Origin of the sequence: Lentilactobacillus kefiri, from assembly GCF_007989105.1 — a bacterium.
Lineage (GTDB): Bacteria > Bacillota > Bacilli > Lactobacillales > Lactobacillaceae > Lentilactobacillus > Lentilactobacillus kefiri.
On the sequence record NZ_BJVK01000006.1, the window covers coordinates 1 to 94,127 of the forward strand.

General features: G+C 41.1%; 91 protein-coding genes, 2 tRNA genes, 1 pseudogene and 3 other annotated features. Of the genes and pseudogenes, 69 read left to right on the forward strand and 25 right to left on the reverse strand.

What is annotated here, in order from left to right; genetic code table 11:
- Positions 1-645 (forward strand): MFS transporter (locus LKE01_RS03475; RefSeq protein ID WP_146979215.1); only part of this gene is annotated, 645 nt, incomplete at its 5' end.
- On the opposite strand, the gene mnmM is transcribed toward LKE01_RS03475, so the two are convergent.
- Positions 642-1,214 carry a tRNA 5-(aminomethyl)-2-thiouridylate-methyltransferase MnmM gene (gene mnmM, locus LKE01_RS03480; RefSeq protein ID WP_056981150.1) on the reverse strand — a complete coding sequence of 191 codons (573 nt, stop codon included), beginning with the start codon at positions 1,212-1,214 and terminating at the stop codon, positions 642-644. The genes LKE01_RS03475 and mnmM overlap by 4 nt on opposite strands.
- Positions 1,211-1,852 (reverse strand): phosphatase PAP2 family protein, encoded by a 642-nt coding sequence (locus tag LKE01_RS03485; protein WP_056981152.1) that lies wholly within the window; start codon positions 1,850-1,852, stop codon positions 1,211-1,213. Before LKE01_RS03485 ends, mnmM begins: the two co-directional genes overlap by 4 nt.
- 91 nt (positions 1,853-1,943) lie before the next feature.
- Positions 1,944-2,146: a binding site (T-box leader), on the forward strand.
- Positions 2,147-2,216: 70 nt separating this feature from the next.
- Here LKE01_RS03485 and leuS point away from each other — a divergent pair.
- The gene (leuS, locus tag LKE01_RS03490) at positions 2,217-4,637 is read left to right on the forward strand and encodes a leucine--tRNA ligase (protein ID WP_056981154.1); all 2,421 of its coding nucleotides are present in this window, start codon (positions 2,217-2,219) and stop codon (positions 4,635-4,637) included.
- A 143-nt stretch (positions 4,638-4,780) separates the two neighbouring features.
- Here the strand turns inward: leuS and LKE01_RS03495 are convergent, their stop codons facing one another.
- Complete coding sequence (locus LKE01_RS03495) at positions 4,781-5,668, reverse strand: alpha/beta hydrolase (RefSeq protein WP_404802704.1); 888 nt, start codon at positions 5,666-5,668, stop codon at positions 4,781-4,783.
- A 62-nt stretch (positions 5,669-5,730) separates the two neighbouring features.
- Complete coding sequence (locus tag LKE01_RS03500) at positions 5,731-6,759, reverse strand: acyltransferase family protein (RefSeq protein ID WP_056981156.1); 1,029 nt, start codon at positions 6,757-6,759, stop codon at positions 5,731-5,733.
- Positions 6,760-6,963: 204 nt separating this feature from the next.
- Here LKE01_RS03500 and LKE01_RS03505 point away from each other — a divergent pair.
- Positions 6,964-8,611 (forward strand): annotated as a pseudogene (locus LKE01_RS03505) (putative polysaccharide biosynthesis protein).
- A gap of 53 nt (positions 8,612-8,664) precedes the next feature.
- Here LKE01_RS03505 and LKE01_RS03510 read toward each other — a convergent pair.
- Positions 8,665-9,504, reverse strand: a complete 840-nt coding sequence (locus LKE01_RS03510; RefSeq protein WP_056981158.1) for an NAD(P)H-hydrate dehydratase — start codon at positions 9,502-9,504, stop codon at positions 8,665-8,667.
- 125 nt (positions 9,505-9,629) lie between these two features.
- Between LKE01_RS03510 and pepV the strand changes: the two genes are divergently transcribed.
- Positions 9,630-11,033, forward strand: coding sequence for a dipeptidase PepV (gene pepV / locus LKE01_RS03515; protein ID WP_054768942.1), 1,404 nt, complete (start codon positions 9,630-9,632; stop codon positions 11,031-11,033).
- A 20-nt stretch (positions 11,034-11,053) separates the two neighbouring features.
- A complete protein-coding gene (locus LKE01_RS03520; protein ID WP_056981160.1) occupies positions 11,054-11,518 on the forward strand; it encodes a universal stress protein in 465 nt (154 codons plus the stop codon).
- A 94-nt stretch (positions 11,519-11,612) separates the two neighbouring features.
- On the opposite strand, the gene LKE01_RS03525 is transcribed toward LKE01_RS03520, so the two are convergent.
- Positions 11,613-11,969: a hypothetical protein gene (locus LKE01_RS03525; protein ID WP_054768943.1), complete on the reverse strand. Its 357-nt coding sequence runs from the start codon at positions 11,967-11,969 to the stop codon at positions 11,613-11,615.
- Positions 11,970-12,119: 150 nt separating this feature from the next.
- On the opposite strand from LKE01_RS03525, the gene LKE01_RS03530 reads away from it, so the two are divergent.
- Positions 12,120-12,932, forward strand: coding sequence for a DUF1835 domain-containing protein (locus LKE01_RS03530; protein ID WP_054768944.1), 813 nt, complete (start codon positions 12,120-12,122; stop codon positions 12,930-12,932).
- Between the two features lie 88 nt (positions 12,933-13,020).
- On the opposite strand, the gene LKE01_RS03535 is transcribed toward LKE01_RS03530, so the two are convergent.
- Positions 13,021-13,674 (reverse strand): deoxynucleoside kinase, encoded by a 654-nt coding sequence (locus tag LKE01_RS03535; protein WP_056981162.1) that lies wholly within the window; start codon positions 13,672-13,674, stop codon positions 13,021-13,023.
- A 154-nt stretch (positions 13,675-13,828) separates the two neighbouring features.
- On the opposite strand from LKE01_RS03535, the gene LKE01_RS03540 reads away from it, so the two are divergent.
- Complete coding sequence (locus LKE01_RS03540; RefSeq protein WP_056981164.1) at positions 13,829-14,599, forward strand: Cof-type HAD-IIB family hydrolase; 771 nt, start codon at positions 13,829-13,831, stop codon at positions 14,597-14,599.
- A gap of 72 nt (positions 14,600-14,671) precedes the next feature.
- Here the strand turns inward: LKE01_RS03540 and pgmB are convergent, their stop codons facing one another.
- The 3 genes from pgmB to mscL form a co-directional block, all read right to left on the reverse strand.
- Complete coding sequence (pgmB, locus tag LKE01_RS03545) at positions 14,672-15,343, reverse strand: beta-phosphoglucomutase (protein WP_056981166.1); 672 nt, start codon at positions 15,341-15,343, stop codon at positions 14,672-14,674.
- 16 nt (positions 15,344-15,359) lie between these two features.
- The gene (locus LKE01_RS03550) at positions 15,360-18,077 is read right to left on the reverse strand and encodes a glycoside hydrolase family 65 protein (RefSeq protein ID WP_056981168.1); all 2,718 of its coding nucleotides are present in this window, start codon (positions 18,075-18,077) and stop codon (positions 15,360-15,362) included.
- A 123-nt stretch (positions 18,078-18,200) separates the two neighbouring features.
- Positions 18,201-18,566 carry a large-conductance mechanosensitive channel protein MscL gene (gene mscL / locus LKE01_RS03555; RefSeq protein WP_056981171.1) on the reverse strand — a complete coding sequence of 122 codons (366 nt, stop codon included), beginning with the start codon at positions 18,564-18,566 and terminating at the stop codon, positions 18,201-18,203.
- Between the two features lie 157 nt (positions 18,567-18,723).
- Here mscL and LKE01_RS03560 point away from each other — a divergent pair, with 157 nt between their 5' ends.
- The 9 genes from LKE01_RS03560 (at position 18,724) to LKE01_RS03600 (ending at position 27,876) form a co-directional block, all read left to right on the forward strand.
- Positions 18,724-18,960 (forward strand): hypothetical protein, encoded by a 237-nt coding sequence (locus LKE01_RS03560; RefSeq protein ID WP_056981173.1) that lies wholly within the window; start codon positions 18,724-18,726, stop codon positions 18,958-18,960.
- A 24-nt stretch (positions 18,961-18,984) separates the two neighbouring features.
- Complete coding sequence (locus tag LKE01_RS03565; RefSeq protein WP_056981175.1) at positions 18,985-20,841, forward strand: S53 family peptidase; 1,857 nt, start codon at positions 18,985-18,987, stop codon at positions 20,839-20,841.
- An 11-nt stretch (positions 20,842-20,852) separates the two neighbouring features.
- A complete protein-coding gene (locus LKE01_RS03570; protein ID WP_056981177.1) occupies positions 20,853-21,566 on the forward strand; it encodes a CPBP family intramembrane glutamic endopeptidase in 714 nt (237 codons plus the stop codon).
- A 21-nt stretch (positions 21,567-21,587) separates the two neighbouring features.
- Positions 21,588-22,697 carry a P1 family peptidase gene (locus LKE01_RS03575; protein ID WP_056981179.1) on the forward strand — a complete coding sequence of 370 codons (1,110 nt, stop codon included), beginning with the start codon at positions 21,588-21,590 and terminating at the stop codon, positions 22,695-22,697.
- Positions 22,694-23,245, forward strand: a complete 552-nt coding sequence (locus tag LKE01_RS03580; RefSeq protein WP_056981181.1) for a C39 family peptidase — start codon at positions 22,694-22,696, stop codon at positions 23,243-23,245. Before LKE01_RS03575 ends, LKE01_RS03580 begins: the two co-directional genes overlap by 4 nt.
- Positions 23,246-23,386: 141 nt before the next feature.
- The gene (locus LKE01_RS03585) at positions 23,387-25,006 is read left to right on the forward strand and encodes a peptide ABC transporter substrate-binding protein (protein ID WP_056981183.1); all 1,620 of its coding nucleotides are present in this window, start codon (positions 23,387-23,389) and stop codon (positions 25,004-25,006) included.
- A gap of 20 nt (positions 25,007-25,026) precedes the next feature.
- Positions 25,027-26,100 (forward strand): dipeptide epimerase, encoded by a 1,074-nt coding sequence (locus tag LKE01_RS03590; protein WP_056981185.1) that lies wholly within the window; start codon positions 25,027-25,029, stop codon positions 26,098-26,100.
- A 133-nt stretch (positions 26,101-26,233) separates the two neighbouring features.
- The gene (locus LKE01_RS03595; protein WP_056981187.1) at positions 26,234-27,124 is read left to right on the forward strand and encodes a C40 family peptidase; all 891 of its coding nucleotides are present in this window, start codon (positions 26,234-26,236) and stop codon (positions 27,122-27,124) included.
- Positions 27,121-27,876, forward strand: coding sequence for a serine hydrolase (locus LKE01_RS03600; protein WP_056981189.1), 756 nt, complete (start codon positions 27,121-27,123; stop codon positions 27,874-27,876). The genes LKE01_RS03595 and LKE01_RS03600 overlap by 4 nt, the downstream gene beginning before the upstream one ends.
- 105 nt (positions 27,877-27,981) lie before the next feature.
- On the opposite strand, the gene LKE01_RS03605 is transcribed toward LKE01_RS03600, so the two are convergent.
- The 4 genes from LKE01_RS03605 to LKE01_RS03620 all read right to left on the reverse strand — a co-directional run bounded on the left by LKE01_RS03605 (position 27,982) and on the right by LKE01_RS03620 (position 30,794).
- Positions 27,982-28,230 carry a metal-sensitive transcriptional regulator gene (locus LKE01_RS03605; RefSeq protein WP_054768945.1) on the reverse strand — a complete coding sequence of 83 codons (249 nt, stop codon included), beginning with the start codon at positions 28,228-28,230 and terminating at the stop codon, positions 27,982-27,984.
- A gap of 12 nt (positions 28,231-28,242) precedes the next feature.
- Positions 28,243-29,886, reverse strand: a complete 1,644-nt coding sequence (locus LKE01_RS03610) for an FAD-dependent oxidoreductase (protein ID WP_056981190.1) — start codon at positions 29,884-29,886, stop codon at positions 28,243-28,245.
- A gap of 11 nt (positions 29,887-29,897) precedes the next feature.
- Positions 29,898-30,206, reverse strand: coding sequence for a rhodanese-like domain-containing protein (locus LKE01_RS03615; RefSeq protein WP_054768946.1), 309 nt, complete (start codon positions 30,204-30,206; stop codon positions 29,898-29,900).
- A gap of 135 nt (positions 30,207-30,341) precedes the next feature.
- Positions 30,342-30,794 carry a MarR family winged helix-turn-helix transcriptional regulator gene (locus LKE01_RS03620; protein ID WP_056981192.1) on the reverse strand — a complete coding sequence of 151 codons (453 nt, stop codon included), beginning with the start codon at positions 30,792-30,794 and terminating at the stop codon, positions 30,342-30,344.
- Positions 30,795-30,974: 180 nt separating this feature from the next.
- On the opposite strand from LKE01_RS03620, the gene LKE01_RS03625 reads away from it, so the two are divergent.
- Both LKE01_RS03625 and LKE01_RS03630 read left to right on the forward strand, forming a co-directional pair.
- Positions 30,975-31,673: a DUF2238 domain-containing protein gene (locus LKE01_RS03625; RefSeq protein WP_056981194.1), complete on the forward strand. Its 699-nt coding sequence runs from the start codon at positions 30,975-30,977 to the stop codon at positions 31,671-31,673.
- Between the two features lie 21 nt (positions 31,674-31,694).
- Positions 31,695-31,778 (forward strand) — tRNA-Leu (locus LKE01_RS03630).
- Positions 31,779-31,867: 89 nt separating this feature from the next.
- Here the strand turns inward: LKE01_RS03630 and LKE01_RS03635 are convergent.
- Positions 31,868-33,754, reverse strand: a complete 1,887-nt coding sequence (locus tag LKE01_RS03635; RefSeq protein ID WP_056981196.1) for a S53 family peptidase — start codon at positions 33,752-33,754, stop codon at positions 31,868-31,870.
- 590 nt (positions 33,755-34,344) lie between these two features.
- Between LKE01_RS03635 and LKE01_RS03640 the strand changes: the two genes are divergently transcribed.
- Positions 34,345-34,785: a universal stress protein gene (locus tag LKE01_RS03640; protein ID WP_054768947.1), complete on the forward strand. Its 441-nt coding sequence runs from the start codon at positions 34,345-34,347 to the stop codon at positions 34,783-34,785.
- Between the two features lie 65 nt (positions 34,786-34,850).
- Here LKE01_RS03640 and LKE01_RS03645 read toward each other — a convergent pair whose 3' ends face one another.
- The gene (locus LKE01_RS03645) at positions 34,851-35,084 is read right to left on the reverse strand and encodes a hypothetical protein (protein WP_054768948.1); all 234 of its coding nucleotides are present in this window, start codon (positions 35,082-35,084) and stop codon (positions 34,851-34,853) included.
- A 213-nt stretch (positions 35,085-35,297) separates the two neighbouring features.
- Here LKE01_RS03645 and asnB point away from each other — a divergent pair, with 213 nt between their 5' ends.
- Genes asnB through LKE01_RS03665 form a run of 4 tightly spaced genes read left to right on the forward strand, consistent with a single transcriptional unit; the run spans position 35,298 to position 40,725 of the window.
- A complete protein-coding gene (gene asnB, locus LKE01_RS03650) occupies positions 35,298-37,178 on the forward strand; it encodes an asparagine synthase (glutamine-hydrolyzing) (protein ID WP_054768949.1) in 1,881 nt (626 codons plus the stop codon).
- 29 nt (positions 37,179-37,207) lie between these two features.
- Entirely contained in the window at positions 37,208-38,743 is a 1,536-nt protein-coding gene (locus LKE01_RS03655; RefSeq protein ID WP_056981198.1) for a UDP-N-acetylmuramoyl-L-alanyl-D-glutamate--2,6-diaminopimelate ligase, read from the forward strand.
- A gap of 2 nt (positions 38,744-38,745) precedes the next feature.
- On the forward strand, positions 38,746-39,996 hold the full coding sequence (locus LKE01_RS03660) for a carboxylate--amine ligase (RefSeq protein ID WP_056981200.1): 1,251 nt from the start codon (positions 38,746-38,748) through the stop codon (positions 39,994-39,996).
- Positions 39,997-40,008: 12 nt separating this feature from the next.
- Positions 40,009-40,725 carry an aspartate/glutamate racemase family protein gene (locus LKE01_RS03665; RefSeq protein ID WP_056981202.1) on the forward strand — a complete coding sequence of 239 codons (717 nt, stop codon included), beginning with the start codon at positions 40,009-40,011 and terminating at the stop codon, positions 40,723-40,725.
- 9 nt (positions 40,726-40,734) lie between these two features.
- On the opposite strand, the gene LKE01_RS03670 is transcribed toward LKE01_RS03665, so the two are convergent.
- Positions 40,735-41,040, reverse strand: a complete 306-nt coding sequence (locus LKE01_RS03670; protein WP_225364655.1) for a YisL family protein — start codon at positions 41,038-41,040, stop codon at positions 40,735-40,737.
- 158 nt (positions 41,041-41,198) lie between these two features.
- On the opposite strand from LKE01_RS03670, the gene LKE01_RS03675 reads away from it, so the two are divergent.
- From LKE01_RS03675 to LKE01_RS03705, 7 genes are all read left to right on the forward strand, one after another.
- Positions 41,199-41,269 (forward strand) — tRNA-Gly (locus LKE01_RS03675).
- Positions 41,270-41,579: 310 nt separating this feature from the next.
- Positions 41,580-43,271: an arginine--tRNA ligase gene (gene argS, locus LKE01_RS03680; RefSeq protein WP_056981205.1), complete on the forward strand. Its 1,692-nt coding sequence runs from the start codon at positions 41,580-41,582 to the stop codon at positions 43,269-43,271.
- Positions 43,272-43,430: 159 nt separating this feature from the next.
- Positions 43,431-45,518 (forward strand): PBP1A family penicillin-binding protein, encoded by a 2,088-nt coding sequence (locus LKE01_RS03685; RefSeq protein ID WP_056981207.1) that lies wholly within the window; start codon positions 43,431-43,433, stop codon positions 45,516-45,518.
- A 72-nt stretch (positions 45,519-45,590) separates the two neighbouring features.
- Positions 45,591-45,935, forward strand: coding sequence for a YlbF family regulator (locus LKE01_RS03690; protein ID WP_056981209.1), 345 nt, complete (start codon positions 45,591-45,593; stop codon positions 45,933-45,935).
- A gap of 74 nt (positions 45,936-46,009) precedes the next feature.
- Positions 46,010-47,251, forward strand: coding sequence for a metallophosphoesterase family protein (locus tag LKE01_RS03695; RefSeq protein ID WP_056981210.1), 1,242 nt, complete (start codon positions 46,010-46,012; stop codon positions 47,249-47,251).
- The gene (locus tag LKE01_RS03700; protein WP_054768952.1) at positions 47,248-49,830 is read left to right on the forward strand and encodes an ATP-binding protein; all 2,583 of its coding nucleotides are present in this window, start codon (positions 47,248-47,250) and stop codon (positions 49,828-49,830) included. Before LKE01_RS03695 ends, LKE01_RS03700 begins: the two co-directional genes overlap by 4 nt.
- 11 nt (positions 49,831-49,841) lie before the next feature.
- Positions 49,842-50,828, forward strand: a complete 987-nt coding sequence (locus LKE01_RS03705) for a 3'-5' exoribonuclease YhaM family protein (RefSeq protein ID WP_056981212.1) — start codon at positions 49,842-49,844, stop codon at positions 50,826-50,828.
- A 67-nt stretch (positions 50,829-50,895) separates the two neighbouring features.
- Here the strand turns inward: LKE01_RS03705 and LKE01_RS03710 are convergent, their stop codons facing one another.
- The 3 genes from LKE01_RS03710 to LKE01_RS03720 all read right to left on the reverse strand — a co-directional run bounded on the left by LKE01_RS03710 (position 50,896) and on the right by LKE01_RS03720 (position 52,644).
- The gene (locus LKE01_RS03710; RefSeq protein ID WP_056981214.1) at positions 50,896-51,777 is read right to left on the reverse strand and encodes a peptidylprolyl isomerase PrsA; all 882 of its coding nucleotides are present in this window, start codon (positions 51,775-51,777) and stop codon (positions 50,896-50,898) included.
- A gap of 130 nt (positions 51,778-51,907) precedes the next feature.
- Positions 51,908-52,213, reverse strand: a complete 306-nt coding sequence (locus tag LKE01_RS03715) for a hypothetical protein (RefSeq protein ID WP_056981216.1) — start codon at positions 52,211-52,213, stop codon at positions 51,908-51,910.
- 2 nt (positions 52,214-52,215) lie between these two features.
- Positions 52,216-52,644, reverse strand: coding sequence for an HIT family protein (locus LKE01_RS03720; protein WP_056981217.1), 429 nt, complete (start codon positions 52,642-52,644; stop codon positions 52,216-52,218).
- Positions 52,645-52,770: 126 nt separating this feature from the next.
- Here LKE01_RS03720 and LKE01_RS03725 point away from each other — a divergent pair, with 126 nt between their 5' ends.
- The 3 genes from LKE01_RS03725 to trmB are packed head-to-tail and all read left to right on the forward strand — an operon-like array spanning position 52,771 to position 55,395.
- Complete coding sequence (locus LKE01_RS03725) at positions 52,771-53,508, forward strand: ABC transporter ATP-binding protein (protein WP_056981219.1); 738 nt, start codon at positions 52,771-52,773, stop codon at positions 53,506-53,508.
- On the forward strand, positions 53,505-54,728 hold the full coding sequence (locus LKE01_RS03730; RefSeq protein WP_056981220.1) for an ABC transporter permease: 1,224 nt from the start codon (positions 53,505-53,507) through the stop codon (positions 54,726-54,728). Before LKE01_RS03725 ends, LKE01_RS03730 begins: the two co-directional genes overlap by 4 nt.
- Positions 54,729-54,753: 25 nt before the next feature.
- A complete protein-coding gene (gene trmB / locus LKE01_RS03735) occupies positions 54,754-55,395 on the forward strand; it encodes a tRNA (guanosine(46)-N7)-methyltransferase TrmB (protein ID WP_056981221.1) in 642 nt (213 codons plus the stop codon).
- On the opposite strand, the gene LKE01_RS03740 is transcribed toward trmB, so the two are convergent.
- A complete protein-coding gene (locus LKE01_RS03740; RefSeq protein ID WP_054768953.1) occupies positions 55,385-55,696 on the reverse strand; it encodes a hypothetical protein in 312 nt (103 codons plus the stop codon). The two genes, trmB and LKE01_RS03740, sit on opposite strands and share 11 nt — an antisense overlap.
- Positions 55,697-55,825: 129 nt before the next feature.
- Between LKE01_RS03740 and LKE01_RS03745 the strand changes: the two genes are divergently transcribed.
- The 25 genes from LKE01_RS03745 (at position 55,826) to rpmF (ending at position 78,469) form a co-directional block, all read left to right on the forward strand.
- Positions 55,826-56,161, forward strand: a complete 336-nt coding sequence (locus tag LKE01_RS03745; RefSeq protein WP_056981223.1) for a thioredoxin family protein — start codon at positions 55,826-55,828, stop codon at positions 56,159-56,161.
- Positions 56,162-56,185: 24 nt separating this feature from the next.
- Positions 56,186-56,824: a YtpR family tRNA-binding protein gene (gene ytpR / locus LKE01_RS03750; protein ID WP_054768954.1), complete on the forward strand. Its 639-nt coding sequence runs from the start codon at positions 56,186-56,188 to the stop codon at positions 56,822-56,824.
- Positions 56,825-56,845: 21 nt separating this feature from the next.
- On the forward strand, positions 56,846-59,041 hold the full coding sequence (locus LKE01_RS03755) for a DNA translocase FtsK (protein ID WP_056981225.1): 2,196 nt from the start codon (positions 56,846-56,848) through the stop codon (positions 59,039-59,041).
- A gap of 25 nt (positions 59,042-59,066) precedes the next feature.
- The gene (murC, locus tag LKE01_RS03760; RefSeq protein ID WP_056981227.1) at positions 59,067-60,398 is read left to right on the forward strand and encodes a UDP-N-acetylmuramate--L-alanine ligase; all 1,332 of its coding nucleotides are present in this window, start codon (positions 59,067-59,069) and stop codon (positions 60,396-60,398) included.
- Between the two features lie 143 nt (positions 60,399-60,541).
- Positions 60,542-61,264 (forward strand): Bax inhibitor-1/YccA family protein, encoded by a 723-nt coding sequence (locus LKE01_RS03765; protein WP_056981229.1) that lies wholly within the window; start codon positions 60,542-60,544, stop codon positions 61,262-61,264.
- Between the two features lie 103 nt (positions 61,265-61,367).
- Positions 61,368-64,022, forward strand: a complete 2,655-nt coding sequence (gene polA / locus LKE01_RS03770) for a DNA polymerase I (protein ID WP_056981231.1) — start codon at positions 61,368-61,370, stop codon at positions 64,020-64,022.
- A gap of 23 nt (positions 64,023-64,045) precedes the next feature.
- Entirely contained in the window at positions 64,046-64,885 is an 840-nt protein-coding gene (gene mutM / locus LKE01_RS03775) for a DNA-formamidopyrimidine glycosylase (protein WP_054768955.1), read from the forward strand.
- Complete coding sequence (coaE, locus tag LKE01_RS03780; RefSeq protein WP_056981232.1) at positions 64,882-65,472, forward strand: dephospho-CoA kinase; 591 nt, start codon at positions 64,882-64,884, stop codon at positions 65,470-65,472. Before mutM ends, coaE begins: the two co-directional genes overlap by 4 nt.
- A gap of 14 nt (positions 65,473-65,486) precedes the next feature.
- The gene (nrdR, locus tag LKE01_RS03785; protein WP_056981236.1) at positions 65,487-65,975 is read left to right on the forward strand and encodes a transcriptional regulator NrdR; all 489 of its coding nucleotides are present in this window, start codon (positions 65,487-65,489) and stop codon (positions 65,973-65,975) included.
- The gene (locus LKE01_RS03790) at positions 65,976-67,367 is read left to right on the forward strand and encodes a replication initiation and membrane attachment family protein (protein ID WP_054768956.1); all 1,392 of its coding nucleotides are present in this window, start codon (positions 65,976-65,978) and stop codon (positions 67,365-67,367) included.
- Between the two features lie 5 nt (positions 67,368-67,372).
- Positions 67,373-68,332 carry a primosomal protein DnaI gene (gene dnaI / locus LKE01_RS03795; protein WP_056981238.1) on the forward strand — a complete coding sequence of 320 codons (960 nt, stop codon included), beginning with the start codon at positions 67,373-67,375 and terminating at the stop codon, positions 68,330-68,332.
- A 332-nt stretch (positions 68,333-68,664) separates the two neighbouring features.
- A complete protein-coding gene (gene thrS, locus LKE01_RS03805) occupies positions 68,665-70,608 on the forward strand; it encodes a threonine--tRNA ligase (RefSeq protein WP_056981241.1) in 1,944 nt (647 codons plus the stop codon).
- A gap of 76 nt (positions 70,609-70,684) precedes the next feature.
- Positions 70,685-70,822: a sequence feature (ribosomal protein L20 leader region), on the forward strand.
- Positions 70,823-70,860: 38 nt separating this feature from the next.
- A complete protein-coding gene (gene infC, locus LKE01_RS03810; protein WP_056981243.1) occupies positions 70,861-71,370 on the forward strand; it encodes a translation initiation factor IF-3 in 510 nt (169 codons plus the stop codon).
- Positions 71,371-71,403: 33 nt separating this feature from the next.
- A complete protein-coding gene (gene rpmI / locus LKE01_RS03815; RefSeq protein WP_056981245.1) occupies positions 71,404-71,601 on the forward strand; it encodes a 50S ribosomal protein L35 in 198 nt (65 codons plus the stop codon).
- A 51-nt stretch (positions 71,602-71,652) separates the two neighbouring features.
- Entirely contained in the window at positions 71,653-72,009 is a 357-nt protein-coding gene (gene rplT / locus LKE01_RS03820; RefSeq protein WP_054768958.1) for a 50S ribosomal protein L20, read from the forward strand.
- 81 nt (positions 72,010-72,090) lie between these two features.
- Complete coding sequence (locus tag LKE01_RS03825) at positions 72,091-72,606, forward strand: YqeG family HAD IIIA-type phosphatase (protein WP_056981246.1); 516 nt, start codon at positions 72,091-72,093, stop codon at positions 72,604-72,606.
- Positions 72,607-72,614: 8 nt separating this feature from the next.
- Positions 72,615-73,751: a ribosome biogenesis GTPase YqeH gene (yqeH, locus tag LKE01_RS03830; protein WP_056981248.1), complete on the forward strand. Its 1,137-nt coding sequence runs from the start codon at positions 72,615-72,617 to the stop codon at positions 73,749-73,751.
- Positions 73,752-73,766: 15 nt separating this feature from the next.
- Positions 73,767-74,078 carry a ribosome assembly RNA-binding protein YhbY gene (gene yhbY, locus LKE01_RS03835; RefSeq protein ID WP_056981250.1) on the forward strand — a complete coding sequence of 104 codons (312 nt, stop codon included), beginning with the start codon at positions 73,767-73,769 and terminating at the stop codon, positions 74,076-74,078.
- Between the two features lie 12 nt (positions 74,079-74,090).
- The gene (locus LKE01_RS03840; RefSeq protein WP_056981253.1) at positions 74,091-74,723 is read left to right on the forward strand and encodes a nicotinate-nucleotide adenylyltransferase; all 633 of its coding nucleotides are present in this window, start codon (positions 74,091-74,093) and stop codon (positions 74,721-74,723) included.
- Positions 74,713-75,324 (forward strand): bis(5'-nucleosyl)-tetraphosphatase (symmetrical) YqeK, encoded by a 612-nt coding sequence (yqeK, locus tag LKE01_RS03845; protein WP_056981255.1) that lies wholly within the window; start codon positions 74,713-74,715, stop codon positions 75,322-75,324. Before LKE01_RS03840 ends, yqeK begins: the two co-directional genes overlap by 11 nt.
- A 9-nt stretch (positions 75,325-75,333) precedes the next feature.
- Positions 75,334-75,690: a ribosome silencing factor gene (gene rsfS, locus LKE01_RS03850; RefSeq protein WP_054768960.1), complete on the forward strand. Its 357-nt coding sequence runs from the start codon at positions 75,334-75,336 to the stop codon at positions 75,688-75,690.
- A 1-nt stretch (position 75,691) separates the two neighbouring features.
- Positions 75,692-76,456: a class I SAM-dependent DNA methyltransferase gene (locus LKE01_RS03855; RefSeq protein WP_054768961.1), complete on the forward strand. Its 765-nt coding sequence runs from the start codon at positions 75,692-75,694 to the stop codon at positions 76,454-76,456.
- Between the two features lie 6 nt (positions 76,457-76,462).
- Positions 76,463-77,599, forward strand: a complete 1,137-nt coding sequence (locus tag LKE01_RS03860; RefSeq protein ID WP_056981257.1) for a nucleotidyltransferase — start codon at positions 76,463-76,465, stop codon at positions 77,597-77,599.
- A gap of 84 nt (positions 77,600-77,683) precedes the next feature.
- The gene (locus LKE01_RS03865; protein WP_054768962.1) at positions 77,684-78,238 is read left to right on the forward strand and encodes a DUF177 domain-containing protein; all 555 of its coding nucleotides are present in this window, start codon (positions 77,684-77,686) and stop codon (positions 78,236-78,238) included.
- A gap of 54 nt (positions 78,239-78,292) precedes the next feature.
- Positions 78,293-78,469 (forward strand): 50S ribosomal protein L32, encoded by a 177-nt coding sequence (gene rpmF, locus LKE01_RS03870; RefSeq protein ID WP_054768963.1) that lies wholly within the window; start codon positions 78,293-78,295, stop codon positions 78,467-78,469.
- Between the two features lie 118 nt (positions 78,470-78,587).
- Here rpmF and adhP read toward each other — a convergent pair whose 3' ends face one another.
- Positions 78,588-79,604, reverse strand: coding sequence for an alcohol dehydrogenase AdhP (gene adhP / locus LKE01_RS03875; RefSeq protein ID WP_056981259.1), 1,017 nt, complete (start codon positions 79,602-79,604; stop codon positions 78,588-78,590).
- A gap of 251 nt (positions 79,605-79,855) precedes the next feature.
- Here adhP and LKE01_RS03880 point away from each other — a divergent pair, with 251 nt between their 5' ends.
- Together LKE01_RS03880 and LKE01_RS03885 are read left to right on the forward strand one after the other, a co-directional pair.
- The gene (locus LKE01_RS03880) at positions 79,856-80,542 is read left to right on the forward strand and encodes a response regulator transcription factor (RefSeq protein ID WP_020280160.1); all 687 of its coding nucleotides are present in this window, start codon (positions 79,856-79,858) and stop codon (positions 80,540-80,542) included.
- Positions 80,539-82,188, forward strand: a complete 1,650-nt coding sequence (locus tag LKE01_RS03885; RefSeq protein ID WP_054768964.1) for a HAMP domain-containing histidine kinase — start codon at positions 80,539-80,541, stop codon at positions 82,186-82,188. The genes LKE01_RS03880 and LKE01_RS03885 overlap by 4 nt, the downstream gene beginning before the upstream one ends.
- Before the next feature lie 63 nt (positions 82,189-82,251).
- Here LKE01_RS03885 and LKE01_RS03890 read toward each other — a convergent pair whose 3' ends face one another.
- The 3 genes from LKE01_RS03890 to LKE01_RS03900 all read right to left on the reverse strand — a co-directional run bounded on the left by LKE01_RS03890 (position 82,252) and on the right by LKE01_RS03900 (position 85,635).
- Positions 82,252-84,108, reverse strand: coding sequence for a cation:proton antiporter family protein (locus tag LKE01_RS03890; RefSeq protein ID WP_056981263.1), 1,857 nt, complete (start codon positions 84,106-84,108; stop codon positions 82,252-82,254).
- A gap of 139 nt (positions 84,109-84,247) precedes the next feature.
- Positions 84,248-85,282, reverse strand: coding sequence for a membrane protein insertase YidC (gene yidC, locus LKE01_RS03895; protein WP_056981265.1), 1,035 nt, complete (start codon positions 85,280-85,282; stop codon positions 84,248-84,250).
- Positions 85,283-85,350: 68 nt separating this feature from the next.
- The gene (locus tag LKE01_RS03900) at positions 85,351-85,635 is read right to left on the reverse strand and encodes an acylphosphatase (protein WP_054768965.1); all 285 of its coding nucleotides are present in this window, start codon (positions 85,633-85,635) and stop codon (positions 85,351-85,353) included.
- A 39-nt stretch (positions 85,636-85,674) separates the two neighbouring features.
- On the opposite strand from LKE01_RS03900, the gene LKE01_RS03905 reads away from it, so the two are divergent.
- The 9 genes from LKE01_RS03905 to LKE01_RS03945 all read left to right on the forward strand — a co-directional run bounded on the left by LKE01_RS03905 (position 85,675) and on the right by LKE01_RS03945 (position 94,084).
- A complete protein-coding gene (locus LKE01_RS03905) occupies positions 85,675-86,445 on the forward strand; it encodes a TrmH family RNA methyltransferase (protein ID WP_054768966.1) in 771 nt (256 codons plus the stop codon).
- Between the two features lie 70 nt (positions 86,446-86,515).
- Entirely contained in the window at positions 86,516-87,022 is a 507-nt protein-coding gene (locus LKE01_RS03910) for an HD domain-containing protein (protein WP_054768967.1), read from the forward strand.
- A gap of 31 nt (positions 87,023-87,053) precedes the next feature.
- Positions 87,054-87,404 (forward strand): winged helix-turn-helix transcriptional regulator, encoded by a 351-nt coding sequence (locus LKE01_RS03915; protein WP_054768968.1) that lies wholly within the window; start codon positions 87,054-87,056, stop codon positions 87,402-87,404.
- Between the two features lie 37 nt (positions 87,405-87,441).
- Positions 87,442-87,661: a binding site (T-box leader), on the forward strand.
- Between the two features lie 46 nt (positions 87,662-87,707).
- Positions 87,708-88,757 carry a phenylalanine--tRNA ligase subunit alpha gene (pheS, locus tag LKE01_RS03920; RefSeq protein ID WP_056981266.1) on the forward strand — a complete coding sequence of 350 codons (1,050 nt, stop codon included), beginning with the start codon at positions 87,708-87,710 and terminating at the stop codon, positions 88,755-88,757.
- 3 nt (positions 88,758-88,760) lie between these two features.
- A complete protein-coding gene (gene pheT / locus LKE01_RS03925; RefSeq protein ID WP_056981267.1) occupies positions 88,761-91,172 on the forward strand; it encodes a phenylalanine--tRNA ligase subunit beta in 2,412 nt (803 codons plus the stop codon).
- A 43-nt stretch (positions 91,173-91,215) separates the two neighbouring features.
- The gene (gene mltG, locus LKE01_RS03930) at positions 91,216-92,337 is read left to right on the forward strand and encodes an endolytic transglycosylase MltG (RefSeq protein WP_054769876.1); all 1,122 of its coding nucleotides are present in this window, start codon (positions 91,216-91,218) and stop codon (positions 92,335-92,337) included.
- A 19-nt stretch (positions 92,338-92,356) separates the two neighbouring features.
- The gene (gene udk / locus LKE01_RS03935) at positions 92,357-93,031 is read left to right on the forward strand and encodes a uridine kinase (protein ID WP_054769877.1); all 675 of its coding nucleotides are present in this window, start codon (positions 92,357-92,359) and stop codon (positions 93,029-93,031) included.
- Between the two features lie 21 nt (positions 93,032-93,052).
- Positions 93,053-93,526: a transcription elongation factor GreA gene (gene greA / locus LKE01_RS03940; RefSeq protein ID WP_056981269.1), complete on the forward strand. Its 474-nt coding sequence runs from the start codon at positions 93,053-93,055 to the stop codon at positions 93,524-93,526.
- Between the two features lie 240 nt (positions 93,527-93,766).
- A complete protein-coding gene (locus LKE01_RS03945; protein WP_056981270.1) occupies positions 93,767-94,084 on the forward strand; it encodes a HesB/YadR/YfhF family protein in 318 nt (105 codons plus the stop codon).
- The last annotated feature ends 43 nt before the right edge of the window (positions 94,085-94,127 follow it).

The following is a 94,127-nucleotide window of genomic DNA, read 5'->3' on the forward strand; positions in this document are numbered from 1 at the left end:
CTAATCGGTTACGAAGTTTATCTGCCTGACTGGACCCAGGGAATTTTGGGACTCCGGGCATCAATGGCCGGTTTTGCCGTCACGCCCAGTTCACTGATGTGGATTGTTGGGTCATTTTTAGCCGGCAAGCTGCTTGCAAGGACTTCACCATACCGAATTATTAATTTGAGCCTGTTCTTCATCCTGGTTGGGGCAATCATTATGGTCCTAATTCCGGCATATACGCCGTTTGTGGCCTTCTTGGGCATTTCAATGATCTGCGGTACCGGATTTGGCTTAACGGTCACCACGTCGATTATCAGCGTCCAAAATGAGGTTAAGCCCAATCAGATTGGAGTCGCAACGTCATTCAACACCCTTTGCAGAACGTTAGGGCAGACGTTGATGATTTCCGTATTTGGAATTGTGATGAATATGACCATGCTGAGAGGTGTCCGACAAACCGACGGCACATCTCTGAAGATGATGGATAAACTTATTAATCCACTGACTGCCAACCAGCTTAGTGAGAAGGTTTTGCCACATCTACGAAACATCTTGTACAATTCTCTTCACAATGTGTTTATTGTGGGATTGATTTTAATTGTGATTGCGTACGCTGCCAATTTGGCAGATCGCAGAAATAAAAAACAGCGAATCCATTAATCGATTCGCTGAATTGCCATCAAAATTGGTGGGAAATGTTCTTGATTTAAAAAGCTGTATTTTAAAACACTGTATCGTTTTTGGTCTAAATGACTGCCAAATTCGAGAACGGTGTTTTTTTCTCGTTCACCACCAGGGTGACCATAATAGGCGACAATCACGATGATGCCATTGTGACCCAAGTGATTGAGGCATCCCTTGATCGCGGCAATCGTTGTTTCGGGATAGGTCACAATTGTTTTGTCACCACCGGGAAGATACCCCAGGTTAAAAATTGCGCCTGAGATGGTCGTCTCATAAGGAAGAATCTCGTCAACCTTGGCGTGGCTGATATTATATAGATAAACGTTTTTGGTCATTGCGTGATTCTGTTGTAATAGGGCTTTTGTATTTTCAACCGCCTGTTTTTGAATGTCAAAACTATAAACATTTCCGTTTTGACCAACTAACTGGGTTAAAAACAATGTATCATGGCCATTGCCCATGGTGCAGTCAACCACAGTATCCCCAGAGTTAACGGTTTCGGATAGCAGTTGATGACTGAATTCCAGTGCAGACTTGATTTTCATGAGATCCCTCCAGCAAATTTATCAAATATCCATTGTGACAAAAGCAGTATGACTAATCCCAGGCTCCAGCCGCCAAGCACATCGCTGGCAAAATGGACGCCTACATAAATTCGACTAATGCCGATCCCTAAAATAATGATCAGTAATATCAGGTCGACAACCAGTTTTTGGGTGCTGTTTTTTAAAAATCGATTGGCCAGTAGGATTAGACTGCCACCGACAATCATTATACTCATTGAATGGCCGCTGGGGAAACTACTGCTGTGGACGTAAACCAGGTGGTGAAGAGTCGGTCTTGGACGATTAAAAAAGTGTTTAACCAAGACATTGATTGGGCCCGCCAATATAACGCCGTTCAGCAATAAAAAAAGAGCTGAACGAATTTTTCGAACCAGAAATAAGATCAGGCCTGCGCCGACTGTAAATCCCAGCAAAGATTGATAGTTGCCAAATTTGGTAAAATGGATCATAAATGAAGTCAACTCCGGGGTAGCCAACCCTCTGACTGCATTGCCAAAGTAATTATCAAATGTATGGATCCATGCTTTGTGGAACATGACACCATAGGCTAAGATGAGGAAAATTATCAATGAGGCGATCCCCATCAAGGTGGATAACTTTTGAGATTGTTTTTTCATGTTTTCAACTCCAATAACTAAAATTATAGCACTATGGGCAGTTGTTTTTTCACAAGTGTTTTGGTATGATAATAAACAATAATTTCAATTTATGAAAATGCAGAGACGAATTAGTAACCAACTGCCTGTTTTCCAGAAACTGAGTGGGTGCTGTGAACTCAGAACAGGTCGTGGCGAACTCATCGTCGAGTGCTTGGCTGAACGAAGTAAACCAAGCCGGTTTATCACCGTTATTGATTTCGAGAGCTCAAGTAATTGAGAATATAGGTGGTACCGCGTTAAATCGTCCTATAAGAAACCCAGTGTGGTTTCTTATAGGGCTTTTTTTCATTTATTGAGAAATATGAAAGGTGGAAGTTGCAAAATGGCATACAATCATGAGGTAATTGAACGCAAATGGCAGCATTATTGGAAAGAGCATAAGACATTTAAGACTGAAGAAATTGCCGATAAAGATAAGTATTATGTCTTGGACATGTTCCCTTATCCATCAGGCCAAGGGTTACATGTTGGGCATCCTGAAGGATACACGGCCACAGATATTATGGCCAGAATGAAGCGGATGCAGGGCAAAAATGTTCTTCACCCAATGGGATGGGATGCTTTTGGATTACCTGCAGAACAGTATGCTTTGAAGACCGGTCATAATCCACGAGACTTTACGGCCAAGAACATTAAGACATTCAAACGTCAAATTCGTTCCCTTGGATTTTCATATGACTGGGACCGTGAAATTAATACGACTGATCCAAGCTATTACAAGTGGACTCAATGGATATTTGAACAATTATACAAAAAAGGGTTGGCATACGAAGACAACATCGAAGTTAATTGGGCACCTGATTTTATGGGTGGAACTGTTGTTGCCAACGAAGAGGTTATTGACGGTAAAACTGAGCGTGGTGGATATCCGGTTTATCGGGTCCCAATGCGTCAGTGGGTTTTAAAAATTACTGCATATGCTGATCGCTTAATTGATGATCTGGACGACTTGGACTGGCCTGAAAGCATTAAGGAACAGCAACGTAACTGGATTGGCCGTTCTCGTGGTGCCAGTGTCTTCTTCCAGGTTAAGGGTCATCCTGATGACAAAGTTGAGGTCTTCACGACTCGTCCCGATACTTTATTTGGGGCAACTTACATGGTTTTGGCACCGGAACATGATTTAGTATCAAAAATCACCACACCGGAACATGAAGCAGAAGTTAAAGCTTATCAAGAAGAAGTTTCCCGTAAATCGGATCTTGAACGAACCGATTTGAACAAAGATAAGAGTGGTGTCTTCACCGGTGCATATGGTATCAACCCAATGACCGGAAAAGAAGTGCCAATCTGGATTGGTGACTATGTTCTTGAATCATACGGAACCGGTGCCATTATGGCGGTTCCTGCTCACGATGATCGTGACTACGAATTTGCCAAGAAGTTTGGTCTGCCAATTGTTCCGGTTATTGAGGGTGGCGACACTGATGATGCTGCTTATACCGGTGACGGTCCTCACTTTAATTCAGGCTTCATGGACGGCATGGGTAAAGACGAAGCCATCAAGGCTGCCATTGCCTGGTTAACCGATCATAAAGCAGGTCATGAAAAAGTTAACTATCGTCTTCGTGACTGGATCTTCAGTCGTCAACGATACTGGGGTGAACCAATTCCTGTTATTCACTGGGAAGATGGTGAAACAACCCTGGTTCCTGAAGATGAATTGCCATTAAGATTACCAAAAGCCAAGGATATTTCAGTTTCCGGCGGTAAAGAAAGTCCACTGGCCAACTTGGACGACTGGGTCAATGTTATTGATAAGAATGGTCGTAAAGGTAAGCGTGAGACAAATACCATGCCACAGTGGGCAGGTAGTTCATGGTACTGGTTGAGATATATGGACCCCCACAATGACAAAGCCATTGCGTCTCCTGAAAAATTGAAATACTGGTCACCTGTTGATCTGTATGTTGGTGGTGCAGAGCATGCGGTTCTTCATTTGCTATATGCAAGATTCTGGCACAAGTTCCTTTATGATTTAGGTGTCGTTCCTACCAAAGAACCATTCCAGAAGTTGGTTAACCAAGGGATGATTCTTGGAACCAACCACGAAAAGATGTCTAAATCAAAGGGCAACGTTATTAATCCAGATGACATCGTTTCAGAATACGGTGCCGATACCTTACGGGTTTACGAAATGTTTATGGGCCCAATCGATGCAGCCAAGCCATGGAGTACCGAAGGCATTCACGGTGCTTATCACTGGTTGGATCGGGTATGGCGTTTAATGATTGATGACAATAATCATCTTCGTGACCGGGTTACAACCATTGATGATGGTAAGTTAGATAAGATTTATAACCAGACCGTCAAGATTGTTTCTGATGACTTTGAGCATATGCGGTTTAACGTTGGTATTTCTCAAATGATGATCTTCGTGAACGAAGCATATAAAGCTGATTCACTACCAATCAAGTACATGGAAGGGTTCGTCAAGCTGTTGTCACCAGTTGCCCCACATATTGCTGAAGAGCTTTGGAGTTTGCTGGGCCATGACGGCACCATCACGTATGAGCAATGGCCGACTTATGATGCTTCCAAGCTGGTCGAAAATACCGTTCAGATGGTTATTCAGGTGAATGGTAAAGTTCGTTCACATATCAAAGTAGCCCGTGATTTGGCTAAAGATAAGGTTGAAGAAGCCGCTAAAAAAGATGAAAATGTTGAGAAATATATTGAAGGCAAGACGATTCGTAAAGTGATCGTTATTCCTAACAAGATTGTCAACATCGTTGTCGGTTAGTTAAGAAGATTTAAAAGAAGCAGCCAGGAAATTTCTTGGCTGCTTTTTGTTATCCCATAAAAATAACCGTTTATTCCGATTGGTGGAATAAGCGGTTATTAAAATTCTGAAATTAAAATGGTTCTTGTCTTAATTTGTAATTGTTACTGCATCAATTCACTGGCAGAACTATCGCGATAATTCTTATCCCATAAGAACTCGGTCAATATCTTGTTAACTGCCATGTTGTTGTTATGAAGCGCACTATGTTGAGCTTTTGGCCCAAAGGCTTCAAATGTTTGATAAAAGCTCACGTGATCTCTTAAAACATATCCCAACGAAAGGGCAGATGCATTGGTGACAACGCCGTCCGAGTTGGAACCGTCACCAAGGTTCCCATAAATATTCAGGACTCTGGCCTGTTTTGGAAAGTTGCGTTTAAGCCTGTAAAGCATTTGGTATTCGGGATGAATAATCTTCGGCTTTCCAGTCGGCAGAATTCTGTTTTTATTAGGCGCATCGTCCCAAAGCTGCATGAGTGGACCCGAAGTCGGCTGGTTTGATTTGTGATTATCCATGATCCCATCATAAGGACCGGCAATCACACAAACTTTATTGGTTCTCGGCAGAGACTTCTGGTTGCCGTTTAACAAATTATAGTAGATAACGGCGTAGGCACCCATGGAATGGCCGACAAAGTTCAACTCATTGACGTGATACTTTTGTTTAAGCAACTTGCAGACTTTGGTCAGCCAACGGGCATACTGAACTTCACCAGCTCGGTTATTATCCATTCTGACCATGATAATGGGATTGACCATCCATGGTTTGACAGTTCCGGTAACTGCAAGCTTGCCGCTGGAACGAACACGGATAATCATCCGTCTGGATGCTGCACCGCTAATTTCAGCAGCCGAAATCATGTCTTTTTCTGAACGCAGAGTCGCACCCCAGCCGTGAACAAAAATAGTAGGGGTACTTGAATTGACATATTTGGCTTTCAGCTGTTGCTGATTACGCTGGGTCTGACAAATATTCCAACCGAAACCCAAGATTATGAGTCCACCTATTAAAAAGTAAAGTATTCGCAAAATTCTTGAGCGCCGATAATTTATCAACTAACTGACCGCCTTACACGAGAATTCTTGATTTTTCGTTTAGCGTAGCCATATAACAACGAGAGTGCAAAGGAGATAATAACAGCTAAAACAGTTTCCATAATCGCACTGTCGTATCCAGCCTCATCGATGATATCAATGACGGCCTTGTGCAAATACATGATTCCCAGTGTTTGCTGACCAAGTAATTGAACCGGTTTGATCATGAACTGGGGCATGAACTTACAGAAATAATAGCTGGCACTAAAGACAACTAAACAAATGATGATTGGGATAAATGTAATGTAAGAAACACGAGAAATGGCAATATGGTGATATGATGCGTGAATGATCTTTGACTTGAGATAGAATGCAAAGTTGAATCGATCCATATGCTGCATCCAGAATAACCATACCGTCAGCATCGTCGCTGGAATGATAATCCACAAGTCTTTAACAAATTGCTGGATCTTATGGAAGTAAAGGTAGCCGAACAACATGAAGAACATTGCAATAAAGGCTACATCAAAGTCCCATGGAATATATTTATAGGATAAGAAGTAAATATGTTTATAACTGGTGGAGACGATCAACGAAATAAACGCAACGATGATCTGTGCTTCCCGGTTTTTAACATATGTAATGACAATTGATGTAAATACCAAAGCCAACAGGTATACGTTAATGTACCAAAAGACACTTAAGTAATGGTTAAGGGTTCGACCACCATAGAAGAGCCGGGCGAAGTAGAAGATGGTGTATGACCAGCTTTCACCACGGATAAAGTGTGATAGAAGAATCAAAAAGCCACCGCAAATCACATATGACGTCAGCAGCGGGAAAATCCGTTTCTTAAAGAATCCCAGCCAATTATTATTAATAATTGGTTTTAAGAAAAAGCCCCCCATAATGAAGAATATTGGCATATGCCACCAATATAGAAAATGGAACATGGTTCCGTGTCGTGTCATGGCGTGACCAAATACAACGGCGACAATTCCGACCGCTTTGGCGACGTCAATCCACTCGATTCGTTTTTTACTCACAAGCTTTTCACCTCGAAAATTATTAAGACCACATATAAAAATATTCTAGTGCATTTAGGGCATCCATGACAATACTTTTTCATTACATCGTAAGAAAACCTCTGATGCTTAAGTAATTTTTAATATATGAGGGGGTTATTGCTATTCACTTTCAACTTGATTAAAATAAAACGAGTGTTTATGTATACGAAAGTAGGAGCAACCATGATTAATAATAAAGACCGGTCCGAAAAATCTCGTGACCAAATGCTTTCCGGTTCAGCCTGGATGACGGCTGGAAGTATTTTAAGCCGCTTTTTGGGTGCCGTTTATATCATTCCCTGGGGTATTTGGTTTGGAAATTACTTTTTTCAGAGCAAATGCTCTCTATGGATTGGGATATAACATTTACAGTTTCTTCCTGATTGCGGCAATTGCCGGCATTCCATCTGCGATTGCCAAGCAGGTTGCCCATTATAACGCCCTAAATGAGTATGGGGTCGGTGTTCGGCTGTATAAGCGTGGATTGGTTCTTGCCGTCGCAACCGGGGTCATATGCGCCTCAATTCTTTATTTTGGGGCACCATTGATCGATGGCGGAAATCCAGCCGTCATTCCAGTCTTGCATTCGCTTGCGTGGGCAATTCTCATTATTCCCACAATGAGTTTAACCCGTGGCTATTTTCAAGGGTATCAGCAAATGGCGCCCTCAGCGATTTCACAATTTGTTGAACAGTTGGCCCGAGTTGCTTATATGCTGTTGACGGCTTTTATCATCATGCGACTGCTTCATGGCAGCTGGGTTCATGCTGTGGCTCAGTCAACCTTTGCCGCGTTTATCGGGGCGGTGGCCGGATTGGCAACGTTGGGCGTTTACTACCTCAGACGTCGTGAGGACTTTCGCCACTTGGTACGCAATAGCGACAATCAAATTCATGTTGAAGCAAAGCAATTATATCAGGAAATTATTGCCCAGGCGGTCCCGTTTATTATTTTGGGTGCCGGGATTACAATTTTTATGTTGATTGACCAATTTACATTTTTCAAAATTATGAAGATGGCAACCAATTACAACTACACGACGTTGTCCGATCTTTACGCAATGTTTGCGGTTAACTCAAATAAATTGATTATGATTACTGTTTCGCTGTCATCGGCATTAGCCATTACCGCTGTGCCAATGTTATCCGAAGCTTTGACCAATGGTGACAAGACTGAAATCCGCAAGCAGAACTCAAATGTTTTGGGATTGTTTATGTTTGTAATGATTCCGGCAGCACTTGGGATGGCAGCCATCGCCGGTCCCTTAAACCGGGTGTTCTATGGAACCAGTCATCAAGCACTGGGCGCCAATATCTTGACGTTTTCGTCAATTATTTCAATTCCGATGGGGATGTTTGTGGTTATCTCGGCCGTTATGCAGGGATTATCTCAAAACAGACGGGCAGTGAGGTTCTTTGCGGTTGGAACGGTCGTTAAATTCATTTTGCAGTGGCCATGTACGTATTTCTTAGGATCTTTTGGTCCGTTGTTGTCGACAGGAATTGGATTAACCGTTGCGAACTGGCTGATCTTAAGATATATGAATCGTCACTTTGGCTTTGAAAAACATATGCTCGACATTGGTTTTCGAAAAATCACCAAATATTCCTTGTTTATGTATGTCATCGCGTTAATCACAGTCTATGGGTTAAACTTCATTGTTCAATTAGTTGGCAACCCATTTGGACGGACCGTCAGTCTGATTGTGACATTGGTTGCGGTTGGCATTGGCGGATTGGTTTATATCTATCTGGCATTAAAGAGCCGGATTGCTGATATGATTCTTGGACCGCGCAGTGTTAAGCTTCGTCGGCTGCTTAAAATCGAATAAAAAACATCCCTCACAATTGCGATTGTGGGGGATGTTTGTATTATCCAATAAACTTATTCAGCTTGATTTTTGTGCATGAATTTAGGTAGTGATTCACTTATCTGATGGGGCATGACAACGTATTGTTTCTCGGCTAGTTTATCTGCAATTGCACTATGAGAATAAACAGCTGCCAAGACGGCCTTCGGTGTGTCTTTAAATTGAGCCGTGAACCCACCAACCATTCCGGCGAGGGTGTCGCCCATGCCGCCGGTGGCCTGTGCGGGAGTGCCACCGGTATTTTCGTAAATGGTGTCATTTGCATAGACTTGAGTTCGATGAGATTTTACAACCACAATGGCGTTCAGTTGTTTAGCGACTGCTTGATTGTTTTCTGGTGATTGGTCGGCAATCTTAATACCTGAAACTCTTTGCCATTCCATTTGATGAGGTGTCAAAATGTTTAAAGAATCCGTTGGCAACTTCATATTGTTAGCTGCAACCAATGTTAGTGCAGAGCCGTCAATGACTAACTTTTGGCCCTTTGAAACGATTTCGAATACTTTTGTCAGCATATCAAATGCATGATTATCGGTTCCCAATCCGGGGCCGATAACAATGACATCCGCTGCTTTAATGATCGGCTCAGCCTGATCAAATTTGTTCCAGTCGACAAACATCGCTTCCGGAAGCCAATCGTGCAGGCTGGCTTGGTTACTGGGATCAGTCACCGTGGTTACCAGGCCGGCACCGGAATAGACCGCTGCCAATGATGCCATGATGATTGCACCACCAAAGTTTTGGCTGCCGCCAATTAAGACGATTTTGCCGTAAGTGCCCTTAAAACTGTCTGCCGGGCGCTTTCTGATAACATCTTTTAAAATACTTTTTGTAATTTTCTTAACTTCTACCATAGTCAGATCTCCTATCAAAATCTGTTTTCACGTTAATTATAGCATTTCGGCTCTGGTCGGATTAGAAACGTGATGCCCATTGTGTGATAAAATTGACTTATATGAAATGAACAGGAGCGAGATAAATGACAGTTGATTGGAAAAAGCAAGCTCAAGATTATAAAGCTGATTATCTGAAGGACTTAAAAGAGTTAATCAGTATCAACAGTGTTCGAGACGATGAACATAAAACGGATGAGTATCCTTTGGGTGAAGGCCCAACCAAAGCAATGCTGAAGTTCTTATCATTTGGTGAACGTGATGGATTTACCACGAAGAATATTGATAATATTGTGGGTTATATCGAATATGGATCAGGTGATCAGACAATGGCGATGCAGGCACATGCTGATGTGATGCCTGCAGGTGATGGCTGGGAGACCGACCCATTTGAAATGGTCGAAAAAGACGGCAACGTATTTGGCCGTGGGACTTCAGATGATAAAGGCCCTGCATTGGCTGCCTACTATGGCTTGAAAATGCTCAAGGATAATGGTGTGACACCAAACATGAAAATTCGCTTGATTATCGGGACTGATGAAGAAAGCGATTGGACAGGGATGAAACACTACTTTGAAGTTGAACCTGAACCAACCTTTGGCTTTTCACCCGACGCTGAATTTCCACTAATTAATGGTGAAAAGGGTAATGTCACATATGTGACAACCTTTGGCCATTCAAACGGATCAAATTATACTTTAAGAAAGTTTGATTCCGGCTTGCGTCCAAATATGGTTCCAGGCAATGCCGATGCTTTGGTTGAAGCAAGTGACAACGAAAAATTTGTCGATGCATTTACCGCATTCTTGGATCATAATCCGGTTGCCGGGGATGTTAAAGCGACTGGCAACGGAATTGCGCTTCACATTACCGGAAAAGCCGCTCATGCGATGGAACCTAAGAACGGGGTCAATGCAGGAACCTACATGGCCAAATTCTTAAATGAATTCCCATTCGAAGGGGCCGCTAAAGACTTTATCGCTTATCTTGCCGAAGACCTTCATGACGATTCCCGAGCTACCAAAATTGGGGCTGATCATGTGGATGATGTCATGGGTGATGTTACGATGAATGTTGGAATTATGAAGTTCGATACGCATAATGGCGGTAGTGTTAACACCAATTTCCGATATCCAAAGGGCACTGATGATAAAGAAATCTTAGGTCATTTGCAAAAAGCTGCCGGCAAACATGATGGGGAAGTTAAGCAAATCAATAATATGGGTCCCCACTATGTTGACCCAAGTGATCCAATTGTCAGCACGCTGATGCACGTTTATCAAGAGCAGACAGGTGATACGAAGTCCAAGCCGGAAGTTGTCGGTGGTGGAACTTATGCCCGTCTGATGAAGCGTGGCGTTGCATTTGGTGCTTTATTCCCAAACGCCAAAGATACGATGCATCAAGCAAACGAATTTCAACCAATCGAAGATTTGATCAAGGCAATGGCAATTTATGGCCAGTCAATTTATGAATTGACGGCCAAGTAAAGACATTTGAGGTGGTTCCCATGCTGAATTTTAATTATTCAAATATTTTAGTTGGGATTGATGGATCAAAGACTGCAGCTAAAGCTGTTAAAAAGGCAATCTCGATTGCAGAGCATAATCATGCAAAGCTGACGATTGTCGCAGTTATCAACGACCGAGAAATTTTAGGTGTTGCAAAATCAGCATTAATCGGCTTTGGTAACGCCAATCAATCGACAATTGACGATGTAAAATCACGATTTCAGCGACTGGTCCACAAGTATGAATTAATGGCAGAAGATCATGGCTTGGAAGTCAACGCATATGTCACTTCCGGTGATCCGAAAAATCAGTTGGCTCATGACATTGTTGATGACCAGGGGATTGACGCGATTGTTGTTGGCGCGACAGGTGCCAATTTCGTTGATCGGATGACGATGGGGTCCACAGCTTCATTTGTGATTTCTCAGGCGCCATGTGATGTATTTGTCGTTCATCGCGACTAAGTTCTTAATATGATAATGATTGGTTCAACAAAAAAGCGGGATAACAGTGCAACTTTAAAAGCTGCGTGTTATCCCGCTTTATTAATCTCATCAATTATTGCTGCTGGTTAGAATGGTTCTTCCTTGGGTTGTTGACAATTAATGCCCAGATACCTGGAATGATATAAATAATGCTTCCCAGTAAGGCCAGGACAATCAAAACGATCGGCCAGACATAAGCATTATTCTTATGGAGATTCTTGATAGCAAACGCTGCGATTATTTGTTGAATCAGATAAATGACGGTAAAAATTCCAAACGCTATCCAGAATGTTGATGACTTTCTAAAGCTGGGTTCACTGTAGAAAATCATAATAAAGCCCAGCCCAACTAGGATAATGGAAATTAACCACCAGATGTTCCAGCCGGCAGTTTGAGCTCCGGATAGATGATGCGGCTTGGATTGATTCATTTTGACACTCCTTTTATCGAATAATTATTAAAATTCTAGCAGTCGATCGATGGGGAAGTCAAATTCGATTTGCATATCAGTATCCAAAGAAGTTATAATTTTTGAAGCGAGTCATTAAGAAATGATAATTTCGAAGGGTGAGGTTCGTTCATGATTGATATAGTATTCAGTGATAGTTTTGCGACGACATTAAGACAGTATTATCAGCAAAAACAGATGATGCATGATGTTCTGTCACTGCCGTTGTACTTGAGCTTGGGGGATATCAGCCAGCGAACTTTTCTAGAGAGTCGAAAGACGGTTTATAAAATCCAATATGCCCATACGAACGAATCTGAAGCGCTGACTTCTCAATCCGTCCACAAAATAAAGAAGGCAATGCACAATTTGGATCTTGCGCTGGAAAGGGATGAACCCCTTCGAATCTGGTGGAGTGATAAAGCAGACGATTACTGTGGCTTTCTTTGGCTGTGTGATTATCTGGTGGACTTTGATGTGGTCACCACGTCTGTTCATGTTCCCATGGTGTTTTCGACGCTGGGGGACGAGTTACTGACAATTACCGGACTCGGTGACTTGAGTGAGTCAGGGATTGATAAACTTCAGTTATTCAGCTTTGAGTCGGCTTTACCCAAAACTGAGCGGGATGCTTATCATTACTACTGGGCACAGCTGCGTGGGGAAAACAATCCCGTTCGAACAATCATCAACGGCTTGGCCGTCAGTCAATCCATTGATTTTTACGACCGCTTTATTTTTGCAAATTTAAGTCAGCGTCGCTTTCGGGATATTATTCGTGTCATTGGTGAAACGGTTGGTAATTATCCGTTTGCTCCAACCTGGTGGTATCGACACCGAATCGATTACTTGGTATCAAAGGGGACGATTGATTTTAAGCCAAGTGAACCAACTTTTGATGAATCCAGTGACGGAAAAATTAAATTAAATATGTCAAACCGTTGAGTATTAGGTGTTCAAGACACAACATTCAGCGTTGAATAAACAAAAAACAACTGGAATGTGAGTATTTACTCATGTCCAGTTGCTTTGTTTATAATGCTTGACTTTTTGGTTGACGAATTTTGGCGAGGGCGTCATCGATTTGGCCTAAAACGATATCAACATTTTTTTGATCGGAAAGATCATATTTTTGCAGATCAATTTTAATCTTAGGACTAACGTCGTATTCCTGGAACCATTTCTTGTAGGCAGCCCACATCTTGAAGTAATATTCTTGCAAGCCTGGATTGTCGTCAAATTGCTCGTAGTCGCGGCCGCGTTTCTTGATCCGGTGTTTGATCGTATCGAAATCACTATCGGCATAGACTAACAAATCTGGCGCCTTTTTAGGCAGTTCGTTCAGTTCGCTCATCATATTGTCCAACAATTTTAAATAGACTGACAGTTCAGTGTCGGTTATGTTTCCCTGGGCGTTATTTTCGCGGGTAAATAAGGCATCTTCGTAGATTGAACGGTCTAAAACATTGTTGTCATCGCTTAAAGCCTGTTTGATCATTGAAAAACGTTTGTTTAAAAAATAGATTTGAAGTAAAAATCCATATTGCTTGGGATTGGAGTAGTAAAGTGGTAGAACTGGATTATCGCCAACTGGTTCAAAGAAAGCTTTGGTTCCTAAATGTTTTGCGATTTTTCCGGTTAAGGTCGTCTTGCCGACACCAATCATTCCTGCAGTTATTATCACCATGGTTGCCCCTCTTATTCATAAAATTACAATATCTAGTGTACCACAAAATGTGGTAACACAATATATATAATCTCCACATTCGGCGGTTAAATATAGATATACACTCCCTATTAAGTAGTACAATAGAATTAATAAGTTAAATGGAGGGAATTCGATGTATAAAGCGGTTGTGTTTTTTGACTTAGATGGGACACTTTTTGACAATGAAAAAAACGTGTCTGACGAAAATGTCGCAGCTATCAATGAATTACGCGAAAACAATATTTTACCAGTTATTTCCACTGGCAGAAATATTTTTGAAATTCAATACGTGATTGATGCTACCGGAATTGATTCATTAGTAAGTGCCAACGGAAGTTACGTTCAATATAAAGGCAAAAAATTAAAAGCTGAACAGATTAGTGATGACGTGATTGAAGAAGTGTTAGCCTTTGCCAAGGAGCAGGGCGATGTCATCGCGTTCTACAATAACAAAGAGTTTGCATTGACTGCAGAAAACGACATGACCAAGGTTAACTATCGATTACTTCGATTGACACCTCATGTTGACCCTGAGTTCTATAAGAACAATGAGGTGAACTTCTTGAATGTCTTTAATTATGATAAGGACAAGCTCTATCAAGACAAATTTAAAGGTGAATTATCACTTGTTAGAAATAACCCCCGTTGTTTGGATACCATGAAGTGGGGCGTTTCGAAACAGACTGGGATTCAGGCTTTGATGAAGAAACTTGATTTGGGGGACATTCCTTCATATGCGTTCGGTGACCAAATGAATGATCTTCAAATGTTTGCCGAAGTTAAATTCCCAATTGCCATGGGGAATGGAGTTCCCGAAGTTAAAGAAAAGGCTTCGTTTGTAACTAAATCAAATATTAACGGCGGAATTGTTAATGGGTTGCGTCATTACGGACTCATTAAATAATTCTGATACTAAAAAATACCATTCAGACAAAAATAATTTTGTCTGAATGGTATTTTTGTTTAACGTTATTTACTAAGCCATTTGAGCTTTAATGTTTGCAAGAGTCATTTCTGAGGTGTCGGCAAAGTTAATGTCGGCAGCTTTGAGGATGTTCTTATCACCAATTCCAATTGAAGTCTCGCCAGCAGCGTTGATTGATTGAACACCAGCGGCAGCATCTTCAACACCGATGCATTGTTCCGGCTTCAAATTGATTAATTCAGCACCCTTGAGGTAGATTTCAGGATCCGGTTTACCTTTGCTTAAAGTCTTTGGATCAACAATCTTTGGGAAGTAGTCGGTTAAATTTAACTTTTGAAGAACCTTTGGGGCATTTTTAGAAGCAGATGCCAATGACAGCAGGTAACCACCATTCTTGATTTCATCCAGGAATGCTTTAATTCCCGGTAAGATGTTATCAGGGGTCATTTGGTCAACCAGCTTTAAGTAGTTGGTGTTCTTTTCAGTTGCCAAAGCAACTTTTTGGTCTTCAGTGTACTTGTCTTGAAGATTACCTGCCTTCAAGATCATTTCCAATGAATCCATTCGGCTGATGCCTTTCAATCCGTCTTCCAATTCTTTAGACCAAGGGGCACCGACTTTGTCGGCAACTTGACGCCAAGCTTTACTGTGAAATACTGAAGTATCGGTGATGACACCGTCTAAATCAAATACAAATCCTTTAATATCAGAAAATTTTGCCATTATGATTCACTCCTCATTATTTATAAGTAATTGTAGACATTTTGTTCTTTTTAAGAGAATAACCTTTTTTAGCAACGCTGATATGAACATCGGCATCGGCAGTCACATCAATTCGGTGATGACCGATCACGAAGTTGTAATGAACGCCTTGGTAGGTTTCTTTAAATGAAATCTTCTTCCAGGTTGATGGCAAGTGGGGATTGATTGTGACTTCGTTGGTGTCAAATCGAACACCACCGTAGCACTTGGTTTCAATCTGAAGAGTTGCACCCATGACACCAAGATGAATTCCTTCAGCGGTCGTTCCACCTTGAATATCATAATAATCAGAGAATAGTGCTGTTGAGAATAACTGCCATGATTGATCCATGTTGCCGTCAATTTGATCAAGAACCGAATAAACAATTCTTGAAAGGGTGGAACCATGGGTTGTCCGATCAAGGTAGAATCTCAAGTTGCTAGTGAAGAAGTTGGCAGGCAGCTTGTATCCCAAACGATTGATAACTTCCTGGACTTCATCAAATGGTAATTCGTAGTAGGCCATCAATGTATCGGCTTGCTTAGCGACTTGATAAGCATCTGGTGATTTACCTTCACCTTTAAGCAGACGATCAATTCGTGAAATATCACCATACTTCTTGCGGTAGGCGTCAAAGTTCAATTTCGACAGGTTGAAGTAGCCTGAGAATTGCCCAATGATACCTTCTTCGTTAATATCCAAACGAAGCTTATGGTCAATGTCTTGCATCTTGTTAAGCAGGTCTTTGTCGAAGTCGGCTTTTTCACTGGCTTTTTGAACGACGTCACTATTTTCTTTTGAAACCAGCGTATTCACTTTATCAAACAACCAGGAAACCATGATGTTGGTATAAGCATTGTTTGTTAAACCATGGTCATTTGAGTTTGGATACTCTTCATGGAACTCATCAGGGCCCATGACATGATGAATATCGTAGCGGTCAGCTGATTGATCGTAATCGGTCATGCTGACCCAGAACTTACAGATGGAAAGGAGCATTTCCAATCCATATTGATCCATGAATTCCTGGTCACCGGTAATGTGGACATAATTGATAATGTCATAGGCAACTGAAATTGAAACGTGTCGCTGCAAGCGGCTGTTGTCCGGATCCCATTCACCACTGACAGGATTTAAATGAACGAACTGCGATTGTTCATCACCGTACATTCCTGACTGCCAAGGATACATTGAACCTTGCTTGTCCTCAGATTTGGCGTACTTTCTGGCTTCGCCAATTCGCTTGTAGCGATACAACAGACACTGCTTGGCAATTGCCGGGTAGTGGATTGCATAAAACGGCAGGTCGAAAGTAACATCCCAGAAGATGTGACCACGATAAGCTTCACCGTGGAGGCCACGAGCACCAACCGAGGCGTCCAACTTTCCGGATGCCAATGCGGCACTTGTAACCAGCATATGGAAGATATTAACTCTGGTCAGCTTTTGACTGGTCAAATCGTTATCAATGATAATATCGGAGTGCTGCCAAACATTGTTCCAGAACTTTTTACTATCTGAAAGGGTATCTTCAAATGATGAGTGATCAAGTTCTGTTTGGGCTTGAGCTTCCAAACCGTCATTCTGGTCTTTTGAAGTAAAGACGGTGACATTCTTCTCAAATTCATATGCTTTTCCAGGTTCAGCGTTGATGCTTAAAGTTTGTTCAACTTTTCCATCTTTCGTTGATGTTTCAATTAATTTCTTTGTATCATAATCTTTACTGCTGAGCTTTGAATTGATGACGAACTGAACGTGTGATGTCTTAGTCTGTCCGGTCATTGAAACTTGGTTGTCGTGAGCGGCCATGCCAATAACATCGATGTGATGCTGATCAAAGTCCTGGTACCGTTCAACGTTTCCGTTGATGACGTTGCCGTCAATTCCGGCATAAATCTGTAAACTGCCTGAGAAATTGATTGGCTTTAATTCGTATTTGATGGCATAACGATGCCAGTTAGTCATATTAGCTGTTTTGGTTGCCCGAACTTGAAGAATATGTCCGGTTGAAAGTTGGATATGCAGGGTAGTTGTCAAAGTTCCCGTCTTTAAATCAAGACTTCGATAAATGTCTTGGATATCGGCTTTTTTAATTGTAAATGGTAATTGATGATCAACACCAAAACTAATGTACTGCGCATTGGGCAGGTTGACCAAGTCTTCATTTACAACATCACGACCATTAATGTTAGTCGTTAATTGGTTGTAAACACCGGCAACGTACATGCCGGGGTAATTATCTTTGTCTGCGTGCGATTCAACATAGGCACCACGCAGGCCAAAGTAACCATTTCCAATGGTCAACAGTGCTTCTTGACCATAATTTCTTTTTCCGGCATATTCACCGTAGTAGTCCAAATGCCACTTGAGATACTCTTCTTTTTCAGCAACGGCTTTTTCAAGGCCAACTTCCTTAATTTTTTGCAAGTTGACAACCGGAATGTTCATCATGTTGGCAATGGCAAGACCAATGTCAATCTTTTGATGGTTGATTCCGATAATCGTATCGGAAAACTCGTAGTTCAAAGAATTTTCAATAATTGCGGCATCAATCGGCAGGCCGGTTAAGGCCGCTTTAATGTTTTCAAGATTATCGCCAATTGAAAATTTGGGGTTATATGTGATCATAAACTTTCGAAACGGTGGTCGGTTGGAATCTTCTGAGTAATTCAGTTCCATGACCCCATCGCGAGCCCTAATAGCAAACGTTCTCATAACAAAACCTCTTCTCAATTTTTGGAAAATAAATAATTCGTTCACATATATAATTCTAGCCCACACAGTCCGCAATCGCAATAAATTGCCGTTTTGAATACATACACGGGCATTTCAAGGCGATTACTTTTGCTGCTTCAGCAAGTCTCTGATTTCTGAAAGTAGTACTTCTTTGTTATCAATAGCAGGCTGGGCTGGTTGCTTTTTGATGACTTTGTTGATCATTTTGATTAGCAAGAAAACCACGAACGCGACAATTAGAAAATTGATCAGCGAGTTGATAAATGCTCCGTATTTGAATGTGGCGCCACCAACTTTAAATGCTAAATTTGAGAGATCCATTTTCCCCAAAAAGATGCCGATTAAAGGGTTGATCAGATTATTTGTCAGGGATGTCACGATCCCTGTAAACGCGCCACCAATAATGACCCCAACTGCCAGGTCGATTACATTTCCGCGAGCGATGAAAGCCTTAAATTCTTTTAACATGTGATTAATCTCCTTTCGATCCGTTAATGTTTGTCGTTATCAATTATTATATCGATTCTAAAGATCAGATTACAAACTGTAACTTTACCAATTGAGACGTGAATTTGAAGGCCAAAGTATGATAGTATGAAATAAGAAATTTTACAGGAGAATTCATTTGAAAAAGAGCAGATTATTCTTGATCGTTGGCGGTGTCTTATTGGTACTGGCACTGGCATTTTACATAACAAAATCATGGCAAATGTCTGTGTTGCCGTTTGCGTTAATTTGGTTAATCGCGATTATTTTAATTCGGTTAATTTTAACGCCGCTGGTTGTGATGATTGTCCGTTCGCACGACCAGAAAAAAGAACTGCGGGAACAAGCAGACCGTCAAAACAAAAATGTTAAATAATTTAGTTGATCGAAGGGAAATTGCATGAAGAAGGATTGGCTTCAAAAAATTGTTATATCGGCCGGATTTGCTGTACTGGCGTTGATGGGTACAGGAGCCGCTACAACTCAACAAGTTCAAGCGAAAACATCCAATGTTTCAGATTCAAAGCAACAGTTGGTTGATATTGTACTGCGGCCGAAAAGCCAAAAGTCGCTTCATAAATTTGTTTACAATTCAGTTGATCCAACTTCATCGAGTTATCGAAAATTTGTAACATCATCGACGTTTTCCAAGCAGTTCGGTCAAAGTTCAAAACAGGTTCATGCGCTTCAATCATATCTGAAAAAGCACCACTTGAAGACGACAACATACAAGGGAAACTTGGTGATGGCGGTTCAAGGTTCCACTAAGAATATTGAAAAGGCGTTTAAGGTCAATTTGGTCAATGTGAATAATGGTGAGGTCAAGTATCAAAAGGCCAACCGGAATCCCAAGTTGCCGAAAAAACTGTCAAAAAGTGTCTATACGGTGTTTGGCTTGTCGAATTATTCATTGTTTGCTTCATCCAAAAACCAGTTTCAACCGTCTTCGCTGCATACAAAGCTGACAAACTCTTCAATCGCCAGCACAACTAAGAAATATTCACCAACACGGTTCGTCCGTCGGTACAACCTACAGTCGCTGTATGATAATGGGGCGACTGGCCGAAGTAAGACAATCGGGATTATTTCATTTGCCAATTTCCATCCAAACGATGTTTATCGTTACTGGGATGACGAGGGAATTAACGTTAAATCCAATCGGCTGAGCGTTTATCGGACCAATCATTATAAGGGTAGCTGGGATGGCTATGATGAAACAACCATCGATGTTGAACAGGCAGGGGCGATTGCTCCCGGGAGCAACATTCGGACGTATATTGCCAAACCCAATATTACGGGAATGGTTAATTCAATTGCTGCCGCCGTCGGTCAAAATGTCGCAGATACACTGTCCTTAAGCTGGGGACAAAGTGAAGCCCAAGTCGCTTATGAAATGAAACAGGGAATTACACCCAAAAAGTATAATCAGATTATGAATTTGTTGTTTGAACAAGCCGCTGCTCAAGGGATGAGCGTGTTCACTGCAACTGGTGATAATGGTGCTTATGACGGCATTACCACCGGTCTGACATCCGGATTATCGGTTGATACACCATCAAACTCGCCATATGTGACGTCCGTTGGCGGAACGACCCTTCCCAAAACATACACTGTCAATAAGAAAAAAGTGTCCATTAAACAAGAGCGTGCCTGGGGCGCGGACTTTCTGTATCCAAACTATAAACACCAACGTTTCTTCGGCAACTTGGACATGCTTCAAAGCTTTTTTGCCGGTGGTGGCGGTGGATTCAGCAAGTATAATTCCGTCCCGAGTTATCAAAAGGGTGTCAGTGGTGTAGGAACTTATGCCGCAACCGATTTGTGGAAGTTTAAATATGGTCGGCCAGTCTTGCTTAAAAAGCCGGTTAACAAAACCGGCAAGGCCAGTGGCCGGAATTTGCCGGATGTTTCAGCGAATGCCGATCCTAACACCGGTTATAGTATGTTTATTACGCCTAAGAATAATCGTAATTCCAAAGGTCAGTGGCTGATCACCGGTGGAACCAGCGTGGTTGCACCTCAAATGGCAGCGGCCAGCGTTTTAATGTCTGATTTCAACACCAATGGCCGATTAGGCTTCTGGAATCCTCAAATTTATCGTTTTGCTAAACGGTCAACTTCGCCGTTTAATCCCTTGGACAGTCGAACCAACAATACAAACCTGTATTACACAGGCCAGCCTGGGAAGATTTATAATCAGGCAACCGGGCTGGGAACCATTGATTTCACCGCTTTGAACAAAGCATTTAATAATTAAGGAGACCATGTATGGCAGATGAAAGAAAGTTAACATTCGGCGATTACTTTGAACGGCTGATGATTTTTGTTGGTCTGATCGTGTTGGTCGGATCAGTCCAGCTTCCCGTCATGTTCATTGCTCGGGGAAAATTGTCTTCCGTAGGGAATTATGCAGTCGCTGCCGTTTATTTATTAGGATTTTTGGTTGCCATCTGGCTTGCGCAGTTGGCCTATCGAAAATATGGCCGACGGCAGATGAAAAAGGTCACTTGGTCAGACATTAAGCTAATTGTGATTGCCTGGGTAGGCTTCATTTTACTGGAATTTGTATTAGGCAATCTTAACAAGCTTTTATACCATGTGACTCAAACGGATAATAATCAAGCAATTCAGACAATTCTGACCAGTAATCATTTAACACTGGTTTTAATGGCTTTTACAGCAATCTTCTGTTCACCAATTCTGGAGGAAACTATTTTTCGGGGTTACTTGATTACCGCATTTTTTAAATCCTCAAGCAAATGGCTGCCAATTGTTATCAGTGGTTTCGCTTTTGCATTTCCTCACATGGATCCAAATCCCGCTCGGTTCAATATCATCAGTTTTTTGACCTATGCCATTTTAGGCGGTGTCTTGGCCTATTTGTATGTGTCAACTAAAAATTTGAAGGTGTCAATTGGGCTGCATTTTTTGAATAATTTGGTTGCTGTTGGCGCGATGGTTTTATCAGTTTTTTATATGTAATTTATTTAAGGGGTGTCAATAATGGGATTTTCTGTCAAGTTAATGAATGATGTTTCAGATGGTGTAAAGGGTAAGCGAAATTTAATTACCGATGTTGCCGGCGTCAAAGTTGGTCAGGTAACCATTGATCAGGACGATGTTCATAGTGGGGTTACTGCAATTGTTCCTCATCCCGGAAATGTTTTCAGGCATAAAGTTCCAGCCGCATCCTGCGTCATTAACGGGTTTGGGAAAAGTGTCGGGTTGGTGCAAATCGATGAACTTGGAACTATCGAAACCCCGATTGTTTTAACGAATACATTTGCGGTCGGAACTGCCATTAATGCGCTTACCAAGCAAATGTTGGCTCAGAATCCAGAAATTGGTGACACTACCAGCACAGTTAACCCAATTGTGATGGAATGTAATGATGGTGATGTATCCAATATTCGTAAAATGGCGATTAGTGAACAAAACGTGACTGATGCGTTAACAGCTGCCGGTCAGACTTTCGACGAGGGCGCCGTTGGCGGTGGCCGTGGGATGATGTGCTACGACTTAAAAGGCGGCATTGGTTCTTCTTCCAGAATCGTCACGGTTGATGAGAAGCATCAGTATACTGTCGGCGCGCTGGTTATGACCAATTATGGTTATTTAACCGATTTTATCGTCAACGGGGCGCCGGTTGGGGCACCGTTGGCCAAAATGCTCGCTGAAGATAAGAAAAAAGAAGAAAAGGGTTCGATTATTACAATATTGGCCACCGATGCGCCGCTAAATTCCCGACAATTAAAGCGGATGGCTAAACGGGCGACGGTTGGAATTAATCGGACCGGTGGCTATATCGGCAACGGTAGTGGCGAAATTGTCCTGGCATTCTCAACTGCCAACCAGGTGGCACATTTTGAGCAAACCGAATTTGATACCGTAACGCGGTTCAATGATAATCAGATTGATCTGTTTTTCCGAGCAACGGCAGCGGTCGTTGATGAATCAGTTTTGAGCTCGATGATTCATGCTGAATCGGTTGTTGACCGCAAGGGACGTCTTCGGTTGAATTTAGTTGATGCATGCAAGAAGTTGTCGTCACAGCATTCGGAATATACGGAAATGTTGGAAAAGGCTTTGTCGCAGCTCGGGGTAACTTTATGAATGAAAAAGTCATTTTAAACGCTGAAAATATTCGTCAGCTTGATTGGGGCGCCATTAATGGCTGTGAGGCTGCAAGTTTATTGGAAGGACTTCATTATCAACACCATGCTCGCCAGTTGAATTACGGTGAATTTTTACTTCAAATGCCGATTAGTTCGGATGCCAATCCTTACCATGGATTTGGCGGTTCACCGTTTAAAAATCAACCCGGAAATTTTGAAGCTATTTTTACCAGACCATTAGTTTGGTGGGGCTCATCATATGGCCATTTAACTGAACTTTCCGGCGCGGATCCCGACTGGCTTTATTGCAGTGTCCGTCAAGGTGATCCGGTTTTAGTATTTGTCACGATTCACTTTGAAGCCCCTGAATGGGACGAGTATCCATTTGGGCGGGTTCCAGCGAACAACCATGCCGTCCTTTTAGATGGTGTTGACACCCATCAGGTTCATGTGAGTGATCCAATTGACGGTCAGTACTGGTTGTCTAAGGCGACTTTCGAACAGATATACAATGCCCGACGAATGGCAATCCAAATTAATAAGTAAAGTTCACATCAAAATCGCATATTAGTACAGGCTTTCTGAAATTAATATTAGAAAAAGCCTGTTTTTTTTATACATTTATGCTAAATTAGAATTAAGATTCTTTTGTTAATACTTTTACATATTTTATGGGAGGCTTATATCATGCATTTATCTCGTGGAGTGGCTGCACTTGCTGGGGTTGCAAGCATCGCACTTGTCTTATCAGGCTGTGGCCAAAATTCTGGTCAACAGAAGAAGACAATTACGACTTCTGCAGATACAGAGTTGACAACGGTTGATCCATCAAAAACGACCGCTGTTGGAACTTTTAATGTTTTGAATAACGTTGATGAAGGTTTGGTTCGTTTGGGCAAGGACAGTAAGGTTGAACCCGGAATTGCAACGGACTGGACCGTTTCAAAGGACGGCAAGACCTATACCTACAATCTTCGTAAGGGCGCTAAATGGAGTAATGGTGATCCGGTAACGGCCCAGAATTTCGTCTATTCATGGCAGCGGACTTTGAATCCAAAGACCGCATCACAATATGGTTATCTGTTCTCAGGCATCAAGAATGCCGACAAGATTCAAAACAAGAAAGCAAAGGTTTCAACGTTGGGAATTAAAGCCGACGGCAAATATAAACTGACTGTCAAACCTGAGCAACGCATTCCTTACTTTAACTTATTGATGGGATTCCCAGTGTTCTTCCCACAGGATTCAAATGCTGTTAAGAAATTCGGTAATGATTACGGAACTTCATCCAAGACCCAGGTTTATAACGGTCCATTTACATTAACCAAATGGACAGGAACAAATAATACTTGGACTCTTAAGAAGAATAAAGATTATTGGGATAAGAAGCAGGTTAAGTTGGATAACATTAACTTCAAGGTCCAACCAGACACTTCAACGTCATTGAACTTGTACAACCAAGGTAAACTTGATATGGCCCAATTATCAGCTACTCAAGCTAAACAAATGGGTAACAAGAAAGATTTGATTTCTCGTAAGCAATCTTCAAATTACTACATTGCAGTTAACCAAAAAAGCAAAGTCTTCAAGAATTTGAAGATTCGTCAAGCAATGTCAATGATCATTAATCGGAAGGTCTTGGCCAACAAGGTTATGGGTGGCGGTGCCATCAATAATAAGAGCTTTGTTTCAGAAGGATTGGCTGTTTCACCTAAGAATGGCACTGACTTCACCAAAGACACGACTGTTCCCGCTTCAATGGACTACAACCCAACCAAAGCTAAACAGCTGTTTAAGCAGGGTCTCCAAGAAGTTGGTCGGACATCACTTCATTTCACTTTGTTGAACTCAGATGGCAGCGATCAAAAGCAGTTGAGTGAGTATCTCCAAAGCGCTTTACAAAAGCTTCCTGGACTTAAAGTTACACTGAATAATATTCCAGGACGGGCAATTCTTTCACGTCAAGCCAGCGGCCAATTTACCGTCACTGTTGCCAACTGGTTTGCCGACTTCTCCGATCCAATCACATTCTTAAATATTTTAACTTACAACAACCCAAGCAACATTTCCGGCTGGAAGAATTCTCAATATGATTCATTGATTAAGGATAGTAATGCAGATGACGGCAGCAACGCCAATGCTCGTTGGGATGATATGGTCAAGGCACAAAATATTGCTTTGAAAGACCAAGCCATTATTCCACTTTATCAATCCGGTGAAAAATGGATGGTTAATTCCAAAGTTAAGGGAATTGTTTACAACACTGCCGGTGCCAACTACAATTTCAAGGAAGCATATGTTAAATAAATCATTGGGAGTGACGTTGATTGGAACCCGTTATTAAGCACATTGATTTCAAGGAAGCCGCGGTTCCTCTAAAGAGGCCGTTTAAAACGGCTTTAAGGACAGTGACGACGGCTCAAACATTAATCGTCAAGGTGACTGACAGTAATGGTCGGATCGGTTATGGTGAAGCTGCACCGACTCCGGTTATTACCGGTGATACACTGCCGAGTATTGAAGAGGCTGTTGGTCATATTATCGGTCGCAAGATTATTGGGAAAAGACTTGCGGATTCTGAAGATATTAAGTCCACAATTGAAGAGTCGATGGTTCATAACTCCAGTCCCAAAGCGGCTTTGAATATTGCCGTTAACGATTTACTGGCCCAATCATACGGGGTTCCGCTTTACCAGCTGCTGGGCGGCCATTCTGATAAGATCACGACAGATTATACTGTGAGTGTCGGATCAATTGATGACATGATTAATCAGGCAAAGGATCTCATCGCCAAAGGCTTCACAACTTTGAAAATTAAAGTTGGCGATGATTCCGAGCAAGCCGATCTTGACAAAATTGTTGCCATCAGAGGGGCTGTTGGGCCTGAAATAAAGATTCGCCTGGATGCCAATCAAGGCTGGCACCCGAAACAAGCTGTTGCGGTGATTAATCGAATGCAGGATTTGAATCTCAATATTCAATTGGTTGAACAGCCAGTTAAGGCAGTGGATTTTGAGGGCATGGCATATGTGACTCACCACACAACAACCATGATTATGGCTGATGAAAGTATCTTTTCCGTTGCGGATGCCGCAAGGATTATCGCAATGGGTGGCTGCGATATTATCAACCTTAAGTTGATGAAGGCCGGTGGCATTGACAACGCCTTAAAAATCAACACGTTGGCAGAGGCTGCCCGCATTCCATGCATGGTTGGCAGCATGATTGAGTCGTCGGTTTCAGTGACTGCGGCAGCACATTTGGCCGCGGCTAAACGCAACATTAAATATGTTGATCTGGATGCCTCGATGATGTTTACCGACAACCCTGTGAAGGGTGGAATCATCAATAAACGGAATGAAATTACTTTTCCAGCGTTATCTGGATTAGGATTTGAATAGGAATGGATCGTACTGAAATGACTCAGTGCGATCCATTTTGTATCCTAATTCAACGTCTTGCTGGCTAAAGGACTATAATATATGTATACTAAAAATTATTAATGATAAACAAAAATCGAATGGAGGTGCTCAGATGGAAACAAGACGTATAAAAGTACCAGTTGCAACTATCTGGAAATCTAAAAAATCACCAAGGAAGGTTGATAAGCCTGCTTTGGATGGCGATGTTAAAAAGTGGGTTGAACAAATGAGTGACAAGGATTCAATTGCTTTGTCAGACGATGATTTGTTGGAAACCCAAGCATTGTTTAACGATGAGGTCATCATTGACCACTTTGATGGTGACTGGGCTAAAGTGTATGTCCCAAGTCAGCGCGATGATTCTGACTCAAGAGGTTATCCCGGCTGGGTACCGACAAAACTATTAAGTGACAGTCAGATCAGTTATCCACCAATCACCTCGATTGTCAGAATTGCTGTTCGAACCGCAAAGCTGTTTGATGAAGATAAAAAGCCAATTCTGGAGATGAGTTTGGGAACGGTTTTACCTCAAATTGGCATTGACGGAGATTACATCGAAGTTGAGACACCAATTGGAAAGGGCTTTATTGAAAAATCAGCTGCGACACTTCCGTTTGTGGGGGCTAACGCTGGTGAAACAATGGTCCAAATGGCCCGCCAGTTTCTTGGAGAGCGATATCTTTGGGGTGGCACAAGCTCATATGGGTTTGACTGTTCCGGATTTGTTTACACACTTCACCGAGTTCTTGGGTTCGATATTCCTCGGGATGCTGATGACCAACAGGAAAACGGTCTGCCATTAGCGCCGGAAGAGATTCAACCTGGCGATCTGGTTTACTTTGCTTATGATCACGGCACCGGTTATGTTCACCATGTTGGCATGTATATTGGCAATGGTGAAATGATTGAATCCCGAACACCTGGTGCAAAAGTGGATATTGCGAAATTGACAGAACCTAAATTTTCCTCAGAGTTCGCTGGATTCAGGAGATATTGGCGATGAAAAATGATCTGGCTGATAAAATTGAGCCGATTTTTTCAGATGTCCAATTTAATTATGGCTTGCTGATTCGGATGAATGGCCAAACATTGGTTGAACACAGAAGTAGGGCGTCGTTTCCATCGGCTTCCTTGATTAAGCTGGCAATATTGGCCGATATTTTAGATAGTCACATTCAATTGGACCAAATGATTCCTGTTCATGAAGATCAATTAGTTGGCGGTGCTGGGGTGCTGCAACTCCTTCAACCACGCGACTGGAAATTACGAGATTTGTTAGCGTTAATGATTAGTGATTCTGACAATTCGGCAACAAACGTTGTGATTTCATTCATTGGTATGGAACACGTTCAAAATTATCTTAAAAGTAATGGCTTCGAACAAACCAAGCTCAACCGTTATCTGATGGACGGGCGTTCATTGGCCCTTGGCATTGATAATTTCACCAGTGCAGAAGAGAGCTTGAGGCTTCTGGATTCGGTTTTGAGCCATGGTGCAACCATTGCTTCATGGTTTAAGGACCAACAATTTCGTTATAAATTGCCAGGTAATTTTGATGAATCAAATGAGAAGGTTGTTGTATACAATAAGACTGGCGAAGGGTATTTAATTGACCATGATGTTGCAAAAGTTGTATATAACAATAAAGCGGTTGACGTTGGACTGCTGACATCTGGTTCAAACCATCGAATGGATACACTTCACATTTTTAATCAGGTTGGCCAAACATTATTGGACTGGCTTAAAATGGAATAAAGTAACTTCATTTAGGATTAAACGTTTATTAATATGAAAGGGCTGAAACATCATTTACAGATGTTTCAGCCCTTTTTTGTATATGGCAAGATGCGTCTTGTTTGGTTATAATTTGTAAATCATTTTGAGAGCTTCCTCAATTTTGTCATCATCAACTTTACCGTTATTAGCCAAACATTTTCGAATGTTTTCGGCAACCACGAGGCCCATCACTTTATCGAGGCTGGATCTCACAGCCATTAATTGAACCATGGTTTCCTGACAGGATTTATCGTCGTCCATCATTTTTAAGATACCGCGAATTTGTCCTTCGGTTCGTTTCAAGCGGTTGGTAATTTTCGGATCACACGCCATGGGTATTCCTCCTTAATGGATAATCCGTTCAGGATATGCTGCGCTGTAAGTTAAGAATGCACCATCCAAGTTCTTAACGTTAAAGCCGTCATTTTTCAAAATTCGTTCTGCAATATAACTTCGCTGACCACTTCGACAGCTGACAATAATTTGCTTGTCTTTGGGAATTGTGTTCAAGTGATCTCTGAGCGAATCAAGTGGGATATTGACCGCATTTGGCAGTCGGCCGTCTCGACTTAGTTCTTCTGGCGTTCGGACGTCGATAAGATAATCACCGTTTCTAACTGCTTCATCTACTTGATCAAATTGAATATTTTCGGATAATCCCTCAAGCAAATTTTCGCCAGCGTAACCAATCATATTGACGGGATCTTTGGCTGAACCAAAAGGTGGGGCGTAACTTAGTTCAAATTCCGGCAGATTGGTAATCTTCATTTTTGATTTGATTGCAACCGCCAAGACATCGATCCGTTTATCCACACTGTTTTTTCCAACTGCCTGGGCACCGTATAATTGGCCGGTCTTTGAATCGAACATGACTTTCAGCGAAAGTGGGGTTCCACCAGGAAAATATCCCGCGTGACTTGAATTCGTTGTATGAACGGTCATGAAGTCGATGCCGGTTGATTGAAGCTGTTTTGCGTTCAATCCAGTTGCTGCAGCACCGAGATCAAAGGTGCGAACAATGGCAGTTCCAATGCCGCCTTTATTGCGTCTGTTGATTCCCATAATGACATCGGCGACCTGCCGACCTTGGCGGTTCGCAGGCGATGCCAGGGGGATTGATACGAGTTGGTTGGTGATCAAATCTTTAACCAGGATTGCGTCGCCAACAGCGTAAATATCTTGCTCAGATGTTTGGTAATGGTCATCGACAATGATTCCACCACGATCACCGGTCTTAATGCCAACTTTTTGAATGAGTGATGTATCCGGGCGGACACCAACTGCCAAGATGACGATATCAGCACTGACAACCGTATCATCACTGAGAGTTAACTGATCATTATTAATTTGTTTAACCCGGGTGTTTAACTTAACGTCAACTTTGTGTTCGGCCAGTTCTTTTTCAACAATTCCAGCCATTTCAAAATCTAAAAACGGCAGCACATGGTCACCCGCCTCAATTAAAGTGGTTTTGATTCCGCGGTTGGTCAGATTTTCAACGGCTTCGACACCGATTGATCCGGCGCCAATGACAGCCGCTGTTGCAGGATGGCTTTCAAGACGATTCATAATCTTATCAACATCGGGAATGTTTCTTAAGGTAAAGACATTGTTCGCCTTGGAAAGGCCAGTAATCTCTGGGATAACTGCTTTTGATCCTGGAGATAAGATGAGTTTATCATAGTCCAGAGTGTCTTGACTGCCGTCGTGGTTGACTGTTACCTGATGCTTTGCGGGGTTAATATCAGTGACTTCTGTGTTTGGTCTGACGTCAATTCTAAACCGTTGATTCAACTGTTCCGGACTTTCAACAATTAAATCATTACGATCACTGATTTCGCCAGAAAGGTAGTAGGGTAAGCCACAATTTGCAAAGGAAACGTAGGGACCTTTATCCAGTACAACAATTTCCGTGTCTTCGGACAATCTTCTTAAACGGGTAGCCGCAGACATTCCGCCTGCGACGCCACCAACAATTACGACTTTCATCAGATATCCTCCTATCTTCTAACCGGGCCGTTCCATGCATTCATTCCGCCCTTAACGTTAATGACATTATAACCTGCTTTGGCAAGTAATTTTGCGGCTCGTATGCTTCGGGCGCCGGACCGGCAGATTAAATACCATGGTTGGTGCTTGGCTTGAGCACTAATTTGTTGCGCCAATTTAGATAGTGGCATGTTGACTGCTGATGGGATATGACCGGTTTTGTACTCAAAATCTTCTCGAACATCAATCACCGTCGGATTGTGCTTTAGTTCGTCTTGAAGCTCATTAGTTGTCACTGATTTTACTTTTGAAAATAACATTCAAATTCTCCTTTTTATACCACTGGGGGTATCTACTATCAAGTAGAATACCGTAAATTTTGAGCTTTGTAAACATGGGACACAAAAAAAGCATCGCCTAATCGCGATGTTTTTGGATGATGTGTTTATTGAATGTTAAAGATGTGATTCGTTATATGAATCTAATTTGGTTTCGATTGTCGACATTGTCTGAGAGCAGGCTTCCTTTTCTTCAGGGGTTAGTCCCAAAATGTCAAAACAGCTGTTAACCCGTTCAAAAACATTGTCACGCTTATTCTTAGCGTCATCAGTCAATTCGATGATCACTGTTCGTTCATCGGATTCACTGCGGCTGCGAGTGATCCAACCGTGGCTTTCGAGCCGCTTTAATAACGGCGTTAAAGTACCACTGTCCAAGTGGAGGTATTCGCCCAATTGTTTGACTGACAGTGGGGCATATTGCCACAGTGTCAGCATCGCAATATACTGTGGATAGGTTAAATCAAATGGTTTAAGGGCTTGTTGGTAAAAGTGATTAAACTTTTTATTTGCTGTGTACACTTGGAAACATAGTTGTTGATCCAAGCGAATTGGTTTAGTTTTAGGCATAATATTAACTCCTGTATGTTTGCAAGTGACCGCCACCGTTTTTGCACGGCACGGACTAGTCGATTCATTTCAAATTCTTTATGTTATTATTGTAATGTATTCACAATTAAAAGCAAGACAAACGTGTGAGGTCAATTTAATTGTAAACAATTAATTTGATGACAAAGGGGATTATGACGTATGAAAATTGGTAAATTAAGATTTAGCACATGGTTATTTTGGATCACAATTGTTTCGATGGTCGGGTACATTGGTTATTACGGCTATTGGTTTATGAAAGGTCAGCCAAAATTTCATGGTCAAATGTTACTGCTGGTGGAAGTCTTTATTGGGATCTTGATTGCCAGCCTGCCATTTTTGATTGAGAAGCTGGGAAACTTTTATTTTCCACAAATTGAATTGGTCTTCTTCTATATTTTCTTATACATGTCGATTTTCCTTGGATCCGGTCTTCAATTTTACGGCGTGACCTTTTGGGATAAGTACGAACATGTCTTATCAGCCATGATGCTTGCTGGCTTGGGCTTTTCTATTTTCCAAGGGTTGCTCAGTGCAAGAGACAATGTTTCTAATAAGCCATTTTTGATGAGCCTATTTGCATTCGCCTTCGGTACCACTTGCGGGGTTTTCTGGGAACTTTACGAATTTACCGCTGATGGTTTAGGCGGCCTCAACCTTCAAAGATATGAAGAAGCCGGAAGATTATTAGTTGGCCGGGCTGCTTTGATGGATACGATGACGGATCTGATCGCTGATTTAACAGGGGCATTTTTGATGGCTCTGATTGGATATCTCATGATGAAACAGGATCCAAGTTCAAGTCGGTACCTGGTATTTAAATCAAAACGACAAAACTTCTTTTCAAGTTACTACTTTTAGTGTAAAATAATATATGTTGTTGCCCTCGTGGCGGAACTGGCAGACGCGCAGCGTTCAGGTCGCTGTTTGAGCAATCAAGTACAGGTTCGAATCCTGCCGAGGGCATAACACAATAAAGAAGCACCTCAATCCATTAGGAACAATGGACTGAGGTGCTTCTTTTATACTGCTCTAATTTATCTTAATCATTCATTCTAATTAGAAGAATTTTCAGATCCAAACTTGTTATAAAGTTTGTCAAAGTTAATGGTTCCCAAACCGGTTGCCTGGTTGTAAAGCTTGCCCGGTTGACCCGTGTAGTATAAGTTGTTGTTATTGTCTGCGTCATCAAGAACTGTAAATGGTGAATCAGTTTCGGCAGCAAACTTATAAATTTGTGGATTCCAGAAACCTAATGGGGTATCGCGGCCACTGTTCATGACAGCATTTGCAGCTGCCATTTGTGGGGCGACGAAACTTGTTCCGCCATTGACACTCCAGGACTTAATTGGATGATTGGTTAACTTCTTGGTCTTTTTGTCATACGAAAGATTATTACCTGATACGTAGGTTGCATAACCAGTCAGATTGTCAGCATTCGCTGAGACATCTGGTAAGTTACGACCGCCAGCGGTACCTGTGATAATTCTTGGATTCTTTTGGATTAGGAAGCCGCCTTTGACGTATTTAAGAAGTTCAATGGCTCTGAATGTGTTAACACCAGGAACACCTAATTGATATCTTGGGGTTGGGTTTAACAAGGAGAAGCCGCCACCGCTTCCGGCATATATGGATGGCTTGGATTCCGGCTTGCTGTAAGTGTCACCCCAGGCCCGTTCTTTATTAACGGTGACGAGTTTGCCATCGATAATCTTAGTGTACGGAAGGGTGGTGCCACCGGTAATCACTTGGTAAGGCGAAGTTGAAAAGACATGGTTAAAGTCTTTCATTGCCAATTCTCTTGGGCCATAGTCACCACTTGCTTTGAACACGGTAATTCCTTGAACGGCAGCCTGCTCCAACATCACATTGAAAGCATCACTATAATCGGACATTGAGGAACTTGAATTCTGCTCCCAGTTGCTTGGTAGTTCCACATTGGGGCCAAAGCTGGTTGTCAGTTGTTTATCACGGTTATCGGAAATTGCTTTCATAAAAGTTGTGTAGTAAGTGGATGTTGAGGAGGTCTTCTGGTCAAGCGAAAGGCCAACGTAAGCATCAATATTGGCATCCGGGGCAACTGAAGCAGATTGGTTAACGTCCAATGTTGCTTCCATTTGTGGGGCACTAACACCCAGTGTCAGCATAAGGTCACCGGTCTTGTGACCGTCAACTGTGTAGATTTTGTTAATCCGGTTGGGATTGTCGTTAACGCCAACTTGATCTAAGTATGTTAAAACATCATCTTTTTTGAAATCAGAAAGGGTGATAATTCCAATTCGCTGACCTTGACCGGTTAATCCTTTGGCATACAAATTATTCAGCTGATACCGATCGGCGAATTTTAATGCACCATACTTTTTAGAAAACGAGGTCTTACTCAGATCTGTATTTGGTGATGTCGGGGCCTTTGGAATTGATGGGTTCAAACTTGATTTGGTCTTTTTTGTTTTAGGCTTCTTTGCATAAACCCCAATCACACTGATTACCTTATCGGATAGCTTGGCAGGAAACTTTATCTTAGTCCGATATTGCTTTGAACCGATCTTGGTGCTTTTGGCATCAAACGCTTTAATCAGGTTGGCTCGGCTACCCCATACTTTTAATGCTAAATTTCCGGGATAAACCGCGGATTTCAAATGATATTTGGCAAGGTAGTTACTGAAATCACTGATTTCTGACTGACTTCTACCAAATTTGTCTGCAACCTGATCCGGTGTCAGATATTTATGAAAATTCGATGATGTCGGATCGACGGTATCATATGTGTAATCGGTCAATTGGGATTCACTTTGAGGCTTAAATGCGATATTTGCCACAACCGTATTTGAACCCTTTACTGATGGCAGCTTAAATGATGCTGCTTTGGAACTGATCGTTGAACTTCCCAAAAGAACGATTATTCCGCTCAATAATCCTAAGGTTATTCTGTTTCCCCTCATACATGCCACTTCTTTCTTGCAATATTTATACATAAATTATAACGCTATTTGAATCAAAACCTGCTTTAGTGCCTTACTTTGAAAAAATCACGCTGTTAATGCCAAATACATTCATCACGTACAAAATAAGGATAACTGAGTTGGTGATTGCTGAAAAAACGATCAGGTCATATCTAAGGGTCGTGTGATAGATACTAAAGCTCCAGCCACTGTTATATTTTTTGCCTTTGTAGGTGAATGAAACGATTATCAAAAACAGGCTTAAAATTCCTTGGATAATCATGCCGATAATATAGATAAAGGAATTGCCATAGGAATATTGAAATAGGTATAAACCGACACAGAAAGCGTCAATTAAGATTGTTATGAATGGGATAGGAATCAGCTCTTTTCATTTTAATATCCCCATTATATCAAACCGCACAATTCGGGGGTCGGTAGGGGGTTGATGATGGATAACGATCGCTGCACTGACGGCTAAAAATCATTTGATTATATCCCTAAACTTATTAATTGCTTTTTGATTATAAACGTTGCATTATAGTGGTGTAGACAAGTAATGGTTCCGCTTACATGAAAGGGTGATTGGTATGTATAAAAACATTTTAGTTCCGTTGGACGGAAGTAAGAATTCACAACTTGCTTTAGAGGAAGCATGCAAGTTGGCAAAGCAATTCGACTCTACAATTCATTTGGTAACAGTTATTAATAACACCAATTTCTATTATGGAGCTGGAGCTGCCGGCATGCCGCCTCGTATGTATGACGACCAGCGTGACATTGCTGAGAACATTATTAATGCAGCAAAGAAATATGCCGATTCACAAGGCGTTAAGTACGAGAGCTCCATTGATACTGGAAACCCTAAGAATATCATTGCTCATGTATATCCAGACGAGCATGATGTTGATTTGATTGTCATTGGTAAATCCGGTGTCGATGCGATCAACCGGGTATTGATTGGTTCAACCACTGCATTCGTTGTACGTAATTCAACAACCAAGGTTTTAGTTGTTAATACCAAAGGCTAAAGTCAATAAAAAAATGGTTCAGCGTTATCTGGGAAGGTAACGTTGAACCATTTTTTATTCATCAATTAAATTTTATCAGAAATCTTGTATGGCTTCTGAATGGCATTCTTTTCATTATCATGACTGATAATATCGTCCGCCATAAAAATATCAAAGTTTTTATTGTCGACGCCATGAACGACGAGGACATTTTTGTTATGTTCTTTTTCTTTGTATATTTGAGCGGTCTTTACCGCCTCGTTATGATCATGAAAGTTGCCAATTGAATCTCCTGGGTTGAAAAATACGATTTCATCCATTTGTATCTCTCCCTTCAATACATTTGTATCTCTAAAACAAGTATAACTTAAAATAATGGTAAAACAAAATTCGAAAATGTTTTATTTTCAGTTGAGTCGCTGTTTTTTAAGAAAGTTTTATACTACTGGTAGCAAGGGTGTTAATCTGATAAAATATAAACCGTTATTGATTTTAAGACTAACCAAGAAGATTTTATAAAAGGGGTATAGGATATGTGCGGATTTGTTGGTTACGTTAACCAAAAAGATGTTCCAGAAGGTACCATTAACAGCATGGCTGATAGGATCAAGCATCGTGGCCCCGACGACGAAGCTTATTTTTCAGACGACAATGTTTCAATGGGCTTTCGACGACTTTCAATCATTGACTTGGCACATGGCCGTCAGCCGATGTTCAACGCTGACCAGACTAAAGTACTGACTTTTAATGGTGAAATTTACAATTACAAAGAAATTCGTGAAGAACTTCGCGATTTGGGTTATGAGTTTAAGACGGATGTTGATTCAGAAGTTCTTGTTTATGGATATGAAGAATGGGGTCCAGCATTGTTGGATAAGCTCCGTGGAATGTTTGCCTTCGTTATCTACGACAAGAAGAAAAATGAAGTCTTTGGTGCCCGTGACCACTTTGGAATCAAGCCGCTTTATTACTACGATGATGGCGATACTTTCCTTTGGGGATCAGAAATTAAAGCTTTCTTGGAACATCCAAACTTTAATAAGGAATTGAATCTCCGCTTATTGCCAATTCATTTGAGCTTTGAGTTTATTCCATCCAGAGAAACAATGTTCAAACATGTCTACAAATTATTGCCTGGACAATACTTCCTGCACAAGAACGGAAAAACCGAAACCCATCGTTATTACAAATTTAATTATGATCACATTGATAATAGTCAAACCATTAAGGGCGATGCCGATAAGATTGGCAAGCTGGTAGATGATTCTGTTAAGGCCCATATGATTGCCGATGTTGAAGTTGGAAGCTTCTTATCCAGTGGAATTGATTCCAGCTACGTTCTTAATGAGGCAGCCAAATTAAAGCCAATTCAATCATTTTCAATTGGTTTTCATCACTCCAAATATAGTGAGTTGGCTTGGTCAACCGAGTTTGCCAAGACGATTAACCAAAAGAACACCCCAATTTACATGAACGGGGATGACTACTTCAACTTCCTGCCAACAATGATGTACTACATGGATGAGCCACTTTCAAATCCAGCGGCAATTCAGTTGTACTACTTGTCAAAAGACACTTCCAAACATGTCAAAGTTGCGTTATCCGGTGAAGGTGCCGATGAATTCTTCGGTGGCTATAACACCTATTTGGAAGCTATTCCGTTTGACCGTTACCAAAAGTACGTGCCAAAGCCGGTTCGTAAGGGCCTGGCAGCCGTTGCAAAGCGCTTGCCTCGATTCCATGGGAAACGGTTCCTGGTTCGTGGTGCCCAGCCGCTTAGCGAACGCTATTACCGAGTTAACTACGTCTTTAACTATGACGACCGGAACAAAGTGTTGAAGGATCCATCAATCAACGTTGATTCTGGTGCATACACCAAGCACATCTTTGATGACGTTAAGGGCAAAGATGAAATGACCCAAATGGAATACTTTGATATCAACACTTGGCTGCCATTTGATATTTTGCACAAGGCTGATCGAATGAGTATGTGTAACTCACTTGAAGTTCGGGTTCCATTCGTTGATAAGGAAGTTGCCAAGTTTGCCGAAACGATGCCTGTCAAAACGCGGATTACGCCAAACGAAACCAAAATTGCATTACGGACATCTGCTGAGCGAGAGATGCCTAAGAAGACGGCTCTTAAAGAGAAGCTTGGATTCCCATCACCAATTGCCAGCTGGATTAATGATCCAAAATATCACGAACGGATTGTGAAAGCATTCCATTCAGATACTGGTAAAAAGTTCTTCAACACCCATGAACTTGATCGATTGTTGAAAGAACATGCTGAAGGTAAATCCAACATGCAAAAGATCTTCACAATTTACACATTTATCCTTTGGTACCAGGTTTACTTCCCAGAAGATACAACTGAGGACACAATTAAACTGGTTCATCGGACACAAATTTAGAAATATGCAGAGAATGGAAGGTGCACAAATTGGCACAAATTACTGTTGCTGAGGTTGTCTTATTACTCAAAGAACATAATTTATTGATTGAAAGTCAATTTAGCAGCTCAACCCATCATTTTGATCAGATTGCATATAATTCTAAGCTCGTAGTTGATAACTGTTTGTTTTTCTGCAAAGGAAACTTTAAACCGGCTTATCTGGATGATGCCCAAACGCATGGTGCCACTGCTTATATGTCTGAAAAGGCTTATAGCAATGCCAAAATTCCAGGTTTTATCGTTAAGAATATCCAAAAAGCAATGTCGCTCGTAAGTGCGGCATTTTTTGGGTTTCCACAAGATAAATTGCCGACCATTGCATATACCGGTACCAAGGGCAAAACAACTTCAGCTTACTTTACCAAAGCCATTCTGGATCAAACCTATGATCGAAAAGTTGCTTTATCTTCAACCATCAATACGGTTGTCGGACCAACAAGTAAAGACGTTGTTAAATCGAATTTAACAACGCCGGAATCATTGGATTTATTTACCAACATGCATAAAGCGGTTGAAAATGGGATGAGTCATCTTGTGATGGAAGTATCGTCACAAGCCTATAAAAAGAACCGGGTATACGGTTTACATTACGACGTCGGGGTTTTCCTGAACATTTCACCTGATCATATCGGTCGAAATGAACACCCAACTTTTGCCGACTACCTGCACTGTAAAGAACAATTGCTGGTTAATTCGGATGCCTGTGTGTTTAACGCTGACGGCACCCATCTGACCGATATCTATTACACCGCCAAGGCAACGACTCAGCCAGAAAATATTTACATTTATGGCCGACAGCGTGAAGGTCAGGAAACCGAATATCCAATCGATTTTCTCTATCATTCCATAGAAGATTCATTAACAGAAAATGAGATTCAAATTACTGCCAATACTGAAAAAGCCAAGAAACTTCACATTGACGGTGCTTATCACATTGCAATCCCTGGTGACTATAACGAAGGCAACGCAGTGGCTGCCGCCATTACCAGTGCTTTGATGGGAGCCAAGCCGAGTGAAATTGAATATGGCTTGTCCAATACAACTGTTCCGGGACGAATGGAAATCTATCAAACCAAGGACCATGGAACCATTTACGTTGACTATGCCCATAATTATGGCAGTCTGCATTCCGTACTCGACTTTCTTAAGAGCCAAGCACCCAAGAGTAAGGTAACAGTAATTACCGGAAGTACCGGTGATAAGGGGATTGATCGTCGTGAGGGCCTTGGCAAGGCAATTAACGAGTCAGCGGATCAGGCTTATTTAACAACTGATGATCCTGCGACGGAAGATCCTAAAAAGATTGCCGAAGAGATTGCCCAACATATTGATCCAACGCAAGTCGCTACCAGCTACATTGCCGATCGTAAACAAGCGATTACGAAAGCCGTTACGGAAAGCAAGAAGGGCGATTTGGTCGTCGTTGCCGGCAAAGGGCATGACGAATATCAAAAGATTAACGGCAAAAATGTGCCTTACGAAGGCGATGCCGCTATTGTTAAAAATCTCGTGAAAGGACTTTAAAAATGGAAAAAGAGAAGCTTGATTTTACGCCCGTTTTATTGGGAAGTGATTTTAATGCGTATGGGATGGCCAGAAGCCTATACGAAGTTTATGGCAAGCCGGTTAAGGCATTTGCCCAAACCCAGTTGGCACCAACCAGATTTACAAGAATCGTTGATTTGGAATTAATTCCAGGCTTTAGTGAAGATCCTGTCTGGATTAATACCATGAAAAAGATTAAGCAGCGTTATGCCGATCACAAAGAGCCGGTGATTTTGATTGGCTGTGGGGATGGATACGCTGAACTTATTTCAAAGCATAAGAAAGAATTGGAAGATGTCTTCATCTGCCCATACGTTGACTATGATTTGATTAAAAAATTAAACGATAAAGAGAACTTTTACAAGATGTGTGACAAATATGATTTGCCATATCCTAAGACCAAGATCATTTCAAAGGCAATGTACGAGTCTGGAGATCCAATTGAACAGCCATTTGGCTATCCGGTTGCCCTCAAGCCTGCCAACAGTGTTGAATGGCTGGATATTCACTTTGAGGGTCGTAAGAAAGCCTTTATTATTAAGAGTGAAGCCGAGTTTAAGGATATTGTCGCCAAAAGTTATGACAACGGATATACGTCTGATTTTATTCTTCAAGACTTTATCCCGGGTGACGACAGTAATATGCGGACATTGAACGTGTATGTCGATAAGAACCATAAAGTTAAGTTAATGTGTCTCGGCCATCCATTGCTTGAAGATCCTGCACCTGCTGCAATTGGTAATTATGTTGCCATCATTCCCGATTTCAATCAGGATATTTATAATCGGGTTCAAAAGTTCTTGGAAGAAATTAATTTCCATGGTTATGCCAACTTTGATATTAAATTCGATCATCGGGATAACTCTTACAAATTGTTTGAAATTAACCTCAGAACCGGCCGGAGCAGTTTCTTTGTCACTCTGAACGGACATAAATTGGCTGACTGGGTTGTTCAAGATTATGCGTTTGATTCATTGAAGGACAAGCCGACTGTCTATGCAAACAAAGATAAAAGCCAGTATTTCCTCTGGTTAGGGGTTACACCAAAGATTTTTGAAAAGTATGCCAAGGATAACGATGCCAAGAAGCAGGCCATGGAAATGATCAGCGAAGGTCGTTATGGTGATACATTCTGGTATGCCAAGGACAAAAACATCAAACGCTTTGCATTATACAAGTGGATGATGCACAATTATGCCAAGAGCTTTAATAGGTATTTTGTCGAAAAATAAGGACTGATTTAAGTGAAAAATTTCTTTACAATCATTGGGGGAATGGGTACCGAAGCGACCGAAACCTTTGTGCATATTCTCAACGAACGAACCCATGCAACAAATGACCAGGAGTATTTGAATTATATATTGGTTAATCATTCAACTGTTCCTGATCGGACTGATTACATTTTAGATCATTCGAAGCCAAATCCATTTACGCCTTTGGCTGAAGATATTCAGCAGCAGAGTGCGCTGAATCCAGACTTCTTTGCGATTCCATGCAACACTGCGCATTATTTCTACGATGATTTACAGAATCTGACTGACATTCCGATTTTGAACATGCCAAAAGAAACCGTAGCTGCGATCAAGGATTATGCGCCCAATGCAAAACGGGTGGGCCTCATCGCAACCAAGGGGACATTGCACGATAAAATTTATGATAATGAAATCACTAACGCCGGCTATGAATTGGTTAAGCCCACGGAGAAGATTGCTGATCAAACGATGTCTCTCATCTACGATGACATTAAGGCTAAAAACTACGTTGACGAAAGCCTGTATCATTTAATCCTTTCTCAAATGGTTGAAAACCTTAAATGTGACATTGTCATTTTGGGATGTACCGAGTTGTCAGTTGCCCAACAACGAGCCTGCAATCATGATTATCCAGTGATTGATGCGCAAACTGTTTTGGCTGACAAGTGTATTGAGTTGGCTAAAAATAATCGAGACAAAAATAAATAGCCAACTAACTTAATAGTTGACTAAGGTTTGGATGTAAATGGCAATTGGAACGGCAACGATTAGAAGCCAGAGAAGCTTGGGACTATAATTAACGTCCTCTTTTCTTCCATAAGCTGTTTCCGTCAGTGCAATCACTCCTAAAGTAATCAGAGCACCAACGATAACCAATAACGGATGACGGTGAAAGGAACGCAGTGCAATGACAACTTGGCTGATAACAATCACCCAATAGAACAGCCTGGCAATCATCATTGAGTCAATCACATGTTTTTTAATTGATCTGGTTAAACCCCAGATATAATTGACTAACAGGATTGCCTAACAGCTGTAGTTCAAAATAATCCACATTCAAATCACCTCTTAAGTTAAGTATCAGTATTTTTACCATAAAAATCAATCTTTTCTAGATTTCTTTACACATTTCAAATCTTTATGACAAAGATAATTTAAAATGATATAATTGTCTTTGCTATGCGGGTATAGTTTAGTGGTAAAACACAAGCTTCCCAAGCTTGCGTCGCGGGTCCGATTCCCGTTACCCGCTTAGTGCTGTTAATTGGCACTATGTTGTGATTAATAACTGTTGACACCAACTGGGTTAACAAGTTATTATACACATTGGACGTTATAAATATTCAGTGATAAAAGAATAGTAGTTGGTTGCTAGATAGTCAGCGATTTCGGGGTAATGGAAGCCGAAATATTTAGTCAGCGAAGCGCGCTTTTTAGAATATTAATTTAATACTTTGAGCGGATATTTTTATCAAATAGAGTGGTACCGCGGGTTTACTCGTCTCTTACAATTGTTTATTTTGTAAGAGTTTTTTTGTATATTTATAGATGGAGGGAACATAATGGACTACAAAGCACAGGTTACGAACTCAATTTTAAGTGTCTTAAATGACGAATTATCATCAGCAGAGGTATATGAAAAGCTTGAAAAGCCAAAGACCCTTGCAATGGGTGACTTGGCCTTTCCAGCATTTACCTTGGCAAAGGTCTTTCATAAAGCACCAAATGCGATCGCTGAAGAATTGGTTGCTAAAATTGACCAATCATCTTATGAAAAAGTCGAAGCAAAGGGTGCCTACATCAACTTCTTCTTGGACAAGGGAACATTCAGTAATGAAATCCTGAATGAAGTCTTGGAAGAAGACTCCACATACGGCCAAAATGATAATGGTAAGGGTGGTAATGTTCCAATCGATATGTCATCACCTAACATTGCCAAGCCAATTTCAATGGGTCATTTACGATCAACTGTTATTGGTAACTCAATTGCCAAACTGTTGGTTAAAAACGGTTACCATCCAATCAAGGATAATCATTTAGGTGACTGGGGTACTCAATTTGGTAAGTTGATCGTTGCCTACAAGAAGTGGGGTAATGAAGAAGACGTTAAAAAAGATCCAATTAACAACCTGGTTAAGTATTACGTTAAGTTCCATAAAGAAGATAAGGCTCATCCAGAACTGGATGACGAAGCCCGTGAAACCTTCAAGAAGCTTGAAGACGGCAACAAAGAAGAAGTCTTCCTTTGGAAATGGTTCCGTAAGGTTTCATTGGAATCATTCAACAAGATTTACAAGAAGTTGGGTGTCAGCTTTGACACTTACAATGGTGAAGCCTTCTATAACGACAAAATGGATGAAGGTATCCAAATTCTTAAAGACAAGGGCCTTTTAGTTGAATCTCAAGGTGCCCAAGTTGTAAAGCTTGATAAATACAATTTGAACCCAGCCTTGATTTTGAAGAGTGATGGCGCAACTTTGTACATCACCCGTGATATTGCGACTGCCATTTACCGTGACAGAACCTACAAGCCAGCAATGAACCTCTATGTTGTTGGTGCAGAGCAGACTTATTACTTCAAACAGTTAAAAGCTGTTTTGCTTGAAATGGGTCTCCCATCTGCTGAAAACTTACATCATATTCCATTTGGCTTGATTACCGTTAATGGTAAGAAGCTTTCAACTCGTTCCGGCCGAATTATTTTGTTGGACAAGGTTTTGGATGACGCTATCGATCTTGCCAAGAAACAAATCGAAGCAAAGAACCCTGACTTGCCAAACAAGGATGAGGTTGCCAACGAAGTCGGTGTTGGTGCCATTATCTTCGGTGATTTGAAGAATGAACGAACTAATAACATTGATTTCGTTCTTGAAGACCAATTACGTTTTGAAGGTGAAACCGGTCCTTATGTTCAATACTCACATGCTCGTGCAGAAAGTATCTTGAGAAAAGCCGGCGACATTGATTTGCATAGTGCCGACAAACAGCTTGACGATCCGACTGCTTGGGAAACAATCACTGCTTTGAAAGACTTCCCAGCTGTTGTTGAGAGTGCATGCAAAGACTTTGAACCTTCAGAAGTTGCCAAGTACTCATTAAGACTGGCAAAGGCATTTAACAAGTACTACGCACACTCAAAGATTTTGGTTGAAGATGACCAATTGGCTGCCCGTTTATCACTTGTCAAAGCTGTTTCAATCGTCCTTAAAGAGTCACTTAACTTACTTGGTGTTAAAGCACCGGATGCAATGTAATTTAAGCAACTAACATAAGTCTCGGTAAGCGCAACGCTTGCTGAGGCTTTTTGCTGTTTGATAGTGTTTTTTAAATCCTCGTTAAATTTTCTATCCCATTAAATCGCCACCTTTTCAGATATGATACAATACTGGGGTATTCACAAAAGGAGTATCCGCATGAATAACAATTCAACCAAAACAATTAAACAATCGGCGGGGCATTTTTTTAAACGCTTCAACCGATTTTGTCGAAGGTTTCATCTGGTTAAATGGCTAGTGGTTATCTTTTTGACAATCTCATTAGTCACAAGCACGTATTTGGTTTTCCTGGCTAAAACAGCCCATGTGCAGAATCTGGAGTCATCACTCTCCAAGACCACTGAAATTTTTGATGTTAGTAACAAAAAAGCCGGTGAATTATATGCGCAGAAGGGCACTTATGTCCATTTGAATCAGGTTTCGGCTAATATCCCGAAAGCCGTTTTGTCCACTGAGGATCGAAATTTTTATCACGAATATGGATTCTCGTTTAAAGGAATTGCGCGGGCAATGTTTCTGTTAGTCAAAAATAAGCTTCTTCATCGTGACTATATCAGCGGTGGTGGTAGTACGCTTACTCAACAGCTGGTTAAGAATGCCTATCTTTCTCAAGAACAGACGATGACTCGAAAGCTCAAGGAACTCTTCTTGTCCATTCAGGTTGAAAATGTTTATTCCAAGAATGAAATTTTAACAATGTATTTGAACAATGCCTACTTTGGAAATGGTGTTTGGGGTGTTCAGGATGCTGCCAGAAAATATTTTGGTGAAGACGCCGTTGATCTTTCGGTGCCGGATTCCGCTGTATTGGCAGGAATGTTGACTTCTCCAAGTGCCTTTAACCCGATTGATAATCCTAAAGCGGCCAAATGGCGGCGAAACGTTGTCTTGCAGCTGATGGTTGAAAACAACAAACTTACCCAGGCCCAGGCCAACTATTATAAGAAGACGCCAATTGTGACCCGAGATACCTATGTCCGTAAAGACGGCTACAAATATCCTTACTACTTTGACGCGGTTATTGATGAGGCAATCAGTAAATACGGCATGACGGAATCAGAAATTATGAACCGTGGTTACCGGATTTATACGAATTTGAATCAATCGCAGCAAAAGGCGATGCAGACCAATTTTGATAATAATGCCATGTTCCCAGCCAATGCGGCTGATGGAACAGAGGTTCAAGCCGCTTCAATTGGAGTGTCGCCAACGACTGGTGGAGTAACGGCTGTTGTTGGTGGACGAGGCAAGCACGTCTTCCGTGGTTATAACCGAGCCACTCAGATTAATCGGCAACCTGGTTCTACCATGAAGCCGTTGGCGGTTTATACACCAGCTCTGGAAGCTGGGTACAAATTTGATTCCGAATTGGTTGATAAGAAGAAATCATATGGAACCAACCATTACACACCGAAAAACTATAATAATGTTTATCAGGGCAAAGTGCCGATGTATGAAGCTTTAGCTCAGAGTATGAATGCGCCTGCGGTTTGGTTACTTAACCAAATTGGTGTCAGCCGTGGTTATGATTCGGTTAAGGACTTTAATATTCCGGTTACCAAGAAGGACAAGAACCTTGCTCTTGCCTTGGGTGGGATGTCCGGCGGGGTTTCACCACAGCAAATGGCGGGTGCATATACGGCCTTTGCTAATGGCGGTAAGATTGTCAAACCGTTCTATATCCGAAAAATCGTGGATTCCACCGGAAAAGTGGTTGTGGATAACACAGCCAAACAGGAAGGCCGTCAGATTATGTCTTCTGCGGTTGCCAAACAAATGACCAGTATGATGCTTGGGGTCTTTAATAACGGAACTGGTGCCGATGCCAAACCTTATGGGTATCAGGTTGCCGGGAAAACCGGTAGTACCGAAGCCGATAATACGGGGTCATCGGATGCAACCAAGGATAAATGGATCATTGGATACACGCCCGACCTGGTTGTGGCAACTTGGGAAGGATTTGACAGTACCAGTCAGGCGCATCATTTGGAAAACTTGAGTGGGACTGGTGTCGGTCCATTATTTAAGAACGAAATGCAAACGATGCTGCCTTATACAAAGAATTCCAGCTTTGATACCAAGGACGCTCAATCACTTGTTCAAAGCCAAAGCAGCAATGACAATATTTGGGATACAATCCAAAAGAAGAGCAGCCAATATGGTAATCAAATTGAACAAAAAGCCAAAGATTTAATTGATGATGCCAAAAGCTGGTTCAATCATTAAACAGATAAGCCGGAAGCGATTTCTGGAATGTGTTAGAATTAGATAAATAAATTAGTTAGGGGAATATATTTAATGAATGAAAAAATGACCGCAACTGTGAACCAACTCCAATCCGAATTGATCGCATCTGATGAATTCACGGAGATTCAAGCAGCATTTGCCGACCTTAAGAAGAACGTGGATGATTACAAGGTCTTTAATGACTTCCAAGAGGCTCAAGCAAAGCTTCAACAGAAACAAATGCAAGGTGCTCAACCTACGCAAGAAGAGATTCAGAACATTCAGGCAATTGCCGGAAAAATGCGTGAAAGCAAGTTAATCTCCAACTTGATGACTAAGGAAAAAGCGCTCAGCCAATTATTGGCCGACATTAACAATACGGTTACAAAGCCGATTAGCGATTTATATCGTTCATAATCAAAAAAAGCGCGGAATTAGTTTAAATCTAATTCGGCGCTTTTCCGTACATATATGTTAGAAAGGTATTCATTATGAAATTCATTCATACGGCAGATCTACATTTGGATAGTCCATTTTTAGGACTCAAAAATAACGGGCTTCCTGATGAACTTTGGGAAAAGGTTCATCAATCAACCTTTGATTCTTTTAAAAGAATCATTGATGGGGCAATTGAGCAGCAAGTGGATTTTGTTTTGCTGGTAGGTGACCTGTTCGACCGTGAAGAACGAAGTGTCGCTGCTGATGCATTTTTGATTAACCAGCTAAATCGGCTTAAGGACCACGAAATTGAAGCGTTTGTCAGTTTCGGTAACCATGATTATTCGACGGCGGACCCGGCTTCGTTCGGCTATCCGGCCAATACTCAGGTATTTGGCAATCAGGTTGAGACAAAGCGGTATCCGTTGCATGACGGCACGGTTGTTGCCATTAATGGATTTAGCTTTGACAAGCAGTGGATTACGCAACCGGTGATTCAAGAATATCCTCAGGCGGTTTCCGATGCGACCTGGAATATTGGGATGCTTCACGGCAGCTTGAGCTCCTTGAACTCACCTGAAGCGAATTACGCGCCATTCACACTATCAGAACTCCAAGAAAAGGGTTATGACTACTGGGCATTAGGCCATATTCACAAGCGGCAATCATTAAACGCTCAGGGAACGATCAACTATTCAGGAAATACCCAGGGACGACACATTAACGAATCAGGTGAAAAGGGATATCTGCTGGTTCAAAATGAGGGTCAACAACTTACAACGACATTTAAACCGACTGCACCAATTATTTGGGAAAAAGTCACCATGTCTTTGGCTGATTTATCAACCGATCAATTGGCAGCTTCAATGCTTGAAAAAATTGCCGATTTGAAATATTCAAAACTTCACTTCATCAGAATTGAGCTAACCAGCGACACTAATGTTGATCCGGCCATTCTTAATCAGATTAACAATGGTGATTTGCTGGATGAGCTCCAGGAACTCAATACCGATAAGTGGCAGCAATTGAACTGTTGGATCACTTCGGTAGAAGCTCCACAAGTCAGTGATGTGGTCTACAGCACGATTGACCAGAAGTATTTCAATCAGGCACGGGAAGCAACTTTGAACGATGATGTCTTTAACCAAGTTCTCAAAGACTTTTCAAAGCAACCGGCGTTTATTAAAGACGAAGTCAGTCAAGCGGATGCCAAACATGAAATTTATGATCAGGCTGGAACAATTTTGCAAGAAAACGTGGTTAATCCTGATGATGTAGAGGAGGATTCTAAGTGATTATTAAGCAATTAAATATTTACGGTTATGGTCGCTGGATTGATCAGCAAATTGATATCCAGAATCCTCTGCAAGTCATTTATGGCCCGAATGAAGCGGGAAAAAGTACCATTATCGCTTTTATAAAGGGCATCCTGTTTGGCTTTCCCGACAAGAAGCATTCACCCCATGGCCAATATCAACCCAAAGGAAATGCACCTTATGGTGGTGAAATGACTTTCGAGGTTGATGGGCACCTCTATAAAATTGTCCGAACTGGTTTAAAGTATAATGGCACGATAAAATTTTACGATTTAGATCAAGGTACAAAACTGACCAAAGACGATTATCAGAATATCATCTCGCCGATTGACCGGACAGCATACGATCAATTGTTTTACTTTGGCAGTATTGATCAACACGAGTTCTACCAGATGGGGCGTGATGAACTGAGGATGCGGATTCAATCCATTGGGGTTGCGGGAGCTGGAGACTGGATGTCCCTGCAGTCGAATTTGGATAAACAATCGGCGAAGATGTATGCCCCTCATGGTCGGACAAAAACGATTAACGTTCAAATTTCAGATTATAAAAAGCTGGAAAAGCAAGTTACCGACGCCAAGGCAGATTTTCCCCGTTACCAGCATTTGCAAGCAGATTTGAAAACAAAACAGGCGAGCTTGGATCAACTGCAGTCACAGTTAAAGGTTCTCGATCGTCAGTTGGACGAAAAACGTCATCTGCAGACGTTATTGCCACTGGTCAGTCAGCTAAAAGGATTAAAGGGTCTTGATGAATCCCAACTGAAGGCGGGATTCACCAATGATGATATTAATCAGTTTAATCAGCTTGACTTGCAGCTTAAGACGCAAGAAGAGCAGGTATCTACAAGACAAAAAGCGGTTGATGAAATTGCCGGCAATCTGGTAGTGACCCCTAGTCAAAAGTTTTATGAAGCCCATAAATCCGACGTTGACCGATTGACTGATGAATTGCCGGATGCTCAAAAGCTGGCTCTTAGAATTGAAATGACCGCAGCTCAGATTGCGGAAGTTCAAAAACAAGTTGATGAAAAGGCAAGCCTGATTGATAAGAATGACCAGGGGGAATTACCCAAGCCGTTTGATCGGCAAACTTTTAATCAGGTCAATGATTTATTGCGTGAACAACAGAATTTGAAAGAACGGTTATCAGAAAATCATCGCCGTCGCAGACAGTCTAGTCCATCCAAAAACCAACCGAATTTCTCAATTTGGTATGGTGTTGCGATTGCATTAATCATTGGGGCGGTTCTCCTGAGTACCACTTCGGCTGGTTGGATTGGTTACATTTTAGCGATTGTTTCGGCAGTTTGGGGTTGGTACAACGCCAAGAATTCGACCCAGGATGCACCGGTTGAAACAAGGGATGATCAGGCGGCTGTTCAAAGCCAGTTAGAGAAAATTCAAGATAAAATGGCCGTTATCTCTAAGAAATTTCAGCTCCAAGGAATTGATGAACCAAATTGGATTTCCATTCAGTCACCATTGCAGCAGGTTGCTGATTTAAAGGTAAATTTACAAAAGCAGTCCAATACTTTGAATGATAGTCAACGAAAATACTCGGACTTTCTCAGGAAATGGACGTTTGCCAGTGATTGGCTGAAGTTTGATCAGTCGAAGTATTCCCAGACGGTTGAGACAATTGCTGGAACTGTCAAACACTGGCAGCAGTTATCAGCAAGCTATCAACAGCAGAAAGACGAACTGGATAAACGGCAAAAGGACCTTGCGTCAGCCAAAGCGGATTTTGAACAATTGTTGCTGAAGAAAAAGCAATTTTTAGATCATCGTGGAATTCAGTCAGACACGGCATTTAATCAGTTGGTTGAATCTCAAGGTTCACTGGCAAAAGATTTGAGTCGAAAAGCTGATTTGGAAAAACAGATCACCGCAGCCAATGTGCAGATTCCCGATGACCTAGATTCGGAACAATTAGATGCAGCAATTAATGATCTGGCCGTTAAGGGTCAGGCAATGCGTCAAAAGTTGGATGACTTAAGTCAGGAGACCACTCGAATTAAGACCGAAGTCGAAGGCTTGATTAAGAACGGAAAATATTATGATTTGCGCCAACAGTTGGTAAACATGCAGACAGAAATTGTTGAAAATGTTCAAAAGTATATGGCGTTGAAGTTAAGTTCTCAGTGGATTCAAGCAGTTCTCAACATTGCCAGCAAGGGGCGTTTGCCAAAGACATTGGCCCTTGCCAAAGAGTATTTTGCGACTTTGACCAATAATGCGTATAAGGATATCATTTTCAAGAATGAAATTTCAGTTGTTCGAAATGATGACGTGCATTTTCCAATTAATGAATTATCGACCGGTACGTTGGAGCAGCTTTATCTAGCATTAATCTTTTCAATGTCGGTTGGGTTTAGTGATCAGTATCCAATGCCGATTATGATTGACGATGGCTTTGTGAACTTTGACAAAGATCGGAAAAAGGCAGCTGGTAAATTGCTTGATCAGGTTAGCGAAAGAACCCAAGTCTTATACTTCACCGCAAACCTCGATGACAACATTGATTCAAGTTTGGTCTTAAATCTTAAAAAGCTTTAGGAGGCGATTTTATGGCAAAACAACTCATGGATATTCAGTTGGATGAGGACTTTGAGATGTATGTTCTCTTAAAAGATTCAACGAAACGAGTCGCAAAAAACGGCAAAACATTTTTGTCACTGGTATTTCAAGATAAATCGGGAGAAATATCTGGTAAGTATTGGGATGCTTCCAAGGAAGATGTGGCACGATTCACTTCCGGAAAAGTTGTTTTATTAAAGGGAAAACGAGAGAATTACATGAACTCCCCACAAATTAAAATTCTTGCGATGCGGTTGGCTAACAACAGCGAGCCGCATGACCCGGTCAATTTTGTTAAGCGGGCAGGCATGTCTCGGGATCAAATGGAAGAGTACATTGATCAAACAATTTTTGAAATCACCAATGCAACCTATAACCGGATTGTTCGGTCATTGCTTTCAAAGCATGCCGATGCATTTTACACATTTCCGGCTGCTAAATCGAACCACCATGATTTTGCCGGTGGCTTGGCATTTCATACGATTTCGATTTTACGTCAGGCACATGCAATCGTGAGTCAGTATGATGGTATAAATGCGCCTTTATTATACGCAGGTGCCATTTTACATGATCTTGGTAAAACGATAGAGTTGTCCGGCCCAGTGGCCACAGAGTACACATTAGCGGGTAATCTGCTTGGACACATCAGTATTATGGATGCTGAAATTAGTGAGACTGCTGATAAATTGGGAATTGACCCAGAATCACAAGATTTATTGCTCTTAAGACATATGATTCTTTCACACCATGGATTGCTGGAATATGGATCTCCGGAACAGCCGAAGATTCTTGAAGCAGAAATCCTTCATCATCTTGACGAGCTTGATGCGACGATTGTGATGATCCAAGGTGCTACTAAGAATATTGAACCGGGACAATTCAGTGATCGAGTGTTCGGATTGGATAATCGGCGCTTTTATAAGCCTAAAAAGTCGGTTGATCCCAAACAAAAACCGACCCAGGGCAAGCTTTTATGATGTTAAGACAATAAAAAAGGAATTGAACTTAAAAGTTCAATTCCTTTTTGTCTAGCTATTTTTAAGATTACTTCTTAGTTGAGCTTGATGAAAGGTAATCTGATAAGACGTTTTGAAGGTCTTTATCTTGGATGGTAACTTTACCTTTTTTAAGAACCTTAGATACAACTGAATGTAAGGTGTTGCTGTCAGACATCTTGGAAGTAACGATTTGATTCTTCAATTCTGATTCATGTTGTTTCCAAGTTCCCTTTGAAGGGTGGTTAACCATTTGGATAATTTGGTAACCATATTGAGTCTTAACAGGGGTCTTGGTGTATTCACCGTTCTTCAACTTGAATGCAGCTTTCTTGAAGTTAGAATCAAGAGTGGTGTTAGTGTTGTCAAATGGTGAAATACGTCCGCCTTTGTTCTTAGTTGCAGTGTCAGTTGAATACTTCTTAGCTAAGCTTGAGAAGCTCTTGCCATCTTTAAGTTCACTGATAACTTTGTTTGCTGTGGTTTTCTTAGAAACCAAGATTTCGTTAACAGTAACTTTTGGTTGATATGACTTGAACTGAGTTTGAAGTTGAGCATCAGTAATGGTGATGTTGTCTTTAACAGCTTGCTTCAATAAGAGGTTTGAACGAATTGAGTCCTTTAATTGAGAAGCGGTCATACCATTTTGTTGGAGAACTGAGTTAAATGATGAACCATATTGCTTCTTGTATTTAGCAAATTCACTATTTACTTGTGAGCTCTTAACATCTTTACCGTATTGCTTTTCCAAGACCTTGTTTAAGATCATTTGTTGCAATACTTGTTTACCGCTTGAAGTACTCTTCAAACTACTGTAATAAGCACTTTCTGTAATTTTACCGCCGTTTGTAGTTGCAACAGTTTTGCTGCCACAAGCTGCAAGGGTAAAACTCATCATAATGCCGGCTAAAACGATTAGCCATTTTTTCATACAAAAACACATCCATTCCTAAAAGTATTCGTCTGCAAAGCAAACGTTCTCGATAATAATAATAACATAATATGACACGTTTATATAATGACCACTGGAATTTAACGAAATTTTCAGATTTTATTAAAGACTACTTTAGTTTGTCTGAATATTTGTTAATTTCATCCAGGCGGGGTTCAATTTGAAACATGGCGTCATCGATATCTCGTTGAATGCCGGAAATTGTTTTTTCCAGGGCAGGCAATTGGCTCTTAAATTGATCCATTGAGTTTTTAAAATCCTGATAAGCTGTTTTCCAATCTGCAGCTTTCTGTTTTTTATCCTCAAATGATGTCTTGGCCCGTTGGACAAATTCTTCCGGCGTTTCTTTGCGGGAATAAAGGTAAGCACCCGCAACAATCGCGGTTGCACCGATAATTTTAAAAGCTGTCTTCATCATTAATCACCTATATGTTTTTCGATTGATTCCTGGATGGCCTTGAGTTGATCGGGAGAGTATTTTTTTGAATTGTCCTTGAAGATCATCTTAAAGTCATCATTGTTGGTATAGCGGGGAATTAAGTGGAAGTGAGAATGGAAAACAGACTGGTAGGCAACCTGACCATTGTTGTTCAAAATGTTCATCCCTTTAATATCCGGGTTGGATGCCTTGACAGCACGCGCAATCTTTGGAATTCTTGCAAAAACCTCACTTGCCAGTTCTTCATCATAATCAAAGATATTGGCAATATGTTTCTTGGGGATTACCAAAGTATGTCCTGGAGTTCCCTGAGAAATATCCAAAAATGCCTTTACAATATCATCCTCATAAACAGTGTAGCTGGGGATTTCATTTCTTACGATTTTACAAAAAATGCAATCTTTCATAATCTCTGCCTTCTTTCTGTGAATACTAATGATATTATACCATTAATATCCGCTTGGCCTAATTCAACGGCTGATGTAATATGGTATAATCTTGTTTGTAGATTTTAGATGATGTGGAGGTAAATAATGTCTTTAGAAGTTTCGAATCTGGTCGGCGGTTATTCTCAAGTACCAGTATTAAAAGACGTCAGCTTTGACGTTAAAGATGGCGAGTTGGTTGGATTAATCGGCCTTAACGGAGCCGGAAAGTCCACAACTATCAACCATATTATTGGTTTATTAACCCCGTTCAAGGGATCCATTAAAATTAACGGCACCACGCTTAACGAGGATGTCAAAAAGTATAAAGAACAAATTGCTTATATTCCGGAACAGCCAATCGTCTATAAAGAGTTGACACTAAAGGAACACCTGGAAATGACGATGCTTGCCTATAACCTGGACCAGGATGAATCCTGGAAACGGGCTCACAAGCTGCTGAAACTATTCAGACTTGATAACAAATTAGATTGGTTCCCAGACAACTTTTCAAAGGGAATGCGGCAAAAAGTCATGATTGTTTGTGCATTTTTAACGAATGCCAAGCTGTTTATTATTGATGAACCATTTCTTGGCTTGGATCCTTTGGCAGTGAATGATCTGTTGAACCTGATTTCCGAAAGAAAAAAGCAGGGTGCAAGTATTTTAATGTCAACTCACGTTCTGGATACCGCTCAACGTTACTGTGACCGTTTCGTATTGCTTCACAACGGTCGGGTAAGGACTGAAGGAACCATTGAAGAACTGCGGAAATTGTTCCCAGAAGCCGGCGATTCATTGAATGATATCTATCTCACTCTGGCAAGGGAAGGCGATGCCTCATGAAGCAGTTATTTAGGCAACGCTTGACTTCACATCTAAAAGAAATGATGCGGTACCTGAGACTGGTATTTAACGATTACTTTGTGTTGGCACTGCTATTCGTGATTGGTGGATTGGGGTATTATTATTCCCATGCGCTTAAACAGCTTCATACCGGAATCTGGTGGGCACCAATCCTGATTATTGGTGTCCTATTAGTCAGTGTTCAGCTGGGACGATTTGCGACCTTAATCCAAGCACCTGACTATGTTTTCCTGTTACCGCGGGAATCTGATATATACAACTATCTTAAGAGCGGTTATAAGTACAGCTTATCAATTGCCTTGGCCATCCAGGTCTTGTTGTGGATCATATTGATGCCGTTCATCCAGGTAACGATGCATGTGACGGCAACTGATCTTTATGTATTGTTGGCCACAGTGCTTCTAATGAAGACGGTATGGTTGAACGCTGATTTTGCACGAAAATATCATTTGCAAAATCGTTGGCTGTCAAACCGCTTAATCTTTCGATTAGTAGTTCCGATTATCACATTTGCGCTGTGCGTTTATGTTAATTATTGGCTTGGGTTGGCACTCGCTGTCATTGCACTGATTGTGAGTTATTTCAGTCGCCAAAAGTGGGCCGCCAGATCACTTGATTGGACAAAAATGATTGCCGATGAAAATAGTCGAATGCATACGGTTTACCAGTTCTTCAACTTGTTTACAGATGTTCCAACGCTTCAGGGATCCGTTAAGCGTCGTCGATATGTCGATGGCATTTTGAATCGGATCAAATTGGTTCCAAAGAATACCTACCTCTATTTGTATGGCCATGGAATTGTTAGAGACAATGAAATGAGCGGCTTATATGTTCGTCTGTTGGTGATTGGGACATTGTTTTTAGTCTTTATCAAAGGTGAAATGCTGCCAATCTTATTGAGCCTGCTGTTTGTCTATCTGATAGGTTTTCAAATGATTCCGTTTTATTTTCACTTTTCGGATAATGCGTTTGTTCATGTCTATCCAATCACGAACCAATATCAATTAATGAGCTTTCAAAAAGTGCTGCTTTACCTGCTGTCAACCGTTGGCGTTGTCTTTGCAATCGCAGTGGTTGCGGTGAACTACTCGAACCTTGTGACGGTCTTTGGCGTGATTATTGGAGAGGCAGTAGAAATTTGGGCGTTTATTTATCTTTACCTGCCAAAACGACTGGCAAGAAGTGAACGTGTTAGATAGAATGTTTAATTTATAGGAGAAATATATGCGTGTAAGAAAAAAGCCATGGGCTGATAAATATATCAAAGACCATGGCGACTATATTGTGACTGATCCAAAGAATTGGCTGGGAAAATGGCAGCAGCGGTTTGCCAAACAGCAACCTTTAAATGTGGAGGTTGGAATCGGTAAGGGCAGGTTTATTATTGAAACTGCCAAAGCCAATCCCGACATCAACTATATTGGAATTGAATTGCAAACTTCCGTCATTGCAACGGCTTTGCGGACCTTCATGGAAAACCCACTGTCAAATGTTCAGTTTGTTTTGACAGATGGGGCTGATTTAGACGAATTGTTTTATCAGGATGAGATCAAAAAGATCTTTTTGAATTTTTCCGATCCATGGCCTAAAAAGCGTCATGCCAAACGGCGATTGACCTCACCACTTTTTCTCAAAACCTATCAACATGTTTTAGCTGATGATGGTGATATCGAATTTAAAACGGATAACCGGGGATTATTCGAGTATTCATTGGTTACCTTTAACAACTACCCAATGAAATTCGACTATGTATCATTGGATTTACACAAATCCCCTGAGAACGAGACCAATATCGAAACTGAATATGAGCAGAAATTCAGTCCAAAAGGGCCGATTTATAAGCTGATTGCTCATTTTACAAAGTAATGAGTTGGTGTTTCATAATTCGTTGAGTTTGCGTGTTAATCCAAAATTCTTCGGATTGATGCTGGCCATTTTGATCAAGATAATTAAAGCCAAAATGAAAAACTTCCGGATTTGAATTCTGACCTGGAATGGTGGTCCAGCTTCCCAGATATTTGAAGCCTTTTAATGCGGCTGAATGTTTGGTATTCTTAACGATAGTAGTTAAATGGTTGTTGTATTTTTGATCGGATTTGCTGACTGCGTAAGCTCCTGCAGCAAGTGCTGCCAGTGACAAACCATAAAATATTGTTTGCTTTTTCATAATTCTCCCCGTTTTCATTGTATGATATGTATACTTTAATATATTGACGACGGATGAGCAAACTGAACCCGATAAATGACTTCATGCGGTATAATGTACTTTACATTAGTAAGTGAAAGGATGATTACTTTGAAAAAATTACAAAAAACGAACTTAAATGATCTCAACCAAGAACTTAAAAATGGCAAATACATGCTGTTCTTTACCGCTGACTGGTGCCCAGACTGCCGCTTTATCAAGCCTGCCATGCCAGCAATTGAAGCCGAATATTCTGAATATACCTTTTTGATGGTTGATCGTGATGAAAATATCGATCTTGCCGGTGAAATGGGTATTATGGGAATTCCAAGTTTCGTTGCTTATTCAGACGGCGAGGAAATTGGTCGTTTTAATAATGGCGACCGTAAGACAAAAGCTGAAGTTGAAAACTTTATCAACTCATTATCAAGTACCGTTGCAAAATAATTTATTGTTGGAAGGAATTTTTAAATGTTAATAGCCAGTTATAACCCCAAGAATACAGGCGACACAATGGTTCTCATCATGAATCCCGATGCTGCCGCACAAGACGTTACAATTCATGATCATGTTGCCCGAATATTTTCAACTGAAGATAATCAAACACTGGGGTACAACTTTTTAAAAGCAAGTGAAATTCTTCCTGAAATTGTAAAAGAAAATGGCCGAGTTTCATTAACCCAAGATCAGGTAGCCAAGTTAAATCAGTATCTTGACGGACACGGATTCTCTGGGGATATTGTCTATGATGACGCGCCCAAGTTTGTTGTTGGCTATGTGAAGTCAGTTGAAGATCATCCACATGCAAACCATTTGCAGATTACCAAGACCGATATTGGAAATGGTAAAGATCTTCAAATCGTCAGTGGTTCTCCAAACATGCGTGAGAACATCAAAGTTGTTGTTGCTCTTAGTGGCGCAATGATGCCTAACGGACAAATTATCTGGCCTGGTGAACTGCATGGCGTTGAGAGTGACGGCATGATTTGTTCCGGCCGGGAACTGCATATTCCCAATGCACCTCAAGTTCCTGGTGCATTGATTTTGCCTGATGATTACCAAGTTGGAACTGCTTTTGATTTTCAAAAGGCACAACATTTATTTGACTAAACTATTTTGGGTGGATGAACTATGAAGCATTATGATGGACCAGCTTTTTTTCGTAAAAAGGGGATTTCAAGAGCTCCTCGCGAAAAAAAGGTTACTAAACAATTTAAAACACCACGTTTTGATGACACCCAAGACAAGCGGGCGGCAAATATTCTTAAGCGGGATTCGGACCATGGGGATGAAACACCTGCATTTCTAAAAGAGATTAAGAATTTCAAGCCTCAAAAGCGATCAAAATCTGATAAACGTAAGCAGCAGATTAAAACGAATTATTTTCTCAGCCAGCAGCGTCGTCAACATCATTTGTATGATGAGTTGACCCGCCGGCTGCGGATTACATATGATGATTTAATTGTCATTGCCGATAAACAGGCAACAATTGATGAACCAAAAGAACAATCGAAAGAACCAACAAAGGCAAAAGAACCGGAAGATTTACCAACTTCTTATCCAGTTCAAACCACTGAAATGAAGCAAACGTCGTTACCGCGATCTACCAACAATCATTTATCTGCGGATCATTCAGCAAGCCCACATTCAGCGAGTCAACGATTATCGAAGCATAGGCGCAGATCCTTGAATCATAGAGGACTGGGGCAATCACTTAATACCATTATTAACAAGGAACAGGCCAGTAAATCTGACCTTTCTTTGTTTCATACTCAACATCGTGATACACCTTCAGCATCTGATAAAGCGCCGGTTCCGTCGGAAAAAGTTGTTGCGTCTCAAACAGAATCAGAGCAGAATCACATCCCAGCTGTGACAAGTGATGAACGGGGCTATCATTTCCCACCGATTTCACTATTATCAAAACCACAGGTAGCTGAATCGGACTCGATTGACGAATGGATTTCCCATCAGTCTGATATTTTAAACCGGACATTTGCCGCGTTTAAAGTGGATGCCAAGGTCGTTGCATGGACGAACGGACCCACAGTTACCCAGTTCCAAGTTAAATTGGCTCTTGGTGTTAAAGTCAGCAGAATTACAAATTTGACCGATGATTTAAAGCTGGCTTTGGCTGCCAAAGATATCCGGATTGAAGCACCAATTCCAGGTAAAACCACCGTTGGTATTGAAATCCCCAATCCTAAACCAAGGCCGGTTGTTTTATCTGAAGTGATTTCAACTGATCATTTCAAAAACAGTCAGTCTCCATTAACCACCGCACTGGGTGTTGATTTATCTGGCGTTCCTCGAACAGCTGATGTTCGGAAAATGCCTCATGGGTTGATTGCCGGAGCGACAGGATCTGGAAAGAGTGTCTTTATCAATAGTCTGCTGGTTTCTTTATTGTATAAGGCAACGCCTTCAGAATTACGTTTATTGTTAATTGATCCTAAGGCCGTTGAACTAGCCCCTTACGATGGAATTCCACATTTGCTGTCACCCGTTATTTCAGATCCAAAGACGGCCGCAGCTTCTTTGAAATGGGTCACTGAGGAAATGGACCAGCGTTATGAAAAATTAGCAGCTGCTGGGGCAAAGAACATTGAACAATTCAATCGTGACGCCGAAAAGTCTGGTGAATATGGATTAAAGATGCCTTATATTTTGGTGATCATTGATGAATTAGCCGATTTGATGATGGTCGCTTCAAGCAAAGTTGAAGATTACATTGTTCGAATTACTCAAAAAGCTCGGGCAGCCGGTATTCATTTAATTGTTGCCACTCAACGTCCAAGTGTCGATATTGTGACTGGGACAATTAAGAATAATATTCCAACCAGAATTGCATTTATGGTTTCCAGTCAGGTTGATTCCAGAACGATTTTGGATTCTGCCGGGGCTGAGCGTCTGCTTGGCCGTGGGGACATGCTATATCTGGGTAGTGGCGCTAATCAGCCTGTCAGACTTCAAGGAGCGTTTGTAACCAATCAGGAGCTTGACAGGATTGTTGATTTTGTTCGCCAACAAGATGAGCCAAAATATCTTTTCACACCGGATAGTTTAAAAAAATCCAGTTCTGAAGAAAGTTCACAAGACCGATTAATGCCCCAAGTTTTGAAATATATTGCAAATGAAAACACAATTTCTACCTCAAAGCTTCAACGTGTATTTTCAATCGGTTATAATAGAGCTGCAAACATTATTGATCATTTGCAGGAAAAAGATCTGGTTTCAGAGCAACAGGGTTCAAAACCGCGGACTGTGTACTATAAGCCGACGGAAAATGGACCAGCTCCGGAATCACAGCACAATAATCAAAAATAACATAATGGGATAGGTAGGATGTCGAATGAATTCAGATACTGTATATCATTTTGTAGGAATTAAAGGAACAGGAATGGCCGCAATGGCTTTGATCTTGCATGATCGTGGCGAAAAAGTGCAGGGATCCGATATTGATCAGTACACTTTTACTCAACGAGGCCTTGAAAAAGCAGGTATTAAACTATTACCTTTTGATGAAAAGAACATTCATGAAGGTTTGACGGTTATTGCCGGCAACTCATTTACTGATGACCATCCAGAAATCAAAAAAGCTCGGGAAATGGGCCTGACTGTTTATCGTTATCACCAATTCCTTGGTAAAATTATCAAGGGAAAGACGAGTATCGGTGTTTCCGGTGCCCACGGAAAGACAAGTACAACTGGCTTGCTGGCACACGTTCTTTCAGGAATTGCACCAACTGATTATTTAATCGGTGATGGTTCCGGTAAGGGTGTTCCAAATGCCCGGTTCTTTGTTTACGAAGCCGATGAATATCGTCGTCACTTCTTGGCAACTGAACCTGATTATGCCATTATGACAAACATCGATTTTGACCATCCTGATTACTACAAGAGTATTGATGACGTTCAAAGCGCTTTTCAAACCTTTGCCAATCAGACTAAGAAAGGCATTTTTGCCTGGGGCGATGACAAGCGGCTTCGTCAATTAAAAGCCAAGGTTCCAATTTATTACTATGGTTTGCATGATACAGATGATTTCCAAGCTGTTGACGTTAAGCGGACAACTAGTGGTTCAAGCTTCAATGTCACATATAAAGGCAAAGACCTAGGAAACTTCTTTGTTCCATTGTTTGGTGAACACAATATCTTCAATTCATTAGCTGTTGTTGCGGTGGCATATTTCGAAGATGTTAACCTTGATGAAATTCGTAAAGAATTAAAAACATTCCAAGGTGTTAAGCGCCGATTTGCTGAACGCAAGATTGCCGGCATGACGATTATTGATGATTATGCTCACCATCCAACTGAAATTAAAGCCACTATTGATGCTGCTCGCCAAGAATATCCAAACAAACAGATTGCGGTTGTGTTCCAACCACATACGTTCAGTCGGACGATTGCGTTAATGGACGACTTTGCCAAGAGTTTGAATCTTGCTGATGAAGTCTTCTTGACTTCAATTTACAGCTCACCACGTGAAAGTCACGGCAAGGTTTCAAGTGAAGATTTGTCAAAGAAGATTACCAAAGGTGGTCGGATCCTATCTGTTGATAACATGTCACCATTATTGGATTACGATAATGATGTGGTTATCTTCATGGGTGCCGGAGATATCCAAAAGTATGAAAAATCATATGAGGATCTCTTGAGCCATTTAACTAAGAAAACTAATTAAGATATCTTATAGAAGCTGTTAATTGGGTGGTAATTACTTGATTAATGGCTTCTATTTGGTAAAATTACTTAACAGTATAGGTATGAATGCTGTTTCATAATCTGAATGGTGTTCAAACTTACAAATAAAAGGGAGCGGATTTAATGAACAATTATCCAAATGAACAACCGGAAGCTCGGAAAGTCGTTAACAACGCTGCCGGGTTGAATACCTTCTTAACGAAAATGTATGGCTGGATGAGTCTGGCCGTCTTGGTTTCAGCAGCAACCGCATTTTTGGTTAGTGGTTCTGTTGCCGGTGGAATGGCTGTTTACATTGCAGCTCATCGAGGTGTTATGTGGGGATCAGTGATTTTATGGTTTTTCTTGCCAATTATCATTTCAATTCAGGCATTGAAACGGCCGACACTTGCATTTACGGTATTAATGCTATATTCCATTCTTAGTGGCTTTGTGTTTGCCACCGTGGCTTGGGCATATACCGGTGCTTCTATCGCAGCAGCCTTTGTTTCTGCTTCGGCAATCTTTATTACGATGACAACTGTTGGTCTAGTGACCAATAAAAGTTTGGATTGTTGGGGTGCGCAGGCAACTGCCGCATTAATCGCATTGGTAATTGCGATGGTTATTAACATCTTCCTTCGCAGCTCGATGATTTCATTTGTCCTCTCAATCATTGCCGTCATTATCTTCACTGTCTTGACTGCATATGACACTCAGAAGATGAAGCAAATGTATAATCAATATGCTGGCAATGGCGAAGTTTCGATGACTGGTTTGGCAGTCTTCGGTGCTTTGCAATTGTATTTGGACTTCGTTAACTTATTTATCCAATTACTTTCAATTTTCGGTAATAACGAGCGTTAATTTTTAAAACAATCATGAACGATTAACCATTGAGTTGGTTGATCGTTTTTTGTTATCTGTCGTGGTAAAATTAAAGTAATAGTTTTCATCAGAGGAGAAGTCAATGACTAAGAAATTATTATTAATCGATGGTAATAGTGTCGCTTTTAAAGCATTTTATGCCTTGTACACTGCCATGGATAAATTTACAAATTCATCCGGCCTGCACACCAGCGCCATCTTTGGTTTTAATCGGATGCTGGACAAGGTTTTAACTACTGAAAAGCCAACCGACGTGCTGGTGGCGTTTGATGCTGGTAAAGTTACATTCCGAACTAAAATGTATGCGGATTATAAGGGTGGTCGGGCAAAAACGCCGACTGAATTATCAGAACAATTCCCATTTATCAAAGAACTTCTGAACGACCGTGGCATTCAAACTTATGAGCTGCCCAATTATGAAGCCGATGATATTATCGGTACGTTGGCGAAGCAAGCTGAAGATGCCGGTGATTATAAGGTTGTTATCGTGACTGGAGACCGCGATTTAACGCAACTGACTTCCGACAAGACAACCGTTCAGGTTTCCAAAAAAGGTGTGACAGAATTGGAAACCTACACACCAAAACACGTGGAAGAAAAGCTCGGTGTTAAGCCGAGTCAAATTATTGAGATTAAAGGTCTGAAGGGTGATAACTCTGATAATTATCCAGGTGTCGAAAAAGTTGGTGATAAGACTGCCGTTAAGCTGGTTCAGCAATTTGGCACGATTGAAAACCTTTATAAGAATATTGATCAGGTCTCAGGCAAAAAATTAAAAGAACATTTGATTAACGATCAAAAGCAGGCCGAAAGAGCTCATACTTTGGCAACGATTAATCGTGAGGCACCCATTACAATTTCCTTGGATAAACTAAAATATCAAGGTGATAATATTGAAAAGCTCACTGATTTTTATGAGCGAATGGGCTTTAAATCATTTCTGTCAAAATTGTCAGTTGATGATAATGATCACGCTGATGATCAAAAGGCCATTCAATATACCGTTTTAGATGCAAAAAACGTCTCCGAGCTTGATCAGTTTACGGACGAAGTTTCATTTCATCTTGAGATGTCCGAAGAAAATTATCATATCTCGCCGTTAGTGGGATTTGCCATTGGCCAAGGGGACAAGTGGTACGCAACCAATAACCCGGACCTGTTGGAAAACGACCACGTTAAACGATTACTGACAAGTCAGAAAATCAAGAAGAACGTTTTTGATGCCAAACGGACCTATGTTGGCTTATACCGTCAGGGTATCAAGCTTCAAAATGTTGACTTCGATATGCTGCTGGTCTCATATTTGCTTAATACAACTAATAATAGTAATGACGTTGGAACCGTTGCCCATCTGCACGGGTTCTATAATGTTAAAACCGATGAAGAAGTTTATGGCAAGGGTGCCAAGCGTAAGATTGAGACTGAATCACCCGAATTTTTGTCCCACTTGGTTCATAAAGTCAATGCGATTGATCAGTTACACGATGAAATGTTTAAAGATCTTGACGAGCATAATCAAACCAAGCTCTATCGCGACATTGAAATTAAGATTGCGTTTGTATTGGCCCAAATGGAAATCAACGGCATTAAAGTGGATTCTGCCACTCTTGAAAGTATGGGCAGCAAGTTCAAAGAGCGTTTGGCAGAAATTCAACAGACAATTTATCAAGAAGCTGGCGAAGAATTTAATATTGGTTCACCCAAGCAGCTTGGTAAGATTTTGTTTGAAAAGTTACGTTTGCCAATTTTGAAAAAGACTAAAACCGGCTATTCAACTTCAGTCGATGTTTTGGAAAAGCTGGCGCCAGATGCACCGATCGTCCAAAATGTCTTGGATTACCGTCAAATTGCCAAGTTACTTTCCACATACGTTGATGGCCTCTTGAAGGTGATTCATAAAGATGATTCCAAGGTTCACACCAGATATTTGCAGACTTTAACCCAGACCGGCCGATTGTCTTCAGTAGATCCAAACTTACAGAACATCCCGGTTCGAACTGAAGAAGGCCGTTTGATTCGTCAAGCATTTATTCCATCGCATCCCGGTTGGCAAATCTTTTCATCCGATTATTCGCAAATTGAACTGCGGGTTTTGGCTTCAATTACTGAGGACAAAAACATGCAGGATGCCTTTAAAAACGGTGAAGATATTCATGCCACTACTGCCAGGAGAATCTTTGGATTGCCTTCCAACGAGGAAGTAACTCCTGATTTGAGACGTCAGGCAAAGGCGGTTAATTTTGGAATTGTTTACGGTATTAGTGATTTTGGTTTGTCAAAGAATACCGGTATTACCCGTAAGCATGCGCATCAATTTATTCAGCGTTACTTCGAAGAATATCCCGGCGTAAAGAAGTATATGAACGATATTGTGGAATTTGCACGGAATCACCGCTATGTTGAAACAATTGCCCACAGACGGCGTTATTTGCCCGATATCAATGCCAAGAGCTTCAACCTGCGTTCGTTTGCTGAAAGAACCGCGATGAACACACCAATCCAAGGAAGCGCAGCGGATATTATCAAAATTGCCATGATTAATATGGCAGATGCTATTAAAGATATGAAGACCAGAATGTTACTCCAGGTCCACGATGAATTAATCTTCGAAGTTCCAGATGAAGAAATGGAAACTGTCAAAAAGTTAATTCCAAGTGTCATGGATTCGGCAATCAAGCTGCACGTTCCATTGAAGGTTGAAAGCCACTGGGGTAAAACATGGTATGATGCAAAATAATTTGAATTAATGGGGGATCTAAAATGCCTGAATTACCTGAAGTTGAGACTGTAAGACGCGGGCTGACTCAATTAGTTGAGGGAAGTACCATCAAAACAGTTGACGTTTTATATGCAAAAATGATTAATCTTCCTCCTGATGATTTTAAAGAAGCTCTTCGTGGCAAACGAATTGAAAAGATTGATCGTCGGGGGAAATATCTTTTTATTCGCCTGAGTGGTCATTTGACGATTGTGTCCCATCTTCGGATGGAAGGGAAATACGATGTTGAACCGGAAGGATCGCCCATTGATAAGCACACGCACATTATTTTCCACTTAACGGATGGGCGTCAGTTAAGGTATAACGATACCCGAAAATTTGGGCGGATGAACTTGGTTGATACTGGAACCGAGATGCAGGTTGCCGGTTTGAAAACCATTGGACCGGAACCAACCGAAAAAGATTTGACGGTCGAGTATATGAAGCGGATTTTCGCAAAAAGCCGGAAAGTTATCAAGCCGTTTCTGCTGGATCAAAGCAACATCGCCGGTTTGGGAAACATTTACGCCGATGAGGTCTTATGGTTGAGTAAAATTAACCCCAAACAGCCGGTCAATACAATTAGTCTCGCAAAGATTAAAGTCTTACGAAAGAACATTATTGACGAACTGGCAAGAGCAATTGCAGGCCATGGCACAACCGTTCATTCATATTCAACTGCATACGGCGAAGCTGGACAGTTTCAAAATCACTTAAATGTGTATGGCAGAGAGGGTGAACCCTGCCCACGATGTGGAACCAAAATCGTTAAAATCAAGTTGGCCCAAAGAGGCACGCACTTTTGCCCGAAGTGTCAACGGTTGCGTGGTGTTAAGAAATGACAAAATTAGTTGGTTTAACTGGTGGCATCGCGACCGGTAAATCGCTCGTGAGCGGCTATCTACAAAAAAAGGGTATTCCAGTGATTGACGCCGACTTGGTCACTCACAAAGTAGAAGCAAAGGGAACGCCGGGACTTGAAGCTTTAGTTAAAGCCTTTGGCCCGCAGATCATCCTTTCCGACGGGGCACTAAACCGATCGGAATTAGGCAAAATTGTTTTCAATAATCCCAGTGATTTGAAGCAGTTGGTCAGAATTATTGATCCCTTTATCCGATCGGAAATCTTTAAACAACTCGCCGCGTATCAGTCGGTTCCTTTGACGGTTCTGGATGCGCCAACTTTATTTGAAAACGGCTATGCCCATTTAGTCGATGAATTGGTCGTTGTCTACACTGATCCGGTCACGCAGTTGCACCGTTTGATGAAACGCAATAAACTGAGTATTGTGAATGCTAATAAGAGAATTCAAAACCAATGGCCGTTGCAGACAAAATGCAATTTGGCTGATACAATTATTTATAACTCTGGTACAGCCGAACAAACGCTGCTCCAAGTCGATAATTGGTTGGCAAATGAAATGAAATAGACGAGGTGAACGCCATGCAATGTCCTCATTGCGGATATAACGGCTCAAAGGTTGTTGACAGCCGGCCTACAGATGATGGTCGGGTGATCAGACGACGAAGAGAGTGTGAACACTGCGGTTTTCGATTTACAACGTTTGAACGGGTGGAAGTCACCCCATTGTTGGTTGTAAAGAAAAATGGTAACCGTGAAGAATTCAACAGAGAAAAATTATTAAAAGGAATTGTCAGATCTGCCGAAAAACGACCGGTTTCAATGGATGCGATTACCAATTTGGTTGATCGGGTTGAAAATAAGCTCCGATCACTTGGCGAAAATGAGGTTTCCAGCCAGCAGATTGGTGAATATGTGATGGAGGATCTGGTTAATTTGGATGAAATTGCCTATATCAGATTTGCCAGTGTCTATCGCCAATTTAAGGATATGTCGGTCTTTTATAAAGAGCTGAAAGAAATTATGGAAAAGGATAAGAAAAAGCATCAGGATAACTCGGAGGGAAAATAAATGTTGAATTCCCTGGATAAGTTGACGCCTGATACCAAATATTTAGTTATTAATGCCCATATCAATCGAAGCTTGGATCATAGTGTCCTTACCAATTTGTATCAACCAATTATTGGTGAAAAAGCAATCGCATTATACAATTTGTTGTGGTCGATGAGTTTGGACGATCATAATCAATTGGTCCTTCATAAACATTATGAGATTCAAAGTATGCTCAACTGTAAGATTGAAAATCTGGTTGCCATCAGAAAGCAACTGGAAGCTGTTAAGTTGATTAACACCTTAATTTCAACCGAAAAGAAGGATGTTTTGATCTATTCGCTGAATCTGCCTTTATCAGCAGAACAGTTTTTGCGAACGGATATTTTGTCGATTATTTTATTAGGCAAGGTTGGAAATGAGACGTATCAGCAGATTGTTGATCGTTTGGTTGCCCCAACTCCCAATTTGGGAGAAACAACCGATGTTTCCGCCAAGTTGTTGGATTTGTTTAATGTTCCGCAAAACCTGGTTAAAACAATTCCAGGTGCGGTTAACGAGGCTAAACAAAAAGTGGTGCGGGCAAATGCCAGTGTCGATAAAAGCGATTTTGAGCCTGACAGTCAACACTTTGACTTCCGGCTTCTCTTGAGTATGCTTGAAAATTCCTACGTGGATGTGAATAGTGTGAAGGCTGCCCGAGATCTCATTATGTCCGAGCACCTGCTCTATGGCATTGATGAAATTCAGATGGCCAAACTGATTCAAAAGGCAACCAACCTGAGCACCAATGAACTCAATCAGCCCCAGTTAAAGGCGATTATTGCCGATAGCTTTAATAAGCATCAGGCGGACACGATTGACCATCAACCAGTGTCATCAGAGCCCGATCAGTCAACTTCGAAATCCGCAAATAATGCTACCGAGCAGTTGATCTCAATTAGTAAAGAATTGGCTCCGGTTGCCTTCCTTGAACAAATCAAAAAGCAAAAACACGGGATTGTTACCAGTGGTGAACAGCGGACGTTGTCGGAACTGGTCAATCTCCGGGTCTTGCCAAATGAAGTCATTAATATTTTGATTTACTATTTGCTAGTCGAGGAGAATCGTTCAACGCTGAATAAAAATCTGATGTCGACAATCGCCGATGACTGGTCACAGCACAACATTGTTGATGCCGAAAAAGCCATTGCCGAAATTAAGCAACGACCCGTCATGCTTAAAAAGAAGGCCGAACAACGAGCTGCCAAATACAAGCAGCGAAAAGTTAATGTTAAAGAGACCTTGCCTGATTGGGCAAAGGATGACCAGAATTCGAAACCAGCAGCAAAAACGAATAATCAGTTAACTGAAGCTCAGAAAAAGCAGCTCAAAGAACAGCTTGATAAATTAAAAAAGCCCGGAAGTAGGTGAAATAAATGGAAAAAGTAAGTGACTTTGTTAAAAAGTTAATGGAAGATCGTCGATTCAAAGGCGGCAACGTCAGCCAAGGATTCACCAAGATTATTAACCAAATCAAGAATGATCCCGAAATTGCCAAATTTTTAAATGATCATCGAGATGAATTGGCTGACGACGCAGTGGACAGATCCGCCGCCAAACTCTACGAATACGTCAATGTTAAAAATCAGATCAAAGAAAAGAAAAAGTCTTTTGCTCCAGGATACCTGCCACAGTTGGTGATTAACGACCACCTGATTGACATTTCATATACTGCTTCTCCTGAAGTCATTGAAAAGCAGCGTAATCAATCACTGGCACGTCGCATTCGGACAGTTTCGATGCCAAAAGATATCAAAAATGCCAGAATTGCGGAATTTGACGGTGCTGATCCGGCTAATCCGGATCCCGATCGCTTTACCGCACTTTCAATGGCTCTGAATTTTATTGACCAAATGAAAGCAAATCCCAAGACATTTCATCCCGGCTTGTACATATACGGCCCCTTTGGTGTCGGCAAAACGTATCTGACAGGTGCAATCGCCAACGAACTTGCTGATAATAATATTCAGACAACGATGGTTCATTTCCCCAGCTTTGCCGTGGAGATGAAATCTGCAATTACCGATAACACCGTAACTGAAAAAATTGATGTAATTAAGAAGTCGCCAGTCTTGATGATTGACGATATCGGAGCAGATTCGATGTCTTCATGGGTCCGTGATGAAGTCCTTGGAGTTATCTTGGAGTATCGGATGCAGCAACAATTACCGACATTCTTTACATCAAACTTTTCAATGGCTCAACTTGAACAGGAACATTTGCGGATTAATCAAAAAGGTGACGACGAACCCTTGAAAGCCAAGCGATTGATGCAGCGGATCAAATTCCTGTCACGTGAAGTTGAGATGACTGGAAAGAATCGTCGGCCAGTTTAATTTGCAAATTTAATTGACATTTTTAAAGGGCAACTCTATACTAAATTCAATGAATCAAAGAGACATGATAATTACTTCTCATCACAGGGAGAATGGTTCTAGCCTGGAAGACCATTTGTTTAGAAATTAATTATTACCACTCTTTGGAATGGATTGCGGATAATGCTTTCCCGGTCGGTACCGTTAGCAGCCACTTGAGAGCTTTTTGGATATTTGTATCCAAAAATCCAATTTGGGTGGAACCGCGCTAATTGCGTCCCTGATATGCTGTAAAAGTATATCAGGGACTTTTTTTGTGGCTCCAATTAAAATAAAAAAAGGAAGTAGGAAATATGTCAAAACTTTCGTTTGAATTTCCAGATGGCAGTGTTAAACAATTTGACGATGGTGTTACCTCAGAAGATATCGCCAAGTCAATTGCGGTTAGTTTAGGTAAAAAGGCCGTTGCAGCAAAATTAGACGGCAAACTTGTAAATAACGACGAACCTTTACATAAAGGCGGAAAGATTGAAATCATCACCTCTGACAGCAAAGATGGTTTGAGCGTTTTGCGTGCAACCGCAGCTCAAATCTTGAAGATGGCAATTGCCAAAGAGTTTAACAATATTCACTTTGGTGAAAGTGATGCCGATGAAGATGGATTCTTTGTTGATACCGACAAGCCTGACACCCAAATCAGTGTTGATCAATTGGAAGGCCTTAGCCAGTCAATGCATAAGATCATCAAGAAGGACCTGCCAATTAAGGTTGTTTTCCTGAGTGCCGATGAAGCAGCTAAAGTTGCCGGCGACGACCCATACCAAAAAGAATTGGTTAAGGAAAATGAAGTTGACGGCAAGGTTAAGTTCTTTGAAATTGACGACTTCAAGTCAATCGCAGAAGGTGCCGTATTACCATCAACCGGTAAAGTTAAGATCTTCAAATTACTTTCAGTTGCCGGTGCATACTGGCAGGGTAAGTCATCCAATCCAATGCTGCAAAGAATTTATGCAACAGCATTTAACAAGCAAAAAGAATTGGATGCCGACCTTGAAAAGCGTAAAGAAGCTCATGAACGTGATCACCGTGTAATTGGTAACGAACTTGATTTGTTCTTCGTTGATCCTAAAGTTGGTGCCGGACTTCCTTACTGGATGCCAAATGGTGCAACTATCAGAAGAACGATTGAACGTTACATCGTTGACAAGGAAGTTGCCAATGGTTACCAACACGTTTACACACCTGTCCTTGCCAACCTTGATCTGTACAAGCAGTCAGGTCACTGGGCACATTATCGTGAAGACATGTTCCCACCAATGGACATGGGCGATGGCGAAATGCTTGAATTACGTCCAATGAACTGTCCTAGTCATATTCAAATTTACAACCACCACATTCGTTCATACCGTGAATTGCCACTTCGGATCGCTGAACTTGGTATGATGCACCGTTACGAAAAATCAGGTGCTTTGTCAGGACTTCAACGTGTTCGTGAAATGACATTGAATGATGGTCACACATTTGTTGCCCTTGATCAAATTCAAGAAGAATTCAAGAAGATCCTTAATTTGATGGTTGATGTATACCACGATTTTGATATCAGTGATTACACTTTCCGTTTGAGTTATCGTGATCCTGCCAATACTGAAAAGTACTTCGACGATGATGAAATGTGGACCAAGGCTCAAACAATGCTTAAAGGTGCCATGGATGAAATGGGCTTGAAGTATACCGAAGCTGAAGGTGAAGCTGCCTTCTACGGTCCAAAGCTTGATGTTCAAACAAAGACTGCCCTTGGTAACGAAGAAACATTGTCAACCATCCAGTTGGACTTCATGCTCCCAGAACGATTCGACCTTCATTATATTGGTGAAGATGGTAAACAACATCGTCCAGTTATGATTCACCGTGGCTTGGTTTCAACTATGGAACGATTTGTTGCCTACCTGACTGAAATCTATAAAGGTGCATTCCCAACATGGTTGGCTCCACACCAAGTTAAGATTATTCCTGTCAGCCAAGATAAGCATCTTGATTACGCAAAGAAGATCAATGAACAACTTCGCGCATTGAAGATTCGTTCATCTGTTGATACCCGTGCTGAAAAGATGGGTTACTTAATCCGTGATGCTCAAACTCACAAGATTCCATACACATTGGTTGTTGGTGACGAAGAAGTTAATGGCAACAGTGTTTCAGTTCGTAAGTATGGTGAAAAGGATACCCAATCCAAGTCAGTTCCAGACTTTATTGACGAAGTTTCAAAGGATATTGCTTCATATTCACGTGAAGAGTAATCACCATTGGATGACCGGTTCAATGATTCACTGTTTGACACATTAGTGATTAGATGATATTATTTAATAGTTGTTCAAATGAAAGCAGGAGCTACCCGCTTCTCGCCTGAGTAAATTTCTAAGTTTGCTGGGCATGATATCGAGTAAGAACTTGATCGTTCAAGTTCTTTAATTGAGAGCGGGCGCAAATCTGTGTCCGCTCTCTTTCTGCTTTTTCAAATTATTCGGAGGTGAAGTACCATAGCAAAAGATATGATGGTTAATGATGGAATCCGTGCTCGTGAGGTTCGTTTGATTGGTGCTAATGGTGATCAACTTGGAGTTAAGTCTAAGTCACAAGCGCTTCAGTTAGCTGAAGACGCTGATTTGGATCTTGTCTTGGTTGCACCGAAAGCCAAACCACCAGTTGCAAAGATTCTTGATTACGGGAAGTATCGTTTTGAAATGCAAAAGAAGGAACGTGAATCCCGTAAGAAACAAAAAGTCATCAGTGTCAAGGAAGTCCGATTAAGCCCAACAATTGATGTTAACGATTTTAACACCAAGTTGAAGAATGCCAAGAAGTTCTTGGCAAAGGGTGAAAAAGTTCGTGTATCAATTCGATTTAAGGGACGTGCCATTACCCATAAGGATATTGGTCGAAAAGTTCTTGACCGAATGGCTGCTGAAACGGCTGATGTTGCTGCCGTTACTCAACATCCCAAGATGGACGGAAGAAGCATGTTCTTAATGCTTTCACCAAAAGATCCAGATAAAAAATAATAGTTGTTAAATACTTGAGGAGGATTTTTACCAATGCCTAAACAAAAAACAAACCGTGCTGCAGCAAAACGTTTCAAGAGAACTGCCAACGGTGGATTTAAGAGTGCCAATGCTTACACAAGTCACCGTTTCCACGGTAAGACAAAGAAGCAACGTCGCCAACTTCGTGGTACTAGTATGATGGACAAAACTAACATCAAGACTTACAGAAAATTATTGCCACATCTATAAAATCAACTATACATTCAGTTATTACTTTTCAAAATATAGGAGGAATTCAAAATGCCACGAGTAAAAGGTGGAACAGTCACACATGCACGTCGTAAGCGTGTTTTAAAATTAGCTAAGGGTTATCGCGGTGGAAAGTCTCGTTTATTCAAGACTGCCAAAGATCAAGTAATGAAGTCACAGGTTTATGCATTCCGTGACCGTCGTAACAACAAAGGTAACTTCCGTAAGATCTGGATCGCTCGTATCAACGCTGCTGCTCGTCTTAATGACCTCAGCTACAGCCAATTTATGCACGGTTTAAAGCTTGCCAACATCGACATGAACCGTAAAATGCTTGCTGATTTAGCTGTTAATGATGCAGATGCTTTCAAAGCACTTACTGACGAAGCTAAAAAAGTACTTAAGTAATTTTGATGTGCTAAAATGACTTTCACCGATAGTTTGGTGGAAGTTTTTTTAAATAAATTAACTATATTTAAGGAGCGACATATGTTGTCTCGATTTAAACCAACTTGGATGATTGGAGATATTTATACAATTTCTCCTCAGTTCCTGTTGGATCATAATATCAACTGTGTTCTAACCGATTTAGATAATACTTTGGTGCCTTGGAATTCCAAGAAGGGTTCTGACGCACTGCATAAATGGTTATCGGAAAACAAAAAATATGGCATTAAAGTCATTGTTGTTTCCAATAACAGTCACAAGCGGATTCAAAAGGCAGTTCAAGATTATCAACTGCCTTTTGTCCCTCGGGCAATGAAACCACTAACGATTGGTATTCGTCACGCGTTAAAGGAATTTAATCTGCAGAAGCGCAACACGGTTATGATTGGCGATCAGTTAATGACCGACGTTGTAGCGGCTAATAGTTGCGGCATGCGCAGCATTCTTGTTAAACCACTCGTTCGTGATGATGCATGGAATACCATGATCAATCGTTACTTTGAAAAAATTGTCTGGAATAAATTATCGAAAAAATATCCAGATTTACATTGGAAATAGGAGAAATTATGGCAAATAATGAAGTTGTTGTTGACGGTGAAGTCGTTCATTGTGTCGGCTGTGGTGCAGCAGTCCAAACGACAGATAAAGATGCACTGGGGTATACGCCCGCATCTGCTTTAAAAAAAGGATTGGAAAATGGAGAAGTCTATTGTCAGCGTTGCTTCCGACTTCGGCACTATAATGAAATTGCTCCCGTCAGTTTATCAGATGATGACTTCTTAAAGCTGTTAACAAGTATTTCCGATACCGACTCGTTAATTGTTTATGTGGTTGATATCTTTGATGTTAATGGAAGTATGATTCCTGGATTGCATCGATTTGTTGGAAACAATCCAGTCCTTTTAGTCGGAAATAAGCTGGATATCCTGCCTAAAGCTTTGAAGAAAAACAAAGTGAAGGATTGGCTTCGTCAACAAGCCAACGCAGCAGGTATCCGACCAATTGACGTTGAATTGATTTCGGCAAAGACCAATTATGATATTGATCAGTTGTTGGATAAAATTGAAAAATTACGTAAAGGCAAAGATGTCTATGTTGTCGGTGTTACCAATGTCGGTAAGTCAACGTTGATCAATTCAATTGTTCGTCAATCAACCGGTATTAAAGAATTAATTACAACATCAAGATTTCCCGGAACAACCTTGGACCGAATTGATATTCCTTTAAAGGATGGTCGCAATCTTGTCGACACCCCAGGAATCATTCAACCGGAACAAATGGCACATCATTTAACTGGTAAAGAGTTGAACCTTGTGACACCTCAAAAGACAATCAAGCCAAAAGGGTATCAGTTAAACCCTGGCCAGACGTTGTTTTTTGCCGGAGTTGCCCGCTTTGATTACAATGCTGGTGACAAACGTCACGGTTTTACGGTTTATGCGGAGAATAATTTATTTATTCATCGGACAAAGTTGGAAAATGCTGACGACTTTTATGCCAGTCATGTTGGCTCGTTCTTAACACCGCCAACTGAAGACCAAAAAGCTGATTTTCCACCATTGGAACCTCATGAATTCAAATCGACTGAGAAGAGTGATTTGGTCATTGAGGGTCTTGGATGGGTGACAATTCCTGCTGATGTCTCCGTAACTGGTTGGGCTCCAAAAGGCGTTTCAGTTTTGATGCGTCCTGCAATGATTTAAAATAAAGAGGTATTTATGAAATTAACCGGAAAACAAAAACGTTTTTTAAGAGCAAGTGCTAACCGCATGCGGCCAATTTTCGAAGTCGGCAAAAACGGCCTTTCTTCAGTTTGGCTGGATGAGATTCAAAAAGCGCTTGATACCAGAGAACTTATCAAAATTAATGTGCTTCAGAATTCAGCTGCTACTGTTGATGACATTAAAGACTATATTGAGTCGAAAAGCGATGTCACTGTTGTTCAAACGATTGGTAAGACGCTGGTATTGTTCAAACCATCCAAAGACACAAATAATCAAAAATTATCCAATGAAGTTTTTGCAATTTAGAGGTAATTCGGTATGTCGAACGTTCTGAATAATGTTGAAACATTAACACAAGCCAAAACGATTAAACAAAAAAAGGGTAGGCGGATTGGGATTCTTGGCGGTACCTTTAATCCTATTCACAATGGCCATCTAATTATCGCTGAACAGGTTTTAGACCAACTGGGACTGGATAAAGTTTGCTTTATGCCAGATGCAAATCCGCCACATGTTGACAGGAAATTTGCGATTGATGCGAAAGATCGGGTTGCCATGATTAATGGGGCTATTCGTGATAATCCCAAGTTTGCGATTGAGATGACAGAGATCATGCGAGGCGGTGTCAGTTATTCTTATGACACGATGAAACAATTAACCCAGCAGCACCCTGAAAATCATTACTACTTTATCATCGGTGGCGATATGGTTAACTATTTGCCTAAGTGGTACCGGATAGATGATTTAGTGAAGCTGGTTTCGTTTGTTGGCGTTAAACGCGATGGCTACACACCGGCTTCCAAATATCCCGTTATCTGGGTTGATGTCCCATTTATCGACATTTCGTCATCACTTATTCGTTCTAAAATCCGACAACATCAATCAATCAAATATTTGGTACCATCTTCTGTAGAACGTTATATAAAGGAGAACCATTTATATGAAAAATGATCAGTTAAAATATCAAGGCCATTTTGTTCCGTACACTCGTGATGAATTGGTGGCTAAGCTTCATTCGGCATTAACAGATAGTCGTTTTCAACACTGTTTAAGAGTTGAGCAAACGGCGATGGACTTGGCCGAACGTAATGGAGTCAATATCGAAAAGGCTGCCATTGGTGGACTCGTTCACGATTATGCTAAGCAACGCCCGGATGAGGACTTTATTAAGGCCATTAAAGAGTATCAAATGGATCCGGAATTGTTGAACTACGGTAACGCAATTTGGCACGGTGTCGTTGGCTGGATTTTTGTCAAAAACGAATTACAGATCAATGATATTGATATTTTAAATGCCGTCAGATATCATACGGTGGGTCATCAATACATGACGCCGCTTGAACAAATTGTCTATATGGCCGATTATATTGAACCAGGTCGAGATTTTGACGGTGTTGATGATGCCCGTCGGATTACCATGAACAACCTCCAACAAGGGGTTGCTTATCAAACTAAGCAGACGCTGAGTTATCTGATAGCAAATAATAAACCAGTTTTTCCACAAACAATTGTTACCTATAATAGTTGGGTACCAGGCTCAGGATTAGATTAAGGAGTTAATATGAATAGTAAAAAGATTTCAGAAATTGTCGTTCGTGCCGCTGATAGTAAACGGGCTAACGATATCGTTGTTCTCGATATGCAAAAGGTTAGTCTGATGGCTGACTACTTTGTGATTGCTGATGCCAATTCCAATCGACAGGTAAAAGCAATTGCCGATGAGATTGTTGATCAAGTTGAAGCAGACGATGTTAATGTATACAGTGTTTCAGGCAAGGATACTGCTCGTTGGATCTTGATTGATCTTGGCGATGTTGTTGTCCACATTTTCCAAAAGGATGTCCGTGACTTTTACAATTTGGAAAAACTTTGGTCAGACGCACCAATCGTTAATACCGATTCATGGGTGGAGGCATAGCATGATATATACAGAATTCGCCAAATTTTATGATGATTTGTTTGACGCAACTCTATATGATCGCTGGGCAAAGTTTGTTGCCCGCTATGCCGCTAGTACCGGTAAAGAAAATAGTGATATTAAAATTTTAGACCTTGCTTGTGGGACCGGCCGGTTGGCTATCAAATTAGCGCAAATGGGCTTTCAGGTTTCGGGAGCAGATCTCTCTGAGGACATGCTGACTATTGCTGAGCAAAGATCTCGTGATGCAAAGGTTGACGTGCCCTTTATTCAAACCGACATGCGTTCTTTGGACGGATTGGACCAGTATGATATCATTACCTGCTTTGACGATTCACTGAATTATTTGATTAAATCAGATGACTTATTGGCTGCATATCAAGCGGTTTTTGATCATTTAAAGCCTAAGGGCCAGTTCTTATTTGATATGATTACGCCACATCAGGTTCAAGACGTTTATCCAGGATACATGTACAACTATCGAAGTGAAGATGCTGCTTTCATGTGGACGAGCTATAAGGGCGATTTTGCCCCAATCTCGGTTGAACATGAATTAAACTTCTTTCAATATAATGAAGATAAAGATGCTTATGATGCATACAACGAAATTCACCGTGAAAGAGCCTACACTTATGATGAGATTGATCAGTTGCTTACCAAAGCCGGCTATCGCAGTGAGCTTGAGTTTACAGACTTTGGCGACAATCCATTTACTGAAATAACCAAGCGCTGGTTTTTCGTCACAAACAAGCCTATAGAGAGATGATAAAACATGCTTCGGGCAGTCGGAATCGTTTCAGAATATAATCCTTTTCATAATGGCCATCGCTATATGTTGAGCCAGGCGAAACAGACCACCGGTGCCGATGTGAGTGTGGCCATTATGAGTGGAAATTGGCTGCAGCGTGGTGAACCGGCAGCCTTTGACAAGTGGCAGCGAACTAGGATGGCATTGCTTGGCGGTGTGGATTTGGTCGTTGAACTGCCACTTTTTTCTGCTGTTCAGCCATCTCATCTGTTTTCAAAAGGGGCGGTTGATTTAGCTTCTCACCTGAAATGTGACTGGTTGGCTTTTGGTGCGGAACATCCTTCCATGGATTATCAAAAACTCATTGATAACCAACCGAAGGATAAGGAGAGCTTTAAGCGTTTTGATCGACCGTACGCCTCGATTTTCCAAGATTATCTCTTTCAACGGACTGGGATTCGTTTAAATCAACCAAATGACATTTTGGGATTTGGCTATGCCAAGGCTAATTTTGAAGCAGGATCGCCACTTCGGACGGTCCCGTTACAGCGTGTCGGCAGTAACCATGACGACACTGAAATTAGTGATCAAGGGTCCATCGCGAGTGCTTCCGCCATTCGGAAGGCGATTGGGAATCATGATCTTTCAATGATTAAACCCGTTGTTCCCGAAAGTACTTTAAAAGTGATCGCCAATCATCATATGATGGATTGGAATGATTTCTGGCCTTTTTTAAGATTCGAGCTTGTTGAGAATCCGGTCGAAAATCTTCATCAAATTTATCAAATGACTGAAGGCATTGAATATCGGCTGAAAAGGGCTGCCATCAAAGCGACCAGCTTTCAAGAATTCCTTCATTTGGTTAAGACTAAACGGTACACATACACCCGAATTCAGCGTCTGTGCACATACGTATTGCTGCATGCAGCCAGTCGTGATATGCTTCAGACAGGTGGATATATTCGCCTTCTAGGATTTAATGCCAAGGGGCAAAAATACCTTAACCAGATTAAAGGCGATCTTGAATGGCCGCTGATTACGAAGATCAATGATGATGTCGTTGCTGATTTTATCCAAATGGACTTCCGTGGGGGAATGTTGACCCAAATGATTAATGGTGCCTCACAGGATTTTTATCGGCATCCGGTAATTCTTGAATAAACACCAAAGGACTATCAAGGAAATTACCTTGACAAGCCTATTTGTTGCCGGTATAATAAGTTTTGTTGCATTGGAGGAATTACATTGAAATGGTACTTTAGAGACTTGCAAAAGTACTCAGATACTGATCCGTTCACATTCAATGAGAAGCTTCATATTAAAGATGATTTGCTTGATCGATATGCTGACGAGGTGATCGATGCATCTGACTTTAATGTTGAAGGAACTGCATTTGCTGATCAGGGCGATGTGATTATCGACACCCACATAGTTGGAAAGCTTGTGGTGCCGTCATCACGTTCACTGACCCCAGTTGATTTACCACTTGATTTTACGGTTGAGGAATTCTATGTTCCTTCAAAAGCTGCGGAATCACGATATGGTAAAGATGATGTTGTCTTTGTCCTTGGCGAAGACGATCAGGTGGATATGCAAAGTGCCGTTGTTGATAATGTGATACTGCATATTCCTATGCACGTCCTGTCTCCTGAAGAAATTGCGGGCAAAGAGATGCCAAGTGGTAACGACTGGGATGTTATGACAGTCGATGACTACAGCAAACAGAAGGCAGAGTTAAAAACTGTTGATCCACGTCTGGCAGAATTGAAGAACTTTTTTAAGAATCGCGATTCAAAATAGCTGGACTTAAAATTTCACTAGTGGATATTTTATTTTTACGAGGAGGGAAAAACAATGGCTACACCAGCACGTAGAACTTCTAAAGCTAGAAAGCGCATGCGTCGCGGTCACATCAAGTTGACGACTCCTAATTTGAGCCTCGACCCTAAGACCGGTGAATACACCATGCCACATCACGTTTCACCATCAGGCTTTTACAAAGGCCGTAAAGTTATCAAAGATAAGAAGTAATAAATAACCAATTTAGAACGCCATGGATTCTAAATTGGTTTTTTTGTACACTTTTTTAAGCATAAAAGAGGGGCCTTCGCAATCATTTTGCGAGGGCCCCTAAATTTAATATCGATTATTATTTAGTGAAATCAACAACCATTCGGCCAACGATCTTGTTAGCTTTCATTTCATCAATGATGTCGTTAACTTCGTCAAGACGACGAGTTTGAACGATTGGCTTAACTTTACCTTCAGCACCAAACTGGAATGTTTCAGCGAGGTCCTGACGAGTTCCAACCAGTGAACCGGCAACTTGAATACCATCAAGAACAGTCTTGTCAATATTCAATGCCATATCACCTTTAGGAAGGGCAACGGCAACCAACTTACCATCTGGACGCAATGCGTTAACAGAAGTGGTAAATGCGTCAGTTGTAACGGCAGTGATTTGGGCGTTATGAACTCCGCCAACCTTCTTTTGGATTTGTTCAGCAACATCTGGATCGTGACGGTTGATAGTAATATCAGCACCGTTATCCTTAGCTGCTTGAAGCTTTTGTTCGTTACCATCAACGGCAACAACATGAGCACCAAAGACGTTGTGTGCGTATTGAACAGCAAGGTTACCCAAGCCTCCACAACCAACAACTTCAACCCATTGTCCAGGACGGGTATCACCAACTTTAAGTGCCTTGTACATCGTAACACCGGCACATGTTAATGAAGTTGCTTCAACAGGATCCAAGCCTTCAGGAACTTTAACGGCGTAGTCGGCAGGGACAATAACTTCTTCAGCCATTGCACCATCAACAGTGTAACCTGAGTTTTGAACGTTACGGCAAAGGGTTTCACGACCAGTGATACAATACTCACAATGGCCACAGCCTCTATAGAACCAAGCGATTGATACACGATCACCAATCTTTAAATTGGTAACATCGTCGGCAACTTGAATAACTTTACCAACACCTTCGTGACCAATGATCCGGCCAGGAACTTTACCGAAATCTCCTTCAGCAACGTGAAGGTCTGTGTGACATAAACCACAATATTCAACTTTTACTAATGCTTCGCCTTCATGAATGGGGCGTAAATTTACATCTTTAATATCAACATATCCATCGACTGGATCTCTTACAACAGCAGCTTTCATAGGTTTATTCATCCTTTTTGTAATATATTTTCAAACAAGTACATTATAAACAGGAACGCTTACATTATCAAGTGAAAATCTACACAAATGTCGATTAATTGAAAATAATTTCCAAATGAGGGTGGTTTTATAAGTTTTCTCAAAGTTAAAGCCTTAAACTCACATAATTATGGTAAAATGAGAGTTATGTTAAAAGGTTTCTACGTTACTAATAAATAAATTAAGATATGTTATAGGAGAGCTGATCATTTATGAGTCGAATTTTGATTATTGAAGACGAAAAGAATTTAGCCCGATTCGTTGAATTGGAATTAAAGCATGAAGGCTATGATACCCAGGTGGAATTAAACGGAAGAACCGGTTTACAAGCTGCCTTGGATGAAAACTTTGATGTTATTTTACTTGATTTAATGTTACCGGAATTGAATGGGATGGAAGTTGCCCGTCGATTACGTGAAAAGAAAAACACACCTATTATTATGATGACTGCCCGGGATTCCGTTATTGATCGAGTTTCTGGTTTTGACCATGGCGCTGATGACTACATCGTTAAACCATTTGCAATTGAAGAATTATTGGCCCGAATTCGTGCCTTGCTTCGTCGAATTCAAATTGAGAACGATCAACAAAAAAGCAACAAGAAATCCGTTACTTTTAAAGACTTAACCATTGAAAAGGAAAGTCGGATTGTTCGTCGTGGCGATGAGGTCATTAATCTGACAAAGCGTGAATATGAACTCTTGTTAACTTTGATGGAAAATGTTGACGTTGTTTTAGCTCGAGACGTTTTACTTACCAAGGTATGGGGGTACGACTCAGAAGTTGAGACCAACGTTGTCGATGTTTATATTCGATACCTGCGAAACAAGATTGATCGTCCAGGTGAAAATAGTTACATCCAAACTGTTAGAGGTACTGGGTACGTGATGCGTTCATGACCCAATCCAACACGAAACAAAAAAGAAGAAAGACATCGCTAAAATGGAAGTGGGCGTTTTTTACGTCCATTGGTGTTTTGGCGATTGTTGTTATCTTCTCAGTTCTAATTTTTAACCGATTCACAAATGTGCTTCTTCAACAGGAACACGCCCATATTGATAATACTTTAAGTACCGTGTCATCAAGACTTTCAAATTATTCCTCACCTTTGAGTAAGGGTGACGTTGCCTATTATTTGAAGCCTAAGATTACCAGTGACAATGATCAGGTAACCCAAGCCAATGGGAACGACCTTTATTCAAATTCGTTGATTGTGAATTTCTCTCGGGATAATATTTTAGTGAATGTCTATGACGTTCACGGCAATGAATTGTTTGAATCTCGAAAAGGTGCGGTTAAGTTTTATTCACCAAGTAAGCGAAAAATATTTACAACCAGGCAAAATGGCCGTCAGGTAATGGTTGGTGCTGAACCACTGTTATCCAAGAAAAACGGCTCGCTTGTCGGTTATGCGCAAGTCACCGACAAACTGGACAATTATCGAGCAACTGCCAACAAATTGTTAGTCATTTTAGTTATTTTAGTTTTAATTTCAGTTTTGCTGTCGATGTTTTTCGCCTACATTTTGGCTCAAGAGTTGTTACGGCCGATTAATGAGATTCAAAAGACCATTAATGAAGTTAAAGCGGATCCGGACTCCGATGCCCGAATTCCTGAATTGAAATCAAATGATGAATTAACTGATTTGGCGGATCTTTTAAATGGGATGCTGGATCAGACCCAACGATATATTGATCAGCAGCAACAATTTGTTGAAGATGTTTCCCATGAATTAAGGACGCCTGTCGCCGTTATTCAAGGCCATATTGATATGCTGCTGAGATGGGGGAAAGATGATCCCGAAGTCCTTGAGGAATCTTTGAAGGCTTCTCTTCAGGAAACAAACCGAATGAAGAGTTTGGTTTCTGAAATGCTGGATCTTTCTCGTGCCGAACAAATTGAAATTAATTACGGTGAAGAAATTACCGATGTTAATCACGTATTTGCTCAGGTTTACAACGATTTCAAAATGATTCACCCTGACTTTACGTTTACCTTTGATGATGATACCGACCATGATGTTTACGTTAAAATTTATCGTAATCACTTGGAACAGGTTCTTGTGATCCTTCTTGATAATGCGATTAAGTATTCCACCAAACGAAAAGAAGTTCATTTATCACTCTCAACTTCAATGGCAATGGTGAACATTGCTGTTCAAGACTTTGGTGAAGGGATTTCCGAAGAAGACAAGCAAAAGGTCTTTAACCGTTTCTATCGGGTTGATAAAGCCCGTAGCCGTGACAAAGGTGGTAACGGTTTGGGACTCTCAATCGCCCATCGATTGATCGAAGCTTATCACGGAAACATTTCAATTGAAAGTTCATTGGGTTATGGTTCCATCTTCCAAGTTAATTTACCAATTATGCAGGATATGCCAGATGAAGCTGATCTTGAATCAGATGAAAAAGAATCTACCGAATCTAGCGAATCTCAAGATAATCAATCGGATAACAAACTACCAGACGGAATTTTAGACACTTCAAAGTCAGATCAAACCGACTCTGATAATTCCAAGCATGAAGATCCAAAAGACAATCAATAGTTAATAAAAAAGCTGGTGCATGTGAGATGAATTCATTTCACATTGCACCAGCTTTTTTGGATACTAATTTAATTTCCCTAGTTCTCTGCGAACTTCGGGAGCTTCCGTTTTACTACTGGTAAAAATGATTCTGTCGTTAAGCTTCAATGATGTGCCGCCGGATGGGCGGATGAATCGTTTGTCACGATAGATTTGCGTAATTGTAATTTTGTCGATAAATGGAACGTTACGGACTTGAATGTCAGCGTAACGGCTGTTTCTAAGGGCCACTTCATAGACACTTGATTCCGTTGAGGTCATCATCCTCATCGTTGAAGGAGCTTCAATTAATGACCGCAGCATGCTGATATTAACGTCAGGAGTATTGTACAGCTCAACGCCTAATGAATTGAGCTCATCCCGGCGTTCATCCAAGATATTGCGATCTTCAAATCTGACAATGACTCGTGGAACGCCGTACTTTTTCGCGATCTTGGCAAGTTCATAATTCTTTTCGGAATTAATTTGTCCAAGCACCACGACATCGGCATCAAAGACACCATTTTCAATCATGACCTTCGGATCCATACTCTTTAATAGATGAATGGTTGTTTCACTGTTAAAGGCGCGGTAATTGTGTTGATTATTCGTATACATCGTCACTTTGTACCATCCCTTGGCTAACTGCTGGGCAACGGGGACGGTGGTCAAGTTTGTTCCAATAAAGTGAACGGTGGACTTCTTCAGGTCTTCAGCTTCTGCAGAATACAGCTTATTAAATATCATTGGGCCAAAGACACAGGTTAGAACTGCTGAGAGAAGAAACGCGCCGGACTGTTGATTGGTAATTCTGTTTAAATGACTGGCAACTTGGAGAACCGCCAAAACAACTGTAATGGTTGTGACTGACATGGCAGTCCCGGCAATCGCATTTGTATTTTTGAACCGTAATTTCAATGCAAAAAAGATCAGAGCCTTTGCTAATATGTAGCCAATGAAGATAACCGGGATTAGCATCAGGGTTTGAGGATTGGTAATTAATGTACGAAGATTTAAGTTAACGCCACTCATGATAAAGAAAATTGGAATGAAGAACCCGTATCCAATGGAATCGAGGCGGACTTTGGTTTCTTCGTGGGGTTCCAACAATTTAATGACGATTCCGGCTAAGAATGCACCAAGAATTCCCTCGGCACCAACTGATTCGGCAACGGTCACCAAGGTGACAATCATGAAAAATGAGAGGCGGATATCGACCTGGGTTGTTGATTTATTGATTTGGTCAAAGAATCGAAAGAATGCTTTAAACCGCCAGAACAAAAGGGCAGCTACAACTAAGATCAGTAAAATCAACCACAATGACTTGGAATGGGGACTGTAAGCCGATGCGTAAAATGTCAGGCCAATCATTGGGACGACTTCCCCAAGGGCAGCAATCAATAGAATTGCCTGGCCAAATGGCTTACTGAGGAGTTCCTTTTCCTTCAATCCGGCGATTACAATGCCCAATGAAATTGTCATGAACAAAATAGCAGCCAACCAAATGTCCGAAAACAAGCCGCTTATTTTTAAAACGTAGCCCATTCCAAATGACATGGCAACAATTGATGCATATCCCATTCCGGCAATTCTTAGAACGGAGTATTTGGGTTGGTTTTGCTCATCTTTTTGGGCCAGTGGAGAAAGGTTGGTTGGCTTCTTTTTAAATAAGCTGAAATCAATTTCCATCCCACTTAAAAACAGCAGGAAGATAACGCCGACGTTTTGCAGAATGTCCAGGGTATTGGAATCGGTAATCCAATTAAAAAGAGACGGTCCAAGAAAAACACCCACAATAATTTCTACAACGGCCGTGGGAAGAAATGTGATCTTGAAGCGAGCCATTGCCAAAGGGATGACAAGTGCCGCCAGCAAAATGATTAATAGGGATAGTTGATTCATAAAATGTAACAGCTCTTTTCCTAAAAAATATACATAACAATATTACCATTCTGTCGCTCAATTGGTTGAATAAACTATTTTGTTGAATGATAAATGAATCAAAAAAGATCACATCAACTTAGATGTGATCTTTAATCGATTATGATTTGTGATGTCGTTGCTGCTTACCTGCATTTCGTTGTCGGTTCGCTTTTGGCTTAACAGGTTTGCTTGGTGTAGGAACAGGTGTTGACTTAGCCTTTTTAGTTTCTTGGGGCTTTCGGTCAACCTGCTGTTTTCCAGTATTTCGTTGACGATTACGCTGATGGATATTTGGCTCGGATGGTTTTGAGCCGTTGGCAACTGGCTTCGGACTTGGCATCAAGTCTTCTACTGTGACCTTTTTTCGGCCTTCATTTTCTTTGGCAATATTCTTTCGAATCCTTGGCCGGTACATATTAATGATCAGGGTTTGAACACAGGCGAAGAGTCCGCCAATGAAGAAGTAAATTCCTAATCCAGCTGGTGCGCTCAGTGTAAATACCAAAATCATAATTGGGCTCATCAGCATCATGGCACCCATCTGTTTCTTCTGGGCAGCCGGCGTTCCCAGCATTGCGATGTATCCTTGCAACAAATAAGAAGCAAATGACAAGACCGCAAGAATCCAACTTGATTGTCCCAATCGAATTCCCATGAAGACGGTGTGGGATAATTCTGGTGAATAACGAATTGCTGCATACAAAGCAGTAAAAATCGGCATTTGGATTATCAATGGCAAACAACCAATTCCACCAGTCATTGAAATGCCATTTTGCTTATATAATGCCATCATTGCCTGACTGGCTGCAGTCTGTTCTTCAGGAGTGGAAGCAGCCTTTTGGCGTTTTTGCAGTTCAGCCATTTGTGGTCGAATCAACTGCATCTTTTCCTGTTGAATGGTTGAAGCCTTCATTTGCCGAACCATGATAGGTAATAAAACCATTCGCACGATTACGGTAAGGACGATAATCGCCCAGCCATAACTGCCGACAAATTGTGCAATCCATTCCATAATGCCCTGCGCTGGTTTTGCAAGGTAATCGTAAACCGCTCCGTATGGTTTCCCGGATTTTGTTGTGCGGACACAGCCACTTAGAAGGAGGGCCATTCCGGAAAGTAATCCAAGAGTGGTTATGTGTTTAATTTTTTTCATTAGTAAGACCTTTCTTAACTTAGTACGTAAACAAAACAATCTTACTAGATTATTGACCGCTTTTCAATTTAATATTTCACATTAAACCCTTTATCAACAATTTTCGATATATAATTGAGGTGAAGGTTTTCTACTTTAGCAAACGGGGTTGGGGAATTTTTGATTTTTGAGATGAATTTTTCCAGGTTTTCGTTAGTGCCGCTGGCAACAATTGTGACACTGCCGTTGCGTTCGTTTTTAACCCACCCGGAGATGTTCAGCTCTTGGGCAATCTGGATGGTTGCCCAGCGAAAGCCGACGCCTTGTACGCGGCCAGAGGCATTCATTTTTACCGTTTGGTTTTTGTTGTTCAAATTATTCACCACCTATTAATATAGAAAAGAGAGATTTGTATGGATATTGAAAAAATTACGTCTAACCAAAATAATCGTGTCAAAGAATGGACCAAAATGCAAACCAAGAAGGGCCGGGTTAAGTCCGGTCAGTATGTCATTGAAGGATGGCACATTGTTGACGAGGCGATTCGTCATCGTCAAGCCATCAAGCAATTAATGGTCGTTGATGAAAGCTACTTGGGCGACCTGCCCGTTGATGACGACACCGAGGTTTTCCTGATTACCCCGGAAATTGCCAAACATATTTCATCGACTGAAACTCCCCAGGGTGTTTTCGCTGTTTTGAACACCGAAGACTATCATGAAAAGATTCCCGATGATTTGAAGGGTGCCTGGATGCTTTTGGATAATATCCAAGATCCCGGTAATATCGGAACCATGGTTCGAACAGGGGATGCTGCCGGACTTGATGGAATCGTTTTTGGTAAAGGTTCTGCCGACATTTACAATCCCAAAGTTGTCCGTTCAATGCAGGGCAGTCAATTTCATATGAAGCTCTATACAGGTGACATTCTTGATTGGATGGACGCATTTAAAGAAGCCGGCATTAAAACCTATGGTACCGAATTAAATGATCAGGCCATTTCTTACTATGATATAACACCAACCAAACAATTTGCACTGGTTATGGGAAATGAAGGTAACGGGGTTAATCCCGAGATTCTCAAGAAGACCGACCAAAACCTTTATATTCCAATGAATGGTGAGGCTGAATCATTGAATGTGGCGGTTGCTGCCGGAATATTACTTTTCAAGTTTGTTAAATAAGGTTCGTTTTCATTGATATTTAGGGCAATACCTAGTATCATGTTGATAAATAAAGACAAAGGGGTATTACATGCAAAAGGATGAATGGAAAAACGATTCTGAGTATCGTGAAATAGTTTCTGACCTGATGGCAACTGATATGGTTAAGAAATTGGCTAACTATACTCAACACCATCACTCAACTCGACTTGAACATTCAATTGCTGTTTCTTTTGACAGTTACAAGATTGCCAAAAGAAGGGGCTTAGATTACCGTGCCGTTGCTCGTGCTGGTTTGCTCCACGATCTGTTTTTCTACGATTGGAGAACCACTAAGTTTGATTTAGGCTCTCACGCATTTATTCACCCACGGGTTGCCTTACGAAACGCCGAGCGGATTACCAAATTATCACCAATGGAAAAAGACATCATTTTAAAGCATATGTGGGGCCTGACACTTGCACGGCCTAAGTATGAAGAAAGTGTCATTGTTTCTCTGGTTGATGATTATGAAGCTGTTCATGAATTCATGAGTCCACTTAAAGTTAAACTTGAAGATTTAAAGAAACAAGTTATTGGGACATCTGCTACAAAATAATTGGAATCATGGTATGAGAGGGGGATTTTAAATGCGACAGGCAATTGGATTGCAAGATGCAATTAACTATTATTTATGTCCGAAGTTTGAGAAGACATTTTCATTTCTCGGGAAAAAATGGAATGGCTTGATTATCGATGTTTTACTTCAAGAAGGGGTTTTACGTTTTCGTGAAATTGCCCGACAAATCCCCAAGTGCAGTGATCGAGTTTTGGTTGAACGCTTGAGAGAACTTGAAGACGATGGGGTTGTTGTTCGAACAGAACATGAAGACTCATCATTGATCGAATATTCATTGACCGAGCAAGGCAAAGAATTAGCACCGATCATGCACGAAATTCATACATGGTCAGAAAAATGGTATCCAAGCATTAAAAAGTAGCTTGACCATTTTTTTGTTTTAGCTTATTATTCACTAATGTAAAGCGTTTGAGAAAAAAGTAGTAGGTTGATTTCCTATTTGAGAGACTCCGTGGTTGGTGAAAACGGAGTAGGAAGTCTTCTCGAATTCATTTTTCGAGCTGAAATTGGGAGTTGTCAAACAAAAAATTTCCGGTTAATCACCGTTAACGATGTCTTAAGTGTGTTGTTCTCTTTGGACAGCAAATTAGGGTGGTACCGCGTCGCTTCGTCCCTTATTGGGCGAAGCTTTTTTTGTGGTTAAAAATAGAACTGGAGGGATACCATGTCACTGCGAGATCAACTGACAGAAATAAAAGAAAAAGGGCTTGCTGATATTGAGCAAACCAACGACTTGAAGAAGTTAAACGACATTCGAGTCCATTTACTTGGTAAAAAGGGACCCATCACCGCTGCTCTTAGAGGAATCAAAGATTTAACCCCTGAGGAACGTCCCGAAGTCGGTAGTTACGCCAACAAAATTCGTGATGCAATCACCGTAGCAGTTGCCGATCAACGCCAAAAGCTTGAAGACGCTGCACTGGATGCAAAATTAGCGTCAGAAAAGATTGATGTTACGATGCCGGGCAAACCGGTTGCTCAAGGTCAACCGCACGTTATTCAACAAATCATTGATCAAATTGTCGATTTGTTCCTGGGAATGGGTTATGAAGTTCTCTCAGGCCCTGAAGTTGAAGAAGACAAATACAATTTTGAAATGATGAACCTGCCTAAAAACCATCCAGCAAGAGATATGCAGGATACTTTTTACATAAGCAAAGAGATCTTGATGAGAACCCAAACCTCACCAATGCAGGCTCGTGCTTTGGAAAAGCATGATTTCTCAAAGGGACCTTTGAAGATGATCTCACCAGGAATCGTTTACCGTCGTGATACTGATGATCCAACCCATTCACATCAATTCCATCAAGTTGAAGGACTCTTCATTGATGAACACGTGACCATGGCTGATTTAAAGGGAACGTTAATTACCATGGCCCAAAACATTTTTGGAAATAAATTTGATATTCGTTTACGGCCAAGTTATTTCCCATTTACCGAACCTTCTGTTGAAGTAGATGTTACCTGCTTTAACTGTATGGGAAAGGGTTGTGACGTCTGCAAGCATACCGGCTGGATTGAAGTTTTAGGTGCCGGCATGGTTCATCCTAATGTGCTCGATATGGCTGGCGTTGATTCAAAGAAGTATGGCGGTTTTGCCTTTGGTGTCGGCCCTGACCGATTTGCAATGCTTAAATATGGTGTGGATGACATTCGTGACTTCTACCTCGATGATGTCCGCTTCTTAAATCAATTCAGTAAGAGGGGTAATTAGACAATGAAAGTTTCTTACAAATGGCTTAAAAAATATTTAGATTTGAATCTGCCCGCTAAAGATTTAGCTGAAAAGATCGAACGGACAGCAGTTGAAGTTGACTCCGTCACTGTCGCCGAAGATGGCCTCAAAAAGTTGGTTGTCGGTCATATTTTATCAATGACCAAGCATCCGGAATCAGACCATCTGCATATCTGCCAAGTTGATGTCGGTGAAGATGAACCATTACAAATCGTTTGTGGTGCTCCCAACGTCGCAGCAGATCAAAAGGTTATTGTTGCCTTACCAAATTCCAGAATTGGCGGCAACGTTAAAATCAAGCGTTCAAAGATGCGTGGTGTTGAATCACAAGGGATGATTTGTGCACTTGACGAAATTGGTTTCAGCAAAGACGTTGTCCCAAAGGAATGGGCTGACGGAATCTATGTCTTTGATGATGATGTTCCGGTTGGCGAGCCGATTTACAAATATTTGGGAATGGATGATCCAATTATTGATCTTGATGTTACCCCTAACCGTGGTGATATGTTGAGCATTTTGGGAACTGTTCATGACCTGGCTGCCATTTATGACCAAAAGCCAACTATTAAAAAACCGGTTGTTGATGAAGACAATTCACTTGATGCCAATCAAGTGATTCAGGCAACCGCTGACGAAAAGCTTGCCAAAACATACAAGCTGCGGGTTGTTGAAGGCGTTAAAGTTGCGCCAAGTCCTTCATGGCTGCAGATAGTTCTGTGGAATGCCGGCATTCGCCCAATTAACAACGTGGTTGATGTCACCAATTATATTTTGCTGAAGTACGGTCAACCTCTTCATTCATTTGATAAGGATAAGATTAATGGCAACATCCAGGTTCGGATGGCTGCCAAGGGTGAAAAGTTAACGACCCTTGATGAAGACAAACATGAGCTGACGACTGATGATATCGTGATCGCTGATAATGACAAGCCAATCGCCTTAGCCGGTGTTATGGGTGGTTTTAATACTCAAATCGATGAAAGCACGACAAACGTCGTCATTGAATCAGCCATTTTTGATTCATTCAGAATTCGTAAGGCTGCTCAGCGTCATAATTTGCATACAGAAGCTTCACAACGATTCGAACGGGGAATTAATCCCGATGGTGTCCAAGACGCCGTAGACGAAGCCGTAAGCATGATTAAAGAGCTTGCTGGCGGTAAGATTGCCAAAGGAACCGTCACTGCAACTGAATATCATCCAGAATTGCCAACAATCTTCACCACAGCTGAACGAACCAATCATGTACTGGGGACTTCATTTACCACTGAAGAAATCAAAAATATTTTCGATCGGCTCGGATTTTCCAGTGAAGCCCATGAAGATGGTTTAAACGTTACCATTCCTGCTCGTCGTTGGGATATCTTCAGAGATGCTGATTTGAACGAAGAAGTCGCCCGAATTTACGGCTACGACAACTTACCAGCTACTTTGCCAACTGGCCGTCAAAGTATTGGCATTTTAACACCAACCCAGAAACTTCAACGGGCATCACGGACTGCTTTGGAAGGCTTGGGACTTACCCAGGCAATTTCATATTCATTGACGACTGCTGAAAAAGCAAAAATGTTCATGATGAGAAAGAGTTTTGAAACCAAATTGCTTTGGCCAATGACTCAGGACCATTCCGTATTAAGAATGAACATGCTTTCAGGTTTGCTTGACGATGTTGCTTATAATCACGCCCACAAAGTCAATGATGTTGCCCTTTATGAATCTGGTCGGGTCTTCTACAAAGACAGTGCCGAACAAATTCGTCCTGAAGAAGTGGAACATATGGCCGGTGTGATCACAGGTAACTTCACAAGTCCATTGTGGAACAATCATGTCCAACCAATTGATTTCTTCCAGTTGAAGGGGATTGTTAATCAGTTCCTGCTCAACCTTGGCGTTAAGGGTGATATTGAATACACCGCGACTGATCAATATCCAGAAATGCATCCAGGCCGGACTGCTAACATCTCAATTCATGGTCACTATATTGGATTCCTTGGTCAAATTCATCCAAGAATCGCCAAGAAATTTAAGATCAAAGAAACCTATGGATTTGATTTGAATATGCAGGAATTAATTGACTTGCCTAAGGATGATGATCAATACAAACCAATTTCGAAATATCCTTCAATTAAGCGTGATATTTCATTGGTTGTTGACCAAGATGTCACCAACGACCAAATCATGCAAGTCATGAATAAGCGTGGTGGTGCGTTCTTAAATAACGTTCGTTTGTTTGATGTTTATGAAGGCGAGAATGTTTCTGATGGTAAAAAGTCAATGGCTTATTCATTAACGTACGTTGATCCTCGAGAAACCCTTAAGGATGAAGTCGTTAATAAAGCCTTTGAAAAGATTAAAAAACGTTTAACAGCTGACTTAAATGCAGAAATTAGGTAATTTGGAAACTATAATGAAACTGAAAAGATAGGAGGAGCTTCTCATGAGCGATGACTCAAGTCGACGAAACCCCAAACCCAATAAAAGTCTCGGGCGAAGAATTATTATTTCTGTAATTACCTTACTGATTATTTTAGCTGCAGCGATTGGCTTAATGGGATACCGATATTTCCAGGATGCATTAAAACCAATGAACCCTCGTGATACCAACGTGACACAAGTGCATATTCCACTTGGCGCGTCTAATAAACAAATTGGATCAATTTTGCAGACTCAAAAGATTGTTAAAAGCGGGATGGTTTTTGACTATTACGTCAAATCCAACAACATGGCCAACTTTAGAGCTGGTTATTACCAACTGAAACCGTCAATGAGCCTGAAAGCAATTGCCCACCGTCTTCAAGAAGGTGGCACTGATCAGCCAATTCAAAGTACCAAGGGTAAAGTGTTGGTTCGTGAAGGCGCAAATATTAATCAAATTGCTTCCCAGGTTTCAGCTCATACAGATTTCACCCGTCATGACTTTCTCAAATTGATGAAGGATCAAGCTTATATCAAACAATTAGCTGCCCGTTATCCAAATTTGTTGAAGTCGGCAATGAAAGCCAAACACGTTCGTTACCGTCTTGAAGGGTATTTGTATCCTGCAACTTATGAAGTTGAGAAGAATACATCATTGAAGTCATTGGTTGAACAAATGGTTGCCAAAACAAATCAAATAGTGATCCCACATCTTGCAAAAATCAAAAAATCAGGGATGAATATGCAACAATTTATGACTCTGTCTTCTTTGATCGAGCGTGAGGGAGTTAACCAGAATGACCGTCGTAAAATGGCTGGTGTTTTGTTAAACCGAATTGATATCAATATGCCGCTTCAATCAGATGTCGCTGTGCTATACGCAATTCATCGGAACAATAAGACTTTGACGAATAAAGATTTGCAGAATGATTCACCATATAATCTTTACAAATATACTGGATTTGGACCTGGCCCATTTGACAGTCCAAGCATCAGTTCGATGAGTGCCGTTTTGCATCCTTTGGATAGATCCAAGAACTATTTATACTTTGTTGCAAATACCAAGACCAAGAAAGTATATTACTCAAAGACCTATGCTGAACATCAGCAGCAGATTGCTAAGCATACGGATGATAATAATTAATTGAGAGGTTCATATTTACATGGCAAATCATAAAACACGGCCGGTAGTGATCGGCATTACCGGTGGATCTGGTAGTGGGAAAACAACCGTTGCCAGAAAGATTTTTGACCAGTTGTCCAACTATTCAATTACGATCATTCAACAGGATTCGTATTACAATAATCAAGATGATATGAGCATGACCGACCGAAAGAAGGTTAACTATGATCATCCAATGGCTTTTGACTTCGATCTTCTAATTGATCAATTAAAGCAATTGCTTAACTATGAAGCAATTGAAAAGCCGGTGTATGATTACGAACAATTTACCCGAAGTTCGGACACTATTCATCAGGATCCTCGAGAAGTCATTATTCTAGAAGGTATTTTGATCCTTGACGATCAACGATTACGTGATTTAATGGATATTAAGGTATTTGTTGACACAGATGATGACATTCGTTTGATTCGAAGAATTGAACGGGATACGAAGGAACGCGGTCGTTCATTAGATAATATTATTCATCAGTATTTAATGACCGTGAAGCCGATGTATCATCAATTTGTTGAACCAACGAAACGTTACGCTGATTTAATCGTACCTGAAGGTGGAGAAAATCAGGTTGCCATTGATCTTTTGACAACTAAGATGCGATCCATCTTGATGCACCGTGGCAACAAAGAAATTAAGAACAATTTTGATTCAACAATTTAAAATAAAAGGGGAAATTACCAAATGGCTGAAGACACATATCCAATGACTGCTGAAGGTCGAGATAAACTTAAGAAAGAATTGGAAGACCTTAAGGTTAACCAACGACCTAAAGTGGTTGAACGTATTAAGATTGCAAGAAGTTATGGGGACTTATCTGAAAACTCAGAATATGAGTCAGCTAAGGACGAGCAAAGTATGCTTGAAAGCCGAATTACAACGGTTGAGCATATGTTGCAGTACGCCCAAATCATTGATTCAAAAGCAAGTGACAAGAACGAGGTAACCGTCGGAAAAAAGGTTACCTTCAAAGAATTGCCTGATGAAGATCCAGAAACTTACCAAATTGTTGGGGCAGCCGAGGCTGATCCAATGTCAGGCAAGATTTCAAATGATTCACCAATTGCCAAAGGACTTATTGGTCACCGCTTGAATGAAGAAGTTGATATTCCAATTCCAGCAGGAACGATGAAAGTCAAAATTATCAAGGTTGAATAATAGTATTTGTATATAACAACTAACTTAACTATGTGAAAAAGTCATTCAAGGGAAGCCTTCCCCTGAATGGCTTTTTTGTATCAAACAATCGCTGTTACGCCTAACATTGCTGCACTTCCCATCATTACCTGAATGAATTTTTACTTGATTTAATTTTCATATCGTTTGTGAAATTCGGCAATGATGTTATAATCGAATGTAAGCGAATACAAGTAGAGATCTGAGGAGTGTGGCAAAACAATGAAAATTGAGGTAACTGAATCTGCAAGCAAATGGTTCCAGTCCGAGATGGGACTTGGCGAAGGAAATGGTGTTCGATTCTATGGAAAAGTTTATGGCAAAACGCCTGTTCATGAAGGATTTTCATTAGCATTAACCCGTGATGATACTCCTGGTGAAACGTATGCTGAAACCAAGAAAGATGGAATTACGTACTTCGTTGATGAGAATGACCGTTGGTTCTTTATTGGGTTTGATTTAAAAGTTGATTTTGTGCCTGACAAGGATCCAGAAAATGTCGTTTACACCTATACTCCAAATGGCGAACTTGATAAATAAAAATTTGTTAGAAAAAAAGGATTGGAAATCATTTCGATTTCGG

Bases quoted from the DNA above. Each gene is read 5' to 3' on its own strand.
- mltG (WP_054769876.1), top strand. From the start codon at position 91,216: ATGAGCGATGACTCAAGTCGACGAAACCCCAAACCCAATAAAAGTCTC.
- LKE01_RS03625 (WP_056981194.1), top strand. From the start codon at position 30,975: ATGAAAATTGGTAAATTAAGATTTAGCACATGGTTATTTTGGATCACA.
- LKE01_RS03585 (WP_056981183.1), top strand. From the start codon at position 23,387: ATGCATTTATCTCGTGGAGTGGCTGCACTTGCTGGGGTTGCAAGCATC.
- LKE01_RS03755 (WP_056981225.1), top strand. From the start codon at position 56,846: ATGAAGCATTATGATGGACCAGCTTTTTTTCGTAAAAAGGGGATTTCA.
- LKE01_RS03840 (WP_056981253.1), top strand. From the start codon at position 74,091: ATGTCGAACGTTCTGAATAATGTTGAAACATTAACACAAGCCAAAACG.
- mnmM (WP_056981150.1), bottom strand. From the start codon at position 1,214: ATGAAAATCAAGTCTGCACTGGAATTCAGTCATCAACTGCTATCCGAA.
- rpmI (WP_056981245.1), top strand. From the start codon at position 71,404: ATGCCTAAACAAAAAACAAACCGTGCTGCAGCAAAACGTTTCAAGAGA.
- LKE01_RS03485 (WP_056981152.1), bottom strand. From the start codon at position 1,852: ATGAAAAAACAATCTCAAAAGTTATCCACCTTGATGGGGATCGCCTCA.
- asnB (WP_054768949.1), top strand. From the start codon at position 35,298: ATGTGCGGATTTGTTGGTTACGTTAACCAAAAAGATGTTCCAGAAGGT.
- LKE01_RS03605 (WP_054768945.1), bottom strand. From the start codon at position 28,230: ATGGCGTGTGATCCGAAAATTACCAACCGCTTGAAACGAACCGAAGGA.
- LKE01_RS03860 (WP_056981257.1), top strand. From the start codon at position 76,463: ATGCTTCGGGCAGTCGGAATCGTTTCAGAATATAATCCTTTTCATAAT.
- LKE01_RS03540 (WP_056981164.1), top strand. From the start codon at position 13,829: ATGTATAAAGCGGTTGTGTTTTTTGACTTAGATGGGACACTTTTTGAC.
- LKE01_RS03520 (WP_056981160.1), top strand. From the start codon at position 11,054: ATGCTGAATTTTAATTATTCAAATATTTTAGTTGGGATTGATGGATCA.
- LKE01_RS03635 (WP_056981196.1), bottom strand. From the start codon at position 33,754: ATGAGGGGAAACAGAATAACCTTAGGATTATTGAGCGGAATAATCGTT.
- LKE01_RS03570 (WP_056981177.1), top strand. From the start codon at position 20,853: ATGGCAGATGAAAGAAAGTTAACATTCGGCGATTACTTTGAACGGCTG.
- rplT (WP_054768958.1), top strand. From the start codon at position 71,653: ATGCCACGAGTAAAAGGTGGAACAGTCACACATGCACGTCGTAAGCGT.
- murC (WP_056981227.1), top strand. From the start codon at position 59,067: ATGAATTCAGATACTGTATATCATTTTGTAGGAATTAAAGGAACAGGA.
- LKE01_RS03695 (WP_056981210.1), top strand. From the start codon at position 46,010: ATGAAATTCATTCATACGGCAGATCTACATTTGGATAGTCCATTTTTA.
- polA (WP_056981231.1), top strand. From the start codon at position 61,368: ATGACTAAGAAATTATTATTAATCGATGGTAATAGTGTCGCTTTTAAA.
- yhbY (WP_056981250.1), top strand. From the start codon at position 73,767: ATGAAATTAACCGGAAAACAAAAACGTTTTTTAAGAGCAAGTGCTAAC.
- LKE01_RS03615 (WP_054768946.1), bottom strand. From the start codon at position 30,206: ATGTTATTTTCAAAAGTAAAATCAGTGACAACTAATGAGCTTCAAGAC.
- LKE01_RS03690 (WP_056981209.1), top strand. From the start codon at position 45,591: ATGAATGAAAAAATGACCGCAACTGTGAACCAACTCCAATCCGAATTG.
- LKE01_RS03910 (WP_054768967.1), top strand. From the start codon at position 86,516: ATGCAAAAGGATGAATGGAAAAACGATTCTGAGTATCGTGAAATAGTT.
- LKE01_RS03730 (WP_056981220.1), top strand. From the start codon at position 53,505: ATGAAGCAGTTATTTAGGCAACGCTTGACTTCACATCTAAAAGAAATG.
- LKE01_RS03725 (WP_056981219.1), top strand. From the start codon at position 52,771: ATGTCTTTAGAAGTTTCGAATCTGGTCGGCGGTTATTCTCAAGTACCA.
- LKE01_RS03685 (WP_056981207.1), top strand. From the start codon at position 43,431: ATGAATAACAATTCAACCAAAACAATTAAACAATCGGCGGGGCATTTT.
- LKE01_RS03550 (WP_056981168.1), bottom strand. From the start codon at position 18,077: ATGAGAACGTTTGCTATTAGGGCTCGCGATGGGGTCATGGAACTGAAT.
- infC (WP_056981243.1), top strand. From the start codon at position 70,861: ATGATGGTTAATGATGGAATCCGTGCTCGTGAGGTTCGTTTGATTGGT.
- LKE01_RS03720 (WP_056981217.1), bottom strand. From the start codon at position 52,644: ATGAAAGATTGCATTTTTTGTAAAATCGTAAGAAATGAAATCCCCAGC.
- pheS (WP_056981266.1), top strand. From the start codon at position 87,708: ATGTCACTGCGAGATCAACTGACAGAAATAAAAGAAAAAGGGCTTGCT.
- pheT (WP_056981267.1), top strand. From the start codon at position 88,761: ATGAAAGTTTCTTACAAATGGCTTAAAAAATATTTAGATTTGAATCTG.
- LKE01_RS03640 (WP_054768947.1), top strand. From the start codon at position 34,345: ATGTATAAAAACATTTTAGTTCCGTTGGACGGAAGTAAGAATTCACAA.
- LKE01_RS03580 (WP_056981181.1), top strand. From the start codon at position 22,694: ATGAATGAAAAAGTCATTTTAAACGCTGAAAATATTCGTCAGCTTGAT.
- LKE01_RS03905 (WP_054768966.1), top strand. From the start codon at position 85,675: ATGGATATTGAAAAAATTACGTCTAACCAAAATAATCGTGTCAAAGAA.
- LKE01_RS03525 (WP_054768943.1), bottom strand. From the start codon at position 11,969: ATGAATCAATCCAAGCCGCATCATCTATCCGGAGCTCAAACTGCCGGC.
- LKE01_RS03535 (WP_056981162.1), bottom strand. From the start codon at position 13,674: ATGGTGATAATAACTGCAGGAATGATTGGTGTCGGCAAGACGACCTTA.
- LKE01_RS03855 (WP_054768961.1), top strand. From the start codon at position 75,692: ATGATATATACAGAATTCGCCAAATTTTATGATGATTTGTTTGACGCA.
- nrdR (WP_056981236.1), top strand. From the start codon at position 65,487: ATGCAATGTCCTCATTGCGGATATAACGGCTCAAAGGTTGTTGACAGC.
- LKE01_RS03660 (WP_056981200.1), top strand. From the start codon at position 38,746: ATGGAAAAAGAGAAGCTTGATTTTACGCCCGTTTTATTGGGAAGTGAT.
- LKE01_RS03530 (WP_054768944.1), top strand. From the start codon at position 12,120: ATGATTGATATAGTATTCAGTGATAGTTTTGCGACGACATTAAGACAG.
- LKE01_RS03715 (WP_056981216.1), bottom strand. From the start codon at position 52,213: ATGAAGACAGCTTTTAAAATTATCGGTGCAACCGCGATTGTTGCGGGT.
- LKE01_RS03510 (WP_056981158.1), bottom strand. From the start codon at position 9,504: ATGGTAGAAGTTAAGAAAATTACAAAAAGTATTTTAAAAGATGTTATC.
- coaE (WP_056981232.1), top strand. From the start codon at position 64,882: ATGACAAAATTAGTTGGTTTAACTGGTGGCATCGCGACCGGTAAATCG.
- LKE01_RS03765 (WP_056981229.1), top strand. From the start codon at position 60,542: ATGAACAATTATCCAAATGAACAACCGGAAGCTCGGAAAGTCGTTAAC.
- pgmB (WP_056981166.1), bottom strand. From the start codon at position 15,343: ATGGCAAAATTTTCTGATATTAAAGGATTTGTATTTGATTTAGACGGT.
- mscL (WP_056981171.1), bottom strand. From the start codon at position 18,566: ATGTTAAAAGAATTTAAGGCTTTCATCGCTCGCGGAAATGTAATCGAC.
- LKE01_RS03885 (WP_054768964.1), top strand. From the start codon at position 80,539: ATGACCCAATCCAACACGAAACAAAAAAGAAGAAAGACATCGCTAAAA.
- LKE01_RS03880 (WP_020280160.1), top strand. From the start codon at position 79,856: ATGAGTCGAATTTTGATTATTGAAGACGAAAAGAATTTAGCCCGATTC.
- LKE01_RS03705 (WP_056981212.1), top strand. From the start codon at position 49,842: ATGGCAAAACAACTCATGGATATTCAGTTGGATGAGGACTTTGAGATG.
- yqeK (WP_056981255.1), top strand. From the start codon at position 74,713: ATGAAAAATGATCAGTTAAAATATCAAGGCCATTTTGTTCCGTACACT.
- rsfS (WP_054768960.1), top strand. From the start codon at position 75,334: ATGAATAGTAAAAAGATTTCAGAAATTGTCGTTCGTGCCGCTGATAGT.
- LKE01_RS03740 (WP_054768953.1), bottom strand. From the start codon at position 55,696: ATGAAAAAGCAAACAATATTTTATGGTTTGTCACTGGCAGCACTTGCT.
- LKE01_RS03610 (WP_056981190.1), bottom strand. From the start codon at position 29,886: ATGAAAGTCGTAATTGTTGGTGGCGTCGCAGGCGGAATGTCTGCGGCT.
- yidC (WP_056981265.1), bottom strand. From the start codon at position 85,282: ATGAAAAAAATTAAACACATAACCACTCTTGGATTACTTTCCGGAATG.
- LKE01_RS03945 (WP_056981270.1), top strand. From the start codon at position 93,767: ATGAAAATTGAGGTAACTGAATCTGCAAGCAAATGGTTCCAGTCCGAG.
- LKE01_RS03790 (WP_054768956.1), top strand. From the start codon at position 65,976: ATGTTGAATTCCCTGGATAAGTTGACGCCTGATACCAAATATTTAGTT.
- udk (WP_054769877.1), top strand. From the start codon at position 92,357: ATGGCAAATCATAAAACACGGCCGGTAGTGATCGGCATTACCGGTGGA.
- ytpR (WP_054768954.1), top strand. From the start codon at position 56,186: ATGTTAATAGCCAGTTATAACCCCAAGAATACAGGCGACACAATGGTT.
- LKE01_RS03565 (WP_056981175.1), top strand. From the start codon at position 18,985: ATGAAGAAGGATTGGCTTCAAAAAATTGTTATATCGGCCGGATTTGCT.
- argS (WP_056981205.1), top strand. From the start codon at position 41,580: ATGGACTACAAAGCACAGGTTACGAACTCAATTTTAAGTGTCTTAAAT.
- mutM (WP_054768955.1), top strand. From the start codon at position 64,046: ATGCCTGAATTACCTGAAGTTGAGACTGTAAGACGCGGGCTGACTCAA.
- LKE01_RS03915 (WP_054768968.1), top strand. From the start codon at position 87,054: ATGCGACAGGCAATTGGATTGCAAGATGCAATTAACTATTATTTATGT.
- trmB (WP_056981221.1), top strand. From the start codon at position 54,754: ATGCGTGTAAGAAAAAAGCCATGGGCTGATAAATATATCAAAGACCAT.
- pepV (WP_054768942.1), top strand. From the start codon at position 9,630: ATGACAGTTGATTGGAAAAAGCAAGCTCAAGATTATAAAGCTGATTAT.
- thrS (WP_056981241.1), top strand. From the start codon at position 68,665: ATGTCAAAACTTTCGTTTGAATTTCCAGATGGCAGTGTTAAACAATTT.
- LKE01_RS03575 (WP_056981179.1), top strand. From the start codon at position 21,588: ATGGGATTTTCTGTCAAGTTAATGAATGATGTTTCAGATGGTGTAAAG.
- adhP (WP_056981259.1), bottom strand. From the start codon at position 79,604: ATGAAAGCTGCTGTTGTAAGAGATCCAGTCGATGGATATGTTGATATT.
- LKE01_RS03600 (WP_056981189.1), top strand. From the start codon at position 27,121: ATGAAAAATGATCTGGCTGATAAAATTGAGCCGATTTTTTCAGATGTC.
- yqeH (WP_056981248.1), top strand. From the start codon at position 72,615: ATGGCAAATAATGAAGTTGTTGTTGACGGTGAAGTCGTTCATTGTGTC.
- LKE01_RS03645 (WP_054768948.1), bottom strand. From the start codon at position 35,084: ATGGATGAAATCGTATTTTTCAACCCAGGAGATTCAATTGGCAACTTT.
- dnaI (WP_056981238.1), top strand. From the start codon at position 67,373: ATGGAAAAAGTAAGTGACTTTGTTAAAAAGTTAATGGAAGATCGTCGA.
- LKE01_RS03620 (WP_056981192.1), bottom strand. From the start codon at position 30,794: ATGCCTAAAACTAAACCAATTCGCTTGGATCAACAACTATGTTTCCAA.
- LKE01_RS03890 (WP_056981263.1), bottom strand. From the start codon at position 84,108: ATGAATCAACTATCCCTATTAATCATTTTGCTGGCGGCACTTGTCATC.
- leuS (WP_056981154.1), top strand. From the start codon at position 2,217: ATGGCATACAATCATGAGGTAATTGAACGCAAATGGCAGCATTATTGG.
- rpmF (WP_054768963.1), top strand. From the start codon at position 78,293: ATGGCTACACCAGCACGTAGAACTTCTAAAGCTAGAAAGCGCATGCGT.
- LKE01_RS03595 (WP_056981187.1), top strand. From the start codon at position 26,234: ATGGAAACAAGACGTATAAAAGTACCAGTTGCAACTATCTGGAAATCT.
- greA (WP_056981269.1), top strand. From the start codon at position 93,053: ATGGCTGAAGACACATATCCAATGACTGCTGAAGGTCGAGATAAACTT.
- LKE01_RS03825 (WP_056981246.1), top strand. From the start codon at position 72,091: ATGTTGTCTCGATTTAAACCAACTTGGATGATTGGAGATATTTATACA.
- LKE01_RS03710 (WP_056981214.1), bottom strand. From the start codon at position 51,777: ATGAAAAAATGGCTAATCGTTTTAGCCGGCATTATGATGAGTTTTACC.